The 115,343-nt window shown below is 66.0% G+C and carries 94 protein-coding genes, 1 pseudogene and 3 riboswitches (1 of these 98 only partly in view); of the genes and pseudogenes, 48 read left to right on the top strand and 47 right to left on the bottom strand.

Annotated features, from left to right (window positions below; genetic code table 11):
• Positions 1 to 161: 161 nt before the first annotated feature.
• Complete coding sequence (locus QM470_RS00745) at positions 162 to 1,505, top strand: DUF3100 domain-containing protein (RefSeq protein WP_283337778.1); 1,344 nt, start codon at positions 162 to 164, stop codon at positions 1,503 to 1,505.
• Positions 1,506 to 1,523: 18 nt separating this feature from the next.
• Positions 1,524 to 2,711 (top strand): M20 aminoacylase family protein, encoded by a 1,188-nt coding sequence (locus tag QM470_RS00740; RefSeq protein WP_283337777.1) that lies wholly within the window; start codon positions 1,524 to 1,526, stop codon positions 2,709 to 2,711.
• A gap of 123 nt (positions 2,712 to 2,834) precedes the next feature.
• Here QM470_RS00740 and QM470_RS00735 read toward each other — a convergent pair whose 3' ends face one another.
• On the bottom strand, positions 2,835 to 3,899 hold the full coding sequence (locus QM470_RS00735; protein WP_283337776.1) for an asparaginase: 1,065 nt from the start codon (positions 3,897 to 3,899) through the stop codon (positions 2,835 to 2,837).
• 426 nt (positions 3,900 to 4,325) lie between these two features.
• On the opposite strand from QM470_RS00735, the gene QM470_RS00730 reads away from it, so the two are divergent.
• The 3 genes from QM470_RS00730 (at position 4,326) to QM470_RS00720 (ending at position 6,695) form a co-directional block, all read left to right on the top strand.
• Complete coding sequence (locus QM470_RS00730; RefSeq protein WP_283337775.1) at positions 4,326 to 5,084, top strand: isochorismatase family protein; 759 nt, start codon at positions 4,326 to 4,328, stop codon at positions 5,082 to 5,084.
• Between the two features lie 136 nt (positions 5,085 to 5,220).
• Complete coding sequence (locus QM470_RS00725) at positions 5,221 to 5,487, top strand: DUF2798 domain-containing protein (RefSeq protein ID WP_066532228.1); 267 nt, start codon at positions 5,221 to 5,223, stop codon at positions 5,485 to 5,487.
• Between the two features lie 233 nt (positions 5,488 to 5,720).
• The gene (locus tag QM470_RS00720) at positions 5,721 to 6,695 is read left to right on the top strand and encodes a Bug family tripartite tricarboxylate transporter substrate binding protein (protein WP_066533306.1); all 975 of its coding nucleotides are present in this window, start codon (positions 5,721 to 5,723) and stop codon (positions 6,693 to 6,695) included.
• Between the two features lie 146 nt (positions 6,696 to 6,841).
• Here the strand turns inward: QM470_RS00720 and QM470_RS00715 are convergent, their stop codons facing one another.
• From QM470_RS00715 to QM470_RS00680, 8 genes are all read right to left on the bottom strand, one after another.
• A complete protein-coding gene (locus QM470_RS00715; RefSeq protein WP_283337774.1) occupies positions 6,842 to 7,225 on the bottom strand; it encodes a hypothetical protein in 384 nt (127 codons plus the stop codon).
• 221 nt (positions 7,226 to 7,446) lie between these two features.
• Positions 7,447 to 7,938: an RES family NAD+ phosphorylase gene (locus tag QM470_RS00710; RefSeq protein WP_283337773.1), complete on the bottom strand. Its 492-nt coding sequence runs from the start codon at positions 7,936 to 7,938 to the stop codon at positions 7,447 to 7,449.
• Positions 7,931 to 8,503: an Xre family toxin-antitoxin system antitoxin gene (locus QM470_RS00705; protein ID WP_283337772.1), complete on the bottom strand. Its 573-nt coding sequence runs from the start codon at positions 8,501 to 8,503 to the stop codon at positions 7,931 to 7,933. The genes QM470_RS00710 and QM470_RS00705 overlap by 8 nt, the downstream gene beginning before the upstream one ends.
• Before the next feature lie 196 nt (positions 8,504 to 8,699).
• Complete coding sequence (locus QM470_RS00700; protein ID WP_283337771.1) at positions 8,700 to 10,031, bottom strand: OprD family outer membrane porin; 1,332 nt, start codon at positions 10,029 to 10,031, stop codon at positions 8,700 to 8,702.
• A gap of 107 nt (positions 10,032 to 10,138) precedes the next feature.
• A complete protein-coding gene (locus tag QM470_RS00695) occupies positions 10,139 to 10,588 on the bottom strand; it encodes a pseudoazurin (RefSeq protein ID WP_283337770.1) in 450 nt (149 codons plus the stop codon).
• An 11-nt stretch (positions 10,589 to 10,599) separates the two neighbouring features.
• Positions 10,600 to 11,427: an ABC transporter ATP-binding protein gene (locus QM470_RS00690; RefSeq protein ID WP_283337769.1), complete on the bottom strand. Its 828-nt coding sequence runs from the start codon at positions 11,425 to 11,427 to the stop codon at positions 10,600 to 10,602.
• Positions 11,424 to 12,509 carry a FecCD family ABC transporter permease gene (locus tag QM470_RS00685; RefSeq protein ID WP_283337768.1) on the bottom strand — a complete coding sequence of 362 codons (1,086 nt, stop codon included), beginning with the start codon at positions 12,507 to 12,509 and terminating at the stop codon, positions 11,424 to 11,426. Before QM470_RS00685 ends, QM470_RS00690 begins: the two co-directional genes overlap by 4 nt.
• A gap of 57 nt (positions 12,510 to 12,566) precedes the next feature.
• Complete coding sequence (locus QM470_RS00680) at positions 12,567 to 13,574, bottom strand: ABC transporter substrate-binding protein (RefSeq protein ID WP_283337767.1); 1,008 nt, start codon at positions 13,572 to 13,574, stop codon at positions 12,567 to 12,569.
• Positions 13,575 to 13,708: 134 nt separating this feature from the next.
• Positions 13,709 to 13,935: riboswitch (cobalamin riboswitch) on the bottom strand.
• Between the two features lie 60 nt (positions 13,936 to 13,995).
• On the opposite strand from QM470_RS00680, the gene QM470_RS00675 reads away from it, so the two are divergent.
• The 9 genes from QM470_RS00675 to cobJ all read left to right on the top strand — a co-directional run bounded on the left by QM470_RS00675 (position 13,996) and on the right by cobJ (position 26,061).
• Complete coding sequence (locus tag QM470_RS00675) at positions 13,996 to 14,541, top strand: GNAT family N-acetyltransferase (RefSeq protein WP_283337766.1); 546 nt, start codon at positions 13,996 to 13,998, stop codon at positions 14,539 to 14,541.
• Positions 14,542 to 14,578: 37 nt separating this feature from the next.
• A riboswitch (cobalamin riboswitch) is annotated at positions 14,579 to 14,798 on the top strand.
• A gap of 465 nt (positions 14,799 to 15,263) precedes the next feature.
• Positions 15,264 to 16,346: a cobalamin biosynthesis protein CobW gene (gene cobW, locus QM470_RS00670; protein WP_283337764.1), complete on the top strand. Its 1,083-nt coding sequence runs from the start codon at positions 15,264 to 15,266 to the stop codon at positions 16,344 to 16,346.
• Positions 16,346 to 20,185, top strand: a complete 3,840-nt coding sequence (cobN, locus tag QM470_RS00665) for a cobaltochelatase subunit CobN (RefSeq protein ID WP_283337763.1) — start codon at positions 16,346 to 16,348, stop codon at positions 20,183 to 20,185. Before cobW ends, cobN begins: the two co-directional genes overlap by 1 nt.
• Positions 20,182 to 21,339 carry a magnesium chelatase ATPase subunit I gene (locus tag QM470_RS00660; protein ID WP_283337762.1) on the top strand — a complete coding sequence of 386 codons (1,158 nt, stop codon included), beginning with the start codon at positions 20,182 to 20,184 and terminating at the stop codon, positions 21,337 to 21,339. The genes cobN and QM470_RS00660 overlap by 4 nt, the downstream gene beginning before the upstream one ends.
• Positions 21,340 to 21,350: 11 nt before the next feature.
• The gene (locus tag QM470_RS00655; RefSeq protein WP_283337761.1) at positions 21,351 to 22,001 is read left to right on the top strand and encodes a vWA domain-containing protein; all 651 of its coding nucleotides are present in this window, start codon (positions 21,351 to 21,353) and stop codon (positions 21,999 to 22,001) included.
• Between the two features lie 196 nt (positions 22,002 to 22,197).
• Positions 22,198 to 22,437: riboswitch (cobalamin riboswitch) on the top strand.
• Positions 22,438 to 22,625: 188 nt separating this feature from the next.
• Positions 22,626 to 23,885 (top strand): ferredoxin-like domain-containing protein, encoded by a 1,260-nt coding sequence (locus QM470_RS00650; protein ID WP_283337760.1) that lies wholly within the window; start codon positions 22,626 to 22,628, stop codon positions 23,883 to 23,885.
• Positions 23,869 to 24,498, top strand: coding sequence for a precorrin-8X methylmutase (locus QM470_RS00645; protein WP_066532182.1), 630 nt, complete (start codon positions 23,869 to 23,871; stop codon positions 24,496 to 24,498). Before QM470_RS00650 ends, QM470_RS00645 begins: the two co-directional genes overlap by 17 nt.
• Before the next feature lie 8 nt (positions 24,499 to 24,506).
• Positions 24,507 to 25,247: a precorrin-2 C(20)-methyltransferase gene (gene cobI, locus QM470_RS00640; RefSeq protein ID WP_279998283.1), complete on the top strand. Its 741-nt coding sequence runs from the start codon at positions 24,507 to 24,509 to the stop codon at positions 25,245 to 25,247.
• A gap of 16 nt (positions 25,248 to 25,263) precedes the next feature.
• Positions 25,264 to 26,061: a precorrin-3B C(17)-methyltransferase gene (cobJ, locus tag QM470_RS00635; RefSeq protein WP_283337759.1), complete on the top strand. Its 798-nt coding sequence runs from the start codon at positions 25,264 to 25,266 to the stop codon at positions 26,059 to 26,061.
• Between the two features lie 16 nt (positions 26,062 to 26,077).
• Here the strand turns inward: cobJ and QM470_RS00630 are convergent, their stop codons facing one another.
• The gene (locus tag QM470_RS00630) at positions 26,078 to 26,824 is read right to left on the bottom strand and encodes a cobalt-precorrin-6A reductase (RefSeq protein WP_283337758.1); all 747 of its coding nucleotides are present in this window, start codon (positions 26,822 to 26,824) and stop codon (positions 26,078 to 26,080) included.
• Here QM470_RS00630 and cbiT point away from each other — a divergent pair.
• From cbiT to QM470_RS00605, 5 genes are all read left to right on the top strand, one after another.
• Positions 26,823 to 28,019, top strand: coding sequence for a precorrin-6Y C5,15-methyltransferase (decarboxylating) subunit CbiT (cbiT, locus tag QM470_RS00625; RefSeq protein WP_283337757.1), 1,197 nt, complete (start codon positions 26,823 to 26,825; stop codon positions 28,017 to 28,019). The two genes, QM470_RS00630 and cbiT, sit on opposite strands and share 2 nt — an antisense overlap.
• On the top strand, positions 28,016 to 28,534 hold the full coding sequence (locus tag QM470_RS00620; protein ID WP_283337756.1) for a cobalamin biosynthesis protein: 519 nt from the start codon (positions 28,016 to 28,018) through the stop codon (positions 28,532 to 28,534). The genes cbiT and QM470_RS00620 overlap by 4 nt, the downstream gene beginning before the upstream one ends.
• Positions 28,531 to 29,325: a precorrin-4 C(11)-methyltransferase gene (gene cobM, locus QM470_RS00615; RefSeq protein WP_283337755.1), complete on the top strand. Its 795-nt coding sequence runs from the start codon at positions 28,531 to 28,533 to the stop codon at positions 29,323 to 29,325. Before QM470_RS00620 ends, cobM begins: the two co-directional genes overlap by 4 nt.
• Positions 29,325 to 30,128, top strand: a complete 804-nt coding sequence (gene cobF, locus QM470_RS00610; protein WP_283337754.1) for a precorrin-6A synthase (deacetylating) — start codon at positions 29,325 to 29,327, stop codon at positions 30,126 to 30,128. The genes cobM and cobF overlap by 1 nt, the downstream gene beginning before the upstream one ends.
• A gap of 141 nt (positions 30,129 to 30,269) precedes the next feature.
• The gene (locus QM470_RS00605) at positions 30,270 to 30,776 is read left to right on the top strand and encodes a DUF6882 domain-containing protein (RefSeq protein WP_283337753.1); all 507 of its coding nucleotides are present in this window, start codon (positions 30,270 to 30,272) and stop codon (positions 30,774 to 30,776) included.
• A gap of 169 nt (positions 30,777 to 30,945) precedes the next feature.
• On the opposite strand, the gene katG is transcribed toward QM470_RS00605, so the two are convergent.
• Positions 30,946 to 33,147 (bottom strand): catalase/peroxidase HPI, encoded by a 2,202-nt coding sequence (gene katG / locus QM470_RS00600; RefSeq protein WP_283337752.1) that lies wholly within the window; start codon positions 33,145 to 33,147, stop codon positions 30,946 to 30,948.
• A gap of 432 nt (positions 33,148 to 33,579) precedes the next feature.
• Between katG and QM470_RS00595 the strand changes: the two genes are divergently transcribed.
• Positions 33,580 to 34,200 (top strand): Maf family protein, encoded by a 621-nt coding sequence (locus tag QM470_RS00595; RefSeq protein ID WP_283337751.1) that lies wholly within the window; start codon positions 33,580 to 33,582, stop codon positions 34,198 to 34,200.
• A 94-nt stretch (positions 34,201 to 34,294) separates the two neighbouring features.
• Complete coding sequence (gene rng, locus QM470_RS00590; protein ID WP_066532119.1) at positions 34,295 to 35,782, top strand: ribonuclease G; 1,488 nt, start codon at positions 34,295 to 34,297, stop codon at positions 35,780 to 35,782.
• A 372-nt stretch (positions 35,783 to 36,154) separates the two neighbouring features.
• Here rng and QM470_RS00585 read toward each other — a convergent pair whose 3' ends face one another.
• Both QM470_RS00585 and QM470_RS00580 read right to left on the bottom strand, forming a co-directional pair.
• Positions 36,155 to 36,988, bottom strand: coding sequence for a substrate-binding domain-containing protein (locus tag QM470_RS00585; protein ID WP_283337750.1), 834 nt, complete (start codon positions 36,986 to 36,988; stop codon positions 36,155 to 36,157).
• A gap of 71 nt (positions 36,989 to 37,059) precedes the next feature.
• Positions 37,060 to 38,034, bottom strand: a complete 975-nt coding sequence (locus QM470_RS00580; protein ID WP_283337749.1) for a Bug family tripartite tricarboxylate transporter substrate binding protein — start codon at positions 38,032 to 38,034, stop codon at positions 37,060 to 37,062.
• Between the two features lie 104 nt (positions 38,035 to 38,138).
• On the opposite strand from QM470_RS00580, the gene QM470_RS00575 reads away from it, so the two are divergent.
• Positions 38,139 to 39,029, top strand: coding sequence for a LysR family transcriptional regulator (locus QM470_RS00575; RefSeq protein ID WP_283337748.1), 891 nt, complete (start codon positions 38,139 to 38,141; stop codon positions 39,027 to 39,029).
• Positions 39,030 to 39,100: 71 nt separating this feature from the next.
• Here the strand turns inward: QM470_RS00575 and gntR are convergent, their stop codons facing one another.
• Positions 39,101 to 40,186: an HTH-type transcriptional regulator GntR gene (gntR, locus tag QM470_RS00570; RefSeq protein WP_283337747.1), complete on the bottom strand. Its 1,086-nt coding sequence runs from the start codon at positions 40,184 to 40,186 to the stop codon at positions 39,101 to 39,103.
• Between the two features lie 154 nt (positions 40,187 to 40,340).
• On the opposite strand from gntR, the gene QM470_RS00565 reads away from it, so the two are divergent.
• From QM470_RS00565 to QM470_RS00535, 7 genes are all read left to right on the top strand, one after another.
• Positions 40,341 to 40,904, top strand: a complete 564-nt coding sequence (locus tag QM470_RS00565; RefSeq protein ID WP_283337746.1) for a gluconokinase — start codon at positions 40,341 to 40,343, stop codon at positions 40,902 to 40,904.
• Between the two features lie 30 nt (positions 40,905 to 40,934).
• Positions 40,935 to 41,441, top strand: coding sequence for a TRAP transporter small permease (locus QM470_RS00560; RefSeq protein WP_283337745.1), 507 nt, complete (start codon positions 40,935 to 40,937; stop codon positions 41,439 to 41,441).
• Between the two features lie 12 nt (positions 41,442 to 41,453).
• Positions 41,454 to 42,734 carry a TRAP transporter large permease gene (locus QM470_RS00555; RefSeq protein WP_283337744.1) on the top strand — a complete coding sequence of 427 codons (1,281 nt, stop codon included), beginning with the start codon at positions 41,454 to 41,456 and terminating at the stop codon, positions 42,732 to 42,734.
• A gap of 48 nt (positions 42,735 to 42,782) precedes the next feature.
• Positions 42,783 to 43,802 carry a TRAP transporter substrate-binding protein gene (locus QM470_RS00550; RefSeq protein WP_283337743.1) on the top strand — a complete coding sequence of 340 codons (1,020 nt, stop codon included), beginning with the start codon at positions 42,783 to 42,785 and terminating at the stop codon, positions 43,800 to 43,802.
• Between the two features lie 95 nt (positions 43,803 to 43,897).
• On the top strand, positions 43,898 to 45,727 hold the full coding sequence (gene edd / locus QM470_RS00545; protein WP_283337742.1) for a phosphogluconate dehydratase: 1,830 nt from the start codon (positions 43,898 to 43,900) through the stop codon (positions 45,725 to 45,727).
• Positions 45,709 to 46,350 carry a bifunctional 4-hydroxy-2-oxoglutarate aldolase/2-dehydro-3-deoxy-phosphogluconate aldolase gene (locus tag QM470_RS00540; RefSeq protein ID WP_283337741.1) on the top strand — a complete coding sequence of 214 codons (642 nt, stop codon included), beginning with the start codon at positions 45,709 to 45,711 and terminating at the stop codon, positions 46,348 to 46,350. Before edd ends, QM470_RS00540 begins: the two co-directional genes overlap by 19 nt.
• A gap of 164 nt (positions 46,351 to 46,514) precedes the next feature.
• Complete coding sequence (locus QM470_RS00535; protein ID WP_283337740.1) at positions 46,515 to 47,837, top strand: sensor domain-containing diguanylate cyclase; 1,323 nt, start codon at positions 46,515 to 46,517, stop codon at positions 47,835 to 47,837.
• 127 nt (positions 47,838 to 47,964) lie between these two features.
• Here QM470_RS00535 and QM470_RS00530 read toward each other — a convergent pair whose 3' ends face one another.
• Positions 47,965 to 48,537, bottom strand: a complete 573-nt coding sequence (locus tag QM470_RS00530; RefSeq protein ID WP_283337739.1) for a C40 family peptidase — start codon at positions 48,535 to 48,537, stop codon at positions 47,965 to 47,967.
• Positions 48,538 to 48,810: 273 nt separating this feature from the next.
• On the opposite strand from QM470_RS00530, the gene QM470_RS00525 reads away from it, so the two are divergent.
• Both QM470_RS00525 and QM470_RS00520 read left to right on the top strand, forming a co-directional pair.
• Positions 48,811 to 49,422 (top strand): isochorismatase family protein, encoded by a 612-nt coding sequence (locus tag QM470_RS00525; RefSeq protein WP_066532077.1) that lies wholly within the window; start codon positions 48,811 to 48,813, stop codon positions 49,420 to 49,422.
• Positions 49,423 to 49,712: 290 nt separating this feature from the next.
• The gene (locus tag QM470_RS00520; RefSeq protein ID WP_283337738.1) at positions 49,713 to 51,677 is read left to right on the top strand and encodes a propionate--CoA ligase; all 1,965 of its coding nucleotides are present in this window, start codon (positions 49,713 to 49,715) and stop codon (positions 51,675 to 51,677) included.
• A 340-nt stretch (positions 51,678 to 52,017) separates the two neighbouring features.
• Here QM470_RS00520 and QM470_RS00515 read toward each other — a convergent pair whose 3' ends face one another.
• Complete coding sequence (locus tag QM470_RS00515; RefSeq protein ID WP_283337737.1) at positions 52,018 to 55,161, bottom strand: bifunctional diguanylate cyclase/phosphodiesterase; 3,144 nt, start codon at positions 55,159 to 55,161, stop codon at positions 52,018 to 52,020.
• A gap of 313 nt (positions 55,162 to 55,474) precedes the next feature.
• Between QM470_RS00515 and QM470_RS00510 the strand changes: the two genes are divergently transcribed.
• Both QM470_RS00510 and QM470_RS00505 read left to right on the top strand, forming a co-directional pair.
• Positions 55,475 to 56,863 (top strand): phosphomannomutase/phosphoglucomutase, encoded by a 1,389-nt coding sequence (locus QM470_RS00510; RefSeq protein WP_066532059.1) that lies wholly within the window; start codon positions 55,475 to 55,477, stop codon positions 56,861 to 56,863.
• Positions 56,864 to 56,923: 60 nt separating this feature from the next.
• The gene (locus QM470_RS00505; RefSeq protein WP_283337736.1) at positions 56,924 to 58,243 is read left to right on the top strand and encodes a 3-deoxy-D-manno-octulosonic acid transferase; all 1,320 of its coding nucleotides are present in this window, start codon (positions 56,924 to 56,926) and stop codon (positions 58,241 to 58,243) included.
• 203 nt (positions 58,244 to 58,446) lie between these two features.
• Here the strand turns inward: QM470_RS00505 and QM470_RS00500 are convergent, their stop codons facing one another.
• From QM470_RS00500 to QM470_RS00475, 6 genes are all read right to left on the bottom strand, one after another.
• Positions 58,447 to 59,799: a TolC family outer membrane protein gene (locus QM470_RS00500; RefSeq protein WP_502846786.1), complete on the bottom strand. Its 1,353-nt coding sequence runs from the start codon at positions 59,797 to 59,799 to the stop codon at positions 58,447 to 58,449.
• A gap of 64 nt (positions 59,800 to 59,863) precedes the next feature.
• Positions 59,864 to 60,205: a rhodanese-like domain-containing protein gene (locus QM470_RS00495; RefSeq protein WP_218332216.1), complete on the bottom strand. Its 342-nt coding sequence runs from the start codon at positions 60,203 to 60,205 to the stop codon at positions 59,864 to 59,866.
• Positions 60,206 to 60,219: 14 nt separating this feature from the next.
• Complete coding sequence (locus tag QM470_RS00490; RefSeq protein ID WP_283337735.1) at positions 60,220 to 60,909, bottom strand: protein-L-isoaspartate O-methyltransferase family protein; 690 nt, start codon at positions 60,907 to 60,909, stop codon at positions 60,220 to 60,222.
• Positions 60,910 to 60,956: 47 nt separating this feature from the next.
• A complete protein-coding gene (locus QM470_RS00485; protein WP_283337734.1) occupies positions 60,957 to 64,130 on the bottom strand; it encodes an efflux RND transporter permease subunit in 3,174 nt (1,057 codons plus the stop codon).
• 9 nt (positions 64,131 to 64,139) lie between these two features.
• Positions 64,140 to 65,393: an efflux RND transporter periplasmic adaptor subunit gene (locus QM470_RS00480; protein WP_349307054.1), complete on the bottom strand. Its 1,254-nt coding sequence runs from the start codon at positions 65,391 to 65,393 to the stop codon at positions 64,140 to 64,142.
• On the bottom strand, positions 65,390 to 66,100 hold the full coding sequence (locus QM470_RS00475) for a TetR/AcrR family transcriptional regulator (protein WP_283337733.1): 711 nt from the start codon (positions 66,098 to 66,100) through the stop codon (positions 65,390 to 65,392). Before QM470_RS00475 ends, QM470_RS00480 begins: the two co-directional genes overlap by 4 nt.
• A 159-nt stretch (positions 66,101 to 66,259) precedes the next feature.
• Between QM470_RS00475 and msrA the strand changes: the two genes are divergently transcribed.
• The 5 genes from msrA to QM470_RS00450 all read left to right on the top strand — a co-directional run bounded on the left by msrA (position 66,260) and on the right by QM470_RS00450 (position 70,950).
• Positions 66,260 to 66,796 (top strand): peptide-methionine (S)-S-oxide reductase MsrA, encoded by a 537-nt coding sequence (gene msrA, locus QM470_RS00470; protein WP_283337732.1) that lies wholly within the window; start codon positions 66,260 to 66,262, stop codon positions 66,794 to 66,796.
• Positions 66,797 to 66,947: 151 nt separating this feature from the next.
• Positions 66,948 to 67,433, top strand: a complete 486-nt coding sequence (locus QM470_RS00465) for a transcriptional repressor (RefSeq protein ID WP_283337731.1) — start codon at positions 66,948 to 66,950, stop codon at positions 67,431 to 67,433.
• A gap of 58 nt (positions 67,434 to 67,491) precedes the next feature.
• Positions 67,492 to 67,818, top strand: a complete 327-nt coding sequence (locus QM470_RS00460; RefSeq protein WP_283337730.1) for a hypothetical protein — start codon at positions 67,492 to 67,494, stop codon at positions 67,816 to 67,818.
• A 155-nt stretch (positions 67,819 to 67,973) separates the two neighbouring features.
• Positions 67,974 to 68,405 (top strand): hypothetical protein, encoded by a 432-nt coding sequence (locus QM470_RS00455; RefSeq protein ID WP_283337729.1) that lies wholly within the window; start codon positions 67,974 to 67,976, stop codon positions 68,403 to 68,405.
• A gap of 322 nt (positions 68,406 to 68,727) precedes the next feature.
• Positions 68,728 to 70,950: a TonB-dependent receptor gene (locus QM470_RS00450; RefSeq protein WP_283337728.1), complete on the top strand. Its 2,223-nt coding sequence runs from the start codon at positions 68,728 to 68,730 to the stop codon at positions 70,948 to 70,950.
• A gap of 665 nt (positions 70,951 to 71,615) precedes the next feature.
• Here the strand turns inward: QM470_RS00450 and QM470_RS00445 are convergent.
• Positions 71,616 to 72,755, bottom strand: coding sequence for a PepSY-associated TM helix domain-containing protein (locus QM470_RS00445; protein WP_283337727.1), 1,140 nt, complete (start codon positions 72,753 to 72,755; stop codon positions 71,616 to 71,618).
• An 18-nt stretch (positions 72,756 to 72,773) separates the two neighbouring features.
• Positions 72,774 to 74,930, bottom strand: coding sequence for a TonB-dependent receptor family protein (locus tag QM470_RS00440; protein ID WP_283337726.1), 2,157 nt, complete (start codon positions 74,928 to 74,930; stop codon positions 72,774 to 72,776).
• 398 nt (positions 74,931 to 75,328) lie between these two features.
• Between QM470_RS00440 and QM470_RS00435 the strand changes: the two genes are divergently transcribed.
• A complete protein-coding gene (locus QM470_RS00435; protein WP_283337725.1) occupies positions 75,329 to 76,279 on the top strand; it encodes an AEC family transporter in 951 nt (316 codons plus the stop codon).
• A 274-nt stretch (positions 76,280 to 76,553) separates the two neighbouring features.
• On the opposite strand, the gene pdxH is transcribed toward QM470_RS00435, so the two are convergent.
• The 3 genes from pdxH to lexA all read right to left on the bottom strand — a co-directional run bounded on the left by pdxH (position 76,554) and on the right by lexA (position 78,712).
• Positions 76,554 to 77,216: a pyridoxamine 5'-phosphate oxidase gene (gene pdxH, locus QM470_RS00430; protein ID WP_283337724.1), complete on the bottom strand. Its 663-nt coding sequence runs from the start codon at positions 77,214 to 77,216 to the stop codon at positions 76,554 to 76,556.
• Positions 77,217 to 77,507: 291 nt separating this feature from the next.
• Positions 77,508 to 77,813 (bottom strand): hypothetical protein, encoded by a 306-nt coding sequence (locus tag QM470_RS00425; RefSeq protein ID WP_283337723.1) that lies wholly within the window; start codon positions 77,811 to 77,813, stop codon positions 77,508 to 77,510.
• Between the two features lie 227 nt (positions 77,814 to 78,040).
• Complete coding sequence (gene lexA / locus QM470_RS00420) at positions 78,041 to 78,712, bottom strand: transcriptional repressor LexA (protein ID WP_283337722.1); 672 nt, start codon at positions 78,710 to 78,712, stop codon at positions 78,041 to 78,043.
• Between the two features lie 81 nt (positions 78,713 to 78,793).
• On the opposite strand from lexA, the gene QM470_RS00415 reads away from it, so the two are divergent.
• Together QM470_RS00415 and QM470_RS00410 are read left to right on the top strand one after the other, a co-directional pair.
• Positions 78,794 to 79,783: an asparaginase gene (locus QM470_RS00415; RefSeq protein ID WP_283337721.1), complete on the top strand. Its 990-nt coding sequence runs from the start codon at positions 78,794 to 78,796 to the stop codon at positions 79,781 to 79,783.
• A gap of 329 nt (positions 79,784 to 80,112) precedes the next feature.
• On the top strand, positions 80,113 to 81,546 hold the full coding sequence (locus QM470_RS00410) for a diguanylate cyclase domain-containing protein (protein ID WP_283337720.1): 1,434 nt from the start codon (positions 80,113 to 80,115) through the stop codon (positions 81,544 to 81,546).
• Between the two features lie 149 nt (positions 81,547 to 81,695).
• On the opposite strand, the gene adk is transcribed toward QM470_RS00410, so the two are convergent.
• The 6 genes from adk to QM470_RS00380 form a co-directional block, all read right to left on the bottom strand.
• Positions 81,696 to 82,352 (bottom strand): adenylate kinase, encoded by a 657-nt coding sequence (gene adk, locus QM470_RS00405; RefSeq protein ID WP_066531958.1) that lies wholly within the window; start codon positions 82,350 to 82,352, stop codon positions 81,696 to 81,698.
• 397 nt (positions 82,353 to 82,749) lie between these two features.
• Positions 82,750 to 83,538 (bottom strand): 3-deoxy-manno-octulosonate cytidylyltransferase, encoded by a 789-nt coding sequence (gene kdsB, locus QM470_RS00400; protein WP_283337719.1) that lies wholly within the window; start codon positions 83,536 to 83,538, stop codon positions 82,750 to 82,752.
• A gap of 24 nt (positions 83,539 to 83,562) precedes the next feature.
• Positions 83,563 to 83,745 (bottom strand): Trm112 family protein, encoded by a 183-nt coding sequence (locus tag QM470_RS00395; protein WP_066531949.1) that lies wholly within the window; start codon positions 83,743 to 83,745, stop codon positions 83,563 to 83,565.
• Positions 83,746 to 83,809: 64 nt separating this feature from the next.
• Entirely contained in the window at positions 83,810 to 84,892 is a 1,083-nt protein-coding gene (gene lpxK, locus QM470_RS00390) for a tetraacyldisaccharide 4'-kinase (protein WP_283337718.1), read from the bottom strand.
• Between the two features lie 76 nt (positions 84,893 to 84,968).
• On the bottom strand, positions 84,969 to 85,394 hold the full coding sequence (locus QM470_RS00385) for an ExbD/TolR family protein (protein WP_283338184.1): 426 nt from the start codon (positions 85,392 to 85,394) through the stop codon (positions 84,969 to 84,971).
• A gap of 37 nt (positions 85,395 to 85,431) precedes the next feature.
• Positions 85,432 to 86,061 carry a MotA/TolQ/ExbB proton channel family protein gene (locus QM470_RS00380; RefSeq protein ID WP_218332234.1) on the bottom strand — a complete coding sequence of 210 codons (630 nt, stop codon included), beginning with the start codon at positions 86,059 to 86,061 and terminating at the stop codon, positions 85,432 to 85,434.
• Between the two features lie 364 nt (positions 86,062 to 86,425).
• Between QM470_RS00380 and xseA the strand changes: the two genes are divergently transcribed.
• The 3 genes from xseA (at position 86,426) to QM470_RS00365 (ending at position 89,247) form a co-directional block, all read left to right on the top strand.
• Complete coding sequence (gene xseA / locus QM470_RS00375; protein WP_283337717.1) at positions 86,426 to 87,733, top strand: exodeoxyribonuclease VII large subunit; 1,308 nt, start codon at positions 86,426 to 86,428, stop codon at positions 87,731 to 87,733.
• A gap of 276 nt (positions 87,734 to 88,009) precedes the next feature.
• Positions 88,010 to 88,594, top strand: a complete 585-nt coding sequence (locus QM470_RS00370; protein ID WP_066531943.1) for a superoxide dismutase — start codon at positions 88,010 to 88,012, stop codon at positions 88,592 to 88,594.
• A gap of 260 nt (positions 88,595 to 88,854) precedes the next feature.
• Entirely contained in the window at positions 88,855 to 89,247 is a 393-nt protein-coding gene (locus QM470_RS00365) for a hypothetical protein (protein WP_218332237.1), read from the top strand.
• 151 nt (positions 89,248 to 89,398) lie between these two features.
• Here QM470_RS00365 and QM470_RS00360 read toward each other — a convergent pair whose 3' ends face one another.
• Complete coding sequence (locus QM470_RS00360) at positions 89,399 to 89,905, bottom strand: DUF192 domain-containing protein (protein WP_283337716.1); 507 nt, start codon at positions 89,903 to 89,905, stop codon at positions 89,399 to 89,401.
• A 223-nt stretch (positions 89,906 to 90,128) separates the two neighbouring features.
• Here QM470_RS00360 and icd point away from each other — a divergent pair, with 223 nt between their 5' ends.
• Positions 90,129 to 91,397, top strand: a complete 1,269-nt coding sequence (gene icd, locus QM470_RS00355) for an NADP-dependent isocitrate dehydrogenase (RefSeq protein ID WP_218332238.1) — start codon at positions 90,129 to 90,131, stop codon at positions 91,395 to 91,397.
• A gap of 357 nt (positions 91,398 to 91,754) precedes the next feature.
• Positions 91,755 to 93,158: an amidohydrolase gene (locus QM470_RS00350; protein WP_283337715.1), complete on the top strand. Its 1,404-nt coding sequence runs from the start codon at positions 91,755 to 91,757 to the stop codon at positions 93,156 to 93,158.
• A 102-nt stretch (positions 93,159 to 93,260) separates the two neighbouring features.
• Here the strand turns inward: QM470_RS00350 and QM470_RS00345 are convergent, their stop codons facing one another.
• The 13 genes and pseudogenes from QM470_RS00345 to QM470_RS00285 form a co-directional block, all read right to left on the bottom strand.
• Positions 93,261 to 93,581, bottom strand: a complete 321-nt coding sequence (locus QM470_RS00345) for an H-NS histone family protein (protein ID WP_280024548.1) — start codon at positions 93,579 to 93,581, stop codon at positions 93,261 to 93,263.
• Between the two features lie 178 nt (positions 93,582 to 93,759).
• The gene (cobA, locus tag QM470_RS00340; protein ID WP_283337714.1) at positions 93,760 to 94,575 is read right to left on the bottom strand and encodes a uroporphyrinogen-III C-methyltransferase; all 816 of its coding nucleotides are present in this window, start codon (positions 94,573 to 94,575) and stop codon (positions 93,760 to 93,762) included.
• Positions 94,576 to 94,614: 39 nt separating this feature from the next.
• Positions 94,615 to 97,476 (bottom strand): nitrate reductase, encoded by a 2,862-nt coding sequence (locus tag QM470_RS00335; RefSeq protein ID WP_283337713.1) that lies wholly within the window; start codon positions 97,474 to 97,476, stop codon positions 94,615 to 94,617.
• A gap of 85 nt (positions 97,477 to 97,561) precedes the next feature.
• Complete coding sequence (nirD, locus tag QM470_RS00330) at positions 97,562 to 97,960, bottom strand: nitrite reductase small subunit NirD (RefSeq protein ID WP_283337712.1); 399 nt, start codon at positions 97,958 to 97,960, stop codon at positions 97,562 to 97,564.
• Between the two features lie 64 nt (positions 97,961 to 98,024).
• Positions 98,025 to 100,529, bottom strand: a complete 2,505-nt coding sequence (nirB, locus tag QM470_RS00325; RefSeq protein ID WP_283337711.1) for a nitrite reductase large subunit NirB — start codon at positions 100,527 to 100,529, stop codon at positions 98,025 to 98,027.
• A gap of 318 nt (positions 100,530 to 100,847) precedes the next feature.
• On the bottom strand, positions 100,848 to 101,678 hold the full coding sequence (locus QM470_RS00320; protein ID WP_066531891.1) for an ABC transporter ATP-binding protein: 831 nt from the start codon (positions 101,676 to 101,678) through the stop codon (positions 100,848 to 100,850).
• Positions 101,675 to 102,640 (bottom strand): nitrate ABC transporter permease, encoded by a 966-nt coding sequence (ntrB, locus tag QM470_RS00315; protein ID WP_283337710.1) that lies wholly within the window; start codon positions 102,638 to 102,640, stop codon positions 101,675 to 101,677. The genes QM470_RS00320 and ntrB overlap by 4 nt, the downstream gene beginning before the upstream one ends.
• Before the next feature lie 39 nt (positions 102,641 to 102,679).
• On the bottom strand, positions 102,680 to 103,918 hold the full coding sequence (locus QM470_RS00310) for a CmpA/NrtA family ABC transporter substrate-binding protein (protein WP_283338183.1): 1,239 nt from the start codon (positions 103,916 to 103,918) through the stop codon (positions 102,680 to 102,682).
• Between the two features lie 434 nt (positions 103,919 to 104,352).
• Complete coding sequence (locus QM470_RS00305; protein WP_283337709.1) at positions 104,353 to 105,639, bottom strand: nitrate regulatory protein; 1,287 nt, start codon at positions 105,637 to 105,639, stop codon at positions 104,353 to 104,355.
• A gap of 303 nt (positions 105,640 to 105,942) precedes the next feature.
• Positions 105,943 to 109,623: pseudogene (locus tag QM470_RS00300) on the bottom strand (autotransporter domain-containing protein); the annotation flags it as partial.
• Between the two features lie 583 nt (positions 109,624 to 110,206).
• The gene (locus QM470_RS00295; RefSeq protein ID WP_283337707.1) at positions 110,207 to 112,438 is read right to left on the bottom strand and encodes an NADP-dependent isocitrate dehydrogenase; all 2,232 of its coding nucleotides are present in this window, start codon (positions 112,436 to 112,438) and stop codon (positions 110,207 to 110,209) included.
• A 266-nt stretch (positions 112,439 to 112,704) separates the two neighbouring features.
• On the bottom strand, positions 112,705 to 113,040 hold the full coding sequence (locus tag QM470_RS00290; RefSeq protein ID WP_283337706.1) for a hypothetical protein: 336 nt from the start codon (positions 113,038 to 113,040) through the stop codon (positions 112,705 to 112,707).
• 124 nt (positions 113,041 to 113,164) lie between these two features.
• The gene (locus QM470_RS00285) at positions 113,165 to 113,830 is read right to left on the bottom strand and encodes a gamma-glutamylcyclotransferase (RefSeq protein ID WP_280010399.1); all 666 of its coding nucleotides are present in this window, start codon (positions 113,828 to 113,830) and stop codon (positions 113,165 to 113,167) included.
• 200 nt (positions 113,831 to 114,030) lie between these two features.
• Here QM470_RS00285 and QM470_RS00280 point away from each other — a divergent pair, with 200 nt between their 5' ends.
• Together QM470_RS00280 and imuA are read left to right on the top strand one after the other, a co-directional pair.
• A complete protein-coding gene (locus tag QM470_RS00280; protein WP_283337705.1) occupies positions 114,031 to 114,591 on the top strand; it encodes an OmpA family protein in 561 nt (186 codons plus the stop codon).
• Positions 114,592 to 114,868: 277 nt separating this feature from the next.
• Positions 114,869 to 115,343, top strand: the 5' portion of a protein-coding gene (gene imuA / locus QM470_RS00275) for a translesion DNA synthesis-associated protein ImuA (RefSeq protein ID WP_283337704.1). The gene runs 323 nt beyond the window's last position; 475 of the gene's 798 nt are visible here — the first part of the coding sequence; its start codon is at positions 114,869 to 114,871; its stop codon lies beyond the right edge, outside the window.

Below are 115,343 nucleotides of genomic sequence, written 5' to 3'. Positions count from 1 at the left end.
TAATGTTCTTTTTTTTAGAACAGAAAACAAAACCACATGCAATAAACGCATTGCTATATTCGGCGCCCGTATGGGCAGGGGCTGGGGTGCCGGCTGGGTCTGCCATTTCGAGCCATCCATTGCGCGGCACAACGTGGGCTGCAGCGCAGAGAAAGACATTGATGAGTACAGCGATGCGGCCAGCCAAGGCAGCAATGAACATGGGCAGCGTGGTGCAGATTTTTGTGCTGGCGCTGGTGATTGCGGCCTTGTCCGAATGGCTGGGGCCTCTGCCCATTGCCCTGGGCGTGGGCAAGGTGGTGCTGCTGCCGATGATCTGGGCGCTGCTGATTGGCCTGGTGCTGGGCCTGCTGCGCAAGCGCATGCCGGCGCCGCTGCAGGTCAGCCTGCACAGCCAGCATCTGTCGGCGGCGATTCTGTCGTCGGCGCTGTTCCTGTTCATCGCCAAGCTAGGTCTGCTGGTGGGCGGTTCGCTGCCGCAGCTGGCCCAGGTGGGCTGGGGTCTGGTGCTGCAGGAGCTGGGCAATCTGGTGGGCTGCATTGCCTTGGGCATGCCGGTGGCGCTGCTGCTGGGCATCAAGCGCGAGGCGGTGGGAGCCACCTTCTCCATCGGCCGCGAGCCGGGCCTGGCCATCATCGGTGAGCGTTTCGGCATGGATTCGCCCGAAGGCCGCGGTGTGCTGGCCGAGTACATCACCGGCACGCTGATCGGCGCGATCTTCATTTCGCTGCTGGCAGGCTTTGTCTCCAGCCTGAACATTTTCCATCCGCTGGCCCTGGGCATGGGCGCGGGCGTGGGTTCGGGTTCGATGACGGCCGCCGCCGTGGGCGCCATTGCTGCGCAGCACCCCGAGATGAGCGACCAGATCGCCACCTTTGCCGCTGCCGCCAACCTGATTGCCACCACGGTGGGCACCTACCTGACGCTGTTCATCTCGCTGCCCGTGGCCGTGTACGCCTACCGCGTGCTGGAGCCGCTGCTGGGCCGCAACCGCAAGGCCGTGGCCGTGGAAGAAGCCAAGGCTGCCGCAGACGATACCGAGGAAGAAGTGGTGCACGGCCCCGTGCTGGGCCTGGGCATGCGCCTGGCTTCCTGGGTGCTGGTGGGCGCGATGGTGCTGATCGGCAACCGCATTGGCTACGGCACGCCGGTGCTGGATGCGCTGCCGGGCGTGGTCATCATCATCCTGGCGGTGCTGGTGGGCGACCTGATCTATGTGGGCACCAAGCGCAAGCTGCCGGCCGTGTGCTGGATCTCGTTCATCGCCATGGCGCTGACCTTCCCCCACACGCCGTATGCGGCCGAAGTGGCGGCACTGACCGGCAAGATCAGCTTTCTGGCCATGATCACCCCGATGCTGACCTTTGCCGGGCTGTCGCTGGCCAAGGACATCCCCGCCTTCCGCCGCCTGGGCTGGCGCATTGTGGTGGTGTCGCTGCTGGCCAATGCCGGCGTGTTCCTGGCCGCGACGATGATCGCGCAGACCTTTGTGCACACGCTGTAAGCACCACGGGAGCAGAGCATGCAAACCATTCAATGGCCGGGTCAGCAAGAGCTGCAAGCCTGGCGCCATGACTTTCACCGCCACCCGGAAACCGCGTTCCAGGAGCACCGCACCAGCGCCCGCGTGGCCGAGCTGCTGACCAGTTTCGGGCTGGAAGTGCACACCGGCCTGGCCGGCACCGGCGTGGTGGCCGTGCTGCAGGGCGCGCTGGGCGCGGGCCCGTCCATCGGCCTGCGCGCCGATATGGACGCGCTGCATGTGACCGAGCTAAACACCTGCGAGCATGCCTCGCAGCACACCGGCCGCATGCACGCCTGCGGCCACGACGGCCACACCAGCATGCTGCTGGGCGCGGCTAAGACGCTGGCGGCCCACCCGGACTTTGCCGGGACGGTGCACTTCATCTTCCAGCCTGCGGAAGAGAACGAAGGCGGCGCCCGCGCCATGATTGCGGACGGCCTGTTCCAGCGCTTTCCCATGGAAGCCGTTTACAGCATGCACAACTGGCCAGGGCTGCCGGTGGGCACGGCGGCGGTCCACAGCACGGCCGTGATGGCGGCGTTCGACATTTTTGACCTGACGCTGATTGGCAAAGGCTGCCACGCCGCCATGCCCCATCTGGGCAAGGATGCGCTGCTGGCGGCCTGCCAGCTGGTGACCCAGCTGCCGGCGCTGATTGCACGCGAGCAGGAAGTGCACAAGCCCGCCGTGCTGAGCGTGACCAGCTTCAACGCGGGCGACACCTACAACGTGATGCCCGAAGCCATCAAGCTGCGCGGCACCGTGCGTTGCTTTGACATGGCGCAGCGTGCACGCATCGAGCAGCGCTTTCGCGATGCCATCCACGCTACCTGCGCGCTGCACGGGCTGGAAGCGAAGCTGGACTACCGCGTCAGCTACCCGGCCACCATCAACAACCCGCAGCACGCCGAAGTCTGTGCCGAGGTGCTGAACAGTGTGCTGGGCGACGGCAAGGTGCGCCGCGACATGGTGCCCAGCATGGCGTCGGAGGATTTTTCCTTCATGGCCCAGGAATGCCCGGGTGTCTACATCTGGCTGGGCAACGGGGAAGACAGTGCCTCGCTGCACAACCCCAAGTACGACTTCAACGACGCGAATCTGCCGCTGGGCGTGCGCTACTGGGTGGAGCTGGTGGGCGCGCTGCTGCGCGAAGGCAAGCTGCCCAAGGCGTCCACCGCGGGCTGACGGAAAGGCGGCAGAGCTGCAGAGCGGCTGCAGCACGGCTGTGATAGTGGCCTTGCGCACAACCCCGTCCCCTCGAAAAAGCCAGCGCAGTGCGCTGGCTTTTTTCATGGCGGTGTGTGGGGCTTACTTGTCGAACAGCGCCTGCAGCTGTTCGCGCTGTGCCTGGCCGGATTGCAGGGCCAGCATCAGCAGAATGCGCGCCTTGGGGGCCTTGAGGTCGCCGGCCATGACGGCGCCGGCGTCGAAGGAGGTCTTGCCGCCGCCTTCAAAACCGTAGCTGGGCATCACGCGGCCGTTGTGCACGCGGGTGGTGACCACCACGGGCACGCCCTTGCCGATGGCGTATTTGGCGGCGTTCAGCATGGGCACGTTCATATTGCCCATGCCCAGTGCGTCGATGACGATGCCTTTGACGCCCCGGTCCACGGCCTGGCGCAGCGCTTCGCCGTTGGCGCCGCCGTACATGGGGACGATTTCCACTTCGGGCATGGTCTGGGCCTGGATGGCAATGTGCTGGCGGCGCACGGGGGCGCTGCCGTAGATCACGCGGTCGGGGTAGACCTCGCCCAGAAAGCCGTATTCGCCGGAGCGGAAGGTCTCCACATTGGCGGTGTGTGTCTTGGTGACATAGCGTGCGGCGTTGATCTGGTTGTTCATGGCCAGCATGGCGCCCTTGTTCTGGGACTGCGGGTCGACGGCAATGCGCACGGCGTTGAGGAGGTTGCGCGGGCCGTCAAAGTCCGACACCGAGGCGTTGCGCTGGGCACCGATCAGCACGATGGGCTTGGGCGACTGCACGGTCAGGTCCAGCCAGAACGCGGTTTCCTCCAGCGTGTCGGTGCCGTGGGAGACGATGACGCCCGCCACTTCGGGCCGGGCCAGGGCGGCCTGCACGGCGGCGCTGAGCTGCACCCAGCGCGCGGGGTCCATATAGTCCGACGGGACATTGGAGAGGTTGTTCACCTGGATCTGGGCGTACTTGCCCACATCGGGCACGGTGGCCAGCAGGTCGTCGCCGGAAATGGCCGGCACCGGCGCGTTTTTGACCGGGTCGATCTTCATGGCGATGGTGCCGCCGGTGGCAATGAACTGCACCGTGGGTTTGGCCTGGGCCAGGACGTTGCCAGCCAACAAGGTGGTGGACAGCGCCACGGCGAGGGCCATGGCAGTGGGGCGCAAGCGTTGCATAGGGGAATGTCTCCGAGAGAGGGAAGTCTTGTAATGCGCCTGCCATGCAGCAGGCTCGGCCATTGTTGGCCTGCCAACGCACCGTTTTGGGGAGTTGGACCTCGTGGAAATCCCGCAGCCGCCGGCGTGCGGCGTGTGGCAAGCCGGCTGGGCCTTGTGCCGCATGGGTCTGGCGGGTCTGGCGCGCGGTGCCATGTCGTCTGGTTTTCGACAGGGTGCTCCTGATTGGATAGCTGCCTGTGACTGCAGCTGCTGAATATGCAGCAGGTTTTATGGCAGTCGAAGCGCTGTCCTGCAGGTGACGCGGCGGGCTGCGGGGCAGCGCGGGCGTGTGTTCCCGCAGGTATGTTTTGTGCAATGCACAGGGCGGGGCCTGGGCCACAGCGGCGCAGGCTGATCTCTCCCTCCACTTTGTGAATGCCTGCCATGACCCTTCAGCATGTGACTTTGACTTCCACCACCCCGGTGGGCGCACCGCGCGCCGCCGGCAGCCCGGCGCCGTGTGTGGTGGCGGCGCGGCCGGAGCCGGTGGCGTTTGCGGCGGCGCAGTCCGCGCTGATCGTGGTGGACATGCAGAACGCCTATGCCTCGGTGGGCGGCTATGTCGACCAGGCCGGCTTCAGCGTGGCCGGCGCGCAGGCTGCGGCCGACAAAATCCTGCAGGCCATCAGCGCCGCACGCGCGGCGGGCATGCTGGTGGTGTTTCTGCAAAACGGCTGGGATGCCGACTATGTGGAGGCGGGCGGCCCTGGATCGCCCAACTGGTACAAGAGCAATGCGCTCAAGACCATGCGCAAAAAGCCCGAGCTGGCAGGCCGCTTCTTGGCCAAGGGGGGCTGGGACTATGCGTTGATGGACTGCATGCAGCCCCAGCCCGGAGACATTGTGGTGCCCAAGGTACGCTACAGCGGCTTCTTTCACAGCCAGCTGGACAGCGTGCTGCGTGCGCGGGGCATCAACACCTTGTTCATGACCGGCATTGCCACCAATGTGTGCGTGGAGTCCACCTTGCGCGACGCCTTCCACCTGGAATACTTCAGCGTGCTGCTGGAGGATGCCACCCATGCGCTGGGAGGCGACAGCATGCAGCAGGCCACGGCGTACAACGTGGAGACCTTCTTTGGCTGGGTCAGCCAGGTGCCGGCGTTTTGCGACGCCCTGCAGACCGAGCCGGTGATGGCCTGAGGGCAGGGCACGTGCTGGGCATGGGGCAGGGCTGGAGGATTGGGGGAGGGTTACAGCGGTGTAAAAACTGCGCAGAATGTTGATTTAGTCAACATTTCAATGCGATAATTGATTGATTAAATCAACCAATATCTGCATGACACCGTCTTCCTCTCCCACTCCGTCCCGCTGGAAGCTGCACCGCCGCTTTGTCCCCGTGGTGTTTGCCTTCTACATGGCCATGATCATGGCGTTGCTGATGTGCGCCACCATCGTGGGGGTGCAAACCGGCTTCGACGCAGGCTATTGGTCCCGGGTGCTGAGCGCCTACATGCTGGCCTTGCCGGTGGCGTTCTGCTGTGTGATGGTGGTGCGGCCTTTTGTGATGCGCCTGGTGGCGCTGACGGTGCATACCGGACACTGAAAATCGCCAGGGCGCTCTGGCGTCTTGCTGCCAGCTGCGAAACGGCGAAAACCGCCGCATTCCGTGCTGCCTGCTGGTGTGGGATGCCTGCATGCCGGAGGCCTTGCGCACTGTTGGGGTGCTGATAGCCGGTGCTCACGCAGGTCTTGTCGCCTAGGCGTCACTGCGGAATCGCTATCGATTTCTACACTCTTTGTCACCAAATAACTATTAGGAAGACAAAGACAATGAGTATCTCGCGCAGAACCGCTCTGCAGGCGGGCGTGTCGGCCGTGGCCGGCTCCTGGCTGGGCACCGCTCCATCGCTGGCCCAGGCCAGCAAGGCTTTTCCCACCCGTGCCATCAAGCTGGTGGTGGCGTTTCCGGCCGGGGGGCCGACCGACCTGACCATGCGCCAGCTGGCAGAGAACGCGAGCAAGGTCCTGGGCCAGCCCGTCATCGTGGAAAACCGCCCGGGTGCCTCGGGTTCGCTGCCAGCTGCCCAGCTGCAGTCCACCCAGGCCGACGGCTACACCTTGGCCCAGTTGCCGATGAGCGTGATGCGCCTGCCGTTCACCACCGGCCTGAAGTGGAATCCGGTGGAAGACCTGAGCTACATCCTGAATGTGACCGGCTATGCGTTCTGCATGGTGGCCAGCACCCAGTCGGGCCTCAAGAGCTGGCAGGACGTGGTGGCCTGGGCCAAGGCCCATCCCGGCAAGCTGACCATTGGCAACACCGGCACCTACACCTCGCCGCACGTGACCTCGGCCATCATTGCCCAGCAACTGGGCCTGGAAGTGGTGCATGTGCCTTACAAGGGCTCGGCCGAGCTGATGCGCGCCACCATGTCCGGTGAGGTGATGGTGGCGGCCGACACCAGCGCCGTCATCCCCTATGTGGACCAGGGCCGCATGGTGGCACTGAATGTGTGGACCGAAAAGCGTCTGCCCACGCTGCCCAAGACGCCTACGCTAATTGAGCTGGGCCTGCCCACGACCCAGTATTCGCCGTTTGGTCTGGTGGCGCCCAAGGGCCTGCCCAAGGACGTGCAGGCCCGCTTGCACGACGCCTTCAAGCAGGCCATGGAGATGGAAAGCTACCAGGCCATGCTGCAGCGCTTCGAGATGCTGCCCATCTACATGGACAGCGCGCGCTACAAGCAGTTTGCCCAGGAATCCACCGTCAAGGAAAAGGCCGCGCTGGCCAAGCTGGGCCCGCAGGCCTGAGCCGGGTTGGCGTTCTGACAATGTGCTGCTTCTGCGCTGCCAGCGCGCTGGTGGGCTGAAGCGGCCATTGGAGGTTTGTCGGTTTGCAAGCTTGGAAGCGAGGATGAACCCTGGCGGGACCGAGCCGGCACCGTCAGGCGTTGCGTCTACTGCGCCCCGTGGGCAGGCCCGCACTGCAGCGCCTGCGGCAGGTGCGGATTGATCTGGTCTTTGCACAGGGCGGCGTAGTCCTGCTGCCATGCCGCCCAGGTGCGGTTGGTCATCTGAGGGTCGGCCAGCAGCCGGTCCACCCGTTCCGGGATGTGCAGCAGGTCCTCAGGCGAAGGGCCGGGCACGCGCCGGGCCCATGCGGCCACTTCCCTGGACAGCGGCGAGTCGTCCAGCGCCTTCACTTGCACACGCAGCCGGTGTATGGCCTGGTTCACCTGGTTGCCGGTGTGCGCCAGATCTGGCGGGGCCGCACCATCGAGAAAACCGTAGGCGGCCAGCAGGCCCAGGCAGGCCAGACCGGTGGTGAGCAAGCGCGGCACGGAATGACTCCTTTGACGGATGGGACCGGGTCTCCGGGGCAAAGCGTCCCGTAGAGCAGGGTGTCCCCTTGCGAATTTAGCGCCGCCGCGGTGGCGGGCGCTGCGCTGTACATGCAACAGGCGCAAGCAAGTGTTGTGCAGCACCGGCGTCGCAGTGGGCCGGGGCTGGAAAGGTGTCGGCCACGGGTCGGGGCAGACCGTGGCCAGCGTGGTTGGCTGGGCTAGCGGCCCAGCAGCCGTGTGTCGTAGACAAAACGCCCGTGGTCCACGGCGGTGATCTGCGCCGCATCCGGGTGGGCGGGGTTGAGCAGGTAGTTGAATTCCTGCGGAATGATGACCGAGGGCACGCGCAGCACGGCGCTGCGCAGGCTGCGCGCCCAGCGTGAGCCGTAGTCGGCGGCGCTGGGGCTGTCGGGGCGTGCGTTCCAGCGTGCCGGGGGCGTGGCGGTTTCGGCAGCTGCCCACACGGCGGCGGGAATCTGCACCTCGATCAGGTAGCGGCGCAGCGGCAGGCCGCTGGCGTTCAGGTGCACCACGGTCTCCAGGCAGGCCAGCGCGACGGAGCTGGCGCAGTACACCATGGGCACGGAAGGCCGGTTCCAGCGCCCGCCATGGATGGCCATGCCTTTGCCGTCCAGGTCGGTGGCTTTCCAGGCAGGGCCCTGGGTGGCAATGCGCCAGACCGAGACCGGTGGGGCCGCGGCCTCAGGCATAGGCGCCGGAGATCATGCGGTGCAGCAGCGATTCCACCAATGCCACACCCGAAGCGGTGTCCAGGTAGGCGGCCGGTTTCTCGCCGCCCAGCGCGGGGTTGGCCTGCTCCAGCCACTGGCCCAGCCACTGGCCGGCATCGAAACCCTGGGGGTCGCCATAGTCCTGCACCATCTGCTGCACCATGCCGATCAGGCGCTGCAACTGGAACAGGCGTTCGCTCTGGTCGCTGTCCAGCACGTCGGCACCCTTGATCTTGCGCAGCACCGTGGACTTGGGAAAGCCCAGGATGTGGATGGTGCGGTCCACGCTGAGCTGCAGCGCCGAGGCCATGTCGGACACGCCCTGGGCGCCCAGGCCCTGGCGGATGACCGCAATGCGGTCCTGCACCGGCATGGCCAGTGCGTCGGCATACACGCCGGTGGCAGCGCCTGCCCGAGGGCCTGTGCGGCGGGTGGAAGCACGCCCCGGAACACGGGCCGCAGCGCCGGGGCGGGGCGGCACGGGGGATGCACGGCTGGCGGACGGGTTGGCAGACCGACTGGCAGTTGGGGTGGCGCGGGTCATGGTAGGGTTTTGCTCATTTGGGTGATTTGATTATCTCAAATGAACAGAAAAGGGCAAGCCGTGCGGTGAGCGCAGACGGGCAGCTCTGGCCGGAACGCGCATGCAGCGATGGCCGATGTCGGTGGGTGGAGGGAGCCACACCGGGCGTTTGCACAGCCCCGGTATTGACGCACGGCCAGCTGCACCCTGGTGCTGTTTATTTGAAGATGGCCACCGGCATCTCCGCCTGCAGCCGGATCTGGTCGATATTGGCTTCGCCCTGGGCCTTGTTGGTGCGGTGCATGCCATAGCGCAGCTGCAGCGACAGGCCCTTGGCGCTGCCTTGCTGCACGGTGTAACGCACGATCAGATCGCGTTCCCAGTGCTTGCCCCCGGAGCCGGTGTAGCCCAGGTAGTTGGCATAGACGCTGTTGAGGCGGCGGTTGTCGACGCCGGAGCCCCGGGTGTAGGCCACGCCCGCGCTCAGGCCGGGGGTGAGCAGGTTGCCCAGGTCCAGGTGGTACTGGAGCTGCCATGAAGCCTCATGTGCACCATTGAAGTCAGACAGCTGCATGGCGTTGTCCAGCCAGATGGAGCCCCGGTTCACATAGTCGAAAGGGTTGTCGCCGTTGACCTTCTGGTAGCCCAGTCCCAGCTTGTGGGGGCCGAAGGCGTAGCTGCCCAGCAGGCTCCAGGTGGTGGTGGCGATGTCGCCCGCCCGGGCCTTGCCGGTGTCGGCGCTGCGGTAGACATTCAGGTTGAAGGAGAGGTTGCGCTGGTCGGCCAGCGGCAGCTTGTAGAAGCTGCCCAGGTACCAGGTGTTCCAGTGGTCCTCATAGCGGCCGTAGTAGCTGCTGACCGACAGGTTGGGGATGGGGGTGTTCCAGGCGCCGCCCAGAAAGCTGAAGGCATCGCCGTTCACCCCGGAGTAATTGGCCAGCAGCTGGCCGCCATTGCTGCGGGCATTGCGGTCGGCCCAGCGGGTGAAACGCCCGGCTTGCAGCGTGACGTTGGCAATGTCGCTGCTGGTGATCTGCCAGCCGCGGTTGGTTTCGGGCAGCAGGCGGGTGTCGGAGGAGCTGAAGATGGGGTTCTTGGTGCGCATTTCCCCCAGCTTCAGTTCGGTGGAGGACACGCGCAGCTTCAGGGCGCCGCCGGCACGGCCAAAGCGGTCGGGGATGTCCTGCCCGTCCTTGGCCACATAGCGCGGCGTGGCGCGTGCACTGTCGGCTTCGGTGCCCAGGTTGATGGCGCCATAGGCATGGGCGTCCAGCCCCACGCCGACCAGGCCGCGCGTGTAGCCGGACTGGTAGTTCAGCATCAGCCCGTAAGCCGCTTCCTGGGCCTGGGTCTGGCCGCGCACGCCGCTGGCTGCGCGGAAGCTGCTGCCCTTCTGGTAGTCCAGCTGCTCGAACAGCATGCGGTTGAGCAGGGTCAGGCTGCTGCCTTCGGTGAAACCGGTGGCGTCATCCTGGGCGCCGGCACAGGCGGCGCCGGTGGTGCAGAGCAGGGCCAGGCTGAGAAGGTGGGGGGCGGTAGGTCGGCGCATGGAGGGGCGGGGTGGATGGAAATTGTGGCCGGCGCAGCGTGCGCAGGGGATAGCGGAGGGCGTGGGTGGTGTGCCTGCTGTGCGGCTACAAGCAGCCGCCAGGGCGTTTATCGGGTGGCGGCGGCGCGCGAGGCAATGCCTTCGAAGCGTTGGCGGGCTTGTTCCGGCACATCTTCCGGCACCACCAGCTGGGAGAGTGGGGTGTCGCCCACCCGCACCAGCATGACCATGCCCATGGCGTAGTGGGGCTGGCACTTGATGCCGTAGAGACCCGGCTGGGTCAGGGTGATGGCAATCTCTTCATTGACCTTGCCGCGAAAGGCGGTGGCGCCCGCTGGTGCCATGCCGGCGATGGAGACCGCATCATGGCCGTTGCTGGTCGCCAGGAACTTGATGGTGTCGCCGGGGGCGGCCTGGATGAATTCGGGCTCATAGACCATGGCGCCGTGCGGGCCGCGGTTGAGCATCTTGACTTCAAAGGTTTCGGCGCTGGCTCCGCTGGCGGCACAGCAGCACAGCCACAGGGCGGCCAGGCGGGAAGCAAGGGAGACGGTCATGGGCAAGGCTTTCAGGGCAAGGTGGTGGTCAAGGGCCGCAGGCGCAGCACGCGGCTGCCGTCGAGGGGGTCGGTCAGGCTGTGGGCCTGCACCTGGAAGACGGTCTGCAGCAGTTCCGGCGTGAGCACTTCGTCGGGCGTGCCCAGGTGCACGAGCCGGCCCTGGTGCATCACCGCCAGCCGGTCGCAGGCCAGGGCCTGGTTCAGGTCATGCAGTGCGATCACCTTGGTGATGGGAAGGTGCTGCACCAGTTGCATCAGCGACAGCTGCTGGTGCACGTCGAGGTGGTTGGTGGGCTCGTCCAGCAGCAGCACTTCGGGTTGCTGCGCAAGGGCCCGGGCAATGTGTGCACGCTGGCGCTCGCCGCCCGACAGGGTGTGCCAGGTGCGCTGCGCCTTGTCCTGCAGGCCGACGGCGTGCAGGGCCTGGTGCACGATGTCCCGGTCCCGTGTGGAGAGCGGCTGCAGGGCCGACAGCCAGGGGGTGCGCCCCAGCTCCACCGCGTCCCAGACGGTGATGGCATCCTGTGTGTGTGCGCTTTGCGCTACCAGGGCCAGCTGGCGGGCAATGCTGCGGCGTGGCATGCGGTGCAGTGCCTGGTCCCCCAGCAGCACGTCGCCGGTTTGCGGGCGCAGCACGCCGGACAGCAGGCGCAGCAGGCTGGACTTGCCCGAGCCGTTGGGTCCGATCAGGCCCAGCATTTCTCCGCTGTGCACCTGCAGCGAGACGTTCTGCACGATGGGCGTGCCCTGTACCTGCCAGCCGAGCTGGCGTGCCTGCAGTGCCACCGCAGGCCGTGTGGAGGGCGTGGATGCCGTGGGCATGGAGGGGGTCTTCATGCCCGGCGCCCCTGGGCCTTGAGCAGGATGAGCGCAAACACGGGGGCGCCCACCAGGGCAGTGATGACGCCGATGGGCAGGACCTGGCCGGCGATCAGCGTGCGCGAGACGACATCGGCCGCAATCAGGAACACGGCGCCAATCAGTGCGCTGGCGGGAATCAGCCGCCGGTGGCGGACGCCGACCAGCAGCCGCGCGGCATGCGGGATCACCAGCCCGACAAAGCCGATGGCGCCGACGATGGAGACCATCACCGCCGTCATCAGCGCGGCCGCCAGCAGCAGGGTCAGTTGCACCCGGCGCACCGGAATGCCCAGTGCGGCGGCGGATTCGCTGCCGAAGGTGAAGGCGTCCAGCGAGCGGGCATGCAGCAGGCACAGCAGGGTGCCGATGCCGGCGACCGTGGCGGTCAGCAGCGTGTCCGGCCAGCGCACGCCGCTGAGGCTGCCCAGCAGCCAGAACATGATGCCGCGCGCCTGTTCGGCGCTGCCGGACTTGGTGATGACCAGCGAGGTCAGGGCGTTGAAAAGCTGTGATCCGGCAATGCCGGCCAGCACGATCTGTCCGCTGTTGCGCAAGCCGCCATTGCCGGCGGCGTGGGCCAGCAGGGCGACCAGGGCAAAGGCGCACACCGCGCCGAAGAAGGCGCCGGTGGTCATGGAGATGGCGCCTGCGCCCAGGCCGGCCACGGTGACCAGCACCGCCCCGGTGGAGGCGCCTGCCGAGATGCCCAGCAGATACGGCTCTGCCAGCGCATTGCGCAGCAGCGACTGCAGGATCACGCCGGAGATGGCCAGGCCCGCGCCGCAGCTGGCGGCCACCAGTGCCCGCGGCAGCCGGTAGTTCCAGACGATGCCCTGGGTGATGGGGTCGACGGCGGACAGCGGCTGGCCCAGCAGCTGGTGGGCCAGCACCTGAAAGACGGTGTGCGCGGAGATGTCGGTCTCGCCGATGGCGATGCCCAGCACGACCGCGATCAGCAGCAGGGCGGCGGCCGCGGCCACCACCCAGGCCGTGCGCAGCAGCCGGCCGCCAGCGGTGCCGGCTGCGTCTGCGCGAGGGAGTGCAGTCTCTGCTTGCATGGAAATAGGGGGCTGCCGTGCAGGGCGGCACGGCAGGGGGCTTTCTTCTTGCTGTTCTTACTTGGCTGCGCCTTGCAGGCGGAGCACGGCCTCGGCAATCTGTTCCATGCCGTCGACCTGGCGGATCGAGCCTTGCAGGGCATCCGCATCGACGATGACGATGCGCTGGTGCTTGACGGCATCCATGTGCTGGGTGACCGGGTCCTTCTTCAGGAATTCCAGCTTCTTCTGGTAGTCATCGGCAGGGAAGCGGCGGCGGTCCATGCGGGCAATGATCAGAATCGAGGGGTTGGCCTTGGCAATGGTTTCCCAGCCCACGGTGGGCCATTCTTCGGTGGAGCTGACGACGTTGCGCAGGCCCATGGACTGCATCATGTAACCGGCCACACCGTTCTTGCCGGCCATATAGGGGTCGGCCGCCAGATCGGCGCTGGAGAACCACAGCGCCGCCGACAGGTCTTGCAGCTTGGAGGCCTTGACCTTGGCGATGGCCTGGGCCTGGCGTGTGCCGAGGTCCTTGACCAGGCTGTCGCCGCGCGCCTGCACGTCAAAGATCTGGGCCAGCTGGTGAATGCTCTTGTACAGGGACTTCACGTCGTAGCCGGCCGTGCGTGTGCCGTCCGACCCCACCAGGTTGTTCTTGCCTTCGCAGTCGGTGGGCATGGCGTAGGTGGCAATGCGCAGGTCGTGGAATTGCTCGCGGGTGCCGACCACGCCGTCCTTGCCGACCATCCATTCGAACTGGGACACGACCAGCGCCGGGCGCTTGCCGATCACCGACTCGAAGCTGGGAATGTTGTCGGACAGGCGTGGAGCCTTGTCGTTGACGGCCTTGAACTGCGGCAGCACCGGGTTGAACCACAGCGCCGTGCCGGCCACCTTGTCGCCCAGGCCCAGCGCATACAGCATCTCGGTGCCGCCCTGGCCGATGGTGACGGCCGAAGCAGGGGCCTTGTCGAAAGTGACGGTGTGGCCGCAGTTCTGCACCTGCAAGGGATAGTCCGTGGCGTGGGCGGTGAAGGTGGTGGCCAGCAGGGCGGTGCAGGCAAGGCTTCGGATCAGCATCAGGCTCGTCTTTCCAGGTTGGGCAGGGACCACTGGAAGACAAGGCACAACCCACGCTGTGCGTGCGGGCCGCAGCGGCGCCGGAACGACAGAGTCACGAGAAATGGCTCACTTCCCGGACACCCCGCCGGCAATGAATGGTTGGTGCTTTGGCAGGTCTCCTGACTGGCAGATCAGCGCCTCGCGACCACCTTCCCAAACTGGCGTTCAGTGGTGTGTCGGTCGCGGGCTCATTGCCTACAGTTGCGGGGGCAGTTCCATTTGGCAGGCAGCGCCAGGGGCGCGGTCTGCACTGGATTCCCTCATGCGGCCAGCGTACGCCGGTGCATGTCCTTGCGGAACCAAAGTTCGGGTAATGTAGCTGATTTTGTAGCGGCAGCCCCCCACGGCAGCCTGTGCGCATGGCGGTTTCGAGTCTGGCATGACCCTGTCTTTGTCCCTGTCCCATCTGATTTCCATTCAGCCGGTCGAGCGCCTGCAGGAGGTGGACGGTTTTCTGCGCGATGCACGCGTGCAGATGTTCGGTGCGCGCGTGTCTGCCCAGGACACGGCGGCGGACCTGCTGCATTTCGAGCAGGTGTACGGGGGGGGCGGCGGGCGGATGTGGGCGGCCCACGATGCGCAGCGGGGTGTGGTGGGCAGCATTGCCTACCGCCCGTACGACGGCCGGTTTGCGCAGCTGGATTTCGGGCCGCTGGCCGTGGTGGAAGTGGTGCGCCTGTTTGTGGCGCCGGTGTGGCGGCGACAGGGGCTGGCACAGGCCTTGTGGGCCACGCTGCAGGCCCACGCCCGGGCCCACGGGGTGGAGGTGCTGTACCTGCACACCCACCCGTTCTTGCCGGGGGCGCTGGAGTTCTGGCAAGGCAACGGGTTTGCGGTGCTGCAGCGCGAGGCCGACCCGGTCTGGCAGACCATCCACATGCAGTGCCTGTTGCCGCCTGCGCTGCCCACCGCAGCGTGCACTTAGCTGTCCCCGTTGCGCGAAGGGTGTGCTGCCGCTCCTATAATTTGCGCTTTGAACAGGAGCTCTGCATGGCGCATGCCCATGCCGGGTGAAACGGGAAGTCCGGTGACCTTCGCCTTCGGGTGGGAAGCATTCCGGCGCAGCCCCCGCTGCTGTAAGCCTGACCGCCACACGTTGATGCCACTGGGTACGCTACCTGGGAAGGCCGTGTGTGCGGTATGACGGCGAGCCAGAATACCGACCTGTTCGATTGCAGTGGTATGCCACGGGGTGTGGGCTGTTTGCTGACTGGCCCTTTCCACCGCTTTGGCGGTGCGACCCGGGTCTGTCGCACGCATCGCTTCCCCACCGCATGCTTTTTGTTGCGTGGCGGCTCGGGGAGAGCATGGTTCAACCGTTCACACATCGGCATGCCCGGCGCATGCCTGTCCCAACATCCGTGCAGGGCGCGGGCATGGCTGCGCGCTGCACTGCGGATGTCTCCATGGCGCGGCCTGCCGGGCAGGACCGGCGCATGCACCCCCTGACCTGCGGCGCGCAGCGGCTGTTCGGCCGTGTCCGTGGCCGTAACTGTGGGCGTCATGGCGGCCAGGCGGCCGTGGGCCCTGCCGCTGCACAGCCCTTACATCGCCCACGCCGCGCACACTGCGCCGGCACCCCCTTCACTGGCAGCGGGCACTGAGGCCGCAGCTTTCTTTTTCTTCGGAGCACAGGAGTTTCTGACCATGAGTACGCACCACAAGATCCCCGCCACCATCGTTACCGGCTTTCTGGGCAGCGGCAAGACCACGCTGCTGCGCCACATTCTGCAGAACGCCAATGGCCGGCGCATTGCGGTGATCGTCAACGAGTTCGGCGAACTGGGGATCGACGGCGAGATCCTGCGTGGCTGCGGCATCGGCTGTGAAGACGAAACCAATCCGCAAAGCGGTCAGCTCTACGAGCTGGCCAACGGCTGCATGTGCTGCACCGTGCAGGAAGAGTTCTACCCGGTCATGCGCCAGCTGATTGCGCGGCGCGACGATATCGACCACATCCTGATCGAAACCAGTGGCCTGGCCCTGCCCAAGCCCCTGGTGCAGGCATTCAACTGGCCCGAAATCAAGAACGCCTGCACGGTGGACGCCGTGATCACGGTGGTGGATGTGCCGGCGACGGCCGCCGGCCAGTTTGCGGCCAACCCGGCGGCCGTGGATGCCCAGCGCAAGCAGGATCCGAATCTGGACCATGAGTCCCCGCTGCACGAGCTGTTTGAAGACCAGCTGATTTCCGCTGACCTGGTGGTGCTGAGCAAGCTGGACCTGGCCAGCGCGCAGGACCGCGCCAAGGTGGAGGCCATCGTGCGCGAAGAGGTGCCGGCCCAGGTGAAGATCGTGGCGGCCGAGCATGGCCAGATCGACCTGGGGGTGGTGCTGGGCCTGTCCAGCGCTTCGGAAGAGAGCATCCATGAGCGGGTGGGCCACCATGAGCATGGCGAAGGCGAGGAACACCACCACGACGCGCACGACCACGATGCCTTCGATTCCGTGGTGATCGAGCTGCCCGAGGTGGACCGGGATGCCCTGCTGGCGTGCCTGGCCGACATCGTGGCCGAGAACACGGTCTACCGCGTCAAGGGCTTTGCGTCCCTGGAAGGCAAGCCCATGCGCCTGGTGGTGCATGGCGTGGGCAAGCGCTTTGACAGCTATTTCGACCGCCGCTGGCGTGATGACGAGGCACGCAAGACGCATCTGGTCTTCATCGGCCACGATCTGGAAGAGGACCGCATCCGCGCCGCGTTGAACGGTCTGACCGCCGGAGCGCTCTGATGCATTTGCTTGCCGTCCAGCCCGGGGGCTTTGTCGATGACGAAGCCTTTGTCTCCAGCCTGGGCCAGTCGCCGGCCGATGTGGTGGTGCTCAGTGCAGCCGACACCACGCTGGCCTTGCTGGCCGAGGCCTATGGCCAGCTGCAGGCCAGCGCCGCGCAGCAGGGCCTGGAGCCGGGCAGGGACGGCGAGCGTTTGCCGACGGTGCGGCTGGCCAATCTGATGCATCTGCGCCAGCCGGCCTCGGTGGACCTGTACGTCGATGAGGTGCTGCAGCATGCCCGGGTGATTGTGGTCGACCACCTGGGTGGCGAGAGCTACTGGCCCTATGGCACGGAGCGCATCCGCGAGGTGTGCCGCCAGAACGGCATTGTGCTGGTGATGTTTTCCGGGGATACGACGGAAGACCTGAACCTGCTGCAAAAGAGCACGGCCTCCGTGGAGCAATGCCGTAGCATCTGGCGCTATCTGCGCGAAGGCGGGGTGGCCAATGCCCGCGAGATGTTCCGCTATCTGTGGCACAGCTTTCTGCAAGGGCCGCAGCCGGCGCTGGCGCCGCGCCCACTGCCGTCTGCTGCGGTCTACCACCCCGCGCACGATGCGGCGACGGCCGCACACTGGCTGGAGCCCGGGCCTTGGCAGTGGCAGGCCGGCGCGCCCGTGGTCATGGTGGTGTTCTACCGTGCCCACCTGCAGTCGGGCAATACGCAGGTGTTCCACCAGCTGTGCCAGCAGCTGCTGGCGCAGGGCATGAACCCCTTGCCGCTGGCGCTGCTGTCGCTCAAGGATGCGACCAGCCTGGCCTTGCTGCACCAGCTGTGCGGTGCGCACCAGGTGTCGCTGATTCTGAACACCACGTCGTTTGCGCAGTCGTCGCTGGAAACGCCGGGCGACCATGCGCTGGCGGGCGATATTCCGGTGCTGCAGGTCATCATGTCCGGCAGCAACCAGCAAAGCTGGCTGGACGATGCACATGGGCTGCAGCCGCGGGACATTGCCATGCATGTGGCCATGCCCGAGGTGGACGGGCGCATCATCACGCGGGCCATCAGTTTCAAGGGGCTGTCGCATCGCAGCGAGCTGACGCAGTCGGATGTGGTGCAGTACCAGGCCCATGCCGAGCGGCTGGATTTTGTGGTGGCGCTGGCGCAGCGCTGGTGCCGTTTGCGCCACAAAGCCAATCCGGACAAGCGGCTGGCCCTAATTCTGGCCAACTACCCGACGCAGGAAGGCCGCCTGGGCAATGGCGTGGGGCTGGATACGCCGGCTTCCGTCATCCATATCCTGCAGGCGCTGCAGCAGCAGGGCTATGTGCTGGACCAGATTCCCGCCGATGGCGATACCCTGATGCAGCAGCTGCAGCAAGGCATCACCAACGATCCCGATTCCTGGGGTGTGCGGCCGGCGCAGCAGAGCCTGGATCTGGCCGGCTACCAGGCTTTCTTTGCCAGCCTGCCGGCGGAGAACCAGCAGGCCGTGGTGCAGCGCTGGGGTCCGCCCGCGTCCGACCCCATGCTGCGCCAGGGGCGCTTCATGGTGGCGGGCCTGCGCTGCGGCCAGGTGTTTGTGGGCATACAGCCGGCGCGCGGCTACCAGCTGGACCCCATGGCCAGCTACCACGACCCCGATCTGGTGCCGCCGCATTACTACCTAGCCTTCTACCACTGGCTGCGCAGCGCCTGGCAGGCGGATGCCATGGTGCACGTGGGCAAGCACGGCAACCTGGAATGGCTGCCGGGCAAGAGCGTGGCGCTGTCGCAGACCTGCTGGCCGGACCTGGCGTTCGGGCCCATGCCCCACCTGTACCCCTTCATCGTGAACGACCCGGGGGAGGGGGCGCAGGCCAAGCGCCGTGCGCAGGCGGTGATCGTGGACCACCTGATGCCGCCGTTGACGCGGGCCGAAAGCTATGGCCCCACGCGCGACCTGGAGCGCATGGTGGACGAGTACTACGAGGCGGTGACGCTGGACCGCCGGCGCGCCGCGCTGCTGCGCCAGCAGATTCTGGCCCACATCGTGCAGCACGATCTGCACCAGGACCTGGGGGTGGCGGCGCCCCGTACCGAGGCGGACGAGCAGCAGCTGCTGAACAAGACCGATGCCTATCTGTGCGAGCTCAAGGAAAGCCAGATCCGCGACGGGCTGCATGTCTTCGGCCAGTCCCCGCAGGGGCGCCTGGAGCGGGACACCCTGCTGGCACTGGCCCGCCACCCGGTGGGCAACGGCCAGGGGGCGAACAACAGCCTGATCCGCGCCTTGGCGCACGATCTGCTGCCGGGCACTGCCTTCGATCCGCTGGATGCCGCCTGGGAGCAGCCCTGGACCGGGCCGCGCCCGCAGCTGCTGCAGGCGGTGGATGGCCAGGCCTGGCGCCATGCGGGCGATACCCGCGAACGGCTGGAGCTGCTGGCGCTGCAATGGCTGGAGCAGCCCGGGCTTGCCAGCGCGGATCTGGACGCGGGCTGGGAGCAGACCCGGCTGGTGCTGCAGCGGGTGCAGCACGATCTGCGTGCCCGCTTGCAGGCCTGTGGCCCGCAGGAGATTCTGCAGCTGTGCCGGGGGCTGGAAGGCCGCTTTGTGCCCGCCGGCCCCAGCGGGGCGCCTTCGCGCGGCCGCCCGGACGTGCTGCCCACGGGGCGCAATTTCTTCTCCGTCGATACGCGCGCCGTGCCGACGCCCACCAGCTGGACCCTGGGGCTCAAGTCCGCCCAGCTGCTGGTGGAGCGCTATACCCAGGAGCATGGCGACTACCCGCGCGCACTGGGCCTGTCGGTGTGGGGCACGGCGACCATGCGCACGGGAGGCGACGATATCGCCCAGGCCTTTGCCTTGCTGGGCGTGCGGCCCAAGTGGGCGGATGGCAGCTGGCGGGTCAGCGACTTCGAGGTGCTGCCCATGAGCGTGCTGGGCCGCCCGCGCGTGGATGTGACCCTGCGGGTTTCGGGCTTTTTCCGGGATGCCTTCACCAATGTGATCCGCCTGTTTGATGCGGCGGTGCAGAAAGTGGCCAGCCTGGAAGACGAGGATGCTTGGACCAACCCCATCCGTGCGCGCGTGCTGCAGGAGGTGGCCGAGCTGCAGGCCCAGGGCCTGAGCGAGGAGGTGGCCCGCCACCAGGCGGGGCTGCGCGTGTTCGGCGCCAAGCCCGGCAGCTATGGCGCGGGCCTGCAGGGGCTGATCGACGGGCGCAACTGGGACAGCGACGAAGACCTGGCCACGGCCTACCGGAACTGGGGGGCCTATGCCTATGGGCAGAAGGACGACGGGACGGCGCTGCCCGAGCGCTTTGTGCAGCGCCTGAGCGAGATCGAGCTGGTGGTGCACAACCAGGACAACCGCGAGCACGACCTGCTGGATTCGGACGATTACTACCAGTTTCAAGGCGGCATGGCGGCGGCGGTGCGGCATTTCCGCGGCGAGCAGCCGGCGCTGTACTTTGGCGACCATGCCAACCCGGATGCCCCGCGCATGCGCACGTTGCAGGAAGAAATCAGCCGGGTGGTGCGCGCGCGCGTCACCAACCCCAAGTGGATCGACGGTATCAAGCGCCATGGCTACAAAGGCGCGTTCGAGGTGGCGGCCACGGTGGACTATCTGTTTGCCTTTGATGCCACGGCCCGCGTGGTGCGCGACGACCAGTACGCGCGCGTGACCGATGCCTTTGTGGCGGATGCCGCCACGCGGGACTTTTTGCAGCAGCACAATCCTGCTGCCTTTCATGGCATGTGCGAGCGGCTTCTGGAGGCCATCCACCGGGGCCTGTGGGAAGACAGCGGGGACTACCAGGCGCTGCTGGAGCAGCAGTTGCTGGCCGCCGAACAATTGTTGGAGAAGCGATGATCTCGTCCACCGAATCCGCACCGTCCGCGCAGGCGGCGGGCTTTCCGTTCACTGCCATCGAGGGGCAGCCGCAGCTGCAGACGGCCTTGCTGCTGGCGGCCGTGGACCCGCTGCTGGGCGGCGTTCTGGTGGAGGGCCCGCGCGGCACGGCCAAGTCGACCAGTGCGCGGGCGCTGGCCGCCTTGTTGCCGGCCGGCCGCTTTGTGAACCTGCCGCTGGGGGCGACCGAGGAACAGCTGGCCGGCTCCCTGGACCTGGAAGCAGCGCTGCAGCGCAGTGCGGTGGTGTTCCGCCCGGGTTTGCTGGCGCGTGCCCATGGCGGCATCCTGTATGTGGATGAGGTGAACCTGCTGGCCGATGCACTGGTGGACCTGCTGCTGGACGTGAGCGCCAGCGGTATCAACCGGGTGGAGCGCGACGGCGTGTCGCACCAGCACGATGCGCGCATCACCCTGGTGGGGACCATGAACCCGGAAGAGGGCCAGCTGCGGCCACAGCTGCTGGACCGCTTCGGCCTGTTCGTGCGGCTGGAGAATGTGCCCAGTGCCGCGGTGCGCAAGGCCATTGTCAAGACGCGCATGGCTTTCGATGCCGATCCGCAGGCCTTTGTGGAACAGCACGCCGCGGCGCAATCCGATCTGGCGCAGCGGGTGAAGCTGGCGCGCGAACGCGTGGCGGCCGTGGCCTGGCCCGATGCCGTGCACGACGATGTCGCCCAGCGCTGCCAGGACGCCGGGGTGGAAGGGGTGCGGGCGGATCTGGTGATGCTGCGCGCGGCGCGGGCGCATGCAGCGCTGCACGGCCGCGGTGCCGTCACGCCGGCGGATGTGCAGGCGGTGGCGGAACTGGCGCTGGCCCACCGGCGCACCCAGGCTGCACCGCCTGCGCCACCGGCGTCGGGTGAGCCGGTGCAGCCACCGGAACAGCAGCCGAATGCCGAGGAACAGACACCGCCCCCGGAACCGCCGCCAACCGGTGGGGCGCAGGGTGCAGGTGCCCCGTCCGGCCAGTCCGGGCATGGTGCGGCGCCATCGGCGAATTCGTTGCCGGACCATGGCGCCCCGGCCGATGCCTGGGGCGCCATGCCGCCACCGCAGCTGGTGGCGATGAAGGCGGTCAAGGCGCTGAAGCCTTTGCCGCCAAAAAAAGCCTGACGCGCTCCGCGGTGGCGGGACTGGCCGGAAAGGCCAAGGCGGGGCGCGGTGGCAATACCTCTCGCAAGGGCCGGCTGGACGGGGCGGCCGGGCGGCGCCTGGACTGGGTGTCCACGCTGGCGTCCAAGGGGCGCGGGGCGCTGCGGCCCGAGCACCTGCGTTTTCGCCGGCGTCCTGTGGGGAGCAAGACCCTGCACTTGGTCTTGCTGGATCTGTCGGCGTCCATGCTGCGTGGTGAAAAGCTGGCCTGGGCCAAAGGGTGTTTGCTGGCACTGACCGAGCAGTTCTACCGCGATCGCGACGATATGGCAGTGATCGGCTTTGCGGGCGAGCAGGCCCGGTGGCTGCAGTCCCCGGCGAAAGCCGGGGCTTTCAATGCCGGCTGGATTGCGCCCTTGCGCGGCGGTGGCGGAACGCCGATCCAGCCCGCTGTCGACGCCGTGGAGGGCGCGCTGCGGCGTTGTCCGCCCGGCACCCGGGCCACGGTCTGGCTGCTGACGGATGGGCGCTTTGATCCGCTGCCGGTGCGCCCCGAGGGGGTGGACCGTTGCTGCATCGTCGACTTTGAAAATGATGCGGTGGCGCTGGGACGGTGCCAGCGGCTGGCGGCGATGTGGCGCGGGGAGTGGGTGCGGGCGGAGCTTTTTGCCACTGCCAGCTGAGTGCTGCGGGCAGCCAGCCTGGCGTGCCACGGGTTGTTCGGCCCCGCTGTGCAACCCGCTATGTTGCCCACTGTGCCGTCCGTTGCGGCAGGCTGCATGCCTGCAGAGCGGCGGAAAAAAGCGGTGATTTGCTGCGTTGCATCAGTGGCGGCCGATACTGGGGTGGAGTTTTCAGGACGGAGGCAGATATCGCGTAAAATTCGCGCTGATCCCAGGTGTTTCGCCGCGCACTTCGCGCAAGGAAATGAAACGAGAAGCAGGTGCGTGGTTCGCCACCATTCCTGCACTGCACCCGCAACGGTAATCAGAGAGAGGGGACGCCCGTCATTGCTTGCAGCAATGGCAGCCACTGCGCAAGCGGGAAGGCGCGTCCAGCGATCAACTCTAGGAGTTGAGCTCTGTAAGTCCGGAGACCGGCCTGGCGTGAACAAGGCGCAGCGGGAGTGCATGTGGCTTGATGGGCTCGCATCTTCGCGCCGCCAATCGCTTCCATCTTCCATCCCCCCTGCAAGTTTCAATCGTCCGGCCCGGGTATCGGCCTGACCGACTGCGGATACAGCATGGCGCGAGAGGCTCTGGGTTTGACGGTGTGGGCAGCGGCTCTGGATGGGGGCGCTGCGCACCATGGCTGATTCCATCAAGGTCCAGGGCTGGTGCCCCACGGCATGGAAGCCCATGCGGTCGGAAGATGGCTGGATTGTCCGGGTGCGCCCGGTCTGTGCCTCCATCAACGCGGCGCAGTGGGCCGCACTGGCGGCTTTGGCGCTGTCCCTGGCGCACCCCCAGATCGAGCTGACCCGGCTGGGCAATGTGCAGCTGCGCGGGGTGGCGGATGCGGACCTGCCTGCGCTGCTGTCGCAGCTGGTGGCGGCCCGGCTGATTCCCGCGGATGCGGATGCCGATCTGGCACCTCCCGTGCATTGCACCCCTTTCTACCAGGCCCATGACCGGACCCATCAGCTCGCCACGCGATTAGGGCGGGCGGTTGTGGAGCAGTTGTGCCCCAGTGCGCTGGAGCGCCAGGGCATGGCCGCGCTGCCCAGCAAGTTCGGCTTGCTGGTGGACGATGCGGCGCGCAGCCTGGGCGGCATCGCTTCCGATCTGCGGGTCTGGGTGGATGCGGGCGGCGGCTATGGCCTGGCATTGGGCGAGGCCGGCGACTGGTACCGCTTTGGCGATGTGCAGCAGCTGGTCGATGCCGCGATCCACATTGCCAGCTGGTTCGCACGTGCGCGGATGGACGTTCTTGGCAAACCGCCCACCCGCCTGCAGGCGCTGCTGCCGTCTTTGCCGCTGGATGCACCTGTCTTGCAACAGGCGGTGCCCCAGGGCGCGCAGCCGCCCGCTGCAGCACCGGTGCTGCCGGGCCCACGTGCGCAAGGCTGGGTGCTGGGCGCGCCGCTGGGGCGCATCGATGCCCTGGCGATGCAGGCGCTGGCGGCCAGCCTGCCGGCCGACACGGAAATTCGCGTCACGCCCTGGCGTTCGCTGCTGCTGATGTCGGCGGATGCGCCGGCACGTGTGGCCCAGCTGGACGCCCAGCACTGGATGAGCAATGCAGCAGATGCACGCCTGCGGGTGTCGGCCTGCACCGGAAGCCCGCGCTGTGCGCAGGCCCATGTGCCGGCACAGGATATGGCGCTGCAGCTGGCGCCCCATGTGCCGGAGCGCGGGCATCTGCACGTCAGCGGCTGCGCCAAGTTCTGCGCGCTTTCGTCCGATGCCACCTCACTGATCTTTGCCAGCCCGTCCGCACCGGACGCGGTCTGGCTCCATGCAGGCGCTGCCGGGCAGCCTGGCTGTCCCACGGTCCGGCTCCCTTACCGGGCCGGATCGGCACTGCCTGCAGAACTCCACACACTACTTCATGACCTACCACTATGAAATGCACGGTGAAGAGATTTACCGGCAATCGTTTCGCATCATCCGCAGCGAGGCCGATCTGGCCCGCTTCACGCCCCTGGAGGAGAGGGTGGCCTGCCGCATGATCCATGCCGCAGGCATGGTGAGCCTGGCACAGGACATCCATTTCTCCGCGGATTTTGCGCAGGCTGCAGAAGCGGCGCTGCAGCGCGGCGCCCCGATTCTGTGCGATGCGCGCATGGTCAGCGAAGGCATCACGCGCAAGCGCCTGCCTGCCGACAACGCCATCATCTGCACCTTGCAGGATGCCCGCACCCCCGGGCTGGCCCAGGCCATGGGCAATACCCGCAGTGCTGCCGCGCTGGAGCTGTGGCGCGAACACCTGGACGGCGCGGTAGTGGCCATCGGCAACGCGCCGACCGCGCTGTTCCACCTGCTGAACATGCTGGAGGACCCGGCATGCCCGCGTCCGGCCGCGATCATCGGCTGCCCCGTGGGCTTTGTGGGTGCCGCCGAGTCCAAGGATGCGCTGCGTGCATGGGGGCAGATTCCTTTCGCCATTGTGCAGGGGCGTCTGGGCGGATCGGCCATCACGGTGGCTGCAGTGAATGCGCTGGCGACGTCGGTGGAGTGAGGAACGTGATGAACAGCGGCAAAATTATCTGCGTGGGCCTGGGCCCCGGCGATCCGGACATGATGAGCGTGAAGGCGGACCGTCTGCTGCGCAATGCGCGCCATGTCGCCTATTTCCGCAAGCGTGGCCATCCGGGCAAGGCCCGGCAGCTGGTCAACGGCATGCTGCACGCCGAGGTCACGGAGTACCCGATGGAGTACCCGCTGACCACCGAGATCCCGCACGACGACCCGCGCTATATCGCGCAGCTGTCGGATTTCTATCTGGGCTGGCAAGCGCGCCTGACTGAGCTGGCGCGCGGCGAGGATGTGATCGTGCTGTGCGAGGGCGATCCATTCTTCTACGGTTCCTTCATGCACCTGTATGTGCGTCTGCAGCAGGAAGGCGTGGTGCCGGTCGAGGTGCTGCCCGGCATTCCCGGCATGGTGGGCTGCTGGCATGCCACGGGCATGCCCATGACCTGGGGCGACGATGTGATGAGCGTGCTGCCGGCCACCTTGGCCGACGAGCCGCTGCGCGCCCACATGGCCCGCTCGGATGCGCTGGTGATCATGAAGGTCGGCCGCCATCTGGGCCGCATCCGTTCGCTGCTGACGGAGCAGGGCAAGCTGGACCAGGCGTGGCTGGTGATCAACGGAACCATGAGCGACGAGCAGGTGATGCCGCTGCGCGATGCGCCGGAGCGCTGCCCGTATTTTGCGATTGTGATCGTGCACGGCAACGGCCGCCGCCCCGCCAATGACATGTGAGCGCAGCCGCATGGACATGGACACCACACAGAACACGGTCAAGGGTGCAGGCACAGGGCAGCTGTGCGTGCTGGGCCTGGGGCCCGGCGACGCGGCGCTGCTGACGGAGCAGGCCCGGCAGTCGATTGCCGGTGCCAGCGATGCTTTTGGCTATTTCCCTTATGTGGAGCGGCTGAGCGGGCTGGAGCATTTGCGCCTGCACGCCAGCGACAACCGCGAAGAACTGGACCGCGCCCGCCAGGCATTGGATGTGGCGGCCGAGGGCCGGAAGGTGCTGATGCTCTCGTCCGGCGACCCCGGCGTGTTTGCCATGGCCAGTGCCGTGTTCGAGGTGCTGGAAGGCGCCAGCCCGGAAGAACGGCTGCGCTGGAAGGCCGTGGAGGTGGACGTGCAGCCCGGCATCACGGCCATGCTGGCGGCGGCGGCCAGATTGGGTGCTCCGCTGGGCCATGATTTCTGCACCATCAACCTGTCGGACAACCTCAAGCCGGCGGAAGTGATCGAGCGCAGGATCCGGCTGGCGGCGCAGGCCGACTTTGCCATGGCGTTCTACAATCCCTGTTCCAAGTCGCGGCCCCAGGGCTTTGTGCGCGCTTTGAAGGTCCTGACCGCGCACTGCGAGCCCGAGCGCCTGATCTGCTTTGCCCGCAATGTGAGCCGGCCGGACGAGACCCTGCGGGTGTGCCAGTTGCAGCACGTGACGCCGGACATGGCGGACATGCGCACGGTCGTCATCGTGGGCAACAGCCTGACCCGCCAGGTGGGCAGGCATGTCTACACGCCGCGCAGCTATGGAGCGCCGGCGCATGGCTGAAGGCGGCGCCCGTCGCTCAGCGCTGGCCGGCCAGCCAGTCCATGGCCTGCTGCGGCGTCTGGCACTGCGTGCGGGCGGGCAGCAGCGGGCGGTCCACCATGACCACGGGGATCTGCAGCGCTCGCGCGGCTTCGATCTTGGCGTAGGTGTCGGCGCCGCCGGCGTTCTTGCTGACGATGCAGTCGACGGCATGGTGCTGGAGCAGGGCGATTTCGTCGGCCAGCGCAAACGGGCCGCGTGCCACCACCAGGTCGTAACTGGCGGCGGGCAGGGGCAGGGCCTCTTCGGGGCGGTCGACCACCCGCAGCACAAAACGGTGCGCACCGGTCTGGCCGGCAAAGGCGGCAAGCTGCTTGCGGCCGATGGCCAGAAACACATTGCGGCACTGCGGCGGCAGTGCCTGGGCGGCGGCTGCCATGTCCGCCACCGGCGTCCACCGGTCCTGGGGCTGGGCGGACCAGGCGGGGCGCTCCATCGACAGCAGGGGAATGCCTGCTGCGGTGCAGGCTGCCAGGGCATTGCTGCTCATCTGCGCGGCAAACGGGTGGGTGGCATCGATCACATGGCTGATGCGGTGCTGCTGCAGGTAATCCACCAGGCCCTGGACGCCGCCAAAACCGCCCACGCGGGTGGGCAGGGGAGCGGTGCGCCGGGTCAGCGTGGCGCCGGCGTAGGAATAGACGCTCGGGATGCCCGCTGCATGCAGCAGGGTGGACAGTGTGTAGGCATCAAAAGTGCCGCCTAACAGGAGAACTTGGGTCATGGCCTATCCGTGGCTTTCGATTATCGGGATTCATCCCTCGGGCCTGCAGAGCCTGAGCGCTGCGGCCGTGCAGGACCTGGAGCAGGCTGCGGTGGTGTTCGGCAGCCCGCGGCATCTGGCGCTGGCCCAGGTGGGGGAGCGTGGCCGCGCATGGCCGATTCCGTTCAGCGTGGAGCCCTTGCTGCAGCTGCGCGGTCAACAGAAGGTCGCCATGCTGGTGTCGGGGGATCCCTTTCACTTTGGCGGCGGGGCTTCGGTGGCCAGGCACCTGGAACGCGGCGAGTGGCGCAACCATCCGCAACCGTCGACATTTTCGTGGATTTCGGGCGAGCTCGGCTGGTCGCAGGAGCAGGTGCATTGCCTGGGCCTGCATGCCCGCAGCCTGGAGAGCCTGACGCCGCTGCTGGCGCAGGGCGAACGTTTTATCTGCCTGCTGCGGGACGCGCCGGCGGCGCAGCGCCTGGCAGCCTGGCTGAGCGGGCAGGACTGGGGCGAGAGCGCCCTGTGGCTGGTGTCGAATGCCGGCAGTGATGCACAGACGGTGCGCAGCGGCAAGGCCAGCGAGCTGGCGCAGCAGCTGCTGGAGCAGCCGGTGGTGGCGCCCGTGGCGGCCGCCTTCGAGGCCTATGGCGGGCAGGGTCTGCCGCAGGTGGCCGGCCGCGCGTGCGATGCCTTCGCGCATGACGGGCAGATCACCAAAAGCCCGGTGCGGGCCATGACGCTGGCGGCGCTGGCCCCGCGCAAGGGGGAGTGCCTGTGGGACCTGGGGGCCGGATCGGGTTCGGTCGCCGTGGAATGGTGTCTGGCCGGTGGCACGGCTGTGTGCGTGGAGCAGCATGCCGGGCGGGTGGCCAATATTGCCCACAATGCCGCGCGCTATGCCGTGGCATTGCAGGTGGTGCAGGGCGATTCCCTGGCCGTGCTGGCCACATTGCAACCCCAGCCACAGGCCGTTTTTGTTGGTGGCGGCTTCACCTTGGAGCTTTTCCAGGCGCTGTGCGCGCGGCTGGACCATCCCTGGCGTCTGGTGGTGAATGCCGTGGCGCTGGAAACCCAGGCCTTGCTGATGGAGCTGCACCGCAGCCATGGCGGTCAGCTGCTGCAGCTGCAGTGGAGCGAGGCCCGTCCGCTGGGCAGCATGCAGTCCTGGCATGCCGCACGTCCGCTGGTGCAGTGGTCATGGAGCTGCCCGTGACGCAGCTGACCCATGCGACGCACGTGGTCCACGCCACCCACTGGTTCATGGGCTGGGGCTTCACGTCCGAGGCCCGGCCGCAGTCGTTTGCCAGCTGCTGGGAACAGGTGACGCTGCCGCCGCCACCAGGCATTTGCTGTGCGGTGCTGAAGACCCGGCTGGCCACCCCCGCCTGGCAGGCTTTGCAGCGCTGGATGGCCGGCTGCTGGCCGCAGGTGCAGTGGCTGGCGGTGGACGCCGCCGAGATTGCGCACATCACCACGCCGACGATGTCGCAGCGCGTGGCGCAGCGCTTTGGCACCGGCAGTGTGTCCGAAGCCCTGGCCCTGCATGCCGCGCACACTTATGCCGTGCCAACCCATGCCGTAGACAGGCATGCCGCACCCACCCCGGGCGCAGTGGCCGCTGGGGGCTTGCTGGTGCCCCGCCTGGTTTCCGAAGACCGTTGCGCCACGCTGGCGATTGCCGCGGGCGGCCTGTCTTCTCCTCCTTTCCCAACCGGAGTTCATTCTTGACAGTTCACTTTATCGGCGCCGGTCCTGGCGCTGCCGATCTGATTACCGTGCGCGGGCGCGATCTGCTGGCGTCCTGCCCGGTCTGCCTGTATGCGGGTTCGCTGGTGCCAACCGAGCTGCTGGCGCATTGCCCGCCGGGGGTGCGCCTGGTCAATACGGCGCCGTTGTCGCTGGAAGAGATCGTGGCCGAAATGCAGCAGGCCCATGCGCAAGGCCAGGATGTGGCACGTCTGCATTCGGGCGACCTGAGCATCTGGTCGGCCATGGGCGAGCAGTTGCGCAGCCTGCGGGCGCTGGAGATTCCCTACACCGTCACGCCCGGCGTGCCGGCCTTCAGTGCGGTGGCGGCTGCATTGGAAGCGGAGCTGACCTTGCCGGGGTCCTGCCAGTCGGTGGTGCTGACGCGCACCTCGGGCCGGGCGTCGAGCATGCCCAGCGGCGAAACGCTGGCGGCCTTTGCGGCCACGGGGGCCGTGCTGGCGATCCACCTGTCGGTGCATGTGGCCGAGGAGGTGCAGCAGGAACTGCTGCAGCACTATGGCGCGGACTGCCCGGCGGCCATTGTGTGGCGCGCTTCCTGGCCGGACGAGCTGATTGTGCGCACCCGGGTGGGCGAACTGGCCGCGGCGGCGCAGAGCAATGCCCTGCAGCGCAGCGCGCTGATGCTGGTGGGCCCCACCTTGAGCCAGCAGGACTTTGGCCTGAGCCGCCTGTATGCCAACGATTACGACCGCCGTTACCGCCCGCGCGGCGACGAGCCCCGCTTTCCGGCGGGCACCGAGGGGGCGTGATGCTGCAGCTGTTTCTGGTGGGCATCGGCACGGGCAACCCCGGGCACCTGACGCGCGAAGCGGAACAGGCGATCCGCGGGGCCGATCTGATTCTGCTGCCGCACAAGGAAGACAACAAGGCCGAACTGGCGCAGGTGCGCCTGGCGCTGCTGCAGGAGCTGTCCGTCAGCGAGGCACGCATTGCGCACTTCGACATGCCACTGCGCCGGCAGCAGGGTGATGACTACGGCAGCCAGGTGGACGAGTGGCATGACGCGATTGCCCGGCGCTGGCAGGACTGCCTGCATGCCCATCTGCCATCGGGCACGGGCCGCGTGGCCTTGCTGGTCTGGGGGGATCCGGCGCTGTATGACAGCACGCTGCGGATTGCGTCCCGTCTGGGGCTGAGCTCCGGGCAGGTACAGGTGGTGCCTGGCATCACGTCGATGCAGGTGCTGTGCAGCGCGCATGGCATTGCGCTCAATGCCATCGGCGCGCCCTTCCTGGTGACCACCGGCCGCCAGCTGCGCGAGAACGGCTGGCCGCAGGGTGTGGATACCCTGGTCGTGATGCTGGATGGCCAGTGTTCCTACGAGCAGGTGACGGAGCCGGGCGCCGTGATCTACTGGGGGGCGTACCTGGGGATGCCGCAGCAAATTTTGCTGCAGGGGCCGCTGGCTGCCATGCAGCAGGTCATCAGCAGCAGGCGCCAGCAGGCGCGCCAGGAGCATGGCTGGATCATGGACATCTACCTGCTGCGCAGGGACGGCGCGGTGGCGGTGGGCGAGGTGGACGAGGTGGACGAGGCGCGCGCCGCAGGCTGATGCCGTGCCCGCAAGGACGGTCTGCCGTGCCTGCGGCATGGAGCAGGCGCTAAAGCAGGCGCTGAAAACCCCGTCCTTTCGCAGTGCCCGGGACTTGGCCGACAATCCGGGGCTTCCCCAAAAACACGCAGGATAGAGCGAATGAGTGCAGTCCCCCCGACCGAACAGACCCCGACCGACTGGGCCGCATGGAGCCGTGAAGCGGTGAAGATGATGGTGGCGCGCAATGCCGAATGGCCGCGCAAGCTGGGCCTGGTGGGGGCACCCGAGTACCGCTGGGACCTGGACGCTGCCACCCTGGTGCTGCAGGGACCGCTGCACGAGGTGGTGGCCACGGTGTGCCTGGTGGGGACCACCAGTGAGGCCGAAGGCAGCTTTCTGTGGAGCTGGGGCAACGAGGCGATTCCCAAGCAGCACGGCGAAGCGCTGGAAGTGGTGCACGACTTTGGCCGGGCCAATGGCCTGGCACTGCTGACCACGCCCCGCATCACCGGCGGCCGCCCTGAAGCCACCGAATGCCTGTGCATTGCGGCCCGCCTGCAGCGCGCGATGGGCACTTTCATCGACCAGCAGGGCGATGTGACGCTGTACTTCACCATCCTGCATGCCCAGCTGGCGCCGATGGACGACGCGCCACTGCCGAACTGACCCTGCAGGCTCGGCCTGCACCGGGACAGAAAAAAGCGCCCCTGGAGGGCGCTTTTTTTTTCGGGCAAGGCCCGGGCGGGAGCCGAGTCTGCCTTCATGGATCACCGGATCGATCAATGGATAAATGGACCAATGGATCGGGTGACCCCGTGATCACCTCCTGGCAAGATCACTTGTGCAGGTCAAAGCGGTCCAGGTCCATCACCTTGGCCCAGGCAGCGACGAAGTCTCGGTAGAACTTCTGCTCGTTGCCCTTTTCGGCATAGACCTCGGCCAGCGCACGCAGGATGGAGTTGCTGCCGAACACCAGGTCCACACGGCTGCCGGTCCACTTGGGGGCGCCGCTCTTGCGGTCCACGCCTTCGTAATGGCCGTCCGGCGTGGCTTTCCACTGCGTGCCCATGTCCAGCAGGTTGACGAAGAAGTCGTTCGTCAGCTTGCCGGGGGTCTGGGTCAGCACGCCGGTGCTGCTGCCGTCGGTGTTGATGTTGATGCTGCGCAGGCCGCCGATCAGCACGGTCAGCTCAGGGGCCGTCAAGGTCAGCAACTGGGCCTTGTCGATCAGCAGCGCTTCCGCCGGCGCGGCAAACTGGCCGTGCAGGTGGTTGCGGAAGCCGTCGGCCTTGGGTTCCAGGTACTTGATCGAATCGGCATCGGTCTGCTCGGCCGTGGCATCGCCGCGGCCGGGGTGGAAGGGCACGGTGACCTTCACGCCGGCATCGGCAGCGGCCTGTTCGACACCGGCGTTACCGGCCAGCACGATCAGGTCGGCCAGCGAGATGCGCTTGTCGCCGTCTGCGGCCTTGTTGAACTCGCGCTGGATTTCTTCCAGCTTGCCGAGCACCCTGGCCAGCTGCGCAGGGTTGTTGGCGGCCCAGTCCTTTTGCGGGGCCAGGCGGATGCGGGCACCGTTGGCACCGCCGCGCTTGTCCGAGCCGCGGAAGGTGGAGGCCGACGCCCAGGCCGTGCCCACCAGTTCCGATACCGTCAGGCCCGAGGCCAGCAGCTTGGACTTCAGGGCGGCGATGTCGGCGTCGTTCACCAGCGGGTGCTTGACGGCGGGGATCACGTCCTGCCAGATCAGCTCTTCCTTCGGCACTTCGGGGCCCAGGTAGCGGGCACGCGGGCCCATGTCGCGGTGGGTCAGCTTGAACCAGGCGCGGGCAAAGGCTTCGGCGAATGCCTGCGGGTTCTCCAGGAAGCGGCGCGAGATCTTTTCGTAGGCGGGATCCTGGCGCAGCGACAGGTCGGTGGTCAGCATGGTGGGCTTCTTGTTGGGACCGCCGTGCGCGTCGGGGATGACATCGCCTGCATCCTTGGCGACCCACTGGATGGCGCCGGCCGGGCTCTTTTCCTGGACCCATTCGAACTTGAACAGGTTTTCGAAGAAGAAGTTGCTCCACTGCGCAGGGGTCTGGGTCCAGGTCACTTCCAGGCCGGAAGTGATGGCGTCACCGCCCGTGCCTGACTTATAGCTGCTGTGCCAGCCCAGGCCTTGTGCTTCCAGTTCTGCGGCTTCGGGCTCTGCGCCCACATGGCTTGCCGGGCCGGCGCCGTGGGTCTTGCCGAAGGTGTGGCCGCCGGCGATCAGAGCCACGGTTTCTTCATCGTCCATCGCCATGCGGGCGAAGGTGTCGCGGATGTCGCGGGCTGCGGAGATGGGGTCGCCATTGCCGTCCGGACCTTCGGGGTTTACATAGATCAGGCCCATCTGCACGGCGGCCAGCGGGTTTTCCAGATCGCGGTCACCGCTGTAGCGGCTGTTGGGCTTGTCGCTGGTGGCCAGCCATTCCTTCTCGGCGCCCCAATAAACGTCCTGGTCGGGTTCCCAGCTGTCGACACGGCCACCGGCAAAACCGAAGGTGCGAAAGCCCATGGTTTCCAGGGCGACGTTGCCGGTCAGGATCATCAGGTCGGCCCAGGACAGCTTGTTGCCGTACTTTTGCTTGATGGGCCACAGCAGGCGCCGGGACTTGTCGATGTTGACGTTGTCGGGCCAGCTGTTCAGCGGGGCAAAGCGCTGCTGGCCCCGGCCTGCACCACCGCGGCCGTCCTGCACGCGGTAGGTACCGGCGGCATGCCATGCCATGCGGATGAACTGCGGGCCGTAGTGGCCGAAGTCGGCCGGCCACCAGTCCTGCGAATCGGTCATCAGCGTGCGCAGATCGCGTTTGACGGCTTCATAGTCCAGCTTCTTGAATTCGTCGGCGTAGTGGAAGTCCTCGCCCATGGGATTGCTCTTGGCGGAGTGCTGGTTCAGCAGGTCCACACGCAGCTGGTTGGGCCACCAATCTTTGTTGCTGGCACCACCACCTTCCGCAACGGTGCCGCTGTTGGCGGCATGGAAGGGGCACTTGGATTCTGTGGTCATGGGGTTCTCCGTTTCAACGTGACTGGGACGGCAGATACCTAAAGGCATTAGCAATCGATTTTGTTAATTCAATAGTTGTTTACTATTGAATGAGTCTATTATCCGTGCCGTTGATGGCAGGAACAAGGCGGTTGCGATTGAAAAAATGCAAACCCACCATAGCGGCTTGTGTTCTGCCGGGCTTGATGCTGCACAAGGTGGCGGCGGATGGGAAGGGGGTAAGCCACCGGCCAGGTCGGAATAGGGGCGCCAGCCGGCCTGGAGGCGGGTGAGCGGGGACGCAGGGCCGGACCACGCCGGGCGCGGCGTGGGGCGCATGGGGTGACGGGGATCATCCCGACATGCAATGCCACCGGCTGCGTGGTACTATGGATTTAATAGCTTCTTGCGCTTCTGTGGTGCGATGAAGCTGCCAATTTCACTTGAAGCCCCATGACCGCCTTGCCTTATCTCTACCTTGCCTCGCAAAGCCCGCGCCGCAGCCAGTTGCTGGAGCAGATGGGGGTGCGCCATGTCCTGCTGCTGCCCAATGTGCAGGGCGATGTGGCCGAGGATGCCGAGGCCATCGAGGCCGTGCTGCCCGGTGAAACCCCGCGTGACTATGTGGTGCGTGTCACCGGTCTGAAGCTGGACGCCGCCGTGGCGCGCCATGCACGCCGGCAGCTGGCGCAGGCGCCGATTCTGTGTTCCGACACCACGGTGGCGCTGGGCACGCAGATTCTGGGCAAGCCGGATGATGCGGCCGACGCGGCCCGGATGCTGCGCCAGCTGGCCGGTCAGACGCACGAGGTGCTGACTGCTGTGGCGCTGCAGGACGGTGGGCAGCGGCGGGCCGCGCTTTCCATCTCCCAGGTCACGTTCGCGGCCATGACCGAGGCGCAGATCGCTGCCTATGTGGCCAGTGGCGAGCCCATGGGCAAGGCCGGCAGCTACGGCATCCAGGGCCTGGCTGCTGCGCATGTAGCGCACATGGCAGGCAGCTATTCGGGCATCATGGGTCTGCCGGTGTACGAGACCGCAGAGCTGCTGCGGCAGGCGGGCTGGCCGCTCTGAACGGCACGATGGCGCATTGTTTGGATTGGCTGCAGCGTCTGGCACACGGGCGGTGCGGCGGATCCGGTTCTGATTTCCTGGAAGTTACCTCCCCATGCAACAAGACATTCTGATCAACTGGTCGCCCCAGGAAACCCGGGTCGCCATCATCGAAGGTGGCGCGGTGCAGGAGCTGCACATCGAGCGCCCGCTGGAACGCGGCCTGGTGGGCAATGTCTATCTGGGCAAGGTGTCGCGCGTGCTGCCGGGTATGCAGTCTGCCTTCATCGATATTGGCCTGGAGCGGGCCGCCTTCCTGCATGTGGCCGATGTGTGGCACCGCCAGGAAAACGGCGATGCGCCCATGTTCGCGCGCAAGAACGAGCCGCCGGTGCCGATCGAGAAGCAGGTGTTCGAAGGCCAGTCCATCATGGTGCAGGTCATCAAGGACCCCATCGGCACCAAGGGCGCACGCCTGTCCACCCAGATCAGCATTGCCGGGCGGCTGCTGGTGTTCCTGCCGCAGGACGATCATATTGGCGTGTCGCAGAAAATTCCTTCGGAAGAGCGCGATGCGCTGCGCGGCCGCCTGCAGGCCCTGGTGGGAACCAAGGAAAAAGGCGGCGGCGGGGGCTTCATCCTGCGTACCAATGGGGAAGACGCCAGCGATGGCGAGCTGGGCGAGGACATTGCCTACCTGCGCAAGACCTGGGCGCGCATCAAGGATGCGTCCGTGCGTCTGCCGCCCATGTCGGTGCTGCACCAGGATCTGAACCTGCTGCAGCGGGTGCTGCGCGATCTGGTGGGGGAGCAGACGCAGAGCATCCGCATTGATTCGCAGGAGCAGTTTGCGGCGTTGATGGGCTTTGGCAAGGAGTACATGCCCAGCTCCGTGCCCAAGCTGCAGCTGTACAAGGGAGAGCGGCCGATCTTCGATCTGTACTCCGTGGACGAGGAGATCGCCAAGGCACTGGGCCGGCGCGTGGACCTCAAATCCGGGGGCTATCTGATCGTGGACCAGACCGAGGCGCTGACCACGATCGACGTGAACACCGGCGGCTTTGTCGGTGCGCGCAATTTCGACGACACGATCTTCAAGACCAATCTGGAAGCGGCACAGGCCATTGCCCGCCAGCTGCGCCTGCGCAATCTGGGCGGCATCATCATCGTGGACTTCATCGACATGGTGCGCGAGGAGCACCAGCAGGAGGTGCTGGCCGAGTTCCGCAAGCAGCTGGGGCGCGACCGGGTCAAGACCATGGCCGGGGGCTTCTCACAGCTGGGCCTGGTGGAGATGACGCGCAAGCGCACCCGCGAATCGCTGGCGCACATGCTGTGCGAGCCCTGCCCGCAGTGCATGGGCAAGGGCAGCGTCAAGACCGTGCGCAGCGTGTGCTATGACGTGCTGCGTGAAATCCTGCGCGAAGCGCGCCAGTTCAATCCCAAGGAGTTCCGCATCGTGGCCAATGCCAAGGTGGTGGACATGTTCCTGGACGAGGAAAGCCAGCATCTGGCGGGGCTGTCGGATTTCATCGGCAAGCCCATTTCGCTGCAGTCCGAAAACGGCATGGGCCAGGAGCAGTACGACATCGTGCTGCTGTGAGCATTTGGCGCTCCGATAGAAGGGGCGAGAACACCCCTCTCGCGTGAAATCGGCGGCAGCCGGATTTTCTCCCAGGGATGGAGGGACCCGGGCTGGATTCCGGGACAGGCACCGGGAGGAACCGGTGCCTGCGCGCAGCGCATGCCCGGCTCGGTCGCGGCTGCGGGCTCAGGCCGTGGCCGCAGCCGCGCTCAGAAGCTGTGCACCAGCCCCGCAGTGAGCCCTGCGTCGCTGCTTCCTTGTTCTGCCTGCCCAGGAATCCTCCGCTCCAGCGGGTGTGGCCCGGCTCTCCATAGAGTTTGCTGCGGCGCGAGCGCTTGTAAACGGATCCCTCCCGTGTATGAAAGCGGGATAGCGCGGCGGCCCAGGGGATCAGGGCTTTTTGGCCGGCTCCATGCCGGTGCTGCGAACGATTGGGGCCGCTGCCGGTGCCGCAAGAAAGCTGATCAGGTGGCGTGCGGTGTCGGGGCTTTGGGCTCCGACGGCCACGCCCGCGGAGAAGAACACCCGCTGCTGGACTTCATCGGGCAAGGGACCGACGAAGTCCAGTTCCTTGAATGGCAGCAGTTCGCTGACCTGCTGGAAGCCGATTTCGGCGTCGCCGCGCAGCACGACCGCACCGACGCGCTCGCTGAGGATGCGGGTGGCCTTACCCTTGATCTGCTCGGCCACACCCAGGCGCGGAAACAGTTCGTTGGCCAGATAGGTGCCGCTGGCGCTGGCCGAGTAGGCGATGGATTGGGCTTTCAGCAGGGTCTGTGTGAGCGCATCCACCGAGCTGATGTCCGGCTTGGGAGTGCCTTTGCGCACGCTCATGCCGATCATGGAGCGTGCCAGGTCCACGCGGCTGCCGGTTTCCACCTTGCCTTGCGCGGCCAGCTGGTCCAGGGCTGCATCCGCGAGGATGATCACGTCGAATTGCTCGCCGCGTGCCAGACGGCTGGGAATGGAGTCGGGTGCGTTGCCCATGGAAGCGCCGCGCGAGGTGATGACCTTGTGCCCGGTGGCTTGCTCGTACAGCGGCACCAGTTGGTCATAGGCGGCCGAGAAGCCGCCAGAGGTCACGACACGGATCTCATCGGCATGCGCCGCACCGGGCGCAGCGGTGCCCAGGGCGAGGCCTGCGCAGAGGGCGGCGCCCAGCAGCGCACCCAGGGTGCGGCGGCGCAGGTGAGAAGGGCGGTGGTGGCTGGCGATGGCGGTCATGGTGTGTCTCCTGAATTTTTTGTGAATGTCGGGTTCGGGATGGCGGCCGTAGTGGCCGCCTGGCGCGGGAATCAGTCGGCCGTGATCTTTCGCTCGCGGATGATGCGTCCCCACTTGGCATGCTCGGCGGCAATGAACTGCCCCAGCTCTTCGCGGCTGCCGGGCGCGGCGGTCTGGCCGTGCTTGAGCAGGTTGTCGCGTACCTCGGGGGTGTTCAGCACCTTGACGAGTTCGGCGTTCCAGCGGTCCAGCAGGGTCTTGGGGGTCTTGGCAGATGCCACGAAGGCATACCAGTTGGTGGCGTTGAAGCCCGGAAAGCTCTCGGCCACGGTGGGGACGTTGGGCAGGTAAGCCGGACGCGTGAGCCCCGTGGTGGCCAGCGGGATGAGCTTGCCGGACTCGATATGCGGCAGGGCGGTGGGCGGCGCTGCGTAGAAGGAGGTGACGCGGCTGCCCAGCACGTCCTGCAGGGCGGGCGCGCCGCCCTTGTAGGGGACATGCAGGGTGTCGATCTTGGCGACATCGTTGAGCAGTTCACCGGCCAGGTGCGAGGCGGAGCCCGGTCCGGTGGAGGCGAAGTCGAGCTTGCCGGGTTCACGCCTGGCTTTGGCCACGAATTCGCCCAGTGTCTTGATGCCTGTGCTGGCAGGCACAACCAGGACGTTGGGGAAGTTCACGCCCATGGTGATGGGGGCCAGGTCCTTGAGCGGGTCGTAGCCGACTTTCATGAAGTGCGGGGCGATGCTCAACGGACCAATCGAGCCAAACAGCAGCACCGAGCCGTCGGACGGGCCATGGGCGACCTGTGCATGCGCCAGGTTGCCACCCGCGCCGGGTTTGTTTTCCACCACCACGCTCTGGCCGATGTTTTCGCCCAGCTTCTTGGCGATGACGCGCGCTGCGATGTCGGCGGAACCTCCGGCGGCGAACCCGACCACCATGGTCACGGGCTTCTTGGGCGGGAAGGCCTGGGCGTGCGCGGTCCCCACGGCCAGGGAAAAAAGGGCTGCCAGGGCGCTGCCCGCGATCAGTCTGTGTTGCTGCATTGTTTTGTCTCCATTGCATGCCGGCCGGTGCCAGCGTTTTCAAGGGCGCCATCGTATGCAGCGGGTGTTATTCTGTGAATTGCAACTTTTAGAATGACTATTGCGTGCAAAGCATCAAATTCGAGATGGGCGAATTGCTCGCCTTCGTGACCACGGCGGAGAAGGCCAGTTTCCGCCTGGCTGCCGAGGCGCTGTACCTTTCGCCCCCCGCCTTGAGCCGGCGCGTGGAGAGGCTGGAGTCGATGCTGGGTGCACGGTTGCTGGAACGCACCACCCGCCATGTGGCGTTGACGGAGGTGGGTCAGGAATTCCTGCAGGAGGCGCGCCGGGCATTGGCCGTGCTGGATGAGGCCGTGCAGCGCCTGGACGACCAGGTGAAGCTGCGCCGTGGCCGTGTGGCGGTGGCGTGCATTCCTTCGGCCGCCACCAGTCTGCTGCCCCCCGTGCTGCAGGCCTTTGCGCAGGAGCAGCCCGATGTGCAGGTGCGCGTGGTGGATGAAAGCGCGCAGCAGGTGGTGGAGGCGGTGTTGCGCGGGGAAGTGGACTTCGGCCTGAGCTTTACGGGCAGCCAGGAGCCTGCCTTGCGCTTCGAGGCCCTGACGCGCGAGCGCTATGTGCTGGCCATGCCGCGCGACCACGCCTGGGCCGATCGCAGTCAGTTGGAGTGGGCGGAGTTGGCCGGAAAACGGCTGGTCTCCGTATCCCACAACAGCGGCAACCGGCTGTTGCTGGACCAGGTGATGGCCGGGCTGCCCGAACAGCCTGTGGCCTGGCACGAATGCAACCACGTCACCGGCGCCCTGGCCCTGGTGGAGGCCGGCCTGGGCTTGGCGGTGGTGCCGCAGCTGGCGCTGCGCCAGGACCATCTGCGCATCTGCGGTGTGCCACTGACCGCGCCCGACGTGTGGCGTACTCTGGGTCTGCTGCAGCGGCGGGACCGGGTGCTGAGCCATGCGGCGCACGCACTGAGGCAGCGCCTGATTCAAGCGCTGTGAACGGTCGTCCTGCCCGGCAACTGGTGGCGGCGGCCGCAGCAACGGCGTGCCGCCTTCGCAGTCGGGCTGCCTCAGCTGCTTTGCCGCACCACCAGCTCGTAGCCCAGATCCATGCTGGGTGGGTCCACGGCCTCGCCCCGTATGAGCTTCAACAGCATGCGTGCGCCTTCGGTGCCGATATGGCTGCGCGGCGTACGTATGGTGGTCAGCGGCGGCACCATCTGGTCGCTGCCCGGCAGGTCATTGAAGCCGGTGATGGCGACGCGCTGCGGCACCTGCAGCCCCCGGCGCAGGGCTTCCAGCAAGGCGCCCTGGGCAATGTCATCGTTGCAGAAGAACAGGGCATCGGGGGCGGGCTCCAGCTGCAGCGCGGCATTCAGCAGTTCGGCGCCCAGCGCCATCGACGTGGGGCGGGGCCAGAGCAATTCCAGAGCAGGGTCGTACAGGCCGGCTTCCTGCAATGCCCGGCGGTAGCCGGTGGCGCGCTGCATCACACGGGCATCGAGTTGGCCGGCGCAGAAGGCGATGCGCCTGTGGCCGCGTTCCAGCAGGTGCCGGGTGATGGTGGCACCTGCGTCGGCCTGTGAAAACCCGACGCTGGGCGTGCCGCTGCCGTCGCCCAGCTCCATCAGGTGCACGCAAGGCACCTTGCTGGCGGCCACCAGCGCACGTGCGGCGGGGCTGCGGTCAAAGCCGGTGAGCAGCAGGCCCGCAGGGCGCATGGGCAGGTAGGTGCGCAACAGCTGCTCTTCCTCGGCCCGGTCGTAGTGGGTCACGCCGATCAGCGCGTGGTAGCCCGCCGCGAACAGCTCCTTGTGCACTGCCTCGATCAGGTCCACGAACAAGGTGTTGGACAGCATGGGCACCAGCACCAGCACCTGCGCACTTTTTTGCGAGGCCAGTGCGCGGGCTGCCGGGTCCGGCACATAGCCCATCTGCGCGGCGGTGGCGCGTATTTTCTCAACCAGTGCGGGATCCACGCGGCGTTCGCCGCGCAGCGCGCGCGAGACCGTCATGGGACTGACGCCGACGGCTTCTGCGACGTCGCTGAGTGTGACGCGTCCGCTGGCGCGGGAAGACCGTGCGCGGTGGCGCGCAGGCTCGGTAGAAGTGGGCGGTGGGGCAGGCGGTGAAGCGGGAGGAGGGTGTCGGGCCAAGGGATTGTCCTAGGTCGGAGGCTGTGCGGGCGAAGGTTATGATAGCGCTAACCAATTCATCCCGAGGCCATGGTTGCTGCGTGTAAACCCGCAGATGGTCTGAGAGAAACACCGAAATCCAAGGCAGGCCCTGGCCTGCTTTTTTTGCAAGATCATGGATAGCGCTATCCGAACAACCCATCCCGAACGCAATCCCCAGGCGCTGGTCGTCATGGGGGTCTCCGGCTGCGGCAAGTCCAGCGTGGGCCAGTCGCTGGCGCATGCCCTGGGCTGGACCCTGCACGAAGGCGATGCCTACCACGCCGAGGAAAGCATCCGCAAGATGCAGGCCGGCACGCCCTTGACCGACGAAGACCGCAGCGGCTGGCTGGATACGCTGACGCGCCTGCTGGACTCGGCCATTGCAACGCCCGGTCCCGGTGTGGTGCTGACCTGCTCGGCGCTCAAGCGCAAATACCGTGACCGCCTGCGCGATGCCGGCCCGAGCGGCACGGTGGGTTTCGTCTTCCTGGACCTGGGCTACGACACCGCGCTGCAGCGTGTGCAGGACCGCTCGGGGCATTTTTTCTCGCCTGAACTCGTGGCCAACCAGTTTGCGACCCTGGAGCGCCCCGAAGGCGAGGGCGCCGTGCTCTGCGTGGATGCCACGCTGCCGCTGACTGAGATCGTGCAACGCACCCAAACGTGGCTGGACCGGCCCCGTGCACTGACCACCTAACAACATAAACACAACATCAGGAGACCCCACATGCAAACCGATTCCCCCGCAGCCGGCCCCAAGCCGCGCCTTCAGCGGCTGGCCGAGGCACTGATGGTGCTGGCGCTGGCAGGCATGGTCATTGCCGTCTTCGTCAATGTGGTGCTGCGCTATGTGTTTCACACCAGCATCGTGTCGTACGAGGAGATCTCGCGCCTGCTCTTTGTCTGGCTGGTGGCCATCGGTGCCATCGTCGCGGCCTTTGAAGGCAGCCACCTGGGTTTCGATCTGGTGACCTCGCGCGTGGGACCCGCTGCACGCAAGCTGCTGTTCTGGCTGTCGCAGTTGCTGGTGCTGGCATGCATGGGCTTGCTGCTGTCGGGCTCCTGGGACCAGGTCCAGGCCGGGCTGAACAGTTTCAGCACGGTGCTGGGCTACCCGCTGGCGCTGGGCGCGGCGGCCACCCTGGTGCTGGCCGTAGGCCTGATCCTGGTGACCTTGCGCGACCTGCGCCGTGGCGCACCGGCTGACAACCATGCCGAGACTTCGGTCGAGTAAGGAGTACACACCATGGTTGTGACCCTGATCTTTCTGGCGGTGCTGATCGGCGGCATGGTGATCGGCATGCCGATCGCACAGGCGCTGGTACTCACGGGCGTGGCGCTGATGTGGCACCTGGATTTCTTCGATTCGCAGTTGCTTGCGCAGAATCTGCAGGCCGGTTTCGACAACTTTCCGCTGCTGGCCGTGCCTTTCTTCATCCTGGCAGGCGAGTTGATGAATGCGGGCGGTCTGTCGCGCCGCATCATCGACCTGGCGCGCGCCTATGTGGGCCATATCCGTGGAGGCCTGGGCTATGTGGCCATCGGCGCGGCCGTGTTGCTGGCATCGATGAGCGGCTCGGCCATCGCCGACACTGCCGCGCTGGCCACCATCCTGCTGCCCATGATGCGGGACCAGAAGTACCCCGACAGCTACAGCGCCGGGTTGCTGGCATCGGGCGGCATCATCGCGCCCATCATCCCGCCGTCCATGCCCTTCGTGATCTATGGCGTGACCACCAACACCTCGATCAGCAAGCTGTTCCTGTCCGGCGTGGTGCCGGGCCTGATCATGGGCCTGTTCCTGATCTTTGCCTGGTGGTCCATTGCCCGCAAATATGATCTGCCGCGGGGCCAGCGCATGGCCTGGGGGCCGCGCCTGAAGGCCTTGGTCCAGAGCTTCTGGGCCATGATGATGCCGGTCATCATCCTGGGCGGTCTCAAGGGCGGGGTGTTCACCCCCACCGAAGCTGCCGTGGTTGCCGCGGTCTATGCGCTGTTCGTGTCCATGGTGATCTACCGCGAAATGACCTGGAGCCGGCTGTATGCCGTGTTCCTGGCCGCGGCCAAGACCACGGCCGTGGTGATGTTCCTGTGTGGCGCGGCCACGGTGACGGCTTACATGATCACGCTGGCGGACCTGCCCAATATGCTGGCAGACAGTTTCGCGGGCCTGCTGGGCAATCCCATGCTGTTCATGGCCACGATGATGCTGTTCCTGCTGGTGGTGGGCACGGCCATGGATCTGACCCCAACCATCCTGATCTTCGGCCCCGTCTGTGCGCCGCTGGCGGTCAAGGCCGGGATCGATCCCATCTACTTCGGCTTCATGTTCATCTACGTGGGCTGTATCGGCCTGATCACCCCGCCCGTGGGCACGGTGCAGAACGTGGTTGCGGGTGTGGGCCGGCTGCGCATGGAGACCGTGATCAAAGGCACCAACCCGTTCCTGATGGTCTACGTGCTGCTGGCCGTGCTTTTTGTGCTCTTCCCCCAAATCATCCTGGCCCCGTTGCGCTGGATGCATTGACGACGTCTTTCCCGTTTCACCAACGACCTATAACCCAAGGAGATGAACATGCGTATTCCCTTTGCACTGGCCAGCCTGATGGCCGTTGTCACCACGCTGGCCGCTACCGGCCAGGCCCTGGCCCAGGACTTCAAGCCGCGCATCGTGCGCTTCGGCTATGGCCTGGTGGATGACTCCAACCAGGGGCGCGCCGTGCGCTTCTTCGCCAAGGAAGTGGAGAAGGCCACGGGTGGCAAGATGAAGGTGCGGGCGATCGGCAATGCCTCGCTGGGTTCGGACACGCAGATGCAGCAGGCGCTGATCGGCGGTGCGCAGGAGATGATGGTCGGCTCCACGGCCACGTTGGTCGGTCTGTCGCCGGAGATGGCGGTGTGGGACACGCCTTTCCTGTTCAGCAACGCCAAGGAGGCCGACGTGGTGCTCGACGGTCCCGTGGGCGAGAAGGTCAAGGCCACGCTGGAGCCCAAGGGCATGGTGGGTCTGGTGTACTGGGAGAACGGTTTCCGCAATCTCACCAACAACAAGCGCCCGATTGCCAAGCTGGAAGACCTGGCCGACGTCAAGCTGCGTGTGATGCAGAACAATGTGTTCCTCGACAGCTTCAAGGCGCTGGGTGCCAATGCCGTGCCGCTGCCGTTCTCCGAGCTGTTCACGGCGCTGGAAACCAAAGCCGTCGATGGCCAGGAAAATCCGTTCAACACCGTGCTGTCCAGCAAGTTCTATGAAGTGCAGAAGTACCTGACGGTCTCCAACCACGTCTACAGCCCCTGGATCGTCACCGTCAGCAAGAAGTGGTGGGACACCCTGAGCGCCGCCGAAAAGAAGGTGCTGCAGGACGCTGCCATCAAGAGCCGTGAGTTCGAGCGCAAGGACACTCGCGAGGAGGCGGCCAAGGCCCTGGCGGACATCAAGGCCAAGGGCATGCAGGTCAACGAACTGCCTGCGACTGAAGCCGGCCGCATGCGCGACAAGCTCACGGCGGTGAACACGGGCATCGCCAAGACCGTGGGCCAAGGCACCTGGGACGAGGTGCAGGCCGCCGTCAAGCAGGCACGCGCCGCCAAGTAAGGCGCACCGGGTGGTTCAGGGCACGGCAGGGGGCCGTGTTCTGGACGCCCATGAACCAGAGAAGAGGCGCCACGAGCGCATCGCAGGAACCACGCATGAGCACTATCCACCCCATTGTCGACCAGGTCACGCGCCGCATCCGTGCGCGCAGCGCCGCGTCGCGTGCCGCCTACCTTGAACAGGTGGACGCCATGGCCGCCAGGCCGCCTGGCGCCCAATCCATGGGCTGTGCCAATGTGGCCCATGCCTTTGCCGGCATTCCCGGCCGCGACCGCATTCGCATCGTGGAGGAAAAGGCGCCCAACGTTGCCATCGTCACGGCCTACAACGACGTGCTGTCGGCCCATGCGCCGCTGGCACATTATCCGGAGGTCCTCAAGGACGAGGCCCGCAGACTGGGTGCCACGGCCCAGGTGGCGGGCGGCGTGCCGGCCATGTGCGATGGCGTGACCCAGGGGGCGCCGGGCATGGAGCTGAGTCTGTTCAGCCGGGACGCGATTGCCATGGGCGCGGCCATCGCGCTGTCCCATGATGTGTTCGATGCGGCGCTGATGCTGGGCGTCTGCGACAAGATTGTTCCGGGGCTGTTGATCGGGGCCCTGCATTTCGGCCACCTGCCGACGGTTTTCGTGCCGGCGGGTCCCATGACCTCGGGCCTGTCCAATGGCGACAAGGCCAAGGTGCGGGAGCAGGCTGCCCAGGGCCTAGTGGGCCGCAAAGAGCTGCTGGCCGCCGAATCGGCCGCCTACCACGGCGAGGGGACCTGCACCTTCTACGGCACAGCCAACAGCAACCAGATGCTGCTGGAAGCCATGGGGCTGCATGTGCCGGGCACGGCTTTCATCAACCCGGGCGATGACCAGCGCGAACTGCTCACCCGCGAAGCCATGCGCACGGTGCTGGGCATCACCAAGAACCGGCGTTTTGCCCCCATCGGCCATGTGGTGGATGAGCGCTGCATCGTCAATGCCATGGTGGCCCTGCTGGCCACGGGCGGCTCGACCAACCACCTGATCCACTGGGTGGCGGTGGCGCGTGCGGCGGGCATCACCATCGACTGGGACGATTTTTCCGACCTGTCGGCGGTCGTGCCGCTGCTGGCGCGCGTCTATCCCAATGGCAGCGCCGATGTGAACCAGTTCCAGGCCGCAGGCGGGCCGGGCTATGTGATCGGCCAGCTGCTCCAGGCCGGGCTGATGCATGGCGATGTGCTGACCGTGCGCGGGCCGGGCCTGAAGGCGTTTGCCTGCATTCCCACCGTGCAGGCCGGGCAGCTGGCATGGCACGAGGCCGCCGTGTCCGGCGACCTGTCCGTGCTGCGTCCCGCCAGTGCACCTTTCAGTGCCACCGGCGGCCTGAAGCTGCTGTCCGGCAACCTGGGACGTAGCGTGATCAAGGTCAGCGCCGTGCCGGAGGACCGCCATGTGATCGAGGCGCCGGCGCGCGTGTTCGATTCGCAGGACGATTTGCAGCAGGCCTTCAAGGCCGGCGAGCTGGACCGCGATGTGGTCTGCGTCGTGCGCTGGCAGGGGCCGCGTGCCAACGGCATGCCCGAGCTGCACAAGCTCACGCCCCCGCTGGCCGTGCTCCAGGGCAAGGGCTACCAGGTGGCCCTGGTGACCGACGGCCGCATGAGCGGCGCATCGGGCAAGGTGCCTGCTGCCATCCATGTCTCACCCGAAGCCTGTGTGGGAGGTCCGCTGGCACGCCTGCGTGACGGGGATCTGGTGCGCCTGGATGCCGTGGCCGGCACGCTGGCCGTGCTGGTGAGCGAAGAACAATGGCAGCAGCGCACCGCTGCCACCCTGCCGCCGGCATTGCGGCAGGCCAATGGCCGGGGATTCGGCCGTGAACTGTTTGCCGGATTCCGGCGCCATGCGCTCAGCGCAGAAGAGGGAGCCTGCACATGGATCAACAACGACTGACTGCCTTGGAGCTGATGCAGGATGGCCCGGTCATTCCGGTCATCGTGCTGAACGACCCGGCCCATGCCGTGCCCATGGCCCAGGCTTTGGTCGCGGGCGGGGTGCGTGTGCTGGAAGTCACGTTGCGCACGCCCCAGGGCCTGTCCTGCATCGAGGCGATTGCGCGTGCGGTGCCGGAGGCCATTGTGGGCGCCGGCACGGTACGCAGCGCGGGCGATGCCCAGGCCTGTGCGAATGCAGGTGCGCGTTTCGCGGTCAGTCCGGGCTATACCAGTGCGCTGGGCCGGGCCTGCCAGGAGCTCCGGCTGCCGCTGTTGCCCGGAGTGGCCACCAGCGGTGAAATCATGGCCGCACAGGCCGATGGTTTCAACGAACTGAAATTCTTTCCCGCCGTGCAGGCCGGTGGCGCGGCCATGCTCAAAGCCTGGCAGGGGCCGTTTGGCGATGTGCGTTTTTGCCCCACGGGCGGTATTTCGCCGGGCAATGCTCGGGAGTTTCTTGCGCTGAAGAATGTGGTCTGCGTCGGTGGCTCCTGGCTGGTGCCGGTGGACGCGCTGGAACAGGGCGACTGGAGTCGCATCACCGCGCTGGCCTGCGAGGCGGTGGCTCTGCGCGCTGCCTGAACGGCCCGCGCTGCCCGAGCTGCCCGAGCTGCCTGTGGCCGCGCCATGGCAGCGCCCGCCTGCACAGAGACGGCAGCAGCCGGTCGCCATAAAGATCGCCAAGGCGTGGGATTGCGCTTACAGTGTGCTGCCCGGTTGGGCAACAGCTGTCTGGTGATCGATGTATGCACACTTTCCCCGCCTTCAAAAGCGATCTGCTGCAAGTGGCCCTGGAGCAGTCGTTCAACGCCGTCATGATCACCAACGCCGAACGCGGCGGCGGCGGACCGGTGATCGTGTACTGCAACGCGGCGCTGTGCGCGATGACGGGGTATTCCGAGGCCGAGCTGCTGGGCCAGTCCCCGCGCATGCTGCAGGGACCGGCGACCGACCGGGCGGTGCTGGACAGGCTGCGCCATTGCCTGGAGCAGGGCGTGTTCTTCGAAGGGGCCGCCATCAACTACCGCAAGAACGGCGAGGCCTACCATCTGGAGTGGAACATCTCGCCGGTACGCGACGGGGCCGGAGAGATCCGTTATTTTGTCTCGGTACAGCGCGATGTCTCGGAGCGGGTGCAGGCCGACCAAGAGCGCAATCTGCTGGCGCAGGCCTTGAATGCATCGAACGATGCCATCCTGATCACCGATGACACATGGACCATCGTGTACGTGAACCAGGCCTGCGAGGCCTTGACGGGCTATAGCCGCAGCGAGCTGCTGGGGCAAAGCCCCATGCTGCTGCGCTCGGGCATGCACGAGCCGGGGTTCTATGAAGCGCTGCAAGCCTGTCTGCTCCGGGGCGAGGGGTTTCGCGGCACCTTCATCAACCGCCACAAAAACGGCAGCCTGTACTACGCCGAGCAGAGCATTGCCGCCTTGCACAACAGCGCAGGCGAGATCAGCCACTATGTGGGGGTTTCCAAAGACATCACGCCGCAGGTGCAGCGCGAGACGGTTTTGCGCGAGCAGGCCTCCCGCGACAAGCTGACGGGACTGCTGAACCGGCATGCCGGCGAGTACGAACTGGAGCATTGCCAGATGCATGCGCTGGCGTCCGGTCAGGGCTTTGGCCTGATTCTGGGCGACCTGGACCATTTCAAGCGCATCAATGACAGCTGGGGCCATCGCACCGGCGACCTGGTGCTGAAAAGTGTGGCCGCGGTGCTGCTGCAGTCGGTGCGCAGTACGGACTATGTGGTGCGCTGGGGCGGGGAGGAGTTTCTGGTGATCCTGCCGGATGTGACGCTGGAGGTGGCGCAGGAGCTGGCCGAGCGCATCCGCAGCTCCGTCCAGGGGTACTCGGTGCCGAATGCGGGCCATTGCAGCATTTCCCTGGGAGTCGGGGTCTGGCAGCTGGGGGAGGCGGAGGAGTCCCTGCTGCAGCGTATCGATGCGGCGCTGTATGCCTCCAAGGAGCGCGGCCGCAATCGGGTCACACTGGCCGCGCAGTGCGGGGGGCTGAAGCCTGTGTCGCCTCCGGCGCAGCCCGAAGCGACGTGCACACGTTGAGTGCAGGCCGCTGGCTTGCAACGGACAGGGGATACGCAGCCGTACCGCCCCGTGCTGCAGGCATGAAAAAAGGAGCTTGAAGCTCCTTTTTCTGGGGAAGGCCTGGCGGGCAGGCTACCTGTATGTATCAGCTTTGCGGCGCCATGGCTGCGACGGCGTTACTGTCCTGCGTTTCCACGCGGCGGGCACCGTTGAAGCGGGTTGCCCAGTATTTGCTTTCCATGCTTTCGACGCGCACCGATGCACCGGTGCGGGGCGCGTGGATGAATTTACCTTCGCCCACGTAAATGCCCACATGGCTGAAAGCGCGGCGCATGGTGTTGAAGAACACCAGATCGCCTGGCTTCAGGTCTTGTTTCTTGATGGTGGCGGTGGCGGCAGCCTGTTCGTCGGAGCGACGGGGCAGGGTCAGACCGGCGGTCTTCTGGTAGATGGCACGAACAAAGCCGCTGCAATCGAAGCCGGTGTCTTCCGAGGTGCCGCCACGGCGGTAGGGCACACCGATCAGGCCCATGGCGGTGGTCAGCAGCTGGCTGGTCTTGTCCGCGACCTGGTGGCCGGCGTTCTGGATCTGCGACACAAAGCCGCGCTGCGACATAAAACGGCCCAGTTCATCGGAACTGGCACTGTCTGAGGCAGGGGCGGCGTGTGCGCCGACACCGGCACAGGCGAGCAGGAGGACAGGCAACCACTTGGACATGGGGGCAGAGGGTAACACGAATGTTGCATGCCAACAGGCATAAAAGTCATGATTCGGAGCTTGCACATCTGTTTTTGATATGAAACAAGCTGGAATCGACACGAAATTCAGTGGAGACAAGCAATCTGCATGCCCGCAAAATCCGCAGGGGAATACGGCGCAGGGGAAGCCTGCAGCAGCGCTGCGCGGCGAACTGCGACAATCGGGGCCATCGCTGAAGCGCTAGAGCGCTTCATACGCATACCTATATAGAGAGTGAAAGAAGGAAGAACCATGCTGCTTGATGCCGACGACTGCCAACTGGTGCTGGTGGACTACCAGGAGAAGCTGATGCCCGTGATCCACGAGCACGCCCTGGTCACTGCCAACGCCGTGCGCCTGGCCCAGCTGGCACGGCTGATGGAAGTGCCGGTGTTCGGCACCGAACAAAACCCCAGCCGCCTGGGCGGTAATGTGCCTGCCGTGCGGGAGCTGTGCGACCGTACGCTGCAGAAGATGAGTTTCAGTGCCGTGCCCGATGGCCTGCTCGACTGGCTGCGCCCGCCCGTCAAGCCCCAGCAAGGCCGCAATGCGCGCAGCCTGCCCAAGCACCTGCAAAAGCCGGTCCAGACCCAGCCGGAAATGGAGCGCAGCACCATTGTCATCGCCGGCTGCGAAGCCCATGTCTGTCTGATGCAGACCGCATTGGAGCTGCTGGAAGAAGAGATGGATGTGTGGGTGGTGACCGATGCCTGCAGCTCGCGCACCGAGCGCAACCGTGATGCCGCCTTTGACCGCCTGGCCGGTGCCGGCGCCGAACTGGTGACCACGGAGATGGTGGCGTTCGAGTGGCTGCGCAGCTGCGAGCACCCGGCGTTCAAGGACATGCTGGCGCTGGTCAAGTAAGACCCATCGCAGGGCAGGCACCAAGAACCGGCGGTGCCGCCGCTGCCTGCACACCAGACCGCCCCGAGGGGCGGTTTTTTTGCGCCCGTTGGGATGGGCGCATCGCAAGCCGCCGAGGCTGCACGGTCTTGGGGCGCGAACCGCCCACGTTGCATCATCTCCCGTACCCGGCTGAAGTACCAGGGGAAGCGGGGGGCGGACAGGGGGCCGCGCTGGATTCGCTGCGGTGGTGGCTTTCTGCACCTATCGGTGGGCGTGTCAGTTGGCTGCAAGAGGGGGTTCTCATAATTATGAATGCAGAACTACAGGTCGCCTGGTGCAGGCGGCATCCGAAGCAGGAGACAACAACCATGACCACGTTTGCAGATTTCCACGCCCGCTCGATTTCCGACTCCGAGCGCAATGCCTTCTGGGCCGAACAGGCCAAGCTGGTGGACTGGAAAATTGCCCCCACCGAAGTGGTGGACTACAGCAACCCGCCGTTTGCACGCTGGTTTCCCGATGGCGTGACCAATCTGTGCCACAACGCGCTGGACCGCCATCTGCCGGCGCTCCAGGACCAGCCCGCGCTGATTGCCATTTCCACCGAAACCGATACCGAGCGCACCTACACCTATGGCGAGCTGCATGCCGAGGTACAGCGCATGGCGGCGGTGCTGCAGTCGTTCGGCGTGCAAAAGGGCGACCGCGTACAGATCTACATGCCCATGGTGGCCGAGGCCGTGTTTGCCATGCTGGCCAGCGTGCGCCTGGGGGCCATCCACTCGGTGGTGTTCGGCGGCTTTGCCTCGGGTTCGCTGGCCTCGCGCATTGACGACGCCCAGCCCAAGGTCATTGTCAGCACCGATGCCGGATCGCGCGGCGGCCGTGTGGTGGCCTACAAGCCGCTGCTGGACGAGGCGCTGCAGCTGAGCGGCCACAAGCCCGACGCCGTGCTGATGGTCAACCGCGGCCTGGCCCCCATGCAGATGCAGGCCGGCCGCGACCACGACTGGGCCGCGCTGCGCGCCTTGCACCTGGATGCCCAGATCCCCTGCACCTGGGTGCAGTCCACCGACCCCAGCTACATCCTGTACACCAGCGGCACCACCGGCAAGCCCAAGGGGGTGCAGCGTGACACCGGCGGCTACACGGTGGCCCTGGCGTCCAGCATGGACCACATCTTCCATGGCAAGCCGGGCGATACCTATTTCTGCACCAGCGACATCGGCTGGGTGGTGGGGCACAGCTACATCATTTACGCCCCGCTGATTGCCGGCATGGCCACGGTGCTGTACGAAGGCCTGCCGGTGCGCCCGGATGCCGGTATCTGGTGGAGCATTGTCGAGAAGTACAAGGTCACGCACATGTTCTCGGCGCCCACGGCGATCCGGGTGCTCAAGAAGCAGGATCCTTCCTTTTTGACCAAGTACGACCTGTCCAGCCTGCAGGCGCTGTGGCTGGCCGGCGAGCCGCTGGACGAGCCCACGGCACAGTGGATCAGCAGCGCCATCGGCGTGCCCATTGTGGACAACTACTGGCAGACCGAGACCGGCTGGCCCATCATGACGCTGTGCAACGGCGTGGAAAAGCAGGCCAGCCGCTTTGGCAGTCCCGGCAAGGCGGTGTACGGCTACAACGTCAAGCTGATCGACGAGGCCACGGGCCAGGAGCTGACCGGTGCCAACGAAAAGGGCGTGCTGGCCATCGAAGGTCCGCTGCCGCCGGGCTGCCTGCAGACCGTGTGGGGCGACGACGAGCGCTTTGTGAACACCTACTGGAAGAGCATTCCCGGCCGCATGGTCTACAGCACCTTCGACTGGGGGATCCGCGACGCCGACGGCTATTACTTCATCCTGGGGCGCACCGATGACGTGATCAATGTGGCCGGGCACCGCCTGGGCACCCGCGAGATCGAGGAGAGCATCTCCGGCCATCCAGCGATCGCCGAAGTGGCGGTGGTGGGGGTGGCCGACAAGCTCAAGGGCCAGGCCGCCATGGCCTTTGCCGTGGTGCGTGACCCGCGCAGCGTGGAGACCGCCGAGCAGCGCAGCAAGCTGGAAGCCGAGGTGATGAAGCAGGTCGACGGCCAGCTGGGGGCCGTGGCCCGCCCGTCGCGCGTGCTGTTTGTCACCACCTTGCCCAAGACGCGCAGCGGCAAGCTGCTGCGCCGCGCGCTGCAGGCCGTGGCCGAGCACCGCGACCCGGGCGATCTGACGACCATGGAAGACCCGGGCGCACTGCAGCAGGTCAAGGAATTGGTCCTGCAGGGCTGAAGTCCGCTTGCACTCTGGCGTTGCCTGCAACGCCTTGGCAGCCCCGGGCACTGCGTCCGGGGCTTTTTTGTTAGGGCGCATCGCGCTTTACCTGCTGGCGGTGTGCATGGGCTCTGCCGGCAGGCGTGCAAAGGACACGGCCTGGGAGAGGTGGGGGCCGCTGGCGGCCATGGCGCCAGCGGGGCGCGTGGTGCACGGAGGAAGCGCGTCGGCCATTCGCTCTGCCGGACGCAGGCGCACGATGCACTTCTCGATGGCTGTTGCAGCGCAGCCCTATTTGCCCTTGCTAGGGGCCTGTCTGACCTTGGCGCGGGGGGCGCAAGGAGACCGGATCGGTGCTTCAGGCGGGCAGCGTGTCGGCCGCCATGGCGCTGGCCTGCCACAGTGCATGCCACTGCGGCAGCTGCGCCGCCGGCATGGGACGGGCAAAGAAGTAGCCCTGGCCGACCGCGCAGCCAATCGTCTGCAGCAGCTGGCTTTGCTCCCGCGTTTCCACACCTTCGGCAATCACCTCGTAGCCGAACGAGGCAGCCAGACCGGCCACGCCCTGGATGATGGTGCGGTTGCTCTGGTCGTCCAGCATGTCGCGCACAAAGCTCTGGTCGATCTTGAGGGTGTCCAGCGGCAGCTGGCGCAGATAGGTCAGCGAGCAGTAGCCGGTGCCGAAGTCGTCCAGCGAGACCGTGATGCCCACGGCGCGCAGCTGCTCCAGCTCCTTGGCCACGTGGGTGATGTCCTGCAAGGCCGCGCTTTCGGTGATTTCCAGGTCCAGCAGGCGGGCCGGAACTTCGGGGTGCAGGGTCAGCTCGGTGATCAGCCAGTGCGCGAACCCGGGCTGCTGCAGATGGCCTGCCGAGATGTTGACGCTGACCGGCACTTCCAGCCCCTGGGCGCGCAACTGGGCAATGGTCTGGATGGCCTCGCGCACCGCCCATTCGCCGAAGGGGATTTCCAGCGGAGAGCCTTCCACCAGCGGAAGGAAGGCATCGGGCGCCAGCACGCCGCGTGTGGGGTGGTTCCAGCGTGCCAGCCCTTCCACGCCCACCAGGCGGTTGCGCACCATGTCCACCTTGGGTTGCAGATAGAGGGTGAATTCGCCGCGTTCCAGCCCTTCGCGCACGCGCAGGGTGTCGGCCTGCTGGGCGCGCATCTGGCGTTCGGTGACGGAGTCGAAGGCGCGTACGCAGTTGCGCCCCGATTGCTTGGCCTGGTACATGGCCTGGTCGGCATGGCGCAGCAGCGTGTCTTCGTCGGCATCGTCCTCGGGGTAGAGGGTGTAGCCCATGCTGGCCGTGATGCGGGCCGTGTCCGCGCCCAGGATGTAGGGGGCGGCCAGGCGCTGCATGATGCGGTCCAGCAGGGCTTCGCAGTGCGGCCGGCTTTCCAGCCCGTTGAGCAGGATGACGAATTCATCGCCACCCAGGCGGGCCACGCAGTCCTGAGAGCGCAGCGCGCTTTTGAGGCGTTTGGCCACCTGCACCAGCAACTGGTCGCCGACATCGTGGCCCAGCCGGTCGTTGATGGGCTTGAAGCCGTCCAGGTCGATATAGACCACGCCCAGCTGACCGGCGTCATGGCGGGCGATGCGGGTGCTGTCCTTCAGGCGCGCTGTCAGGTGCAGGCGGTTGGCCAGACCGGTCAGGGCGTCGAAATGGGCCATCTGCTCCAGCACATGGGTCTGTTCGCGCTGGTGGGTCACGTCCTGGGTCACACCCAGCATGCGCACGGGGCGGCCATGGCCGTCCACATCGACGATCTTGCCCACGCTGCGCAGCCAGCGGCCGGGTTCGGTCTCGGAGGTGCGCCAGGTGGCGTCAAACGGCGCATCTCCCGGTTCGTCAATGTGGCGCAGCAGCTCGGCATTGATGCTGGGAATGTCGCTGGTGGCCAGCAGCTCGGTCCAGTGCCGGTCCATGCGTTCGCCCAGGGCGGTGGGCGTGTGGTCGGATTCGATGCCGTTCAGACGCCGCCACTGGGTGTCGCCCGAGATCATGCCGGTGGCCAGGTTCCAGTCCCAGCGGCCCAGCGCGGCGGCGGACAGCGTCAGCGCAATCAGGGCCTCGCTCTCGCGCAGGCGCTCTTCCTCGGCCTTGCGGTCGGTGATGTCCAGCACCGACACCAGCCAGTAGTCGCCGTCGAAGAAATGGGTCCGGCGCAGCGAATACAGCACCGTCAGCGGGCGGCCGTCACGGGCCGTCAGGCGCGCTTCCTGGTGGACGGCGTTCTGGGTGTCGCCATGGGGCATTTCCTTCCAGCGCCCGGGAGCCAGCAGGCCCAGCGATTCGGCGTTCTTGCCCATGCATTCGTAGCGCGTGTAGCCGAACAGGTCTTCCCAGGCGGTGTTGACAGTCTTGAAGCTGCCGTCATGGCACTGGGCCAGGGCCATGGGGGTGGAGACCAGCTCGAAGATGCGCTCGAAGCGCACTTCGGACTGGCGCAGGCTTTCCTGGATGCGCTTGGCGCCGTCGATGTCCTGCATCACGCCCCGCAGGCCGGTGACCTGGCCCTGGGCGTCCAGGATCACCTCGCCGCGCGAACGCATCCAGGCCATGCGGCCGTCGGCGCGGATGATTTCGATCTCGGCACTCCAGTCGCTCTTGGTGCGCAGGCAGTGCTTGATCTTGTCGCGCATCAGCCCGCGCCAGGCGGGCGCCACAAAGGTGTTGATGTACTCCCGCGGCAGCGGCGCGTTGCGGGGCAGCCCATGGATGTCGTAGCAGACCTCGGACCAGTAGACCAGGCCCGAGCCCTTGGTGTCTTCCCATACACCCAACTGGGCGAGGTGGCCCGCCTGCTGCAGCAGGCCGTTGACGGCGTGCAGCTCTTCGTGGGTGCGCTTTTCCTCGCTGGTGTCGCGGAAGACAAACATCATGCAGTCTTCGCCGGCGATGGGCAGGATGCGGGCCGAGATCAGGCCGGTCACGGTGCGTCCCAGCGGCACGCTTTGCACGCAGATGGGCATGCGGTCCACGCTGCCGTGGCGGTTCAGGTGCTCCAGCAGGCGCGGGCGTTCCTGGGCGGTGGCGTAGATTTCCAGCTCGTAGTTGGTGCGGCCAATCACCTGTTCCCAGGGCAGACCCATCATCTGGCAGAACGCGGGGTTCACGTCCAGAAAACGGCCGTCCATCACCCGGGTGATGCCGGCTGGGTCAGGCAGCATGCGGTAGGCTGCCGACAGGGCGTCCATGCGGGTGGCATGTGCATCGCCATGTTGGGCGTGGGCTGCGGCGGCGGGCAGCAGACGCTGGGCGGCCAGCACCATCAGTGTCAGCGAGGTCAGCCAGGACAGGTGCAACCAGTCCAGTGCGGGCAGGCGCAGCACCTGGCCCAGGCTGGAAGGCAGGCCCAGCAGATGCCAGAGCCAGGGGATGAGCAGGGCGGCCACCATGGCCAGCGACCAGAGCGCGCGGGCAGTCCACAGCGCAGAGGCTCCGCGCGCGGCGGCAGCGGGGACGGGTTGTGGATTGCGGTCGGAAGCGCTCATGGATGGGCCTTCCGCGTGGTTCGCGCGCAGGTGTGCATCGCGCCTTCTTCCCTCTGCTGCATCATTCGCCTTGTCGTTCTGTGTGGTGTGCCGCCTGGGGCGTCACGCGGGCGACTGTAGGTGTGGACGCGCGATCATGCATTGATCTGGGTGGGGTTTCCCTCGGGGCTTGCCCCAGGTAACCAAATGTAGTGCGCTGCAGGCAGCTGCTTGGTGCCTGGGCTGTGGTGCGCAGCCTACAATCCGGGCTTTACCGCCCCGGCAGCCTGCCGACAGGGCGGGACACATTGCACCGAAATACAAGGACGCCACCGTGCACGCAGCACCTTCGATTTTCAAAGCCTATGACATCCGGGGCATCGTCCCCAGTACCCTGAACGAGGAAGTGGCCCGCGCGCTGGGCCGTGCCTTCGGCATGGCCGCGCTGGCCGAAGGGCAGAAGACCGTGGCGGTGGGCCGTGATGGCCGCCTGTCCGGCCCTGCGCTCAGCGGTGCGCTGATGGCCGGTTTGGTGGATGTGGGCCTGAACGTGATCGATATCGGCATGTGCACCACCCCCATGCTGTACTTTGCGGCGGCCACGCTGTGCGAGAGCGGCATCCAGGTGACCGGCAGCCACAATCCCAAGGATTACAACGGCTTCAAGATGGTGCTGGCCGGCCGTGCGATCTATGGCGAAGAAATCCAGGCACTGCACCGGACCATGGAAGCCGAATCCTGGCAGCTGCAGCCGGGCGGCAGCATCCGCCATGTGGATGTGCTGGCCGATTACAGCGCCCGCATTGTGGGTGATGCCAAGCTGGCACGCCCCATCAAGGTGGTGGTGGACAGCGGCAACGGTATTGCCGGCGCTTCGGCCCCGGGTATTTTCCGCGCGCTGGGCTGCGAGGTGGTTGAGCTGTTTTCGGAAGTGGATGGTGATTTCCCCAACCACCATCCCGACCCCAGCAAGCCCGAGAACCTGCGCGATGTGGTGCAGGCGCTGCGCGACACCGACGCGGAACTGGGCCTGGCCTTTGACGGCGATGGCGACCGCCTGGGCATTGTCACCAAGGACGGTCAGACCATTTTCCCCGACCGCCAGATGATGCTGTTTGCACAGGATGTGCTCTCGCGCGTGCCCGGCGGGACGATTCTGTTCGACGTGAAATGCTCGCAGCGCCTGGCGCCCGCCATCCGCGCGGCCGGCGGCGAACCCCTGATGTGGAAGACCGGCCATTCCCTGGTCAAGGCCCGCATGAAGGAAGTGGACTCACCCCTGGGCGGCGAGATGAGCGGCCATATTTTCTTCAAGGAGCGCTGGTACGGCTTTGACGATGGCACCTATGCCGGTGCACGCCTGCTGGAGATCCTGAGCAAGAGCGCCGACCCCAGCGCGGTGCTGAATGCGCTGCCCACCAGCTTCTCGACCCCCGAGCTGAATGTAGCCTGTGAGGAGGGGGAACCGCACCGCCTGTCCGCCGAGCTGCAGCAACTGGCTTCCAGCGCTTTCAGCGCCCCGGCCGTGATCAGCACCATCGATGGTCTGCGCGTGGACTGGCCGGACGGTTTCGGTCTGATCCGTGCCAGCAACACCACGCCCGTGCTGGTGCTGCGCTTTGAAGGCCAGACGCAGGAAGCGCTGCACCGCATCGAAGGCGAGATGCTGGCGCTGCTGCGCCGCGTCAAGCCCGATGCCCAGCTGGGCGCGTCGGCCCACTGAGGGCGGCTGTGCGCCCGCAATCCTGTCCGCTGTCCTGTCTCTGAACGTCCGAAGCCGCCCGTGACCCTGGTTCGCTCCCTGTACGCTGCCCTGACCTGGGCAGCCCAGCCTTTGCTGCGCCGCAAGCTGCGCCGCCGCGCCCAGCAGGAGCCCGGCTATGCCGAGGCTGTTCCCGAACGCTTCGGCCACTACCACCCGGCCGATCTGGGGGCCAAAGGCCGGGGCCAGTGGCTGTGGGTGCATGCCGTCTCCCTGGGGGAGACCCGTGCCGCCGCCATTCTGTTGCAGGCGCTGCGGACCCAGCACCCGGGTTTGAAGCTGCTGCTCACGCATGGCACGGCCACCGGCCGGGCGGAAGGCAAAAAACTGCTGCGACCCGGCGACATCCAGGTCTGGCAGCCCTGGGACAGCCTGGGCGCCACGCGCCGTTTTGTGCGCCAGTTCCAGCCGGTGGCCGGCGTGCTGATGGAGACCGAGATCTGGCCGAATCTATTGGCGGCCTGCCGCGAAGCCGGTGTGCCGGTGGCCCTGGCCAATGCCCGGCTCAATGCCAAATCCCTGGCCGGCGCCCAGCGCTGGGCCGCGCTGTCGCAGCCGGCCTACCGGTCGCTGGCCGCCATCTGGGCCCAGACCGAGGACGATGCCACTCGCCTGCGCCAGTTGGGCGTGCAGGTCAGCGGGGTGTTTGGCAACGTGAAGTTCGATACCGTGCCGGATGCCCAGCAACTGGCGCAGGGCCATGTCTGGCGCGCGGCCAGCGAACGGCCCGTGCTGCTGCTGGCCAGCAGCCGCGAAGGTGAAGAGGCATTGTGGCTGGCTGCAGTGCAGCGCCTGCATGCCGAAGGGCAGGGCGCACGCATGCCGGTGCAGTGGCTGATTGTGCCGCGCCACCCGCAGCGCTTTGACGAAGTGCAGCAATTGATAGAGCAGGCAGGGCTGACGGTGTCGCGCCGCAGCCGCTGGAGCGGAGAGGGCAGCGCGCATGCCCCCGCCGCTGCCGATGTCTGGCTGGGCGACAGCATGGGCGAGATGCCGTTGTACTACGCCCTAGCCCATGCCGGTCTGTTGGGCGGGAGCTTTGAGCGCCTGGGTGGTCAGAACCTGATCGAAGCGGCGGCCTGCGGCTGTCCCATGCTGCTGGGGCCGCACACCTTCAACTTTGCCGAAGCGGCGGAGCAGGCCTGCAATGCCGGCGCGGCACTGCGGGTCGAAGATATGGCGGCGGCCGTGCAGCAGGCCACGACGCTGGTGCAGAACGGCACACAGCTGGCGGCCATGCAGCAGCAGGCCCTGGCCTTTGCCGCCACCCACCGCGGCGCTGCCCAGGCCACGGCCCAGGCTGTGCTGGCGCTGGCCTGGCCGCAGGGCGCGCCGGGCTGAAGGCGTACACGGGGTCGCTTCAGCACGGTGCACAGCCTTCCCCAATAGGATGACGGTCGTATCGAGACGGTGCTGCTTCCAGGCTGCATTGGCGGTGTGAACCACGCGGCATACCCACGGTCAGCACGGATGCCGGATTTACACAAGCAGGTGAGGCCGCCAGTACCACAGCGGGGCAGCCCAGGCCATGGTGGCCGCCGTCTTCAGGGCCGGGCGATCAGCTGGTTCAGGCCGTGGATGTCCTGCATCTGCAACTGGCCGGCGGCCTGGCGCAGCTTGAGCTGGCCGACCAGCACGTTGTAGCGCGCCTGGGCCAGGTCGCGTTGGGCTTGGTAGAGCTGGCTTTGGGCGTTGAGCACGTCCACATTGATGCGCACCCCCACCTGGTAGCCGAGCTGGTTGGCTTCCAGCGCGCTTTGGCTGGAGGCGACGGCTGCTTCCAGTGCCTTGACCTGGCCGGTGCCCGACTGCACGCCATAGAACGCCTGGCGCGCGGCCTGGGCACTCTGGCGGCGGGCGTTGTCCAGGTCTGCGCGGGCTTTTTCTTCCAGCGACAGGGTTTCCTTGACGCGGTTTTGCACGGCAAAGCCGGCAAACAGCGGTATGTTCAGCGTCACGCCCACCTGGCTCTGGTGGATGCGGTTCTTGATGGGGATGGTGGTGGTGCCATCCGGGTTGCGCTGCACGCCGTAGCTGGCTTGCAGATCGACGGTGGGCAGGTGGCCGGTTTCGGCCTTGCGGGTTTCCAGCTCGGCCATGTCCAGGGCCAGGCGGGCCTGGCGTACCAGGGGCTGGTCGTTTTCGGCCTGCTCCACCCAGGGCGTCACCGTGGCCGGCTGCACGGCGGGCAGCTGCACGGGCTGTGCCAGGGGGCGGGGCTGCAGCGGGCTCTTGCCCACCAACTGCTCCAGCGCCAGGCGCTTGACCTGCAGGTCGTTGGTGGCGGCGATTTCCTGGGCCTCCACCAGATCGTGGCGGGCCTGGGCTTCGCGCTGGTCGGTGATGGTGGCGGCGCCGATGTCGAAATTGCGCTGCGCGAATTCCAGCTGCTCGCGCACGGCGCGTTTCTGGGCCTGTACGGTGGTCAGCGTGTCCTGGGCGGCCAGCACGTCGAAGTAGCCCTGGCTGACGCGCACCAGCAGGTCCTGCGTGGCGGCATCCAGCTGGGCGCGGGCCAGTTCCACATTGCGCTGGCCCTGACGGTAGGCGATGGTGTTGGCCGGGCGGTACAGCGGCTGGCTGGCCTGGATGGCCGCGCTTTGCTGGTGCGCGCTGCCCAGCACGCCGGGAATGTCGGGGTGCAGCTCGGTGCGGGTGTAGTTGGCGCCGGCCTGGGCGCCCACGCTGGGCAGCAGGCCGGACTTGGCCTGGGCGCCCTTGTGTTCGGCCGCATCCAGTGCGGCGCGGCTGGACAGCCAGGGCGCATCAAAGCCCTGGGCCAGTTCAACCATTTCCACCAGGCTTTGGGCACCGGCAGGGGCCGCAGCCAGCCCCATCGTCAGCAGAGTTGCCAAGGTCGCGCAGTGCGTCAGAGAGTGCCGGAAATTGCGAACCATGGAGCTCCTCAGGATGGGGCAGGGGGACAGGAAAAGGCGAACAGGTCGGGTGGCAGGCAGTCTGTCAGTAGCGCGGTACGCTGGGGTCGCGCTGCAGGGACCAGGCGTCGATGCCGCCTTCGATGTTGGCCACCTGCCCGAAATCGTGCTGCGCCAGGAACATCGCCACCTGCATGCTGCGCATGCCGTGGTGGCACAGGCAGGCGGTGGGACGTTCGGGATCCAGCGCGGCCAGTTGCGACGGAATCTGCCCCATGGGCAGGTTCAGCAGCTCAAAACCTTCGGCGGTGACGTGCGCGGTCTGGAATTCCCAGGGTTCGCGCACATCCAGCACCAGGGGAAGTGGATCCCCGGGGTGCTGGGCCAGCCAGTCGTTCAGTTGCGTGGGAGAGACGCGGGTGAACATGGGTCAGACGCTTCTCAGAACACGAAGCGTTCTGCCGTGGCAAAGCCGGACAGACGGGGGGCGACCATGTCCCAGGGTTCGGTGGTGATGCGCTCGTTGCCGTGGCGCTTGACCAGGGTGAAGCGCATCATGGGCGACTGGCCCACGATGGCGCCCAGGCGGCCGCCGTCTTTCAGGTGGTCCAGCAGGGCTTCGGGCAGCACTTCCACCGAGCCGCTGAGCACGATCACGTCGAACGGGCCTTCGGCCAGCAGGTCCTTGGAGCCGTCGGCCACGCGCACGGTGACGTTGGTGGCGCCGGCGGATTCCAGGTTCTCGCGGGCCATTTCGGCCAGTTCGGGGTTGATTTCCAGGGTCACCACTTCCTTGGCCAGCTTGCCCAGCAGGGCGGCGCTGTAGCCGGAGCCGGAGCCGATTTCCAACACGCGTTCATGGGCCTGGATGGCCAGGTCGTTGGCCATGCGGGCGTCGACCTTGGGCGACAGCATGGTCTGACCGGCCACGCCCAGGGGGATTTCCACGTCCATGAAGGCCAGTTCGTAGGAGGCCGGCGGCACGAAGTCTTCACGACGCACGGTTTCCAGGGCTTCGATCACACGCACATCCTGCACCACCCAGGGGCGGATCTGTTGCTGGACCATGTGGAAGCGGGCCGTAGCGTTGGCGTCAGAGGTATCAACCGGGCGGTTATAGGGCAATGTCATCGGGGGTCTCCTCCACAAGGGATGGCTATATCGCAAAATCTTCGATTCTAAGGTTCCTGGGCGGGGTTTGCCGGGGCATTGCCCAGCTTGCGGCGCACCCAGTTCGCCAGATCGTCCATGTAGCAGTACATCACCGGCACCACGACCAGGGTCAGCAGCGAAGAGGTGATGACCCCGCCGATCACCGCCTGGCCCATGGGGGCGCGCTGTTCCGAGCCTTCGGACAGGGCAAAAGCCAGCGGGACCATGCCGAACACCATGGCCAGCGTGGTCATCAGAATGGGGCGCAGGCGCACGCGGGCGGCAGTGAGCAGGGCCTGTTCGCGCGGCATGCCGGGGTGGGGCTGGCCATCCTCTCCCGTATGGGGGGCGCGTGCGCGGATGGCAAAGTCCACCAGCAAAATGGCATTCTTGGTGACCAGGCCCATCAGCATCACCACGCCGATGATGGAGAACATGGACATGGCGGAGCGGAACATCAGCAGCGCCAGGGCCACGCCGATCAGCGTCAGCGGCAGCGAGGTCATCAACGCCAGCGGCTGCACAAAGCTCTTGAACTGGCTGGCCAGGATCATGTAGATGAAGATGATGGCCAGTGCCAGCGCCGACAGGGCATAGGCAAAGGATTCGTTCATGTTCTTGGTGGATCCGGCAAATTCCCAGCGGTAGCCGGGCGGCAGGGCGGCGCTGTCCATCAGGCGGCGGATGTCGCCCGAGACTTCCCCGGCCGAGCGCAGCGCCACGTTGGCGGTGAATTGCACCTCGCGCGCCAGCCCGCGCCGGTTGATCTGCCCGGGACCGGTGGAGTCCACCAGCTGTGCCACCTGGTTCAGGCGCACGATCTGGGTGCCGCCGTCGGTGCCGGCCAGGGCAAACGGCAGGCGCGCCAGGTCGCTGGGCTGGGTGCGGGCATCGGGTGCCATGCGGACGTTGACGTCATAGGTCTCGTCGTTGGTGGCGCGCCAGTTGCCCACGGTTTCGCCAGCCACCAGCACGCGCAGTGCGGTGGCCAGGCTGCCCACGGACAGGCCCAGGTCGGAGGCCGCATCGCGCCGCACCTGGATGTCCACCATGGGGCGGTCGGGTTTGAGGCTGCTGTCCAGGTCCACCAGACCGGGAATCTGCCGTAGCTGGGGCAGCAGCTGCTGGTTCAGCCGGTCCAGCTCGGTCAGATCGGCCCCCATGATGGAAAACTCGATCTGCTTTTGCCCGCCCACCGGATCCAGCAGGCCCACATGGGTGACGGTGATGCCCGGAATCTGCTGCAGCGTCTGGCGCAGCGTACGGCCCATGTCTTCCACATTGCGGCTGCGCTGCTTGCGATCCACCAGCCGGATGTAGATGCTGGCGTCGCTCTTGCTGGGGGCATTGCCGCTGTTGATGGTGGTGACGGTGTAACGCACTTCGGGCAGGGCGCGGATGGCCTGCTCCACCTGGTGGGCGCGGGCCTCGGTGGCTTCCAGGGAGGTGCCCTGGGGGGTGCTGAACTTGACCGTGGTTTCCGAAAAGTCCGCCTTGGGCACGAATTCCGTACCCAGCAGGGGCAGCAGCAGGATGGAGCCGATGAAAATGCCCAGGGCCAGCAGCAGCGTCCACAGCTTGTGGGCCAGCGACCAGGCCAGGATGCGCTGGTAGAGCAGGGCAAGTTCTTCGGTGGCGCGCTCGAAACCATGGGTGACGCGGCCCAGCGTGCGGCCATACAGGCTTTTGCCCGGCCCCTGGCCGGCGCTGTGGATGCTGGGGTCGTGCCAGATGCTGGAGAGCATGGGGTCCAGCGTGAAGCTGACGAACATCGAAATCAGCACCGCCGCGACGATGGTGATGCCGAATTCGTGGAAGAACTTGCCGATGATGCCTTCCATGAAGCCGATCGGCAGGAAGACGGCCACGATGGACAGGGTGGTGGCCAGCACGGCCAGACCGATCTCCTGGGTGCCGTCCAGCGCGGCCTGGAACGGGGTCTTGCCCATCTGCACATGGCGCACGATGTTCTCGCGCACCACGATGGCGTCATCGATCAGCAGGCCCACGCACAGCGACAGCGCCATCAGCGTGATCATGTTGATGGTGAAGCCGAAGGCGTGCATGAAGAAGAAGGTGCCGATCAGCGCAATCGGCAGCGTCAGCCCGGTGATGACGGTGGAGCGCCAGGAATTGAGGAACAGGAAGACGATCAGCACCGTCAGCAAGGCGCCTTCGATCAGGGTCTGGCGCACGTTGTCCACGGCCACCTGGATGGGGCGGGCCGAATCGCTGACTTTTTCCAGGCGAAAGCCGGGCGGCAGTTCGGCCTGGATGGCGAGCACCGCTGCGTCCAGGCCCTTGACCACTGCAATGGTGTTTTCTTCCTGCGCTTTCTGTACCGACAGCAGCAGGGTGCGCTGGCCGTTGTAGAGCGCCAGCGATTCCAGCTCCTGCGCGCCATCGTTCACGCGCGCCACCTGGCCCAGGCGGATGGCGGCGCCGTTCTTGCGGGTGATGATCAGGTCGGCAAAGTCCTGGGGATTGCGCACGCGGGCGTCGATCTGCACCACCCGTTCCTGCTGCAGCGAGCGGATGGCACCCACCGGCAGGTCCTGGTTTTCGCTGCGCACGGCAGACACCACCTGGGACGGGGTGATGCCATAGGCGTCCAGTGCCGCCGGGTCCAGGTAGATATTGATTTCGCGCTTGGTGGCGCCCACCAGGTTGACGGCGCCTACACCGCGCACGTTTTCCAGGCGTTTTTTCAGCACCTGGTCGGCCCAGGTGGTCAGTTGCACGGGAGAGGGAGGCTGGGGACCATCGGGCAGGACGGCCAGTGTCCAGACCGCGGCGTCGGCCGGGTCAAAGCGCAGCACGCGCGGTTCCTTGACTTCGTCGCGCAATGTGGGGCGCACGGAGGCCACTTTCTCGCGCACATCTTCGGCGGCGCGGCGCCCGTCCACATACAGCTGGAATTCGACGATCACCACCGAGCGGCCCTGGTAGCTGCGCGAGGTGAGCGAACTGATGCCGGCAATGGTGTTGACGCCTTCCTCGATCTTGCGGGTGACTTCGGTTTCGACGATCTCGGGCGAAGCGCCGGGGTATTCCACCGTGACCACCACGACCGGGAAGTCGATGTCCGGGAACTGGTCCACCGCGAGCCGCTGGTAGGAGAACAGTCCCAGCACCACAAAGGCCAGCATCACCATGGTGGCGAAGACCGGGTTGCGCAGGCTGACGCGGGTGAACCACATGGCGGGCTTTCAGCGTGCGGGCGCAGTCGTTGCGGTGGAGGGGGCTGCAGCCGGAGCCGAGGCTGCGGCAGGCGCACCGGGTGTATTGGGTGCGACGGGCGCAACGGCCGCGCCCTGCTGCAGCAGCTGCACGCGGGTGCCCACCGGCAAAGGCCCCATGCTGCCGCGCAGCACGGCACTGCCTGCGCTGGCGCCCTGGACGGCCACCCACAGCGCGGTGCTGTCGGTCCCTTCCGGCAGCGCCTGGGCGCCCAGCTGCACGGTCTGGTGTGCCACGGCGCCGTTCACCACGGTCTGGATGTAGGGCTGGGGCTGGTCGTTGCGCACGGCATCCAATGGCAGGGCCAGGGTCTGTACCGTGCCGGTGGCGATCAGCCCCTGCACAAACAGGCCGGAGCGCAGTTGCAAGCCCGCCCCGGGCTGCACGCGCAGGAAGACCGGCACGGCGCGGCTGCCGCTCTGGGCGCTGGGGCTGATGCGCACCACCCGGGCGGTGACCGGCGTGCTGGCGCCTTCCACCGTCAGCAGGGCCGTCTGGCCGACCTGCACCCGCAGCGAGTCCTGGGGGGGCAGTGGAGCCTGCAGTTCCAGCGCGGACAGGTTCACCACCTCGGCCACCTGGGCTTCCACGTTCACACGTTCGCCATCCTGGGCAAAGCGGCGGGCAATCTGGCCGTCGATGGGGCTGCGCAGCACGGTGTCGTCCAGCGTTTTGCGCGCGGCATCCGCTGCGGCGCGGGCGGCGGCCGTGTTGGCGCGGGCTGCCTGCAGGCTGGCTTCGGAGGTGGCCAGGGCGGTGGGCGAGATGAACTGCCGGTCCACCAGCGCCTGGTTGTTCTGGTGCTGGCGCAACTGGATGGCTTCCTGCGCCTGGGCGGCATCGGCCTGGAGCCGGGCCTGGCGGTAGCGGGCCTCGCTGTCTGTGGCATCGACGCGGGCAATAACCTGGCCTTTGCGCACGCTGTCGCCCTCGCGCAGCGTGAAGTCCTGCAGCGCACCGGCCACACGGCTCTTGATCAGGGCGCTGTCCACCGCAGACAGGCTGCCGCTGACGGGCACCTGCAGCGGCAAGGTGTGCACCTGCAGCGTAGTCCAGTCGGCTGCGCCGGCCTGCAGCACGGCGGCGGGCGTTTGCTGCTGCGCCTGCAGGGCCTGCTGCTGCTGGCGTTTGGCCACCACGGCCCGCCAGGCGCTGAAGCCCAGGGCCAAAACGACCAGGGCGATCAGGCCCCCAAGCAACCAGGATCTGCGGAGCAAGCTCATATGTCTGTGGTGTGGAGGGGTGGCGTGGGATGCAGCTGGGGCAGGGGCAGGCTGTCTGCATCCACCGGCTCGCGCAGCAGGCCGCGCAGGCAGTTGCGAAATTGCGATAGCAGATAGCTGTGCGGCGTGAGCCCATGGTCCATCGGCAGGCACAGGGTGCCGGTGGGTTGCCAGAGCATCACAAAGGTCATCGGCGTCAGCACCAGGTACAAGGCTTCACCCAGTGGCATGGCGCGAAATTCGCCGCTGTCCATGCCGCGCTGCAGGATACGTTCGAGCATGGCGTGGCCGGGTTCATCTACTTCGTGGCGGTAGAACGCGGCCAGTTCCGGAAAATGTGCCGCCTCGGCCCACATCAGGCGGCAGATGCCGCCGGCCTGGGTGCTGGCGATCTGCTGCCACCAGACTTCGAATGCCCGTGCCAGCAGGGCGGCGCTGCTGCCCTGGTAGCGGTCCAGCTCCAGCTGCCAGTCGGCATAGCAGCCGCTGATGCTGTGGCGCACCACGGCCTTGAACAGTTCTTCCTTGCTGGGAAAGTACAGAAACAGCGTGCCCTTGGACACGCCGGCGCGGGCGGCCACGGCCTCCACGCGGGTGGCAGCGTAGCCTTTTTCCAGAAACAGGGCCAGCGCCGCTTCCAGCAGTTCACCCGGACGCGCTTCTTTGCGGCGGCTGCGGCGTGGGGCGTCGGTGCTGCTGTCGGGCATGGGTGGGTAGGGATCCAGTTAATGACTGATTGGTCATTAATGTAGCCAAGGCAGCGCACCGCTGTCAAACACTGCCGCGGCGCTGGTGGCTGCAGGCAAATCCGTACTTGATGCAGGGCAAGGCCTGGCGGCCGGCTGAGGCTGGTGTACAACAGCGGCATGACTGAAACGATTTATCTGGCAGGCGGCTGTTTCTGGTGCACCGAGGCCGTGTTCGACCGTGTACAGGGCGTGACCGATGTGGAAAGTGGCTACGCCAACGGCCATGTGGACCATCCACGGTACGAGCAGGTGTGCGAAGGCACGACGGGCCATGCCGAGGCCGTGAAACTGGTGTTCGATCCGCAGGTGATCGGTCTGCGCCAGGTGCTGGAGATCTTTTTTGGCACGCACGATCCCACCACGCTCAACCGCCAGGGCAATGATGTCGGCACGCAGTACCGCAGCGGCGTGTATGTGACCACGCCGGCGCAGGAGCAGGTGGTACAAGATCTGCTGCGCGAATTCGGGCAGGACAAGACTTTCGGGGCGACGGTGGTGACGGAAGTCGAGCCGCTGCGCAGTTGGTGGCCGGCCGAGACCTATCACCAGGATTATTTCGCCCGCAATCCACAGCAGGGCTACTGCGCCTATGTGGTGGCACCCAAGGTGCACAAGCTGCTGGCCACCTTTGGCCGCTATGTGAAGCCGGACTGAGAGGGCTTTGCCAGCCCATTGGCGGTGGCTGGCGTCTGCGGCGGATGCTGCGGGTTGTGAAGGCAAAAATCCGGGGCGCTGTTCTGTATTGCAATTGAATTGCGTTAATATCGCAATCCCGCTGCAATTGCAGTGTGTCTTGAGTGTGCCCATGTCCCGCCCAGCTTCTTCCGTGGAATTGTCCTTGCCGCCCGGCATGCGGGCCACCCGCGCCACGCGCGCGCTGGTGGCCTTGCTGCGTAGCCAGGCTGCCAGCCGCCTGTCTGCCGCCGAGGTGGAGGCCGCGCTGGCCCGGCTGGGTGTGGCCGTCAACCGGGTGACCGTGTTCCGCGCCCTGGACCGGCTGACCCAGGCCGGGCTGCTGCAGCGCCGGGTGGAGGATGACCGCATCACCCGTTTCCAATGGCGCAGCGATGCAGGGCGGGCCCAGGCCAGTGCTGCGCCGGCGCCTGTGGCCCAGCGCATGCCGGTGCAGTTCCACTGTCTGCGCTGCGCGCAGGACCTTCCCGTGGACAACGCCGCGCCTGCCGTGCAGGCATCGGTACAGGCCTTGGCGTCCGCGCTGGAGCGGGCCGCAGTAGGGCAGCTGCAGACGGTGCAGCTGCACGGTCTGTGCACGCCGTGCAACGCCGCCTGAGTCCAGCTCCACGGCCGGCATTGCGCTGGCATCCACCCTCTCTTCCGAAAGAAGTTCCATGCAATTCCGTCTTCTGGCCTGTGCCGCAGTTTTTTCCCTCTTCGGCACGGTGGCGGTGGGCGTTCAGGCCCAGCCGACCGCCCGCACGCCACAGCCTGTGCCGGTGACGGCCGAAGCCGCGCCCAAGCCGACCACGGGCCAGCCGGTGCTGGATGCGCACACGCGCGAGGACATTGAACGCCACCAGTCCATGGCACGCGCCCATGCCCAGGCCGCCCAATGCCTGGAAGCAGGCAAAGGCGAAGACCAGTGCCAAAAGCAGTTGCAGCTGGCTTGCAAAGGCCTGGCACTGGGCAAGAACTGCGGCATGCGCCACAGCCATTGAGCCTGCGGGTGGAATGAACGCTGCGTGATGCGCTGCATGCTTGCCTACCGAGCCGGATGCCCGCGCTCCCTGTCAAAGGGGGCTGCGGGTCCGTACGCGTGGGCACACCAGCGCTGGGTTCCGTCAGTGCCCCAGCCCACACGGGAGTGTGTGTGATGCGCCAGCAGGCCATGCATTCCACGGGCGGTACCACGGCCGCGCAGCCATTGCGCCGCTGGTTGGCAGTCTGGCTGTTGCTGGCGCTCTGCCTGGCACCGCTGGTGGCGCGGATGCACCAGGTGGTGCACATCCCTGGTGCTGGCCTGGCGCCTGCCGTTGCCACGACCGCACCATCACTGCCTGCGGTATCCCCGGGTGGGGTGGGCCACGCCGTGCAGGCGCTGTTCGGTCACCATGGCAGCCTGGACTGCCAGGCGCTGGACCAGTTGGCACATGGTCAGGCGCCGCTTGCCTCTCTTTCCTGGCTGCCCGCATGCTGGGCTACGGCGGTTTCTCTGGCTGCGCCAGGGCATGCCCTGGCGCAGCAGCGCTGGTGGGCGCCGCTGGCCCGGGGGCCGCCCGGGATGCACCTGCCCCCTGGTTTCTGATCCGACTGGTGCGTCTGGAGGCATCCGCAACGCCTGTCCCTGCTGTGGTGGCGCATGTCCCGCACCCCAGGAAGGCAGCGGGCCCCTTGCGCCCGCTGATGGCGCAGCGCGCATGCCGCACCGGCCTATCGTCTGGATCAGAACCGTTCAAAAGCAGAGCAGCTTGTGCGCACGCAGTGCGCATGGGACTGCTGACCATATGAAAAGCGCTGCCTGAGGAGGGCGGCGCAAGCTCCCACTGCGGCGGTCAGCCGGTCTGCGCATGCAGGCCATACGGCGCTGTGCGCCGCTGCGCAGGGGAGTGCAGAGGGAAAGTTCCCCCATGAACGTTTTGAGTGCATCGACCCATCCGGCCCAGTCCCGGGCCAATTCATCCACCACGGCTGCAGCCGTTGCCGAGCCTGCCTGGACGGCGCCGCTGGGGGCTGGGCGCAGCCGTCTGCGCGGTGTGGCGTTTGCCTGCTGGTGCCTGGCGATAGGCACCGCGGCCGCGCAGGCACAGACGCCATCTGCAGAAGCCGCCACGGTGGCACCTGCGTCCACCGCTGTGGCAGCGTCGGGCGCCGATGTGGTGGCAGCAAAGCCCACACCTGGTAATGAATCTACATTACATGAAGTAGAAATCCGCTCGAGTGCATGGTCGCTGGAGCAATCGGCGCTGGCGTCACCAGTCCAGGTGCTGGAAGGCGAGGCGCTGGAAGCCCGACGCAGCGCTACATTGGGCGAGACCTTGGCCAGCGAGCCTGGCGTACAGGCCACGCATTTCGGCGCAGGTGCCAGCCGCCCGGTGATCCGCGGCATGGATGGACCACGCGTGCAGGTGCTCAGTGGCGGCAGTGCGGTGCAGGACGCTTCCAACGTCAGTCCCGACCATGCGGTCATGGCCGACTCCATGCTGGCTGAGCAGATCGAGGTGTTGCGTGGCCCGTCCGCCTTGCTCTACGGCGGTGCCGTGGGCGGGGTGGTGAATGTGCTGGACGGCAAGATTCCCACGGCGGTGCCGGAAAACGGCGTGCAGGGCAGCGCCCAGGCGCGTTACAGCTCGGCCGACCGTGGCAAGACCGGCGCGTTCGCGCTGACTGGTGGACAGGGCCCGCTGGTGGTGCATGTGGAAGGCATGGGCCGCAACGCCCAGGACTACCGCGTGGGCCGCGGCTGGGACGGTGGCTCGCGCGTGGGAGGCAGCTATTCCAAGGGCGAAACCGGCAGCGTGGGCCTGAGTTGGGTGGGCAGCGAGGGTTATCTGGGCCTGGCCTACACCCGCCAGGAGGCGCGCTATGGCTTGCCTGGCCATGAGCATGTGGATTGCCATGCCCACGGCGACCACCTGCATTGCCACGACGACCAGGATCACGACCATGACCACGGCGATGGGGCCGACATTCCCACGGTGGACATGCGCAGCAACCGCTGGGACCTGCGCGGTGCCTGGCGCAACCCGGTGGCCGGCATTGCTGCTGTGCGGTTGACGGCCAGCCAGACGCGCTATGGACACGAAGAGCTGGATGAAGGCGAAGTTGCCACCAAGTTCCGCAACCGGGCTCACGATCTGCGGCTGGAAGTGGAGCACCAGCCCATTCCTGGCCTGGCCGGTTTGAGTGGCGTGTTCGGGGTGCAAAGTGCCCAGCGCCGCTTCAGCACCGAAGGGGAAGAGGCTACGGTCCAGCCCACGGACACGCGCAGCTGGGGCATGTTCTGGCTGGAGCGCTACCAGGTGGGCGACTGGACGCTGCAGGGCGCGCTGCGCCATGACCGCCAGCGCATCCGCGCACTGGAAACGGGGGAGGAGCGCGAGCACAGCGGAAGCTCGGCCTCGCTGGGTACGGTATGGCGTTTCCAGCCCGGCTGGCAAGCCAGCCTGAGCTACACCCATGCCAGCCGCATGCCGACGGCCGAGGAGCTGTTTTCGGACGGCGTGCACCTGGCCACCAACGCCTACGAACGCGGCAACAGCCAGCTGGGCCGGGAAAATTCCCGCGCCTGGGATCTGGGCCTGCGCAAGACGGGGGGTGAAACCACCTGGGGCGTGAGCCTGTACCGCCACCAGGTGGACGGCTATATCTACGGCCGCACGCTGGACGTGCACGACGGCTTCCAGTTGCTGGAATACAGCCAGGCCGATGCGCGCTTCACGGGGTTGGAGGCCGAGATGCGCCACCGCTTCAATGCCACCTGGGCGCTGCGTCTGTGGGGTGATGCCGTGCGGGCCGAACGGGCCGATGGCACCCGCCTGCCGCGCATTCCGCCGGCCCGCCTGGGAGCCCAGCTGCAGGCCAGCTGGCAAGGCTGGAAGGGCAATGTGGAGTGGGTGCAGGCGGCCCGCCAGTCGCGCGTGGCGCCGCTGGAGTCGCCCACACCGGGCTACGGCCTGCTGCATGCAGGCATCAGCTACACCTTGCGCACGCCCCAGGGCCAGCCGCTGGAGCTGTTCGTGCAGGGGCGCAACCTGACCAACCGCCTGGCCTATGCGCACACCAGCTTTATCAAGGATGCAGCGCCGCTGATGGGACGCAACATCACCCTGGGCGTGAAGATGGACTTCTGAGCCTGTTGCCGACCACGGCCGCTGTACGTGCTGGCGTGCGGCGGCTGTGGTCAGCACAGTCTTGCGTTCTGCGTGCCGTGGCAAGCAAGACTGCTTTCATGGCGTATCAGAATGGCAGACGCGTCTTGAGTCAGGCTGTCGTGGTCACCGTGTGTAGGGTGGGCGGCCGCGGCCGCACCGTGCACGCAAAATACGGGCTTCAGCAGCGCCTTGGGGAGGCCGCTTGTCTGCAGCAGGATTTGCCACAGCTCAGTTGTATGCACCTTGCGATGTTGTGCACCGGCAGCAGGGCATCCTGGGGCTTTTGTGCCCAGAGTCTGTCAGCCCGAAGCAGCCCGCATGGTGTTGAGTGTGGTGCTGGAGGTGGGTTTACTGACAGAGAAGAGCGGGGCTGCATCGAGTCAAGCCCACCGCGGAGGCCCGGTTGGTGGAGCTCTGGAACCAATTGCACGAGCGCGGCCGACCACTTCCGTTGGTCAAGGCGCCGCATCATCCCCAATTTTCCGCTGTGCGAACCCTGATTTCCCAACTGGCAGGGCAGAGGCACTGTGGTGCCCACCAGCCTGAAGACACAGGCCATCTGGATGCGCGCATGTCTGTGTCTGCCGGAGCAGTTTTCACCATGGAGGCCATGGCACAGGCGGGCTGGCCATGGCTGCGTGGGGTCAGCCCTGTGACCGCAAGCGCTGCGCCGCTGCCTGGGTTTTCTGGGTACGTTGCCGGGCCTGGCGGCGCTTCCACCACAGCCACAGGCCGCTGATACCCAGGCCGGCCAGCACCAGGCCGCCCAGCGCCACGGCGGTTTCCAGTGGCCAGCCGCCCAGCTCGCCGGTATGCAACGGGTAGATCACGGCCACGGCAGCGGCACCCGGATCCACCTCGTTCCAGCGGCGCACCGCCAGCACCTGGCCGGTGCGCGGATCCATCCAGACCGAGCTCACGCCATTGGGGTGGGGTTCCCCTGGCACCAGAAAGCGCACGCGCACCGGCTTGGTGGGGGCGGCGGGCAGCTGCAACATGCGCAACTGGCCTTCGGGCAGGGCGCGCTGTGCTGTGTCCCGCAGGGCATCCACGGAGGGTAGGGGGCCGGGGGCCGCCTGGAGCTTGGGCAGCTTGGGGGGCTCCACGGTGCTGGCTCCAGCGAACGCATTGATCACTCCGCCCAGCGGGCGCCAGGCCATGTAGGCGCCGGTGGCCACGGAGACGGCCAGCAGCAGGCCCAGTGCGGCGCCGCCCACGCGGTGCAGATCGAACAGGGAGCGGGCCAGGTTCTTGTGCAGTTCCACCCTCCAGGCCTGGGCCCAGTTCCGGGGCCACCACAACGTCAGGCCGGTGACCAGCAGCACCAGATAGGCCAGCGCCACCCAGGCCAGGATGGCCTTGCCCGTGGATTCCAGCAGCAGGCTGCTGTGCAGCTTGAACAGGGTGTTGGTAAAGCCCTCGGTCGCGCCGCGCCGGCCTTGCTCCTGTCCGGTCCAGGGGTTGAGATAGAGCGTGCCGTTCCAGCTGCCGCGCACCGTGGCCCACAGGCTGTCGCCGGGCTGCTGGGGCAGGCGGAAGCTGACAGTGGTTTTGTCACCAAATTCCTGCTGCAAGCGGGCGTACAGCGGCGCCAGGGCGGCAGGCGAGGGTGTTGCCGCGCCGGAAGGCGCGGGGGCAGTGAACAGCTCGGCATGCAGCTGGCGGTCCAGCGGCTGGGCCACCACCAGCAGGGCGCCGGTCAGGCCGGCCAGCACCAGCACCCAGCCGAGGGCCAGGGCCAGCCAGCGGTGCAGCCGCAGCCACAGAGAACGCAATGCAGTCATGCTTGCAGCGGCCCTGGTTTAGAACGGCAGCGTAGCCTGCACGTACAGCGTGCGGGGCATGCCGACGTACTTGCCACCGTTGTTGTCGGTGGAGCGCAGGTAGTAGCGGCGGTCGAACAGGTTCTTGACCCCCACGGCCAGGCGCAGGTTGTGGGCTTCCTTGCCCATCTGGTAGCCGGTGCGCAGGTTGACGGTGGCATAGCCGGGCACGTCGCCCAGGCGGCCGGAGGCGTCTTCCTGTGTCACGTACTGCGTGCCCGATCCGGGAGAGCGCTGCTTGGACTGCGCGTTCAGGTCGGCGTTAAAGGTCCAGCGGTCCACGCTGTAGCGTGCCGACAGCGAAGCCGTGTGGCGCGAGTACAGCGGCAGATCCTTGCCCGCAAAGTCGCCAGCCTGCGAAGAGGCTTGCGTGTAGGTATAGGTCATGCCGGCCGACAGGCCCTTGAGGGCGGGGAAGGCCTTGCCGAAGTCATAGCGCAGGGCCGATTCCAGGCCGCGGTGGCGGGTGGCGCCCAGGTCGGTCCAGATGCCGTCCACGCCGACGCGGGTCAGCAGCAGTTCCTTGTCGAAGTCGATGTTGAACAGCGTCAGCTCGCCGCCCCATTGCTCGCCCTGGAAATGCGTGCCGATCTCATAGGTCTTGGCCGACTCGGGGTGCAGGCCGCGGTCGCTTTGTGCCAGCTGCGCATACTGCTGCGGCCCGAAAGACTTGCCGGCGTTGGCAAACACGGACCAATGGTCGTTCATGCGGTAGAGCACGGACAGGGTGGGCAGCCATTCATCGGCCTCGGATTCCGGGGTGATGGCACTGGTCACCACACCGCCTGCGCCCAGGTTTTTCACGTGGTTGAAGGAGCGGATGCGCTCGAAGCGCACACCGGGCGTGATGGTCCAGTTGCCGATATCGATGCGGTCGTCGATATAGAAGGCATGCGCCGTCGTGCCGCCATGGCTGTTCTGGTAGGCATTCATGGGCAGGTCCATGGCGTTGCCTTCGGTGCCCGGCGTGTAGTAGGCCGTGCGCAGCGCCACTTCGGAGCTCTTTTCATTCAGGTAGCGGTAGCCCACGCTGACTTCCTGCACCACCGGGCCGGTTTCAAAGATGCGCGAATAGCGCGGCTCCAGGCCCAGGTAGTTGTAGTTGCGGGGGGCTGCGGTCAGGCGGCGCTGGCTGCCGCTTTCCTGTTCGATGTAGCTGCCGCGGAAGGAATCCACGTAATAGGCCAGCACTTCGACGTTGTTGCGGCCGTCGTTGTGGGTGTACTTGAGCGAGCCGTCGGTACGACGGCCGGTGAACTGGTCGTAGCTGCGCGTACTCTGGAAGGGGTCGGCCGCGTACTGCGCCGTGGTCAGGCCGCCGGGCATGCGGCCCTTGCCTTCAAAGTGGTGCAGCGAGGCGGACAGATTGTCCTGGCCCGTCAGGCGGTAGCTGCCCTTGAGCAGCACATCGTCGATGTCGGTCTTGTCATTGCCGGCACGCCAGCCGCTGCCGTGCGTGCCCGAGTAGAGCAGCGCGCCGCCCAGGCCGGCCGCGTTGGTGCCGCCCACAAACAGGCTGGGCGTGGTCTTGACATTGCCGCCGTGGCTGTAGAACTCGGCGCCCACGCTGGCATCGGCCTCGAATTCCTTGGGAATGGCGCGGGTAACGAAGTTGATGATGCCGCCCACATTCTGCGGTCCGAAGCGCACCGAACCCGCACCGCGGATCACGTCCACGGAGCTGAGGTTGCCCAACGATACCGGTGCCAGCGACAGCTGTGGCTGGCCATAGGGCGCGTAGGAGACGGGCACGCCATCCATCAGCACATAGGAGCGGGGCGAGAGGCGCGAGGTCAGTCCGCGCACGCCGATGTTCAGCGAGACGTCGCTGCCCCCCGTGCCGTTGCTGTCCTGCACCTGTACGCCGGGCACGAGGCGCAACACATCACGCACGCTGGCGGAGCCGCTTTCCTCGATGCGTTGCTGGTCGACGATGGTGCGGGCGCCGGCATGCTCCAGCACCTTTTCCTGGTTGGGGTTGTCCAGCCAGTTGCCGGTGACGGTGACCGAGTCCAGCGTGGACACCACAGGTTCGGCGGATTGGGCGTAGACGGCGGCAGGCAGGCAGGCCAGTGCGGCCGCAGCGGCCACGGCACAGCGCACACCGGCCGTGCGGGGGGATTGGGGAGAGGACATGAAAGAGAAGGGGGAGAGGCTGCGTTCAGGCCGCTGTGGTCAGCAGGGCAGGCGGCGGCACGGCAGAAAGAGGGTTGGTGACAAAAATCAACAATGATTATAAATAGGAATGATGCGCAATTTGGCAGCAAGGGCGCCAAAGTCGCTATGGCTGTCAGGGGATGTCGTGGACCCCTGGGTCCCGCGAATGTTGCAGATCCCGAAGCATCCTGCCTTGGCAGGTGGCTGCCGTGGCCTATCATGCGGGCCGCGACCCAAGCACGCACCGTGCGATGCCGCAACGCGGCGGTTTTGCGGACCGGTGCGCCGGCACGCTTTGTGCAGATGCGGTGAAGGTGCTGTGCAGGTCCTAGCGGTCTTTGGCAGGGTGCTGCTGCGTTGTTTTTCAGGAATCTTTGGTGAACTCTCCCGCTTTCTCTGCCCTGTTGCCTGTGATTTTGATGATTGGCCTGGGCATCTGCTTGGCCAAGCTGCAGTGGGTGCGCCACGCCGCCGTACGGGATCTGTCGAATCTGGTGTTCTATGTGCTGACGCCGGCACTGCTGTTTCGCACCATGATGCAGGTGAAGCTGACGGACCTGGACTTTGCCCCCATCGGGGTGTACTTTCTGGCCGTGGCCCTGGTGTTCGCCGTGACCATGCTGGTGCAGGGCTTCACCACGCTGGGCGCAGCGCGGGCGCTGGCCAATACCTTCAGCAACACGGTGATGATCGGTATTCCGCTGATGAGCCTGGCCTACGGCGAGCAGGGCCTTGTCACGCTGTTCACCCTGATTTCCGTGCACGCCCTGGTGCTGCTGACCAGTGGCACCATCATTTTCGAATTGGCCGCCGCGCGCCAGGCCAGTCGGGCAGGCCAAGCGGACGCGCGCGGCATGGGCCGCACGATTGCCCAGGCGGTGAAGAACAGCATCCTGCACCCGATTCCGCTACCCATCATTGCCGGGGTGCTCTACGCCCAGACCGGTTTGCCCGTGCCCGAGGTGGTGGACACGCCGCTGCAGTTGATGGGGCAGGCGCTGGGCCCCATGTCGTTGCTGCTGGTGGGGGTGACGCTGGCCTATGGTCGGGTGCGCGGCAACCTGGGTGCTGCGCTGCGCATTGCCGTGGTGAAGACCGTGGTGCACCCCGCCGTTTTCCTGGGCTGTGCCTGGTTGCTGGGCCTGCGCGGCCCGGCGATGGCCGCCATGGCGCTGGCTGCGGCCTTGCCGGTGGGCGCCAACGTGTTTCTATTCACTCAGCGCTATGAAGTGGGGGAAGACGAAGTCACGGCCAGCATTGCGGTGTCCACCGCGCTGGCCCTGGTCACGCTGCCGGTGGTACTGACGGTATTGCAGCGCTGGGCCTAGGTGACTGCGGTGCCGTTGGTGAGGCCGCAACATAGCGGGGCATATATAGCGGGCACGTTGGTTCCCATGGCCTTGGTCGCTGCGGGCTTTCTGGCAGTGTCCCGCGGTGCCTATGCGCTACAGCCTGAGGGCCGCGTTCTGGACATAGAAAAAAGCCCCGGCTGCGCGAGCGCCGGGGCTTGGGTGCACCGCCTAGACTTGGCGCGTACACCGATATGTGCTGTATCGGCATCCGCGGCGGGGACTTGAGCGGTTTTCGGTAAAAAAGCGCTATTCAGGGCGCAAGTCGTTCACGTACCCAAACCTGGCTGTCGTCTGGCCCGCTTTCGGTGCGGTAGCGCAACCGGTCGTGCAAGCGGCTTTTGCGGCCCTGCCAGAATTCCCAGCGGTCGGGTACCAGACGGAAGCCGCCCCAGTGCGGAGGGCGCGGGGGCTTGAGCAGGAACTGGGCGCCATATTTGGCGGCGTTGGTCACCAGCACGCTGCGGCTGGAAATGACCTGGCTTTGGGGGCTGGCCCAGGCGCCAATGCGGGAGTCCAGCGGGCGGCTGTGGAAGTAGGTGTCGCTTTCCTCGTCGCTCACGCGCTCCACCCGGCCTTCGATGCGCACCACGCGCTCCAGCTCCACCCAGTGGAACTGCAATGCCGCAAACGGGTTGCCCGCCAGTTCGTTGCCTTTGCGGCTGTCGTAATTGGTGTACCAGACGATGCCGCGTGCGTCATAGCCCTTGATGAGCACGATGCGTGTGCTGGGACGCAGATCATTGCCAACCGTGGCCACGGTCATGGCATTGGGTTCGGCCACCTGCGCGCTCACGGCTTCCTGCAGCCACTGGTCGAACTGCGCCAGGGGATCCGCCTTGGACGCGTCTTCATTGAGTTCTGCGCGCTCGTAGCTCTTGCGCAGGTCGGCGATGTGGGCAGAAATCTGGCTCATGCCGCCATTGTGCCCCCTGCGTGCAGCAGTGCGGTATTTGTGCAGGCCCTCTACTGCCTGCTTTGGCAGACGAGAACAGGGCAGTGCGGCCAGGGGAGGATGGCGTGCATGCGAGCCTGAAGCCGGTTGCCGTGGTGTATGTGCCGCAGGATGGGGCGTCAGCCGGATAGCCAGACGCCCCTGGATTGCGCATTCGCGCGCAGACCTGGCAAGTCCGGACGCTGCAATCCGCAATGTGCAGGATCTGGTGTCGCACACGGGCCGCGTACGGTGGCGCCGGGCGGTATGGCGTCAGCCTGCCAGGGATACCGTTTCGGCGCGGCTCATATGTTCCAGGGCGGCGCAGACATCGGCCATGCGGCCGCTGAGCACCATACGGGCGCGGTCGCCCACGTCGCGGCGCAGGACGCGTACCTTGTCGTCCATGGCCACGCTGAAATAGCGGCAGTCATTGGCACTGGCGGCGGATGCTACGGTTGAGGCTGCAGACGCAGCCGCATGGTGGGCACGCAGGTCTGGGCGGCGCTGGATCGGCATGGACAAGGGGGCAGTGAGGGTGAAGCCGACCGGGGTGCTGGAGGTGGTGAACAGGCGCATGGGGGAGCTCGCTTTCTGTCGTGCAGTTTTCCGGGCAAACCTACTCCCTCAGGTTGCACACACCTGATTGGAGAGACAAATTCTGGGCAAAACGGTCTCTGCACGTCCACGCAGGCCGCGGTACAGAACCGTGGTGGTGGCGGAAGCGGCTGGACAGCGCTTCTGCGGTCAAGGGCCTGGGGGGCACGCTGAACGCGCCCAGGGAGGCCCGGTAGAAAGGCCGTGCGCTACATGTGCGCCGAGTTGCGGATGAGGCCCACGGCCAGCCCTTCGATGGCGAAGGGCTCCTCGGGATTGACCTGGATGATGGGATAGTCGGGGTTTTCGGGCAGCAGCTCGATCTGGGAGCCGGTGCGGCGCAGGCGCTTGACGGTGACGTCATCCCCCAGGCGGGCCACGACGATCTGGCCGTTGCGGGCCTCATGGGTGGACTGCACGGCCAGCAGGTCGCCGTCCAGGATGCCGGCATCGCGCATGGACATGCCGCGCACCTTCAGCAGGTAGTCGGGCTTGTGGGCGAACATGCTGGCTTCCACCGAATAGGTCTGGTCAATGTGTTCTTGGGCCAGAATGGGCGAGCCTGCAGCGACACGGCCCACCAGCGGCAGCAGCAGCGGCTGCATGGCGGTCAGGGGCAGCGCAAAGACGTTGCCGCGGGCTGCGTTGATGCTGCGCACGGTGTCCACGCACAGGCGGATGCCGCGCGAGGTGCCGCTGACCAGCTCGATCACGCCCTTGCGGGCCAGGGCCTTGAGGTGTTCCTCCGAGGCATTGGCCGACTTGAAGCCCAAGGTGCTGGCGATCTCGGCCCGGGTTGGGGGCGCGCCAGTGCGGCTGATAGCAGACTGGATCAGATCCAGAATCTGCTGCTGCCGGGGGGTGAGCTTGGGGTGGTCCATGGGCATTCCTTGATCGGTGGGGATGAATACTGTGTGTTCATCCAGTACCTGTATTTTTGACCAGTTTGCAAAGGACTGCAAGTGGAAAGTGGCAAAACCATCGTCATTCTGGGGACCGGCGGCACGATTGCCGGGGTCGCGGACTCTGCGGGGGCCCATGTGGGCTACCGCCCGGCGCAGCTGGGTGTGGAGCAGTTGCTGCAGGCGGTGCCCGATCTGGAACGCGTTGCAAAAGCGCCACTACAGGCCGAACAAGTGGCTCAGTTGGACAGCAAGGACATGGACCACAGCACCTGGCATGCGCTGGCAGTGCGCTGCAGCCAGTTGCTGGAGCGTGCCGATGTGGGGGGCATTGTCATCACCCACGGCACTGATACGCTGGAAGAAACCGCCTGGTTCTTGCAGTGCGTGCTGCAGCCAGCCAAACCCATGGTGCTGACCTGTGCCATGCGTCCGGCCAGCGCCATTTCGGCCGATGGGCCGGGCAATCTGCGGGATGCGGTGATTTGCGCGGCCGATACCCATGCGGCCGGGCGTGGCGTGCTGGCTGTGATGGCCGGGATGGTGTTCAGCGCCCGCCAGGTGCGCAAGGTGCACCCCTACCGTGTGGATGCCTTTGACGGCGGTGACAGCGGCCCGCAGGGCTGGGTGGAAGAGGGACGGGTGCGCTGGGCAGGCGCCGTGGACGGGGCGGCTCTGTCCGCGCCGAAGATTCCGCCGGTAGGTGCGCTGCGCCCGCCTGCCGAATGGCCCCAGGTGGAAATCCTGGTGAGCCATGCAGGCTGCAGCGGTCCGGTGATGCAGGCGGTGGTCCAGACGCTGTGCAGCGCTGGCGTGCGCGGGCTGGTGGTGGCCGGCACGGGCAACGGCACCACCCACCAGGCGCTGGATGCCGCACTCGAGGTGGCTCAAAGCCGGGGCCTGGCGGTGCGCCGCAGCACGCGTTGCGAGCGCGGGCGCATTGTGCAGGCCGAAGATGCCGATGACAGCCGCGTTAGCGCCTTGCCTGCCGTGAAGGCGCGCACCAGCCTGATGCTGGAATTGATGGGCTGGCCGCGCACGGACCGCTAGCCCGAAATCCGGGCCGGTGCGGCAGGCCACGCCGCCGTAGGGTAGGGGACGGGCTTGTTGCGCGGCGTGGATACGTGCAGGCCTGCTAGCCCAACCAGCAGGAGGGCAGGCGATAGCGTGTTGCGGTCGAGGTCCGCTGGAAAACCTCGCCAACCCGGGGTCTGCACAGCGCTGGCTGTACGGGGTTGTCGCGTGGCGCGCACGAAATCCTCACAAAAACTTACAACCGGTAGAGAAGAGGAATGTGCACCCAGCGCGGTAAGCAATAATCGCGCACGGAGGTGTTAGTGGTGACCAATTCTCTCGCGAGCGGCCTGGATTTTGAGGACATGTTTGACCTCGCCCCCATATCCCTGTGGATGGAGGATTACAGCGGGCTCAAGCAGTTGTTCGCGCAATGGCGCGCCGCAGGCGTCACCGATTTGCAGCAGTTTTTCCGCGAAGACCCCCGGCGCGTGCAGCAATGCAGCCAGTGCTTCCAGGTGCTGCGCGTCAACCAGTACACGCTGGAGCTTTTCAAGGCCCCTGACCAGGCCACGCTGCAGAACCGCCTGGATGAGGTGTTTCGCGGCGATATGCACGACAGCATCGTCGCCGAGCTGCTGGCCCTGTGGGACGGGCAGCTGAGCTTTGCCAACCGCTCGGTGAACTACGCACTGGATGGCCGGCGCATGGATATTCAGGTGCGTTTTCGCGTGCTGCCCGGCTATGAAGACAGCTGGAGCCGTGTACTGGTGTCGCTGGAGGACATCACCGCCGAGGTGATGAGCACGCAGCGTCTGCAGGCCAGCGAACAGTACGCGCGGGATTTGTTTGCCCACTCCCCGGTCTCGCTGTGGGTGGAAGACTTCAGCGCGGTCAAGCAACTGCTGGACGAGGTGCGCGAGCGCGGCATCCGCGACTTCCGCACGTTCTTGAAGGTGCACCCTGAGTTCGTCACCCGCTGCATGCAGGAAATCCGCGTGATCGACGTCAACCAGCAGACACTGGAGATGTTCGGCGCCAGCAGCAAGGCCAATCTGCTACACAACCTGTCCCAGGTGTTCCGGGGCGAGATGTACGATTCCTTTGCCGAGCAGCTGCAGGATCTGTGGGACGGCAAACTGGTGCAGCAGCGCGAGGTGGTGAACTATTCGCTGACCGGCGATGTGCTGCACATCCACATGGAGTTCGCCATCATGAACAGCCATGTCCGGAACTGGGATCTGGTGCTGTTGTCGCTGGTGGACATCACGGCCCGCAAAAAGGCCGAGTCCTACCTGGAATACCTGGGTAAGCACGATGTGCTGACCCAGTTGCGCAACCGCGCCTTCTATACGGAAGAGCTCAACCGGCTGTCGCGCAAGGGGCCATGGCCGCTGTCGGTGATTGCCATCGACATGAACGGTCTCAAGGGCGTGAACGACGACCACGGCCATGCGGCGGGCGATGCCATGCTGCGCCGCATTGGCGAGGTGCTGACCAAGGCGGTGGATGCGCCGGCATGCGCGGCGCGCATCGGCGGTGATGAATTCATGGTGCTGTTGCCCGGTACCGATGAACGCGGTGCCCAGGCCATGCAGGAGCGCATTCTGTCGCTGCTGGAGCTGAACAACCAGTTCTATCCCGGGCAGACCATCCATCTGGCCATGGGCCATGCCTGCGGACGGGAAGGTGCCAGCATGGAAGCGGTGGTACACCGGGCCGACCAGGCCATGTATGCCGAGAAGATGCGCTTTTACGCGGGGCGTGCACAGGACCGGCGGGTCGACAGCATGCTGTGAGGCGCCTTGGCGCAAGGCAGGTGCGTCCGGAGTTGAGGCATTCAGCCTTTGCGCGCCCCATAAAAAAAGGCTGGTGTTGTCACCAGCCTTTTTTTATGGGGCAGCAGTGCAGGCCAGAGCCTGTCACTGCCGCAAGGGCTCTGATCCGATCAGGAAGCCAGGGCGGCCAGGGCGCGGGCGGTAATCTCTTCCACGGTGCCCGTGCCGCTGATGGCGCGGTACTTGGGGGCTGCAGCGGCGTCGGCCTTGGCCCAGTTGCTGTAGTAGTCCACCAGAGGGCGGGTCTGGTTGCTGTACACATCCAGGCGCTTCTTGACGGTTTCTTCCTTGTCATCCTCGCGCTGCACCAGGGGTTCGCCAGTCACGTCGTCCTTGCCTTCGACCTTGGGCGGGTTGAACTTGACGTGGTAGGTGCGGCCCGAAGCGGGATGGCTGCGACGGCCGCTCATGCGCTCGATGATGGCGTCGAACGGTACGTCGATTTCCAGCACGTAGTCCAGCTTCACGCCGGCGGCCTTCATGGCGTCGGCCTGGGGGATGGTGCGGGGGAAGCCGTCAAACAGGAAACCGTTGGCACAGTCGGCCTGGGCGATGCGTTCCTTGACCAGATTGATGATCAGGTCGTCGCTGACCAGTTGGCCTGCGTCCATCACGGCCTTAGCCTCCAGGCCCAGGGGGGTGCCGGCCTTGACAGCGGCGCGCAGCATGTCGCCGGTGGAGATCTGTGGAATGCCGTATTTCTGGCAGATGAAAGTGGCTTGCGTGCCTTTGCCGGCGCCAGGTGCGCCCAACAAGATCAGTTTCATGGAATTCCTCGGGATGTATGAAAGCGTGGCAGCGGTCCGACACAAGAAACCCAGCGTCAAGCTGGGTGGATGGCGGACCGGCATATGTTTTTTCGCGGGCAAGGATAGCACGCGTGCACCTGACAGGCGCTTACACGGCGCTGGGGCCTGCACCGCTTGACGGCACGCCATGTGCCTGCCAGCACCGAGGCGGTGCACGGTGTGCCGCCAGCACGCTGGTGCCGGGCTGTGTACGGGTCTTGTGCAAGAGTGACTTGCGATCTTGTAGAAGACTTTTGTCGGGAAAAGCAAAAATGAGAGCTTGGCATGCTTATGTTTACAGGACTTGAAGAGGCTTTTGCATGCAAATCATGGAAACGTGAGCATAAACCGCTCTCATTTTGCGCTTTGTGACAGTTCAGCGACCGGTCAGCAGCGCGCGCACGCGCTCCAGGTCTTCGGGCGTATCCACGCCAGCGCCGGGCGCATGCTGTGTCACATGCACGGCGATCTGGTGGCCGTGCCACAGCGCGCGAAGCTGTTCCAGCGCTTCCACCTGCTCGGTCGGTGCGGGTGTGAGCTGCGGAAACTGGCGCAAAAACCCTGCCCGGTATGCGTAAATTCCAATGTGGCGCAGTGGGCCATAACCTGCGCTGACACCGGTCTGCACGGCCTGCCACCAGGCGGTGCCATTCTGGTCACGGTGGTGGGGAATGGGAGCGCGACTGAAGTAGTGCGCCAGACCCACGGCATTGCACACCACTTTCACCACATTGGGGTTCTGGTAGTCCACCAGAGTCTCGATGGGGTGGGCTGCGGTGGACATGCTGGCCTGCGGGCGGTCCTGCAACAGACGGGCCACGGCGCCGACCAATGCCGGATCGATCAGGGGCTCATCGCCTTGCACGTTGACCACGATGTCGTCGCCATCCAGGCCCAGCGCGGTGCAGGCCTCGGCCAGACGGTCGCTGCCGCTGGGGTGGTCTTCGCGCGTGAGCACCGCCTGCACACCGTGTTCGGCGCAGGCCTGCAGGATGGCGGGACTGTCACCCGCCACCACGACGCGGGTGGCACCGCTTTGCGCAACCTGGCGCGCCACGCGCACCACCATGGGCAGGCCGGCGATGTCGGCCAGCGGCTTGTTGGGCAGGCGGCTGGAGGCCAGGCGCGCGGGGATCAGGACGGTGAACGGAGCAGCAGAAGACATGGCGACAAGGCTTTCCAGGGAAATTCAGGCTTCCAGTTCTTCGTCGCTCAGCGTACGGGCTTCGTTTTCCAGCAGGACGGGAATGCCGTCACGCACCGGGTAGGCCAGGCGGGCGCTGCGCGAGACCAGCTCCTTGCGCTCGGCGTCGTAGCGCAGCGGGCCCTTGGTGACGGGGCAGACCAGCAGTTCAAGCAGTTTGGGATCCATGGCGTGTGCTTTCGTTATTCGGTAAAAGAGGCAGGCGCTGTGCGTTGCCAGGCGTCGCAAGGGCTCAGGGCGTGGCGGGCCGGGGGCTGTTGACAGCTGCCGATGATAGGCGGGCGGTGGCCAGGCGCTGGTCCAGCAGGTCAAAAAAAGCCTGTGGAATGTCCAGCTCCAGCGGCACTGCCAGTGCGTCGGGCTGCAGCGGCCACAGCTTGACGGCGTCTTTTTCGGTGCAGATCAGCAGCGCGTCTGCATCCGCCGGCCGCTGCCAGCTCTCAAAATTGTAGTGATCGGGCAGGGCCTGGGCCTGTGCCAGCTGCAAACCCTGGTCTTGCAGCATGGCAAAGAAGCGTTCCGGCCGGGCCACGGCAGCCAGGGCGTACAGCGGGCGGTCCGACAACTGTGCCAGCGGCACATGGCGGCCGTCGGAGTGCAGAGCGTAGGGTGCGAGCTGGCGTTGCATGGCGAACACCGGCTGGCTGGTCGGGGTGTGCTCCGGCGCCGGGCCGGTGTGCAGTACCGCATCCACGGGGCGGGGCCAGGGCTCGCGTAGCGGCCCGGCCGGCAATTGCCAGCCATTGCCGATACCGCCATCGTGGAAGACGCAGATTTCCACATCCCGGGCCAGCGCCGTGTGCTGCAGACCGTCGTCGCACACCAGGATGTCCACCTCCGGATGGGCCGTGCGCAGCGCGCGGGCGGCGTCCAGGCGCTGTGGGGCCACGAACACCGGCACGCCGGTGCTGCGGGCCAGCAGCAGGGGCTCGTCGCCCACATCCTCGGGAGCGGATTGGGGCAGCACCGCACGGCAATCCTGGGTATTGCGGCCATAGCCGCGCGAGATGATGCCGGGCGTCCAGCCACTGCGTCGGAGATGGCCAACGATGGCCTGGGTGACCGGTGTCTTGCCTGCACCGCCGGCAATCACATTGCCGACCACGATGGTGGGCACGCCTGCATGCCCGGCATGGGCGGCACCGCTGCGGCGCTGGCGGGCGGACAGCGCGCCGTACAGCAGCGACAGCGGCCACAGCGCCCAGGCCAGCGCACCGCGGCGCTGCCAGATGCGGCGCAGCCAAGCGGCGCGCCGGGCACTGCCGCCAGCGTTGCTGCCGGGGTTGGAAGGTGAGGCGGGGGCCGGAGATGCCATGCGTGTGAATCGGTGAAGGGCTATGGCAGGGCGACGCGGCGGCGCAGTGGGGCGTCCCTGGCGGCCTGGGCCAAGTTCAGCGCTTCGCTCCGGCAGACGTTTGCGTGGCAAACGTGATCTGCGACAGGCTGGCGCGGCGTGCGGCCTCCATCACTGTCACCACGGCCTGGTGGGGGGCCGCAGCGTCGGCGTTGATGATGACGATGCTGTCGTTGCCTGCCTTGGCGGCCGCGCGCAGGCCTGCGGCCACAGCGTCCACGCTGCGATCGGCCAGGGCCTGCTTGCCGATCACATAGTTGCCTTCGGCGGTGACGGCGATCAACACCTCGCGCGGGCGGTCACGCTGCTGCTCCACATCGGCCACGGGCAGCGTCAGCTGCAGCTCGGTGAAGCGGCTGTAGGTGGTGGACAGCATCAGAAAGATGAGCACCACCAGCAGCACATCGATGAAGGGGATCAGATTGATCTCCGGCTCTTCGGTGCGGCGGGGGCGGAAGTTCAGTGCCATGGGGCGGTCTTTGCTTCGGTAAGGGCGCGGCTCAAGCGCGCAGCTGTGCCAGATGGCGCGCGAACTGTTCGGACGACAGCTCCAGGCTCAGCAGAAAGCTGTCCACGCGGGCACGGAAATAGCGCCAGAAGATCAGGGTGGGGATGGCCACGATCAGGCCGAACGCCGTGTTGTACAGCGCGATCGAGATGCCGTGTGCCAGCTGGGCCGGGTTGCCGCCTCCGACGGCACCGCCGCCCGACTGCGAGCCGAAGATCTCGATCATGCCGATCACGGTGCCCAGCAGCCCCAACAGGGGCGCAGCCGAGGCGATGGTGGCCAGCGCGCCCAGGTACTTTTCCAGGCGGTGGGCCACGGCACGGCCGGTGTTTTCCAGCGTGGCACGCACGTCTTCATCGCTGGCATGGGGGTTGCGCGTGAGCAGTTGCAGGCTGCTGGCCAGCACTTCGCCCAGAGCACTGTTCTGCGCCAGCTGGGTGACGGTCTGCTCACCGGGCAGGCCGTTGTGGGTGACGGAGATGGCTTCCTGCAGCAACTGAGGCGGCGCCACCTTGGCATCGCGCAAGGCCAGGAAGCGTTCAATGATCAGGGCGAGGGCCAGAATGGAGCAGGCAATCAGGGGCCAGATCGGCCAGCCTGCGGCTTGTATGATCGAGAGCAAGGTTTCTTCTTTCCGCGTGATGGGGCAGCAGCGGGCCATTATGGCGCAGTGCGGCACCGTCCTACGTGCCGCAGCGGGGCATTTACGCCCGCGCAGATTTCGCCTGCGCGCCTATAGCACAAAAAATCCTGTGGATAACTTTGTGGGGAAGCAATGCTCCGGAATGCCTGCCACAGGCAATGTGAACCTTGTGTGAATCTGCTGTGTTGCGGGAAAATTTAAAAAATCTTTTGAATTCAATAAATTAAAGATGTATTTGCAAGTGCTCATGGAAGATTTCTGTGCAAACATCAGCCAGAAGGTAAATGTGTTCCGCTGTGGATATGCACGACTTTCTGCCGCTCTGGCAAGTTGAGGCCGCGCCATGTTTGACCCTTATCAGTCCTCTGCTTCTCCTACAGTCTGGTCCGTGGGCGCACTGTGCCGTGCGGTGGCCGATGCACTGGAAGCACGTTTCAATCCGGTCACGGTGCGCGGAGAGATCACCGGGTTTTCCCGTGCTGCCAGCGGGCATTGCTATTTCTCGATCAAGGACACGGCGGGCCAGATCCGCTGTGCCATGTTCCGCCGCGCCGCCAGCTCCCTGGTCTTTACCCCGCGCGACGGCGAACTGGTGGAATTGCGCGGGCGCCTGGGCGTGTACGAGCAGCGTGGCGATCTGCAACTGATCGTCGAAAGCCTGCAGCGTGCCGGGCAGGGCGCTTTGTTCGAGCAGTTCCTGCGCCTCAAGGCCCAGTTGGAGGGCGAAGGCCTGTTCGATGCCGACCGCAAGCGCCCGCTGCCGGTGATGCCGCGCGGCATCGGCCTGGTCACCTCGCCCGGCGCGGCGGCGCTGCACGACGTGGCCACGGCCTTGCAGCGGCGTGTGCCGCACATCCCTGTGGTGCTGGCTCCGGCCCTGGTGCAGGGGGCGGCAGCTCCGGCCTCGCTGGTAGCAGCCTTGGAACAGCTCTACGCACGGGCTTTGCATCCGCGTGCCGGCGAGCCGCCGATTGATGTGATCTTGCTGGTGCGCGGCGGCGGCTCCATGGAAGACCTGTGGGCCTTCAACGACGAGTTGCTGGCCCGCACCGTGGTGCGCAGCCCGGTGCCGCTGGTCAGCGGGGTGGGGCACGAGACCGATTTCACCATTGCCGATTTCTGTGCCGACCTGCGGGCCCCCACGCCCACGGCGGCTGCCGAGCTGGTGGCCCAGCCGCGCGATGCCTGGCTGGCCGCGCTGGACCAGCTGGAATCCCGTGTGCAGGGCGGCATGGACCGCTGGCTGGACCGGCAGGGCCAGCGCCTGGATCTGGCGGCCCAGCGCCTGGGCCGCCCCTCGGGCAATCTGGCCCAGCAGCGCCTGCGCTGCGAGCGCCTGGGTCAGCAGTTGCGGCATGCGGTGCTGTTGCAGGTGCAGCAGCACACACAGGTGCTTGGGGCGCAGCAGGCCAATCTGATGCCCATGCTGCAGCGCCAGCTGCTGCAACGCCGCCAGCACCTGACGCAGCTGGCACACCGGCTGGAATTGCTGGACCCGCGCCGCGTGCTGCAGCGCGGCTACAGCCTGCTGACCGACAGCTCCGGCCGCGCGGTCACCCGGGTGGCGGACGCCCCGGTGGGTGCGGCGCTCAAGGCACACCTGTCGGATGGCAGTGTCGATGTGACCGTCACCCAGCCCAAGTTGCTGTGATTCGGTGATTTGGCACCGCGTGGACAAGGTGGCGCGCGCACTGTAGAGCAAAACCGGCGATGCTATGTATCCCGGCAACACAAAACGCGCACCGTGTGTGCGCGAATACCGCAACAGGCCCGCGCTTCTTTCTACAATGCGCAGTGAGCTGAAGCTGGTTTGCGCTGCATCAAAGCCATGCCAGCCTTGCCGCAGCTGCGGTCAAGTGGCTGGCATGCACCTGGGTGCAGCAGCGCTTGCAGAACACCACAACATCCAACCACGAGGAACACCACCATGGAACGCACTCTGCCCCCACTGCCTTACGCGATCGACGCCCTGGCTCCTGCTTACAGCCAGGAAACGCTGGAGTACCACCACGGCAAGCACCACAACGCGTATGTGGTCAAGCTCAACGAACTGCAAGTGGGCACCGAGTTTGAAAACATGGAGCTGGAAGACGTGATCAAGAAGTCTTCGGGTGGCATCTACAACCAGGCAGCCCAGATCTGGAACCACACCTTCTTCTGGAACTGCATGACCCCCAATGGCGGTGCTGCTCCCACCGGCGCTCTGGCAGATGCTATCAACCAGAAGTGGGGCTCCTACGCCGATTTCAAGAAGGCGTTCGTGGCCTCGGCCGTGGGCAACTTCGGTTCCGGCTGGACCTGGCTGGTGAAGAAGGCCGACGGTTCCGTGGACATCGTCAACATGGGCGCTGCCGGCACCCCCCTGACCACTGGCGACAAGGCGCTGCTGACGGTGGACGTGTGGGAACACGCGTACTACATCGACTACCGCAACGCCCGTCCCAAGTTTGTCGAAACTTTCTTCGACAAGCTGGTGAACTGGAAGTTTGCCGAAGCCAACTTCGCCGCCTGATGGCGCGCTAGCCTGTCGGCAGACCTACCGCAGCAGGCCTCTGGCGCCGCTGCGCCCGGTCTGCTTTCAGGCTGCAAAGATGGCGAAAAAAGCCTCCCTTGGGAGGCTTTTTGCTTTTTGCCATCGGCATGAAAGCGCTCCATGTCCCTGTGCGACCAAGGGTATGGGCATGCGCAGCGGGTGTTGCATGGTGGCCGTAAGAGAATGCTTGCAAAAAAGCGGCAGCACCATGATGCAGCCGCCTCCCAGGGAGGTCAGTCATGCGGCATTCGTACGAATTCTTGTTGCAGGCATTGTTTGCCCGCATTGCCCATTTGCCCCGATGCAGCACGCTGCAGGGAGCCTATGAATGCCTGCAGACCTCGTGGTTGCAGGTGAACCAGGAGCACGAGTCCTCGCGGCGCATGCTGCACCATGTGGTGACCCGCAGCCTGTGCGCCGAGCATGGCTGGCAGAACCTGGACGGCGACCCGTGCCGCAAGGAGTCGGACCACCAGCCCGGCGTGTGGGTCAATCTGCACCGCAATGGCAGCATCGTGTTCGAACGTGTGCTGCCCGAGGGCGGAAGCACCATTTTGTTCGCACACCCTGGCACCGGCGTGCGCATGCCCAAAGGCCCCATTGTGCTGAGCGGCACACACAGCGCCTGGTGACCGTTTGGTTGTTCGGCTGTTCAGCTGTTTGCGCCGTGCTGCACGGAGCAGCCCCTGTCCGCCTGGGTTTGCGCTGCGTCGTCACCGCAGGCCGTTGTCGGAAGTTGGCTGGCGGAGGTAGGGGGAGGGGATAGAGGGCATCCCCAGAACGTCAGGGGCGGAAGGCCTCGCCCAGGATCTTGGCGCCTGCCTTGATGCCGCGCTGGGCAAACCAGCCTTGGTTCATCTCCAGCACAAAGCGCACCGGCCTGGCCGAGCAGTGCGAGGTCTCGGTCATGGGCTTCATGTCTTCCAGATTCACAATGGTGCCGTCGTCGGCAACGAAGGCTGCCGTCAGCGGCAGCACGGTGTTGCGCATCCAGAAGCACTGCACGCCGGGTTGGGAAAAGACAAACAGCATGCCTTCCTGCGAGGGCATGCTCTGGCGGAACATCAGCCCGGTCTGGCGCGTGTCGTAGGTGTGGGCCACCTGGGCATCGATGCGGTACATGCCGACGTGCATTTCCGTGCGTGGCAAGTTCATCTGGGGCTGGCCCTGGGGCGGCGCCGGCGCTTCGGTGCGGGCCTGGGCCGGGCCGGCCAGGGCGTTGACCAGCAGGCACAGCGCGCCCAGGCGGCGCAGTGTGGACATCAACAGGGGAACGGGAGCGTGGCGCATCAAGGGTCTCGTCAAAAACAGTCTGGACTCCGCCTGGCGGCGGCCAACATGCGCCACATTGTGCGCCATGGTGCAGGGGATGCGGGGCAAGTGTGCCGCCGGCGCAGTTTGCGCACTGTCATCCCCGTGCCACGCCAAAGTCGGCAGTTCGCGCGAAAGCGCGGGTGCAGTCGATAGAATCGTTTGCAATCGCTGTATCACATTATCCGGAGACCTTCACGACATGACTGCTTACCAGCACATCCAGGTGCCACCCGCTGGCCAGAACATCACCGTCAACGCCGACCAGACGCTGAATGTGCCCGACCAGCCCATCATCCCCTTCATCCAGGGTGACGGCGTGGGTGTGGACGTGAGCCCGGTGATGCGCAAGGTGGTGGATGCGGCCGTGGCCCAGATCTATGGCGGCAAGCGCCAGATCCACTGGATGGAAATCTATGCGGGCGAGAAAGCCGTGGGCCTGTACGGCCCCGACATGTGGCTGCCGGCCGAGACCATGGACGCGGTGCGCACCCATCCGGTGTCCATCAAGGGGCCGCTGACCACGCCGGTGGGCGGCGGTATCCGTTCGCTGAACGTCACGCTGCGCCAGGAACTGGACCTGTATGTCTGCCTGCGCCCGGTGCGCCATTTCCGTGGCGTGCCGTCGCCGGTGCGCGAGCCCGAGAAGACCAATATGGTCATCTTCCGCGAGAACTCGGAAGACATCTATGCCGGGATCGAATTTGAAGCCGGTTCCGACCGCGCACAGCGCCTGATCGATTTCCTGAGCAAGGAACTGGGCGTGCAGAAGATCCGTTTCCCCGAGACATCGGGCATCGGCATCAAGCCCATTTCGCGCGAAGGCACGGAGCGCCTGGTGCGCAAGGCCATCCAGTACGCCATCGATCACGACAAGCCTTCGGTGACCCTGGTGCACAAGGGCAACATCATGAAGTTCACCGAAGGCGCTTTCCGGGACTGGGGCTACGCCCTGGCGCAAAAGGAATTCGGTGCGGAGCCGATCGATGGCGGCCCCTGGATGCGTGTGAAGAACCCGAACACCGGCGCCGACATCGTCATCAAGGACTCCATCACCGACGCCTTCCTGCAGCAGGTGCTGCTGCGGCCGGTGGAATACTCGGTGATTGCCACCATGAACCTCAACGGAGACTACATCTCCGACGCGCTGGCAGCGCAGGTGGGCGGCATCGGCATTGCCCCCGGTGCCAATATGTCCGGCACCATTGCCATGTTCGAAGCCACCCACGGCACGGCACCGCGCTACGCCGGCAAGGACTATGTGAACCCCGGCTCCATGATCCTGTGCGCCGAAATGATGCTGCGCCACATGGGCTGGACCGAGGCCGCCGACCTGATTGTCGAAGGCATGGAACGCACCATCCTGAGCAAGAAGGTGACCTATGACTTTGCCCGCTTGATGGCCGGCGCCCAGCAGGTCAGCTGCTCGCGCTTTGGCGACGAGATCATCGAGCAGATGGTGAACGTGTAATCCCTCCGGGCCATCCACACCCCCAAAGGAACGCTGCGGCGTTCCTTTTTTTATGGGCGAAAGGAGAAGGTGCCCATCAGCCTGGGCAGGTACCAGCGCAGGCACCGGTGCCGTGGACGCCCCGGGCCAGGGAGAACTTGCATGGTCTGCCGTCTTTCAAGACTGCGTGTCAGCCAGCGAGTGAGGTGGGTGGTTTGCGTGGTCCAGGGGGCTGCAGCGCACGGGACAGTCGCGCGGTGGACAGCGCATGCTGCGGGAGCGTCTGGTCCCGCGCTATGGTGGGATGGTTGTGCAGCCGCAGCCCGCCGTGGCCCGGCCGGCCAACGCAGACATACCGCATAACAACAGGAGACACCAATGACTGCTTCCCTCTCTACGGCATGGCCGCGCACCGCTGTGGCTTCGGCCACATCCGTTCTGCTGGCGGCCTGCCTGTGGACGGCCGCACCGCTGGCCCAGGCCCAGAACGCCACGGCTACTGCGCCCGCTACCGCCAACCCTACGGCACAGGCCCTGCAGGCCCAGATCGACACCCGTGCCAAGGCCATCGAGCAGCAGCTGATCGCCTGGCGCCGCGACATCCACCAGCATCCCGAAATGGGCAATCTGGAAACCCGCACCGCCGCCCTGGTGGCCGCGCACCTGCGCAAACTGGGCATGGAGGTGAAGACCGGCATGGCAGTGACCGGTGTGGTGGGGCTGCTCAAGGGCGGCAAGCCCGGCCCGGTGGTGGCGCTGCGTGCCGACATGGATGCCCTGCCGGTGAAGGAACAGGTGGATGTGCCATTCGCCTCCAAAGCCAAGGGCATGTTTCTGGGCAAGGAAGTGGACGTGATGCACGCCTGCGGGCATGACGCGCATGTGGCGATCCTGATGGCCACGGCCGAAGTGCTGGCGGGCATGAAGGAGCAATTGCCCGGCAGCGTGAAGTTCATCTTCCAGCCGGCGGAAGAGACGCCTGCCACCTTCGAGCCCGACGGGCAGAAGATCTGGGGCGCCAAGCAGATGATCAAGGAAGGGGTGATGCAGAACCCCAAGGTGGATGCCGTCTTCGGCCTGCATGTCTCCAGCAGCTATCCTGCCGGCTGGATCGCCTGGCGCCCGGGCCCGGCCATGGCGGCAGCCGATCAGTTCTGGATCGATGTGCAAGGCAAGCAGACCCATGGTGCACGCCCGTGGCAGGGGATCGATCCCATCGTCACCGGTTCGCAGATCGTGATGGGGCTGCAGACCATCATCAGCCGCCAGGCCAATATCGCACTGGAGCCGGCGGTGATCACCGTGGGCACGTTCCACGGCGGCAACCGCATGAACATCGTGCCGGATGCGGTGTCGATGACCGGTACCGTGCGCACCTACGACGAAGGCATGAAAAAAGACATCCACCAGCGCATCAGTACCACGGCCACCAACATTGCCGAAAGCGCCGGCACCACGGCCAAGGTGAAGGTGGTGGAGCTGTACAACGCCGTGGTGAACCCGCCTGATCTGACGGCGCAGATGGCGCCCACCCTGCAGCGTGTGGCCGGCAGCGGCAACTACGGGGTGATGCCCAAGGCATCGGCATCGGAAGACTTCTCGTTCTACCAGCAGGAGGCGCCGGGCCTGTTCTTCAACCTGGGTGTGACCCCGAAGGGGACCGAGCCGGCCAAGGCAGCCCCCAACCATTCGCCGCATTTCTATGTGGACGAGTCCAGCCTGATCTATGGCGTGCGCGCGCTGGCCAACCTGACCGTGGACTACATGCTGCAAAAACAGTAAGGCGAAAAGCGACCTGGGCTCTGCAGGCTCTGGACGGCAGGGTCCGCACCATGAAAAACGGCTGCCTGGGGAGGCAGCCGTTTGATCGGGCGCAGGGCTGGATTACCAGAGCAGGATTTCCGGCTTGGTTTCCGCCGGCTGCTGGGTGGGCAGCAGGAACTGGCTGTAATCCTTGCCGGCAATCCAGCTGGGGGGCTTACCGCGGCCCGTCCATTTGGAGCCGGTGTTGGGGTCGTAGTATTTGACGGCGACCTTGGCCTTCTTCTCTTCGGCCCAGGGGAAGACCTGCTGTGCGGTAAAGCCGAATTCCTTGATCAGCTGGCGCACGGTGGACAGGGCTTCGGCGGATTCTTTCTTCTGTGCCTGGGCAATCAGGCGGTCCAGTTCTTCTTTTTGGTCGAGCAGCTGTTGGTAGCTTGGCATTCTGCGGGGGGAGTGGGTGGTCAATGAAATGAGAGCCCTGGGGCTGCGAGCGCAGCCGATACCGGTGTGGACGAGGGGAACCGGCCGGGCCAGCACGCCATATTAGCGGAAGTGGGCGCGCTGGCTGCCGGGGTGTGCACGGGCCGCCACGAAACAGGGGGATACCCCTGCCTTTCCGTCAGCCCAGGGCCTGCAGCGGCAAGGCCGGGGTCAACGCCAGCTCCTGCACGCCGCGCACCACGTCGCCAATCACCAGCACACAGGGGCTGCCCAGCTGTTCGCGCGCCAGGGCGGCAGGCAGGTCGGCCAGGCAGGTCAGGGCGTGGCGCTGCTGGGGCAGACTGGCGTGCTGGATGGCCGCCACCGGGGTATCGGCCGCAAGACCGCCGGCGCACAGGTCGGCCGCAATCTGCCCGGCCGCCGCCACGCCCATGTAGACCACCAGAGTCAGCTTGGCGGCCTGGGCGGTGGCGGCCAGCTGGCGCCAGTCGGTGCCGGCGTCCCCCGGCTTGGCGTGGCCGGTGATGAACACCACGCCATGGGCCCGGTCGCGGTGGGTCAGCGGTGCGCCCAGGCTGGTCAGACCGGCCAGCCCCGCCGTGATGCCATTGATGACCTGCACCTCCACGCCTGCGGCGCGCAGATGCTCCACTTCCTCACCGCCCCGGCCGAAGATAAAGGGGTCGCCGCCCTTGAGGCGCACCACGTTCTCTCCTTCCTGCACCGCCATCAGCATCAGTTTTTCGATGAAGGCCTGGGGCGTGCTCTGGCAGCCGCCGCGTTTGCCCACATGCACCACGCGGGCCGAGGGCGCAGCATGGGCCAAGATGGCGGGGGAGACCAGGTCGTCCACCAGCAGCAAGGTGGCCGCCTGGATGGCCTTGAGTGCCTTGATGGTCAGCAGCTCCGGATCGCCCGGGCCGGCGCCCACCAGGGTGCAGCAGCCGGTCAGGGCGGGACGGGGGGCGATGGTGGTGGTGCGGGAGCGGTTCATCGTGGGTCTCCTGGGCGGATAGGGATATCGGGGGCATGGTCAGGCGGGCAGGGCTTGCTGAGCGCTGTCGCGCACCAACTGACGCAGCCGAGGCAGGCAGGAGCCGCACTGGGTGCCGCATTTCAGCTGGTTTTGCAGCTGTTCCAGGCGCTGGGCGTCGCTGCCGCGGCAGTGGTGCAGGGTCTGGGTGATGGCCTGTTCGCCCACGCCCCAGCAGCTGCACACGGTCACGCTGCGGGCACTGGCCAGGCCGCTGGGCGGCTCGGCACCGGGGCTGAGTAGGGTCCGGCTGCTCAGTTGCAGCGGGGCATCGCCCTCCAGCAAAGCCGACAGCCAGCCGCCAGCACGGGTGTCGCCGCACAGCAGCAGTCCATCCAGCCAGGTCTGGCCCGCCGTGTCACCGCTGCCGGCGCGCAGGCGCAGCGTGCGGCTGTGGCCGCGTTGTGCATCGGCGTAATGCAGCAAGTCCGGCCCCTCCAGCTGCAGTAGCTGGCGGACGTGCTGCAACAGGGCCGCATCGGGCGCCGTGGCGCATGCTGCGCGCAGCAGCAGGCCCTGGCGGGCGCCGGCGGCTTGCTCCAGGGCGCCGTTTTCGCCGAAAGGCACGCAGCTGGCAAAGTCAAACGCAGGGAGCAAGGCGGCCAGTTGCTGGCGTGCGGCGAGGACGCGTTCCGGGGGCAGCCAGACGCGGGCCAGCAAGCTCCAGGGCAGGTCCACGGCCTGCACGCTGACGGCGGCATGCTTGAGCTCCGGCTGCTTGGACTGGGGGCAGAACGCCGGGGTGGTCAGTGCGTTCAAGCCTCCCACGGCCTGGCCCTGGGCGTCGCGTCCGCTCAGGTACTCGCTGCCCCAGTGCATGGGCAGGTAGACCTGGGACAGACCCAAGCCGGTATCGGCCTGCACCGGCAGCACGATCTGGCCATGGTGGCTGCGCACCGCCACCAGCTGGCCGGGCTGCAGACGGCTGCGCTCCATGTCCTGCGGGTGCATGTTCAGCACGGGTTCGCTCTGGTGGGCAAACAGGCGGCCCAGTTGGCCGGTGCGGCTCATGCCATGCCACTGGTCGCGCAGGCGGCCGGTGTTCAGGCTAAAGGGAAAGCGCGCGCTGCGCGGCTCGGCGACCGGACGGTAGGGCTGGGCGGCAAAGCGGGCGCGGCCGTCGGCGGTGGGAAAGATGCCGTCGGCATACAGGCGTTCCGTCCCTGCCTGCGCACCGGCGGGCAGGGGCCATTGCTGCGGGCCTGCGGATTCCAGCAGCGGCCAGGACAGGCCGGTGATGTCCAGGTCCCGCCCGCGCGTGCTGTCGCGATGTTCGTTCCAGATCCGCTCGGCGCCTGCTGCAGCGTTGCGGGTGTCATAGGCGAACAGGCTGGGCTGGCCGGGGCGCAGGCGGGCCTCGATGCGCTGCGCGATCTGCGTGGCGATCTGCCAGTCGTGCCGGGCCTGGCCTGGCGCCGGCACGGCGGCGCGCACGCGGGAGATACGGCGTTCGCTGTTGGTGACGGTCCCCAGTTTTTCCCCCCAGGTGGTGGCGGGCAGCAGCAGGTCGGCATAGGCGGCGGTGGCCGTGGTGGCGAATGCGTCCTGCAGCACCACCCATTCCGCACGCTCCAGTGCGCGGCGTACGGTGGCCTGGTCCGGCAGACTGTGGGCCGGGTTGGTGCAGGCGATCCACAGGGCTTTGATCTGGCCGTCGGCGGCCGCTTCAAACAGTTCGATGGCGGTCTTGCCGGGACTGGCCGGCACGCTGGGCACCCCCCAGAAGGCGGCCACTTCGGCACGATGCTGCGCATTGGCCAGATCGCGGTGGGCGCTGAGCAGATTGGCCATGCCTCCCACTTCGCGGCCCCCCATGGCATTGGGCTGGCCGGTCAGCGACAGCGGGCCGGCACCCTGCTTGCCGATCTGGCCGGTGGCCAGGTGCAAATTGATCAGCGCGGCGTTCTTGGCGGTTCCGCTGCTGCTCTGGTTCAGGCCCTGGCAGTACAGGCTGAGCGTGGGGGCGCGCTGGGCGGTGCTGCCGTCTTCGCCACCCAATGCAAACCAGCGTGCGGCCTGCAGCACATCCTGCATGTCCAGGCCGCAGTCGCGTGCCACGCGCTCGGGGGTGGCTTCGCGCACCAGGGCCTTGAGGTCGTCGAAACCGCTGGTGTGGCGGGCAATGTAGTCCGTGTCCAGCCAGCCTTCCCACAGCATGGCGTGCAGCATGCCGTGGAAAAGCTGCACATCGGTGCCGGGCTGCAGCGGCAGGAAGAGGTCGGCGATTTCGGCGGTCTCGGTGCGGCGCGGGTCGGCCACGATGATCCTGAGCTGCGGGTTGGCGGCCTTGGCGTCTTCGATGCGCCGGAACAGGATGGGGTGGGCCCAGGCCGCGTTGCTGCCCACGATGAACAGACAGCGGGCATGCTGCAGATCGTCGTAGCAGGCGGGCGGGGCATCGGCGCCCAGGGTGGCCTTGTAGCCGGCAACGGCGCTGCTCATGCACAGGCGGGAATTGGTGTCCAGGTTGTTGGTGCCCAGCAGGCCCTTGGCCAGCTTGTTGAAGACGTAATAGTCTTCCGTCAGCAACTGGCCGCTGGCGTAGATGGCCACGGCATCCGGCCCGTGCTGCTGTACGGTATCGGCCATGCGGGTGGCCGCCAGGTCCAGCGCGGTGTCCCAGTCGATGGGCTGGGGCGCCTGCCCGCGCCCAGCGCGCAGCAGCGGCTGCAGCAGCCGGGTTTGCCGGGCCAGCGCGGGGGCGGCGGTCAGGTGCAGCGTGCTGCCCTTGGTGCACAGGCGGCCGTGGTTGGCCGGGTGCAGGGGGTCGCCGCGCACGCCGGTGATCTGCGTCCCTTCGGACTGGATGATCACACCGCAGCCGACGCCGCAGTACGGGCAGGTGGAACGGGTTTCGGCCATGGCGTGGGCTTTCCGGGGTGTGAGGTGGCGTGTGCAGATGGGTCTGTACATGCCACCATGCTTGAGCTTGAGAGTGGTGCTGCGTTCAGGCAGCGTTGCTGGCGTCCTGTCCGCAGCGGCGGGCCGGTCCGGCAATGGGACGGCTCAGGTCGGTGGCCTTGGTGGCCAGCTCGGCCGCATCCATGAACACCTGGCCGTCGCGCACCTGGACAGCAAAGGCGGGGGTGCAGCCCTCGTCGGGCGCGGCGGCCTGGCCGTCGCACAGACCCAGGGTCCAGTTGTGCAGCGGGCAGGCCACGCTGCGGCCGAACACCATGCCCTGCGACAGCGGCCCGCCTTTGTGCGGGCAGCGGTCGAGCAGGGCGAAGATTTCGTCCTCGGCATTGCGGAACAAGGCCACGTCCAGCCCCTGGGGGCGGGCGACGCGGCGCGCGCCCAGCACGGGGATGTCGTGGACGGCGCAGATGGCTTGCCAGGTGGTCATTGCTATTCCTTTCGGATCTGCTGGTATTGATGAGGGATTCATGAAGGCCTGCCGGGGCGGTGCATCACACGCTGGCGGTCTGGGTGGGTGCCGCCAGCGGAGGCATGGCCGGGAGAATGGGGATGACGCGCTGGAACTGGCGGGCATCCACATGGGCCTTGTCGAGCTCGAACCAGGGGTCGGGTTCGCCATCCAGGGCAAACTGCAGCTGTTCCCACAGGGCCTTGCGGCCGGCGGCGTCTTCCAGAATGCGCCGCTTCACGTAGTCCAGGCCCACGCGATTCACGTAGTGCACCGTGCGCTCCAGGTACCAGCCTTCCAGGCGGTAGAGCTGCATGAAGGCCCCCGTGTACTCCAGCACCTCCTCGGCCGTCCTGAGCTTGGTGAAGAAATGCGCCACCTCGGTCTTGATGCCGCCGTTGCCGGCGATGTGCATCTCCCAGCCGCTGTCCACGCCGATGATGCCCACATCCTTGATGCCCGATTCCGCGCAGTTGCGCGGGCAGCCGCTGACGGCAAACTTCACCTTGTGCGGCGCATACATGCGCCACATGGCCCGCTCCAGGTCCTTGCCCAGCTGGGTGCTGTCCTGTGTGCCCATGCGGCACCATTCGCTGCCCACGCAGGTCTTGACGGTGCGCAGCGCCTTGGCGTAGGCGTGGCCGCTGGGCATGCCGATGTCGTTCCACACCGCCTGCAGGTCTTCCTTTTTGACGCCCAGCAGGTCGATGCGCTGGCCGCCGGTGACCTTGACCGTGGGGATCTGGTATTTGTCCACCGCATCGGCAATGCGGCGGAGCTCGTCGGCCGTGGTCTCGCCGCCCCACATGCGCGGAATCACGCTGTAGGTGCCGTCTTTCTGGATGTTGGCGTGGCTGCGCTCGTTGATGGCGCGGCTTTGCGGGTCGTCCTGTGCTTCCTTGGGCCAGGTGCTGATCAGGTAGTAGTTCACGGCCGGGCGGCAGGTGGCGCAGCCATTGGGCGTGCGCCATTCCATGAAGCGGAAGACCGCATCCGTGGTCAGCAGGTGGTGCTGGGTGATGGCCTCGCGCACCGCCTGGTGGCCATGGTCGGTACAGCCGCACACCGCCTTGGTCTTGGGCGTGCTGGAATAGTCGCCACCGGCGGTGAACATGATGATCTGTTCCACCAGCCCGGTGCAGGAGCCGCAGCTGGCACTGGCCTTGGTGTGCTTGCGCACCTCGTCCAGCGTGAACAGGCCTTTGTCCTTGATCGCCTTGCAGATGGCACCCTTGGTCACGCCGTTGCAGCCGCAGACCTCGTCGCTGTCGGCCATGGCCGAGGCCTTGCTGTGGCCTTCGTGGCCGGTGTCGCCGATGTTCGACTCGCCAAACATCAGCCGGTCGCGGATGTCGGCGACCGAGCGGCCTTCGCGCAGCAGCTTGAAGTACCAGCTGCCGTCCACGGTGTCTCCATACAGGCAGGCGCCCACCAGCTTGTCGCCCTGGATCACCAGCTTCTTGTAGACGCCGCCGCCGGGGGCATAAGGGTCGCGCAGCACGATTTCTTCCGTGTCCGCACCGCCCTGGAAGTTGCCAGCGGAAAACAGGTCGATCCCGGTGACCTTGAGCTTGGTGGAGGTCAGCGAGCCCTGGTAACGCCCGATACCCCATTCGGCCAGGTGGTTGGCCAGCACCTTGCCCTGCTCGAACAGCGGGGCCACCAGGCCGTAGGCCACGCCGCGGTGGGCGGCGCATTCGCCCACCGCGTAGATGCGTGGGTCGGTCACGGTCTGCAGCGTGTCACTGACCACAATGCCGCGGTCCACATGCAGGTGCATGCGCTGGGCCAGGGCGGTATTGGGGCGGATGCCCACGGCCATCACCACCAGATCGGCCGGGACTTCGCTGCCATCCTTGAAGCGCACGGCACGCACGCGGCCGATGTCGCCGGCCAGCAGCTCATGGGTCTGGGCCTGCATCAGGAACTGCATGCCGCGCTCGGCCAGCGACTGCTGCAGCATCCGACCGGCCACATCGTCGAGCTGGCGCTCCATCAGCCATTCGCTGGCATGCACGACCGTCACCTGCATGCCGCGCTTCATCAGGCCGTTGGCCGCTTCCAGCCCCAGCAGGCCGCCACCGATGACCACGGCATGGCGGTAGCGGGTGGCCGCGTCGATCATGGCCTGGGTGTCGGCAATGTCGCGGTAGGCCAGCACGCCCTGCAGATCGTGGCCGGGCAGCGGCAGGATGAAGGGGTTGGAGCCGGTGGCCAGCACCAGGCGGTCATAAGGCGCGCTGATGGTGTTGCCCGCCGCATCCACGCCATGCACCACGCGGCGCACCCGGTCCACCTCGGTCACCGTGCAGCCGGTGTGCAGATGGATGCCGTGGTCCTGGTACCAGGACCAGTCGTTGAGCACGATTTCATCGAGCGTCTGCTCGCCGGCCAGCACGGGCGAGAGCAGTATGCGGTTGTAGTTGGGGTGGGGCTCTGCGCCGAAGACCGTGATCTGGTACAGATCGGGTGCAATCTTCAGCAGCTCTTCCAGGGCGCGCACACCGGCCATGCCGTTGCCTACCAGAACCAGTTGGGATTTTTTCATCGTGCCCCCGTGGGTGGTTGCTTCATTCCAGGTTCGAAAACAAAAAAGGCGTCCTCTCCGGGCAGCGGTGTGCTGCGGGGAAAAGACGCCTTTGTCTTGTGCGACCTGCTTTGCGCCATTGCATAGCAGGTCTGCGGGCCAGCGGTGGCCTTGTCCATTTCAAGCAGTTTCTGTGCCAGTTAGCGCCAGAGACCTGCCCGGGAGCGGGTGTTTCACCCGGTATTGCAACGCACCGTGGTGGTGCGTTCGTGGTGTGTTCAGCGCTTGCCGTGGACCACCGCAGTGCACGCCTGCGGTGCCTGGTGTCTGTGGGCGGGGCTAGGCCGCTTTTTCTACATGGCCCTGGCGGGTGTAGAGAAAATCGATCACCGCCTTGCGGCAGCGCTGGTAGTCCCGGTCTTCGGCCAGTGCCACACGGTTGCGCGGGCGCGCCAGCGGCACCTGCAGCACTTCGCCAATGGTGGCGGCGGGGCCGTTGGTGAGCATCACGATCTGGTCGGAGAGCAGCACGGCTTCGTCCACATCATGGGTCACCATGACCACGGTGCTCCGGGTGCGGGCCACGATCTCCAGCAACTCGTCCTGCAGCTTGGCACGGGTGAGGGCGTCCAGTGCACCAAATGGCTCGTCCATCAGCAGCACCTGGGGTTCCATGGACAGTGCCCGGGCAATGCCCACGCGCTGCTTCATGCCGCCGGAGATTTCGCCCGGCCGCTTGTGCGCGGCGTGGCTCAGTCCCACCAGTTCCAGTGCGGCCGCCGTGCGGGCCTGGAGCTGGGCCTTGGTTTCCTTTTTGCCGAACACGCGCTCGACGGCCAGATGGACGTTGGCATGGCAGGTCAGCCAGGGCAGCAGGGAATGGTTCTGGAACACCACGGCGCGCTCGGGCCCCGGGCCTTTGATTTCCTTGTTGGCACACAGCAGATTGCCGGCGGTGGGGGTGGTCAGCCCGGCAATCAGGTTCAGCAAGGTGGATTTGCCGCAGCCCGAGTGGCCGATCAGGCTCACGAACTCGCCCCTGGCAATGTTCAGGTTGATGTCGCGCAGCGCAGGGAACAGCCCTTTGGTCGTGGTGAAGGTCTGCTCCACGCCCTGGATCTGGATGAACTTGGTGGAGAGCGACGGGTTGTGCAAGGTCGGATGGTTCATGCTTTCACCTCTTCAAACGTAAAGGCCGAAGCCAGTTTCACCAGTGCCCATTCCAGCAGCAGGCCCACGATGCCTATCACAAAGATGGCGATGATGATGTTCTTGACGTTCAGGTTGTTCCACTCGTCCCAGACCCAGAAGCCGATGCCCACGCCGCCGGTCAGCATCTCGGCGGCCACGATGACCAGCCAGGCCGTGCCCACGGCCAGGCGCACACCGGTCAGCAGATAGGGGAGCACCGAGGGGAAGAGGATGGTGGTGGCGATCTTCCATTCGCTCAGGTTCAGCACGCGGGCCACGTTCATATAGTCCTGGGGCACGCGCTGCACGCCCACCGCGGTGTTGATGACCATGGGCCAGATGGAGCAGATGAAGATGGTCCAGATGGCGGCGGGATTGGCGCCCTTGAACACCAGCAGGCCAATCGGCAGCCAGGCCAGCGGCGAGACCGGGCGCAGCAGGCTGATCAGCGGGTTGCACATGCGTGACAGAAAGCGGAAGCGCCCGATCACAAAGCCCAGCGGAATTCCCACCAGCGCGGCCAGCCCGAAGCCCAGGCCCACGCGCTGCAGCGAGGCCAGCACGTTCCAGCCCACCCCCTGGTCGTTGGGGCCGTTGCGGTAGAACGGGTCACTGAACACCTCGACGGCCTGCTGCCAGGTGTCCAGCGGCCCTGGAATGGCCCGACCGGTGCTGCCTGACACCAGCGACCACAGGCCCACCAGCAGTGCCAGGCCCATGACGGGAGGCAGCACGGTCTGCGCCAGTGCCGCCAGCCGCTGGCGCAGGCGCGAAGGTGCGGGCGGCGTAATGCTGGTTGCGGCGGCAGGGACGTGAGCAGTGGTGCCGGTGTGTGCCGTGGCAGGGGTGCCGTGGATGGCATCGTTGGCGGCCGCTGTGGCGATGGCGCCCTGGGGTGGGGCTGCATCACCGCGCGGGGAATGAAAGATGGCACTGACCATGGTGCTTCTCCTGATAGATCAATGAAGAGGGGCAGAGGCTCAGGCCTTGACCTTGAAGCTGTCGGCGTACTTGGCAGGGTCCTTGCCGTCCCACACCACGCCGTCGATCAGCTTGCTGCTGCGCATGGTGTCCTTGGGCACGTTCACCTTCAGCTGCGACGCGGCCTGGCTGTACAGGTCGGTGCGGTTGATCTGCTTGGCCACGGCCAGGTAGTCGGGGTGGCTCTTGAGCAGGCCCCAGCGCTTGTGCTGGGTCAGGAACCACATGCCGTCGCTCAGGTAGGGGTAGTTCACCGCGCCATCGGCAAAGAACTTCATGTGGTTCGGGTCGTCCCAGGTCTTGCCCAGACCGTTCTGGTAACGGCCCAGGATGCGCTGGTTGATGGCGTCCACGCTGGTGTTCACATAGGCTTTGCCGGCAATGGTCTCGGCCATCTTCAGCTTGTTCTGCAGGCTGGCATCGATCCACCGGCCGGCTTCCAGAATGGCCATCATCACGGCGCGCGCCGTGTTGGGGTTTTTCTGTGCGAATTCGGCTGTGGTGCCCAGCACTTTTTCAGGGTGGCCCTGCCAGATGTCCTGCGTGGTGACGGCGGTGATACCAATGTTGTCCATGATGGCCCGATGGCCCCAGGGTTCGCCCACGCAGAAGCCATCCATGTTGCCAATGCGCATATTGGCCACCATTTGCGGCGGGGGCACGGTGATGACCTTGGCGTCCTTGAGCGGGTCGATCCCGGCCGATGCCAGCCAGTAATAGAGCCACATGGCATGGGTGCCGGTGGGGAAGGTCTGGGCAAAGGTGTATTCGCGCTTGTCGCTGGCCATGAGCTTGGCCAGGCTGGCGGCATCCACTGCGCCTTTGTCCGCCAGTTTCTTGGACAGGGTGATGGCCTGGCCGTTCTGGTTGAGCGTCATCAGCACGGCCATCTCCTTCTTGGGGCCACTCACACCCAGGTGCAGCCCGTAGACCAGGCCGTAGAGCACATGGGCGAAGTCCAGCTCGCCGTTGACCAGCTTGTCACGCACGCCGGCCCAGCTGGCTTCCTTGGTGGGGATGATCTTGACGCCGTACTTCTGGTCCAGCCCCAGCACCGAGGCCATGACCACGCTGGCGCAGTCCGTCAGCGGGATGAAGCCGATCTTCACTTCCTTCTTCTCCGGAGCGTCCGATCCGGCGGCCCATACGCCGCCATGCCCCAGTTGGGTGTACAGGGCGGCACCTGCGGCGATGCCGCCAGCCTGGCGCAGAAACTGGCGGCGGCTGCCCGCTTCCATGGGGTCTGCCGGGGTGGATGGGGGAGTGCAAGCGGTATCCGGGGTGTGCTGTGCCATGGTTCGGCTCCTTCCAGTGCGTGGGGCGAATGCTTTTTCAACGGAACGACGGATCCCACCACGGGGCTGTTTCCAGCGCTGCAAAGCACAACGGCGTCCCGATCCGTCTGCGCTGCGCAGGGGATGGGGACGCCGTTGTCCTGTGTGTGGGGGCTGATTCCAGACCGCCGTTGGCCGGGATTCACTGCCGAGGAATGCAGAAACCGTGCCAGCTTTTCGACGGCAGGCTTCCCCAGGGAAGCACCGCTTATGGAGCGCGGTGATGCGCTTTGCAGTACGCATCTTGGCGGATGGCAGCGCGGTTTTGGTGCGCTGCAGCAGGGGGGCGACGCCGGTGCTGCTGTGTGTTGGTGCGTTTCGGCTGGTGTGCGGGCAGGTCAACCCTGTGCCGGCGGCAGCAGATCGGCCATGGCCAGCACGGCCTCGGCCACATCGATCAGGCGTCGGTTCTGGTTCATCGCGGTCTGGCGCAGCAGCTTGTGTGCTTCGCTCTCGCTGAGCTGGCGGTGCGCCATCAGCAGGCCCTTGGCGCGCTCCAGCGTCTTGCGCTCGGTCAGGGCGGAGCGCACGGTTTCCAGTTCGGCTTGCATGGCCTGCAGCCGCTGGGATTGCTCCTGAACCAGGCTCAGCACCGACTGGCCCAGCTGAGGTGCCAGGCTGTTACCCAGTTGCAGCGTGGCTTCGGGGGCTGGTGCATGGAAGAAATCGGGCAGGCCGTCGGGCGCTGTGGGGGCAGGGGCGTCACCCGCACCGGCGCTGCGCTGCAACAGTGCTCGCGGTTCCGGCGCCTGTCGGGCTGCCTGCAGCTGGGCGGTGCAGCGTTGCTGCAGCTCGTCGGCCAGTTGCACCTCGATGGCATACAAGGCATCCATGCGGGCTGTGCAGGCGTCGAACCAGGGCGTGCTCAACTCGGCATCCAAGGCCTGGCCGGTGGCGGCGGTGCAGCCCATGCGGCGCATGCGCTCGATCACCAGCAGCTCGGGGTTGTGGTGCTGGGTCTTTTCCCACAGCGCCAATGGTGTGGCGGGTGCGCAATCGGCAAACACCTGGAAGCAGCGCTCCTGTGCGTCGATCAGATGCAGCCAGTGCTGCTGGCGCGCGGCCTGGCTGCTGCCGCTGCCAAAGGCCGCGGCCCCGGTGGCACGCTCCTGGCCGGCCAGTTCCTTGCCCTGCATGAAGTGGAACATGGCCACCAGCAGGCGGGAAATGCCGGGCTCGGTGGCGCTGTCGGCCGCCTCGAAGACCACGGCCAGCAGGCCTGCGATCAGGCGGATATAGGCCGCGGTGGCGGCATCGGGTGTCAGCGCCAGCGCGCCGACCTGCTGGCGCAGCGCGGGCAAGGCGTCCAGCCCCTGCAACACATAGGCAATATGGTTGAACAGCCGCGCACCGTGACCGCCCTGGAAGGCATTCAGATCGAGTTGCGCCAGTGCCTGGTGCAACTGTGCTGCACAGCGGTCCGCTGTCTGGACCTGCGCCAGCCGAACGCTGGTGCCGCGCTGCCCACCACTGGCCAGCACGATGTTGGACAGGCCGCGCTCAGCCTGCAGCGCATGGATCAGCGCACCCAGCTGGCGCACCAGGGTGCTGGTATGCAGCAGTTGCTCCAGTTCGCCCATTTCACAGCGGCGAACGGCAATCAGGTAATGCAAGGCAGAAGTCATGGTGGGGCGTGCGGTGCTTTACCGTGGAGGCAGCAAGTTCTGTGCCTCATGGTGGTGCATGTGCGTAAGCCATGTGATCATGGGAGTGGCGATGGCTATCGGAGCGAGCTGGTTGCCATGTGCAATTGAAGTTGCTCTGCTTTTCATGGCTTTGGGCGCTAGATTCATCCGCTGACCGTAGCCCCACCCACACACATTCCCTTCCAGCGCACCCAAGAAAAAGCCGCCCTGCAGGGCGGCTGGTCAGCAACCGGGCGCTGAATGCGGAGCAAGCCTTGTGCCCATCCCCGCTTTCCGATGCGCTCAATAGCGTGTGGTGTACAGCAACCGCATGCCACGCTGGAAGCTGGTGTTGCTGCGGGTGAACTGCAGCTCCGCCGCAAACGTACCCATGCGCGACTGCAGGCGGCTGCCAAAGCCTACTTGCACCCGGTTGCGGCCGATGGGGCTGCTGCTGATGGCATAGCCTTGCGACCCATTCAGGTCGGCATAGGCAATGCGCACGTCGGACTGGTGGTCAAAGTCGTGCTGCAATTCCAGGCGGCCAAACGGCATCAGCTGGCCCCAGCGGGTGTCATGGCTGGTTTCCCCACGCAGACCCAGCGACGCCGAGGTGCTGGTGATGCGCTGCTCGCCAAACTGCAGTGCATGCCAGCCGGCGCCGGTTTCGGTGTAGGCGTCCAGGTTGCTGCGGGCCCACTGCAGGCGGCCGTAGGGAGAGAGCAGCATCTGCTGCGTGCGCCATTCATAGCCTGCGGACACCGAGGCAAACCACTGCGAACCATCCCGTTCACCCTGGGCAAACTCGCCGGCATCGGCCACCCAGCGGCGGCTGTCAAAGCGCAGGCGGCTGTAGCCCAGCACACCATCCACAAAATAGGCGGGGGCCGGGCTCCAGCTGCCGTATAGCGCGGTGCTCACGCCCTTGCTGTGGTTGCGGCTGCCTTCGCCGCCAATGGTCGTGCGGTCATAGGCAAAGCCCATGCCCATGCCCACCGTCCATTGGGCGTTGACCAGATAGTCCAAGCCCATGGTCACGCCGCTGGTGGTGAAGCGCAAGCCGTCGTCCTGGCCTTTGCTGGCATCGGCAAAGCCCCAGTCCAGCATGCCCGCGGTCCAGTAGGCCAGGCGCGGGCGCTCGGCGCTGCCTGGTTCGGGCAGAGGCTCATCAGCGTTGACCCGGGTATTGCGGGTCGTAGTGCCTGCCCCCAGCGCCACGGCGCGCTGGGCCAGGTTGCGTTGGGCGCTGCCCAAGGTGGCCGGGGCGTTGGCGGTTTCGCTGTCCAGGCGGCTGGCGTAGGCTTGCTCGGCGTTCAGCCCTTCGACAGCGGCCAGCGCATCTGGCTGGGCCGTGCGGCCCCAACGTGGGGCCAGGGCAGAACCGCTGTCCATCCCTTGGCGGGCAATGCAGTCCTGCTGGCCCAGCATGCTGGGCACGTTCTGGCAGTTGCGAATGCTGTTGTTGCCAGCACGGGGCATGGCCAGTTGCAGGCCGTTTTGGAACGCCTGGCGTTGCTGCGGGTTGCGCAGTTGCTCCAGGCGCTGGGTGAAGTTCAGCAGTTGGGCCCCAGCAAAACGTACGGAGGCTTGTTGCTGTGCGGTACTCAGGCCGCGTACATCGGCATTGGCCGTCGGGTCAGGGCGGGCTGCCACCTGCACGGTCACCGTGATCGGTGCCGATGTGCCGCCGACGTTGGCCAAGGTATAGGCAAAACTGATGGTGCCCTGGGTCGAAGCGGCGGGCGTGTAGATCAGATTCATGCCTTGTACCGCCACGCTGCCGCTGGCAGGCTGGGTATGCACCACCAAGCCCGTAAACGGCGCGCCCGTGGCGTTGGCTGTGGCGTTGACCGTTACTGGCTGGTTGGGGCCAGTGCTTACCGAGACGGAAGGTGCCGCAGGGACATCGGCAGCGATGGTGATGCTCACTGTCGCCGGCATGGACGTTCCGCCCGCATTGGTAGCGGTGTACGTAAAAAGGTCCGTGCCGTTGAAGCCTACCGGTGCGGTGTATGTCACCAGGCCTGTATTGCTGATGCTGACCGAGCCACCCTGCGTAGTGCTGGCCGATCCCACTGCATAGCTGATAGGGGTGTTGGTCACATGGGCGGTCACGCTGAAGGTGATGGCGGGTGCTGTGCCTGCGTTATAGGGTGCCGTGTGGGTAAAGGGCGAGGCTACAGGTGGCAATACCACCTGATCGTCATTGAGGATGGTCCCCACGGCGGTGTCTGTAATAGAAACTGCGGCATTGCTCACTGTATTCAGACTGACCGTGAAGGTCTCATTTGCCTCTACACGTGTGTCTCCGTTGACCGTGACCGTGAATGTCCGTGTCTCGCCCGCAGTCCCCGCGAAGGCCAGCATGCCAGTTGCCGCGACATAGTCATTGTCGGCAGTGGTGGCTGTGCCATCGGCGGTGGCGTAATTGACCGTGAATCCGCCAGACACTGCCTTGTCGAGTGTTGCGGTGAATGTCATCACCGAGGTGCCAGCATTGCCTTCCGGCAGGCTTACGTCGGCAATGGTGATTGCAGCAGTGTCGTCATCGACGATGGTCCCCACGGCGATGTCTGTAATAGAAACAGCAGCATTGCTCACCGTATTCAGACTGACCGTGAAGGTCTCATTTGCCTCTACACGTGTGTCTCCGTTGACCGTGACCGTGAATGTCCGTGTTTCGCCAGCAGTCCCCGCGAAGGTCAGCGTGCCAGTTGCCGCGACATAGTCATTGTCGGCAGTGGTGGCTGTGCCATTGGCGGTGGCGTAATTGACTGTGAATCCGCCAGACACTGCCTTGTCGAGTGTTGCGGTGAACGTCATCACCGAGGTGCCAGCATTGCCTTCCGGCAGGCTTACGTCGGCAATGGTGATTGCGGCAGCGTCGTCATCGAGGATGGTGCCGGTGCCGGTGGCTTTAGTCAGGGTGGCGTTCGAAGGATTGCTCAGGGTGATGGAAAACGCCTTGTGCGGCTCCACAACCGTGTCTCCCAGAATGGGAACGCTGAGGGTTTTGCTTGTCTGCCCCGCTGCAAAGGTGAGAGTGTCACTCACCGCGATGTAGTCAGCTCCTGCAATGGCGGTGCCGTTGCTGCTGGCGTAATTCACCGTCACTTCAGAGGCACTGGCCGCACTCAGCGTCACCGCGAACGTCATCGGTGTGCTTCCGCTATTGCCTTCCGACATCGAAACGTCGTTGATGGACAGGGTTGGAAGTGACGTGTAGGTGAACTGGTCTGCCGCGCTGGTGGCACTGGTGCCACCAGCGGTGGTCACGCGCACATCGACCGTGCCCGTGCCCGCTGGAGCCGTGGCCGTGATTTGCGTGGCGCTATTGACCGTGTAACCTGATGCTGCCGTGCCACCGAAAGTCACTGCCGTCGCACCGCTGAAATTGGTGCCGGTAATGATCACCGTGGTGCCACCCGTTGCCGGACCGCTGGTGGGCGATATGCTGGTCACCGTTGGCGCTGCCACATAGGTGTACTGGTCCGCTGCGCTGGTGGCACTGGTACCGCCGGCCGTGGTCACGCGCACATCGACCGTGCCCGTACCTGCCGGTGCCGTGGCCGTGATTTGCGTGGTGCTGTTGACCGTGTAGCCAGATGCCATCGTGCCACCGAAAGTCACTGCCGCCGCACCGCTGAAATTGGTGCCGGTAATGATCACCGTGGTGCCACCCGTTGCCGGACCGCTGGTGGGCGATATGCTGGTCACCGTTGGCGCTGCCACATAGGTGTATTGGTCTGCAGTATTGGTGACGTTGGTACCGCCAGCCGTGGTTACGGTGATATCCACGGTGCCTGCTGAGCCGGCAGGAGCGGTGGCGGTGATCTGTGTGGGGCTGTCGACGGTAACGCCGGTGGCAGGCGTGGCTCCAAACGACACTACAGTAGCGCCCGGGATGAAATTGCTGCCGGTGATCGTGACCAAGGTACCGCCGGCCGTGGGGCCGCTGTTGGGGCTAACGCCGGTGACGGTGGGTACCTGCTGGGCCAATGCATAGCTGCTGCACAGCAGTAATCCTAATAAGCACACCAGCAGCGTGCGACAGGCAGCCAGGCATTGCCGGGTGAGGGTGGATGGCAGACATCCCGCGGGAATACCCATTCGAAAGGCGGACACCAACCGGGCATGCAGCGGCAAGTGCTGCCAATCAAAAAAGTGAGGCATAACAGGAGCGTGTAAGAAGCGAGTGAGTGCGGAGACTCAGGTGCGCGCCGAGATGAAGGCTGGTTGACGCAGGTCAGGTTTCAAATCTTACAAACAGGTTGTTACTTTGCACATCACTGAAATTGGGTATCTCCGCCAGTTGTTGATGAGTGCTTGTCCGCATAGCCTGTTTCGTCGCAGGGCGCTAGATATGTCCCGCTGTGTGAAGTGCGGAGGCGTTGCTTTCGCTTTCGAATAGCCACCCCAGTTTTTTTCTGTGCACAGAAGCCATCCCCAACACCCTAAAGGCCTTGTGCGTGGCATATAAAAAAACCGGCCGCCCCGCAAAGGGACGGCCGGTTTTTGGTAGCTGTCGCCACCGCCCCTTCATCGGGGCAGGGCACAAGACCTGGCTTTAGGCCAGCTTGCCGACGATGGCGTTCAGCGTGGCGCTGGGGCGCATGGCGGTGCCGGTCTTGGCTTCATCGGGACGGTAGTAGCCGTCGATGTCCGAAGGCTTGCCCTGCACGGCGTTCAGCTCTTCGACGATCTTGGCTTCATTGGCCACCATGGATTCGGCCACGGGCTTGAACACGGCTTGCAGCTCGGCGTCCTTGCCTTGCTTGGCCAGTTCCTGGGCCCAGAACGAAGCCAGGTAGAAGTGGCTGCCGCGGTTGTCGATGCCGGCGCCAGGCTTGCGCGAGGGGCTCTTGTTTTCGTCCAGGAAGCGGCCGGTGGCAGCGTCCAGGGCGTCGGCCAGCACTTGGGCCTTGGGGTTCTTGGCAAAGCCGGCCAGGTGTTCCAGCGAAGCGGCCAGGGCCATGAACTCACCCAGCGAGTCCCAGCGCAGGAAGCCTTCTTCCACGAACTGTTGCACGTGCTTGGGGGCGGAGCCGCCGGCACCGGTTTCGAACAGGCCGCCGCCGTTCATCAGGGGCACGATGGACAGCATCTTGGCCGAGGTGCCCAGTTCCAGGATGGGGAACAGGTCGGTCAGGTAGTCGCGCAGCACGTTGCCGGTGACGGAGATGGTGTCCTGGCCCTTGCGGATGCGGTCCAGCGAGAACTGGGTGGCCTTGACGGGCGACATGATCTGGATGTCCAGGCCGGACAGATCGTGGTCCTTCAGGTAGGTGGTGACCTTCTTGATCAGCTGTGCGTCGTGGGCGCGGTTTTCGTCCAGCCAGAACACGGCGGGCATGCCGGAGGCACGGGCGCGGGTGACGGCCAGCTTGACCCAGTCGCGGATGGGAGCGTCCTTGGCCTGGCACATGCGGAAGATGTCACCGGCTTCGACGGCTTGCTCCAGCAGCACGGCGCCAGATTCATCGACCACGCGCACGGTGCCGGCTTCGGCGATTTCAAAGGTCTTGTCGTGGCTGCCGTACTCTTCGGCAGCTTGTGCCATCAGGCCCACGTTGGGCACGGTGCCCATGGTGACGGGGTCCAGCGCGCCGTGCTTCTTGCAGTCGTCGATGACGGTCTGGTAGACGCCAGCGTAGCAGCGGTCGGGGATGACGGCCTTGGCGGCTTGCAGCTTGCCTTCGGCGTTCCACATGCCGCCGGAGTCGCGGATCATGGCGGGCATGGAGGCGTCAACGATCACGTCGGAAGGCACGTGCAGGCAGGTGATGCCCTTGTCGCTGTTGACCATGGCCAGAGCGGGGCGGTCGGCGGCCAGAGCCTTCAGGTCGGCGTCGATCTCTGCGCGCTTGGCTTCGGGCAGCTTGTCCAGGCGGGCGTACAGGTCGCCGATGCCGTTGTTGGCGTTGAAGCCGATCTCGGCCAGTGCCGCGGCGTGCTTGTCCAGCACGGGGCCGTAGTAGGCGTAGACCACGTGACCGAAGATGATGGGGTCGGAGACCTTCATCATGGTGGCCTTCAGGTGGGCGGAGAACAGCACGCCCTGGTCCTTGGCGTCTTGCACTTGTGCGGCCAGGAAGCTGCGCAGGGCCTTCTTGCTGATGACGGAGGCGTCGATCACTTCACCGGCCAGCACCTTGGTGGTGGCCTTGAGGACGTTGGTGGCTCCGGCGGTGGTGGCCAGTTCGATGCGCACATTGCCGGCGTTGCCCACCACAGTGGACTTTTCGCTGCCGTAGAAGTCGCCACCGTCCATGTGGGACACGTGGGCCTTGTTGTCGGCCGTCCAGGCGCCCATCTTGTGGGGGTGCTTGCGGGCGTAGTTCTTGACCGACAGCGGTGCGCGGCGGTCGGAGTTGCCTTCGCGCAGCACGGGGTTCACGGCCGAGCCCTTGACCTTGTCGTAGCGGGCCTTGGCGTCTTTTTCCACGTCGTTGGCGGGCACATCAGGATAGTCGGGCAGGGCGTAGCCCTTGCCTTGCAGTTCCTTGATGGCAGCCTTGAGCTGGGGAATGGAGGCCGAGATGTTCGGCAGCTTGATGATGTTGGCTTCGGGCTTCTTGGCCAGTTCGCCCAGTTCGGCCAGGTCGTTGGCGATGCGTTGCTCGGGCTTGAGCAGCTCGGGGAACAGGGCCAGGATACGGCCGGACAGCGAGATGTCGCGGGTTTCGACGTCAATGCCAGCGGAGCGCGTGAACGCCTGCACGATGGGCAGCAACGAATACGTTGCCAGCATCGGTGCTTCATCAGTCAGTGTGTAGATGATCTTGGAGGATGAAGACATGTTGTGGTCTGTTGTCTAGGGTTCAAAAACCGCGCCTGCGCGCGTGGCGTATTGGCACCGGGCGGGTAGGCCCGGCTCGCTATCTGTGTAGCGCACCACAAGAGCGGGCCTGCGATCGCAATCCCAACTCTTGTATAAGACTTGAGTTTAGCACCAGCTTCCACACTACGGAACGGTGTTTTATGCTGCGATGCACAAGCTGCGACTTCACCACCGGCCGGTAACGGCATGCTGCCCTGCGGACCGCCCGCCTTCATGCCGCTGAATCAGGGGTTTTCCCCATATTGGGTTTTGAAGTCGAATTCCAGCTTCTCGCATTCGGATTGCTGGGTGAAGTGCACGGGCTTGCCTTCCTTGGGCGGTTTTTGCACTTCCTTCCAGCACAGGCGAATGGTTTCGCGTGCTACCCAGCGGTCTTCGGTTTCGGGCGTGTTGAACAGATAACCCATGGCCATCAGGATGGCAAAGAAGGCCACCGGCAGGCCGATGAGCCAGCGCACCAGGCGTGGCTTGCGCACAGGCGTGTCGGCCCCTGCCGTTGCGGCGTGGTCCTGGGTGGTGTTGGCTGTGCTGTCGGGAGCGGAAGTAGGGGTGTCAGACATGCTGCGGATTATCGGCCGCAGGCCGGGCGCTGTCCGATGGGATGCCCCGGGGTTTGATGCGCATCAAGATGGCATGTGCCGCCGCCGCGGTGCTGCGGCCCCGCCATGGGACAACCGTGGATGTTCAGCGCCCCCGGGGTTGGTGCCCTGTGCGGGGCTGTTGCGGGGCCGGGGGCTGGCGGTCTTCCCAGGCCTTGCCCCAGTGCAGCACCTGTTCCAGCGCGCGATCGCGGATGCCCATGGCCTGCAGACCGTCGTAGGTGGCCAGGGCATAGTCGCGCGTGGTGCCATAGATACCGGCGGATTCGGCAAAAATGCGCTGGTACTGCTCGGGGGGCAGCGTGCCGCAGTAGCTGGGGCTGTGCCGCGACAGGGTGAAGGCCAGGGCACGCACCGGGCCCTCAGGAGTGCTGCACTGCAACCAGCGTGGGTCGTAGGTGGCCAGCGGCATCTCGCGCTGCCACAGCGCATGCAGGGTCTCATGCCCTTGCCTGGCGGGAATGCGGAACGCCGCGCCCTGGCAACTGCCTCCGGGCAGCATGGCAAACACCAGTCCGGGGCGTTCGGGCGTGCCGCGGTTGATGCGGCTCCACATCTTCAGCGCGCGGTGCCAGCCGTGCACCTTGGCATCGCGCCGCTCGGCGAAGTCAAATTCGGGTCGCCAGATCAGGCTGCCGTAGCCGAATACCCACAAATCCTGTTCTCCACCCCATTGCTGCAGCGTTTGCTCCAAAAAAGTGCGTGGATCACGGCCTGGTGCGGCGGGCAGAAGAGTAGGGACTTCGGACATGGCTGTGATGCTAGAGCAAAACCCATGAGATGGGCACGAAGCGGCTACAGGCGCACTACATATGCAGGCGGCACTCCCTCTAGAATGAGCCCCCGCAAGCGGGCCCGCGTAGCGGCGGCAGGCTGGACAGGCTCCACCATGCCCCGCATTCGGGCTGCAAGAACGCACGATCACACACACAACATCCTCTGGAGAATTTCATGGCCTTCAATACATCGGACGACGACAGCCAACAGCGTTTTGCCCTGGGCATCATTTTTGCCCTGGTGCTTCTGGTGGTCGGCACCGTCGTCGGCGCGGTGGTGTACCGCTCGGTCACCGGTGCCAAGGGCGCGCCCACTGCAGCGGCTCCGGCCGTGGTGGACTCTGCAGTGGCCAGCCAAAGCACACCGCCGGCCCTGGCAGCGGGTGCCGTGCAGCAAGGTGACGGCGCCTACATCCGCGTGGAAGAAGGCGTAGTCAAGTTCTACTTCGCCACCGGCAGCGCCGAGCTGGCCGCTGGTGCCGACGAAGCCCTGGCCGATGTGGTGCGCATTGCCGCCCAGCGCGGCAAGAAGCTGGCGGTGTCCGGCTACCACGACGCCACCGGCAATGCCGCTGTGAACGCCGAGCTGGCCAAGCGCCGCGCACAGGCCGTGCAGCAGGCCATCATTGCCCAGGGCGTGGTTGCCGGCAATGTGGAGCTGCGCAAGCCCGAAGTGACCCAGGCCGACGGCAGCAACGACGAAGCCCGCCGCGTGGAAGTGGTGATCATCGAGTAAGCCGCTGTCGCTTCAGCAAGGGGCTGCCCCTTGCTTCACCAGCATCAGGCCGTGCATTGCACGGCCTTTTTCATGGGCGGGTGTGCGGCCGCGAAGGGACCAATGCCCCCAAGAGCACATCAGGTTTGGGCCATGTGACATCGCCATCCGTGCCGGGCCAGCCGGTTAGATTGCTCCGGAAAGCGAAGCAGTACCAAGTTCCTTTCAATGCCCCCTCAACGCCCCCTTCAGCGCGCAGGCAAACTTCAATATACTGTATGCATAAACAGTATTTGCCATGACCTACGCCAACCCCGCTCGCATTTCGCTGGCTCCCGGCCTTGACCGGGGGAAGCTGCCTGCGCATATTGCACACGCGCTGTGGTGTGGAAACGAGGTCAGCACCTGCGCCAGCCGGACCGTGCCCACAGGCTACGACGCACTGGACAAGGCCCTGCCAGGGCAGGGCTGGCCCACAGCGAGCCTGTGCGAGCTGCTGCAGCCGCAAGCGGCGGTGTCTGAATGGCGGCTTCTGGGTCCCGCCTTGCCAGGGTTGCTGGCCGACAAGGCGGCGCGTATCTATCTGGTCGCACCGCCACAGATTCCCCATGCGATGGGATTGGCCCAACTGGGCCTGCCCCCCGAACAGTTGGTCTGGATCGACGCCAAGGGGGCGCAGGAGCGTCTGTGGGTCACAGAACAGCTGCTGAAGTCCGAACCAGCCGGTGCGGTCATTGCCTGGCTGCCCCAGGCACGCCCGGAGCAGATCCGCC

The sequence above is a fragment of the Comamonas sp. 17RB genome (assembly GCF_030056555.1).
Taxonomy (GTDB): Bacteria; Pseudomonadota; Gammaproteobacteria; order Burkholderiales; family Burkholderiaceae_C; genus Comamonas; species Comamonas terrigena.
This window is presented reverse-complemented; position numbering and strand designations above follow the sequence as displayed.

Coding starts and splice junctions, on each gene's coding strand:
- QM470_RS00445 (WP_283337727.1), bottom strand. CDS start 72,755: ATGACTGCATTGCGTTCTCTGTGGCTGCGGCTGCACCGCTGGCTGGCC.
- icd (WP_218332238.1), top strand. CDS start 90,129: ATGACTGCTTACCAGCACATCCAGGTGCCACCCGCTGGCCAGAACATC.
- xseA (WP_283337717.1), top strand. CDS start 86,426: ATGTTTGACCCTTATCAGTCCTCTGCTTCTCCTACAGTCTGGTCCGTG.
- cobW (WP_283337764.1), top strand. CDS start 15,264: ATGAGTACGCACCACAAGATCCCCGCCACCATCGTTACCGGCTTTCTG.
- cobF (WP_283337754.1), top strand. CDS start 29,325: ATGCTGCAGCTGTTTCTGGTGGGCATCGGCACGGGCAACCCCGGGCAC.
- QM470_RS00520 (WP_283337738.1), top strand. CDS start 49,713: ATGAATGCAGAACTACAGGTCGCCTGGTGCAGGCGGCATCCGAAGCAG.
- QM470_RS00350 (WP_283337715.1), top strand. CDS start 91,755: ATGACTGCTTCCCTCTCTACGGCATGGCCGCGCACCGCTGTGGCTTCG.
- QM470_RS00440 (WP_283337726.1), bottom strand. CDS start 74,930: ATGTCCTCTCCCCAATCCCCCCGCACGGCCGGTGTGCGCTGTGCCGTG.
- QM470_RS00285 (WP_280010399.1), bottom strand. CDS start 113,830: ATGTCCGAAGTCCCTACTCTTCTGCCCGCCGCACCAGGCCGTGATCCA.
- QM470_RS00725 (WP_066532228.1), top strand. CDS start 5,221: ATGACACCGTCTTCCTCTCCCACTCCGTCCCGCTGGAAGCTGCACCGC.
- QM470_RS00690 (WP_283337769.1), bottom strand. CDS start 11,427: ATGAAGACCCCCTCCATGCCCACGGCATCCACGCCCTCCACACGGCCT.
- QM470_RS00675 (WP_283337766.1), top strand. CDS start 13,996: ATGACCCTGTCTTTGTCCCTGTCCCATCTGATTTCCATTCAGCCGGTC.
- QM470_RS00630 (WP_283337758.1), bottom strand. CDS start 26,824: ATGACCCAAGTTCTCCTGTTAGGCGGCACTTTTGATGCCTACACACTG.
- rng (WP_066532119.1), top strand. CDS start 34,295: ATGCAACAAGACATTCTGATCAACTGGTCGCCCCAGGAAACCCGGGTC.
- cobN (WP_283337763.1), top strand. CDS start 16,346: ATGCATTTGCTTGCCGTCCAGCCCGGGGGCTTTGTCGATGACGAAGCC.
- QM470_RS00535 (WP_283337740.1), top strand. CDS start 46,515: ATGCACACTTTCCCCGCCTTCAAAAGCGATCTGCTGCAAGTGGCCCTG.
- cobA (WP_283337714.1), bottom strand. CDS start 94,575: ATGAACCGCTCCCGCACCACCACCATCGCCCCCCGTCCCGCCCTGACC.
- QM470_RS00455 (WP_283337729.1), top strand. CDS start 67,974: ATGCGCCAGCAGGCCATGCATTCCACGGGCGGTACCACGGCCGCGCAG.
- QM470_RS00710 (WP_283337773.1), bottom strand. CDS start 7,938: ATGCCTGAGGCCGCGGCCCCACCGGTCTCGGTCTGGCGCATTGCCACC.
- QM470_RS00465 (WP_283337731.1), top strand. CDS start 66,948: ATGTCCCGCCCAGCTTCTTCCGTGGAATTGTCCTTGCCGCCCGGCATG.
- QM470_RS00345 (WP_280024548.1), bottom strand. CDS start 93,581: ATGCCAAGCTACCAACAGCTGCTCGACCAAAAAGAAGAACTGGACCGC.
- ntrB (WP_283337710.1), bottom strand. CDS start 102,640: ATGGTCAGTGCCATCTTTCATTCCCCGCGCGGTGATGCAGCCCCACCC.
- QM470_RS00460 (WP_283337730.1), top strand. CDS start 67,492: ATGCAATTCCGTCTTCTGGCCTGTGCCGCAGTTTTTTCCCTCTTCGGC.
- QM470_RS00425 (WP_283337723.1), bottom strand. CDS start 77,813: ATGCGCCTGTTCACCACCTCCAGCACCCCGGTCGGCTTCACCCTCACT.
- QM470_RS00705 (WP_283337772.1), bottom strand. CDS start 8,503: ATGACCCGCGCCACCCCAACTGCCAGTCGGTCTGCCAACCCGTCCGCC.
- QM470_RS00515 (WP_283337737.1), bottom strand. CDS start 55,161: ATGAGCGCTTCCGACCGCAATCCACAACCCGTCCCCGCTGCCGCCGCG.
- QM470_RS00395 (WP_066531949.1), bottom strand. CDS start 83,745: ATGGATCCCAAACTGCTTGAACTGCTGGTCTGCCCCGTCACCAAGGGC.
- QM470_RS00580 (WP_283337749.1), bottom strand. CDS start 38,034: ATGCAGCAACACAGACTGATCGCGGGCAGCGCCCTGGCAGCCCTTTTT.
- QM470_RS00485 (WP_283337734.1), bottom strand. CDS start 64,130: ATGTGGTTCACCCGCGTCAGCCTGCGCAACCCGGTCTTCGCCACCATG.
- QM470_RS00310 (WP_283338183.1), bottom strand. CDS start 103,918: ATGGAAGCGGGCAGCCGCCGCCAGTTTCTGCGCCAGGCTGGCGGCATC.
- QM470_RS00745 (WP_283337778.1), top strand. CDS start 162: ATGAGTACAGCGATGCGGCCAGCCAAGGCAGCAATGAACATGGGCAGC.
- QM470_RS00565 (WP_283337746.1), top strand. CDS start 40,341: ATGGATAGCGCTATCCGAACAACCCATCCCGAACGCAATCCCCAGGCG.
- QM470_RS00525 (WP_066532077.1), top strand. CDS start 48,811: ATGCTGCTTGATGCCGACGACTGCCAACTGGTGCTGGTGGACTACCAG.
- katG (WP_283337752.1), bottom strand. CDS start 33,147: ATGACCACAGAATCCAAGTGCCCCTTCCATGCCGCCAACAGCGGCACC.
- QM470_RS00335 (WP_283337713.1), bottom strand. CDS start 97,476: ATGGCCGAAACCCGTTCCACCTGCCCGTACTGCGGCGTCGGCTGCGGT.
- QM470_RS00555 (WP_283337744.1), top strand. CDS start 41,454: ATGGTTGTGACCCTGATCTTTCTGGCGGTGCTGATCGGCGGCATGGTG.
- nirD (WP_283337712.1), bottom strand. CDS start 97,960: ATGACCACCTGGCAAGCCATCTGCGCCGTCCACGACATCCCCGTGCTG.
- QM470_RS00645 (WP_066532182.1), top strand. CDS start 23,869: ATGACCTACCACTATGAAATGCACGGTGAAGAGATTTACCGGCAATCG.
- QM470_RS00540 (WP_283337741.1), top strand. CDS start 45,709: ATGGATCAACAACGACTGACTGCCTTGGAGCTGATGCAGGATGGCCCG.
- lexA (WP_283337722.1), bottom strand. CDS start 78,712: ATGGACCACCCCAAGCTCACCCCCCGGCAGCAGCAGATTCTGGATCTG.
- adk (WP_066531958.1), bottom strand. CDS start 82,352: ATGAAACTGATCTTGTTGGGCGCACCTGGCGCCGGCAAAGGCACGCAA.
- QM470_RS00360 (WP_283337716.1), bottom strand. CDS start 89,905: ATGCGCCACGCTCCCGTTCCCCTGTTGATGTCCACACTGCGCCGCCTG.
- QM470_RS00650 (WP_283337760.1), top strand. CDS start 22,626: ATGGCTGATTCCATCAAGGTCCAGGGCTGGTGCCCCACGGCATGGAAG.
- msrA (WP_283337732.1), top strand. CDS start 66,260: ATGACTGAAACGATTTATCTGGCAGGCGGCTGTTTCTGGTGCACCGAG.
- cobJ (WP_283337759.1), top strand. CDS start 25,264: ATGGACACCACACAGAACACGGTCAAGGGTGCAGGCACAGGGCAGCTG.
- QM470_RS00450 (WP_283337728.1), top strand. CDS start 68,728: ATGAACGTTTTGAGTGCATCGACCCATCCGGCCCAGTCCCGGGCCAAT.
- pdxH (WP_283337724.1), bottom strand. CDS start 77,216: ATGAGCCAGATTTCTGCCCACATCGCCGACCTGCGCAAGAGCTACGAG.
- QM470_RS00735 (WP_283337776.1), bottom strand. CDS start 3,899: ATGCAACGCTTGCGCCCCACTGCCATGGCCCTCGCCGTGGCGCTGTCC.
- QM470_RS00365 (WP_218332237.1), top strand. CDS start 88,855: ATGCGGCATTCGTACGAATTCTTGTTGCAGGCATTGTTTGCCCGCATT.
- edd (WP_283337742.1), top strand. CDS start 43,898: ATGAGCACTATCCACCCCATTGTCGACCAGGTCACGCGCCGCATCCGT.
- QM470_RS00305 (WP_283337709.1), bottom strand. CDS start 105,639: ATGACTTCTGCCTTGCATTACCTGATTGCCGTTCGCCGCTGTGAAATG.
- nirB (WP_283337711.1), bottom strand. CDS start 100,529: ATGAAAAAATCCCAACTGGTTCTGGTAGGCAACGGCATGGCCGGTGTG.
- QM470_RS00530 (WP_283337739.1), bottom strand. CDS start 48,537: ATGTCCAAGTGGTTGCCTGTCCTCCTGCTCGCCTGTGCCGGTGTCGGC.
- cbiT (WP_283337757.1), top strand. CDS start 26,823: ATGGCCTATCCGTGGCTTTCGATTATCGGGATTCATCCCTCGGGCCTG.
- QM470_RS00290 (WP_283337706.1), bottom strand. CDS start 113,040: ATGTCTGACACCCCTACTTCCGCTCCCGACAGCACAGCCAACACCACC.
- lpxK (WP_283337718.1), bottom strand. CDS start 84,892: ATGGCATCTCCGGCCCCCGCCTCACCTTCCAACCCCGGCAGCAACGCT.
- QM470_RS00550 (WP_283337743.1), top strand. CDS start 42,783: ATGCGTATTCCCTTTGCACTGGCCAGCCTGATGGCCGTTGTCACCACG.
- QM470_RS00695 (WP_283337770.1), bottom strand. CDS start 10,588: ATGACCGTCTCCCTTGCTTCCCGCCTGGCCGCCCTGTGGCTGTGCTGC.
- QM470_RS00740 (WP_283337777.1), top strand. CDS start 1,524: ATGCAAACCATTCAATGGCCGGGTCAGCAAGAGCTGCAAGCCTGGCGC.
- QM470_RS00480 (WP_349307054.1), bottom strand. CDS start 65,393: ATGAGCTTGCTCCGCAGATCCTGGTTGCTTGGGGGCCTGATCGCCCTG.
- QM470_RS00475 (WP_283337733.1), bottom strand. CDS start 66,100: ATGCCCGACAGCAGCACCGACGCCCCACGCCGCAGCCGCCGCAAAGAA.
- QM470_RS00280 (WP_283337705.1), top strand. CDS start 114,031: ATGGCCTTCAATACATCGGACGACGACAGCCAACAGCGTTTTGCCCTG.
- QM470_RS00500 (WP_502846786.1), bottom strand. CDS start 59,799: ATGGTTCGCAATTTCCGGCACTCTCTGACGCACTGCGCGACCTTGGCA.
- QM470_RS00495 (WP_218332216.1), bottom strand. CDS start 60,205: ATGTTCACCCGCGTCTCTCCCACGCAACTGAACGACTGGCTGGCCCAG.
- QM470_RS00685 (WP_283337768.1), bottom strand. CDS start 12,509: ATGCAAGCAGAGACTGCACTCCCTCGCGCAGACGCAGCCGGCACCGCT.
- kdsB (WP_283337719.1), bottom strand. CDS start 83,538: ATGTCTTCTGCTGCTCCGTTCACCGTCCTGATCCCCGCGCGCCTGGCC.
- QM470_RS00660 (WP_283337762.1), top strand. CDS start 20,182: ATGATCTCGTCCACCGAATCCGCACCGTCCGCGCAGGCGGCGGGCTTT.
- QM470_RS00320 (WP_066531891.1), bottom strand. CDS start 101,678: ATGAACCATCCGACCTTGCACAACCCGTCGCTCTCCACCAAGTTCATC.
- QM470_RS00700 (WP_283337771.1), bottom strand. CDS start 10,031: ATGCGCCGACCTACCGCCCCCCACCTTCTCAGCCTGGCCCTGCTCTGC.
- QM470_RS00490 (WP_283337735.1), bottom strand. CDS start 60,909: ATGACATTGCCCTATAACCGCCCGGTTGATACCTCTGACGCCAACGCT.
- QM470_RS00560 (WP_283337745.1), top strand. CDS start 40,935: ATGCAAACCGATTCCCCCGCAGCCGGCCCCAAGCCGCGCCTTCAGCGG.
- QM470_RS00605 (WP_283337753.1), top strand. CDS start 30,270: ATGAGTGCAGTCCCCCCGACCGAACAGACCCCGACCGACTGGGCCGCA.
- QM470_RS00295 (WP_283337707.1), bottom strand. CDS start 112,438: ATGTCTTCATCCTCCAAGATCATCTACACACTGACTGATGAAGCACCG.
- QM470_RS00370 (WP_066531943.1), top strand. CDS start 88,010: ATGGAACGCACTCTGCCCCCACTGCCTTACGCGATCGACGCCCTGGCT.
- QM470_RS00585 (WP_283337750.1), bottom strand. CDS start 36,988: ATGACCGCCATCGCCAGCCACCACCGCCCTTCTCACCTGCGCCGCCGC.
- QM470_RS00730 (WP_283337775.1), top strand. CDS start 4,326: ATGACCCTTCAGCATGTGACTTTGACTTCCACCACCCCGGTGGGCGCA.
- QM470_RS00680 (WP_283337767.1), bottom strand. CDS start 13,574: ATGCTGATCCGAAGCCTTGCCTGCACCGCCCTGCTGGCCACCACCTTC.
- QM470_RS00410 (WP_283337720.1), top strand. CDS start 80,113: ATGTTTGACCTCGCCCCCATATCCCTGTGGATGGAGGATTACAGCGGG.
- cobI (WP_279998283.1), top strand. CDS start 24,507: ATGAACAGCGGCAAAATTATCTGCGTGGGCCTGGGCCCCGGCGATCCG.
- QM470_RS00595 (WP_283337751.1), top strand. CDS start 33,580: ATGACCGCCTTGCCTTATCTCTACCTTGCCTCGCAAAGCCCGCGCCGC.